Genomic DNA, 87,195 nt, shown 5'->3' with positions numbered 1-87,195 from the left:
CTAAAACTGACTCGTCATACTACTTCTTAATTATACAAAAATAGTGCAAGATAGAAATAATTTCTTTCTTACACTATTTATGGTACTAAAAACTGACCTCCTTAAGTTGGTTTTTTAGTCCAACTTTTGGGGGGGCAGTACACTCTTAATTTGGGATAAGTGGTGATTTTTTTATATATTTAATCAGATATTTAATAAAATTTTCTAGGTATTTAATAAAATAAAGAATAAAACTATTGACAGCAGGAAAACATTTTGATATATTATAATTGCCGTTAATCATTTAACATATATCGGCTGTAATGTGGAGTATATCACTCGGAATACATATTTAAGGAGGCAATATGGACGGTATTCACACTATTTCTACTAATATGATGCAAACGACTGCAATAGCTATCGTGATGCTTTATGTGGGGAAATTCTTAAGGAAGAATGTTAACTTCTTCGATAGATTTTGTATACCAGCACCAGTAATTGGAGGATTTTTATTTGCTATAATTCATCTTATCCTAAAATCATCTGGTATAGCAACTTTTGAAATGGATACGACATTAAAAGATCCATTTATGATGGTTTTCTTTGCATCAATAGGTATAGGAGCAAACCTGGAAACACTAAAAAAAGGTGGAAAAGGATTTGTAATATTCCTTATTTTATCTGTAGTGCTTGTAGCTTTCCAAAATATTATTGGAATGGGGCTTGCTAAACTTATCGGTCAAAACTCATTGCTAGGTCTTGTTTGTGGATCTATTACTATGGTTGGTGGACATGGTACAGCAGGGGCTTGGGGTCCAGAATTAGAAGCTATGGGATTACCAGCTGGAGAAGTCGTTGCATTAGCTGCAGCTACATTTGGTGTAATTATGGGTTCATTAATAGGTGGACCAATTGGTTCTGCTAGAATCAAAAGACATAACTTAAAACCAAATCCAGAATTACTTGTTGAACCAGATAGTGAAGAAGAAGCAATAATTGAAAAAGACCATCCACTAGTAGTAGATGACTTTTTAAAAGTTTTTGCTTTAATATTTATTTCAGTTGGATTAGGTGCTATATTAAAACAATTTTTATATGACAATGTATCAATAGTAGGAACACCTCTTAACTTACCAGAGTATGTAGCAGCTATGATTTTTGCGGCTATATATGTAAACACAATTGGTAAAAAAGATGGTTGGGAAATAAATCAAAGAGCTAATGATATATGTGGAGCTATGGGACTTAATATTTTCTTATCAATAGCCCTTATAACACTTGACTTAACACAACTAAAAGCAGTAGCTGGTCCAATGTTAATAATTCTATTTGCACAAACTATATTTATGGCTATATTTGCTTACTTTATAACATATAAAGTTATGGGTAGCGACTATGATGCAGCTGTTCTAGCTGGAGGTATGTGTGGATTTGGCATGGGGGCTACATACAATGCTTTGGCTAATATGGATGCCATTACAGAAAAATATGGTCCTGCTCCAAAAGCATACTTTATCTTGCCGATGGTAGGAGCATTTGCAATAGATATTATTAATGTATTAATGATAACTGTATTTGCACAGATTACATTTTAATAATTTTTGATGTTAGTAATATACCAAGATATCTTATAAAATTATAAATAGGTTACGGGTTTAAGATTATGCTATAACTTACCTTTCCCGCTTGGTTATTTGAGACTAATGTTTAAGTAAAAAAGGTGATACTATAGATTAGTAGTGGTATCACTTTTTTGCTTTTTTGTTAAGTTAATTAGTATCTATTTAAATTATTAAGTTAGAAATATTGTGTGATATTATACAAATTATTGTTCTATAAATTTTATATTTAAAAATCAAGAGTTTTAGTTAAAAATATGATTTTTGTTTATATATAAATACGATATCCTAGTTATCTCTTTAAAAGAATATTAAAATTTGGTATTATATAATCTAGGATATGATAATCTTATATTTTGAGAATTGTAGAATTATTGTATCAGAAACTATTAGAATTTAGAAAGGAGGAATAAGTGAATTCAAATCAAATTTTAGATGCATTAGCAAACGATATCAATACATTGACTACTGCGCAAAAAATGCAGGGAGCAGGCCAAACAACTCTACTTTCTATGGGAACAGTTTTTGCGGTATTAGTAATATTAATATTAGTAATAAAACTTATGGGTAAAGCTGTTGGAGATAAGAAGGAAACTAATAATGTAAAAGAAACTTCTAAAACAAGTCCAGCAAAAAAAACTGTAAAAAAAGTAGAAGTAGAGGATGAAGATGAAGTTGTAGCAGTAATTACTGCAGCAGTTTGTCAAGCCTTGGGAAGCGATTCAGTAAAGATACATATTAAAGAAAATTAATATATAGTATAAATCATAATATAATTATGGAGGAATTTATGAAAAAATTAAATGTTACAGTTAATGGAAAGACTTACGAGGTTGAAGTAGAAGAAGATGATTTTCTTGAATCTCAAAAAAGACCAACTGTAGTTTATCAACCTGCTAGCAATACTCAACCAGCAGCATCAACATCAAATGAAACAGAAAAGCAAGCAGCACCTGCGGCAGCATCAGCTTCATCTGTTACTTCACCGCTACCAGGAACAATAAATAAAATAAATGTTAGTGAAGGTGAATCAGTATCTAAAGGTGATGTACTATTAGTACTTGAAGCTATGAAAATGGAAAATGATATAAAAGCTCCTAATGACGGAGTAGTTAACAAAATACATGTAGCTAGTGGGGATAATGTAAATACAGGGGATCCACTTGTAGATATCGCTTAGGAGAAAATAATGTCACACGTATTAGGGAATTTCTTATCTTCTACTGGCTTTGCTGCACTTACTTGGCAAGCAGTATTGATGTTAGTTATATCAGTTGTTTTAATTTATTTAGCTATAGATAAGGGATTTGAACCGTTATTGTTATTGCCAATTGGATTTGGTATGCTTTTAACAAATTTACCACTGGCTGGTTTAATGGAAGCAGGCGTAGACAAGCTTACAATAATTGATTCGGATAAAGCTAGTGGAGTGATATCTGTAGTCAATGAGTTACAGCAACCTGGCGGATTACTGGGCTATTTCTTTAAGGGTGATGAATTAGGTATATTTCCACCTTTAATATTTATGGGTGTTGGAGCTATGACAGACTTTGGTCCATTAATAGCAGACCCTAAATCATTAATTTTAGGTGCAGCAGCTCAATTTGGTATATTCTTTACCTTTATGGGGGCTATATTACTAGGCTTTAATGGTCAAGAGGCCTCTTCTATTGCTATTATAGGTGGAGCAGATGGTCCAACATCGATTTATCTAACAGGACAACTTGCTCCTCATATGTTAGGACAAGTTGCTGTAGCAGCTTATTCATATATGGCGCTTGTTCCGATTATACAACCTCCTATAATGAAGGCTTTGACAACTAAAAATGAGCGTGTAATTAAGATGCCTCAAATGAGAAAGGTATCTAAGAAAGAAAAGATAATATTCCCAATACTAGTAACTTTATTAGTATCTCTTACTTTACCAGATGCAGCTCCTTTAATTGGTATGCTTATGTTTGGTAATTTAATGAAAGAATCCCTAGTAGTTGAACGTTTATCAAAGACAGCTCAAAATGAACTAATGAATATAATCACTATATTATTAGGTTTATCAGTAGGAGCTTCAGCTTCAGCTGACCAGTTCTTAAATGTTGCAACTCTTAAAATATTGCTATTAGGTTTATTTGCCTTTGCTGTAGGTACGGCAACAGGTGTACTTATGGCTAAGCTTATGAACTTATTTTTAAAAGATGAAAATAAGATTAATCCATTGATAGGTTCTGCTGGAGTATCAGCTGTACCTATGGCTGCCAGAGTCTCCAATGTGGTAGGGCAAGAAGCTGATCCAAACAATTTCCTATTAATGAATGCTATGGGTCCAAACGTATCAGGTGTTATAGGATCTGCAGTAGCAGCAGGTGTGTTACTCACATTATTTGGATAATAATAGACAACAATTTAGGCGTTTGTATTTTATAACAAAGGAGGATTATGGATAAATTTTTATCTTATTTTGGTGAATTAAGTAAAAATCCAGGGGAAATCACTTCATTTAAGTTTGAGTATCTTACTACACTTGGACTTGCTGCTATAGTTATATTTCTTGGTAGGTTTTTGGTAAGTAAATCAAAAGCTTTACAAAAATACGCTATACCTGCTCCTGTGGTCTCTGGCATTATATTTTCGCTTATAATATCATTAATCAAAACTGTGGGAATTATAGACCTTACTTTTGATGCAGAAGTAACTAAAGATTTGGCTCAGAACTTATTTTTCTTGGCTGTAGGTTATAGTTTTTCCACAGAACTTATGAAAAGTGCTGGAAGTAAGCTTGTATTAAGAGTGACCTGGGTTTCCTGTTTACTGATATTATTACAAGACTTATTAGGTTTGGGAGCTGCTAAAGTATTAGGTCTCAATCCTTATTTGGGTTTACAGGCTTCATCTGCAAGTATGAGTGGTGGCGTAGGAACAGCAGCAGCTTTTGGTCCTATTTTTAAATCTATGGGAGCACCAAATAATGTAACAGAATTTGGTGTAGCAGCAGGTACTATGGGAAATATCATGGGATCATTAGTGGGCGGCCCTGTAGCTGCATATTTAATCAGAAAACATAATTTAAAATCTGATCCTAATGATAAGCCAGAAACAGCTAAGAAAAATATTGTTGCTGTAATTGACAACACAAAGATGATTAGATCTTTTGCAATGATGTTATTAATTGCTGCCCTAGGAATACCAGTAAAATATTTACTTGATTTGATACCCCTTATACAAATGCCTAAATTTATTGGATGTTTATTTGCAGGCGTTATAGCTAGGTATATAAAAGATAAAAGTGGAAGTGAGCTTTATATTCCAGAAGTTAATGCAATTCAGGATATGTTTTTAGAATTATATTTAGCTTTGGTATTAATGACAATTGACATAACAGCTATAGCTTCTCAAGCTTCATCCTTAGTAGTTATACTATTATTGCAAGCGATTTTAATTGCAGTATTTACTTTAACTATTTCATTTAAAGCTTTCGGATCAGATTATGGAGCAGCTGTTATGGCAGCAGGTAACTGTGGCTGGGGCTGTGGATCAGGTCCAAATGCTGTAGCTAATGTAAAGGCTGTTATGCAAGAGTATGGATATCATAATTTAGCTTGGGTGTTTTATCCTTCGTTTGCTGTAATTATAGATGATATATTTAATCCTATATTGTTGTCAGTCTTAGGCTCTTTATTAAGATAAATAATATTTATCATAATAGAATACATTCACTAAGTATAAAATTATGTTAATAACCTTTTTCGATTAGATTAGTTTTCGTTATACTATAGAAATATAGTAGTGAAGTAAGCAAAAGAAAAAGGTTGTTTTAGTTTTTAATATATAGCAGTAATGTATAAGTTGATTTAGAATATAATATATATTAGTAAATACCTTATTGAATATAAATATTTTACAACTTGAAACTGTATTCCCTGTATTTTTAGTGACATATACTTATCTCACTGAGGATGAATTTTGATAAAATTCATCCTCAGTGATTTTTTATTTAGATATTGTTTTTATAGTTAAAAATTCTTATTATTTATTGTTAATTAATTGCGTTCACTGTATATATTTTGTAATATAAAAATAGTGAGGTTTATAATTTACATGAAATCGATTTTGTGCTACAATGATTAAGAATGACATTAGAATAGTAAAGGAGAGATATAATGGAATATTATGTTGATTTAAACAGTGACATAGGGGAATCATTTGGTTCATATAAAATAGGATTAGATGAAGAAATTATAAAGTATGTTACAAGTATTAATTTAGCTTGTGGTTATCATGCAGGTGATCCACTTATTATGGATAAAACTTGTGAGTTAGCTCAACAAAAAGGTGTAAGAATTGGTGCTCACCCAGGATATCCTGATTTAATGGGATTTGGTAGAAGAAAGATGGATGTTAGTCCAGAAGAAGCTCGTGGATATTTCTTATATCAAGTAGGTGCTTTAGAAGCATTTGCAAAAGCTCATGGAACAACATTACAACACGTAAAATTACATGGAGCATTTTATAATACTGCTTGCAATGATGAAAAATTAGCTAATGCTATTTTGGATGCGGTTGAAGAGTATAACAAAGATCTAATATTAATGGTATTATCAGGATCATACATAGCTAAAGAAGGTAAAAAACGTGGACTAAGAGTAGCCCAAGAAGTATTTGCTGATAGAGGATATAATGAAGATGGAACTTTGGTAAATAGAAAGCTTCCAGGGGCTTTTGTAAAAGATCCTAAAGAAGCTCTACCACGTGTAATAAAAATGATAAAGGAAGGAAAAGTTACTACAGCTGATGGTAAGGAGATAGACATAGCAGCTGATTCTATCTGTGTGCATGGAGATAATCCAGAAGCTTTAGAGTTTGTTAGAATTTTAAAGGAAGGTCTAATAGAAGAAGGGATTAAAGTTACTTCTTTGGACGAATTTTTAGGAAAATAAGATGACAAAAAACAATAAAAATACAAATACTACTAATGATAAAGCTGTATACGAGCCTAAAGACGAGTCTACAGTTAAATCTGTAAAAAGTAAGAGTAATCCTTCAGTCCTCATTGGTGCAGCTTTTTTAATGGCTGCATCATCATGTGGACCAGGATTTATAGCACAGACAGGTAAATTTACATTTGACTTAGATAAGTCTTTTGCTTTTGTAATATTATCTGCCGTACTTATATCCCTAATTGCTCAACTAAATGTCTGGAGAGTTATATCTGTATCAGGTATGAGAGGTCAAGATATAGCTAATAAAGTTTTACCTGGCTTAGGATATTTCATTGCTGCTTTAGTTGCTATAGGTGGACTTGCCTTTAATATTGGTAATGTAGGTGGTGCAGGTATTGGTTTAAATATTTTATTTGGACTAGATCCAAGGATAGGTGCTGCTATAGGTGGTATTATAGGAATTCTAATATTCTCTAATCCAAAAGCTAAAAGTATTTTGGATCAAACATCAAAATACTTTGGTATCGTAATGATAATACTTATAACATATGTTGCTATAAAGACAAAGCCTCCAGTTGGAGAAGCGTTTGGATCTATGATAGTCCCAGAAAAATCAATGACTGAATTATTCCCTGCAATTATTACTTTAATTGGTGGTACAGTAGGTGGATATATCATCTTTTCAGGTGGACATAGATTAGTTGATGCTGGTATAACAGGAGAAGAGAATCTTGATGAAGTTAATAAATCAGCTATTTTAGGTATAGTTGTAGCATTTATTATGAGGGTATTATTATTCTTAGCTATATTAGGTGCTATAAGAATAGCTCGTGATCAAATCGACCCTCAAGATATTGCAGCAACAGCTTTTAGAGTTGGAGCAGGAAATGTCGGATATAAGGTGTTTGGACTTTTATTCTTCCTAGCATCACTTACTCCTATAGTAGGTGCAGCATATACATCTGTATCATTCCTTAAAACTTTATCTACAACTGTTGCTAAAAAAGAATCCTTGATTACTAACCTATTTTTAGTAATTTCAACAATAGTATTTATTATTATAGGTAAGCCACAAAAATTACTTGTAGTAGTAGGTACATTAAATGGATTTATTTTACCTATTACACTTGCTGTAATGTTAGCAGCAACTAGAAAGAAAGATATTATAGGAGAATACAAACACTCAAAACTATTGTATGTTCTTGGCATTTTAGTTGTTATATTTACTGGTATTATGAGTATAAAAACTTTGATTGAAATGGTAAGCGTAGGAATATAAAGGAAAATATATAATGGAAAATATAAAATATTTACCATCAGGAGATAGTGCTCTTGTAATGGAATTTGGTAATGAAATTAGTAAAGAAATTAATGCAAGTATATCTCAGGTAGTAAATTATCTTAAGGATGAAAAACTAAATGGTATTGTTGATATTTTACCAACTTATAGATCAATATTAATCAACTATGATCCTAGAGTTTTTACTTTTGATGAACTTGTAGAAAAATTAGATTCTATAGAAATAGCAGATACCAATCTTTCAGATGGGAATGTTAGATTAATAGAGATCCCAACTCTTTATGGAGGAGAATACGGGCCTGATATATCTAATGTAGCAGAAAATGCAGGACTTTCTGAAGATGAAGTTATAAAAATACATGCAGGTGTAGATTATTTGGTATATATGATGGGGTTCTTGCCAGGATTTACCTATTTAGGTGGTCTAGATGAGAGAATAGCAACTCCAAGACTTTCATCTCCAAGACTTAAAATAGTACCAGGGTCAGTTGGTATAGCAGGCACACAAACAGGTATGTATCCACTAGAATCACCAGGAGGATGGCAACTAATAGGCAGAACACCAGTAAAACTTTATGATCCATCTAATCCAGAATCGCCAGTATTTATAAATGCAGGTGATTATATTAGATATGTTTCAGTTGATGAGCAAACATATAATAAGATTTTAGAAGAGGTTAATGCTGGAACTTATAAGGTAAATATAAAAGAAGTTAAGAGGGGGGAACTCCGTGGCTAATGTTGAAGTTATAAATGGTGGTATGTTGTCCACTATACAAGATAGTGGAAGATACGGTTATCAAGAAATAGGTATCAATGTTTCAGGATTTGCAGACGATTATAATGCTAGAATAGCTAATCTACTTGTAGGAAATGATAAAGATGATGCTGTAATCGAAATGGCATTTTTAGGTTCAAGTTTTAAATTTAATGAACCAATGCTAATTGCCCTTACAGGAGCAGATTTTTCTCCAAATATAAATGGAGAACCTATAGAAAATTATAGATCTTATTTAGTAAAAGAAGGTGATGAATTAAACTTAACTGCTGCTAAAAATGGCTTCAGAGGCTATATAGCTTTTGGTGGAGAGATTGATGTTCCAGTAGTTAATGGATCAAAATCTACAAATCTAAAGACTGCTATAGGTGGCTATAAAGGACGCAAGCTAATGACAGATGATAGCTTTGATGTAAAAGTATCAGAAGGTACAAAAGAAAGAAAGCTTGCAGCAAAATATATAAATCAATATTCTAAATTTAGTGAATTAAGAGTAGTAAGAGGTCCACAAGATGATGCTTTTACAGATAAAGGAATATTTGATTTCTTTAACTCAGGTGGATACACAGTAACAAAAGATTTTGACCGTATGGGTATAAGGCTTTCAGGAAATAAAATTGAGCATAAAGAATCAGCAGATATAATATCTGATGGTACAGCTCTAGGGTCAATACAAGTTCCTTCAAATGGACAACCAATCATTTTATTTGTAGATAGACAAACAACTGGTGGATATACAAAAGTTGGCACTGTGATCACAGCTGATATTCATAAATTAGGAAACCTTAATTATAAAGATAAGATAATATTCACAGAAGTAAGCCCAGAAGAGGCAAATAAAATTGCTCGTGACTATTATGAAACTTTTGAAAATATCGCTAAGGAGCTAAATGCATGAAATTAAGTGAACTTGCAAACATGAGTCCTAAGGAAGTTAGAGGATTAATTAGAATAGGCGAAGTAAATATGCCTACATCAGGAATGAGTGAAGGTTATTTACAAGCAAATTTGGCTATTTTGCCTAAAAAATATGCTTATGATTTTTTACTTTTTGCCCAAAGAAATCCAAAACCATGTCCAATACTTGAAGTATTAGATGAAGGCTCATCATTAACTAAGATTATGGCTGATGGAGCAGATATAAAAACAGATATACCAAAATACAGAATCTATGAAAATGGTGAATTCAAAGAAGAAGTAACTGATCTTAAAAATGTTTGGCAAGATGACTTTGTGACATTTGTAATAGGATGTTCATTCTCATTTGAAAAGGCTATGATTGAAGCAGGTATTCCTGTAAGGCATATAGAAGACGAACATAATGTTCCTATGTATATTACAAATATTGAATGTGAAAGTGCGGGATCTTTTCATGGTAATATGGTAGTTTCTATGAGACCTATACCATATGAGGATGTAGTAAGAGCTAGCACAGTAACTGCAAGATTCCCAGCTACTCATGGAGCACCAATCCATATAGGAAATCCTGAGGTGATTGGTATCAAAGATATTGATAATCCAGATTTTGGCGAAAGAAGTGATTTTAAAGAAGGTGAAGTTCCGGTATTTTGGGCTTGCGGAGTAACTCCACAAGCTGTAGCTATGGCCTCAAAACCAGAAATTATGATTACTCATGCACCTGGTCATATGCTTATATTAGATAAAAAAGATGCGTATGTATCAGTATTTTAATTAGAGAGATTGTTACAAAATTATAAACAATTATCGTTTTATTAGAGCTAACTTATAAGTCATAATACTATTAAGTTAGCTCTTAAAAACTTATTTTTTATTTTTACTTGCGAGTACTCTTATAGCAAGAATTAATAAATATGGTTTATTTATCGTGTGGTAATTTCTTTTTATTTGAAAGGCAATGATTAATGAAAATATCCTTAATAGAACCAGAACTGCTTAGATTAAATGCAACTTATAATTTTAATTTGACAGAAGATTTAATAAAAAAAGCAGGAAAAGAAAATCCTGATGTTATAGTATTACCAGAAATATTTAATACGGCTGAAATAGATAGTCAAGCAATAAAATATGCAGATAATAATGGGAAAAATACTAAGCAACTATTATCAAAGCTTTCTAAAGAATTAAACATCTATATAATTGGTGGATCCGTTTTAGATAAAAGAGATGGTAGCATTTACAATACTTCTTATGTATTTGATAAGTTTGGTAAGCTTATAGGTCATTATGATAAAACACATTTATATTCAAGTTCTGGAGAAAAGGAAATAGTAAAGGCCGGGAATGATAGACTTATCTTTGATGTAGATGGTATAAAGTGTGGAGTTGTAATCTGTTATGATATAGAATTTGCTTCATGGGTTACCTCTTATGCTTTAGATGGTGTAGAAGTATTGTTTAATCCAGCAGCTTGGCATGAAGATTGGATGATTAACTATGATAGCTTAGTTAGAGCAAGAGCTATTGAAAACCAAATATTTGTGGTTGGTGTAAATTCTATTGGAAGAGCCTCTGAAGGATATTTTGGAGGCCATTCTCAGATAGTTGATCCAATGGGAAGATATATAATAGAGACAAGTAGTGAAGGTCCTATCAAGACAGCAAGTATAGATATAAATGATACAAAAGATTACAAAGAAACATTTAGAATTTTAAATGATAGAAGAGAAGACCTATATAGGAATTTATATAATTAAAGTAAAACAAAAATCGAAAAAACTATAAAAAATAGATGTTGATAAAAAAATAGCCTGTGTTATAATAGTATATGAAAATGTTATCACATCACATAAAATAAAGGAGAAAATTTTAAATGAAAGCCTTAATAATTGATTATATGTCAGATAAAATTGACAATGGATTGAAAGATTTGGGAATCGAATATGACAAGGAAATGCTTCCTAGTAAAGAAAAACTAATGGAGCTTATTCCATCATATGATATGCTAATAATGAGAGTTGATCCATTTATAGATAAAGATATCATGGATGCAGGAGAGAACCTAAAAGCAATCTTTGTAGGTTCAACAGGAACAAATCATATTGATAAAGATTATGCTAAAGAAAAAGGTATAGAAATATATAACTCACCAGGACTTAATGCAAACGCTGTAGCAGAACTTGTAATAGCAAAAATACTTGATCTTTATAGAAATACAGTACAAGCTCAAAATGAGATTAAAAATGAAGGAATCTGGAATAAGTACAGATGGGAAGGTAGAGAACTTAGAAATAAAACTATTGGAATAATAGGTTACGGAGCTATAGGTAGAAGAGTTGGAGAAATAGCAAATGTATTCCATATGGATGTACTTGCAAGAGATCCATTCCTCACAGAAGCTGATATTAAAGAAGACTACACAAAACTAACAGACCTTGATGAAATATTAGAAAAATCTGATATTATTACTTTACACATCCCTCTAACACCTGATACAAAAGATATGATAGGTAAAGAAGAACTAGAAAAAATGAAAGATGATGCTATAATCATCAATGCTGCTAGAGGTGGAATAGTAAATGAAGATGCTCTGTATGATGCATTAGAAAATAAAGTTATAGGCGGTGCAAACTTTGATACTATTTCAAATGAACTTGGTGCAGGTGGACTTGATTCTACAGATACTCATGTAGAAAGCAAGTTGTTTGATTGTGATAGATTCTATATCACTCCACATATAGGTGGATCTACAAAAGATTCTCAAGATGATATAGGTGATGTTGTACTTGGAAATATCAAAAAACACTTTGATTTATAATTAAGATTAACATTGAAAGTTGCTATAAAAAGTTATAGCAACTTTTTATGTTGGAAAATTTACTAACTCACTATAAAATATATAACTTATGAAATCTTACTTTAAGACTTAATTAATGAGTACTTGAATTAGCAATTGATATAAGGATTAATTTTTATTAAAATAATAATTGAAATTTAACGAACAAAATATTTATAGATTAGAATATTGCTATCAAATATAAGATGTATTTATTCATAAGTACTAGCTGTATAAATAGTCCTAGTTAAAAGTAGAATAAGTAAAGTAATTAATTTGAATAAAAAAGATTAATAAATATTTTAGTAAATATTTGTTAGCTTAAATAATTAGTATATAAGATAATAAAAATAGTGCATAGAGTAATTATTACTCTATGCACATTTAATTTACTTAATTATTAATTAGTATATAGCACTAATTTAAAATTAGTACCAACCTCTTAATTTCATAGCTTTTTCGATTGATTGGATAGCATACATATAAACGCCGTCTCTTGGAATTACATCATATTCATCACAAACTGCGAATACACCTTCTATAGCTTTCATCATATCAGCTTCTTGTTTTTCTTCTACTTCAGCTTCATCCCAATAATATCCATATTGGTTTTGTACCCATTCATAGTAAGATACTAAAACTCCGCCAGAGTTTGTTAAGATATCTGGAGTTAGTGGAATATTTCTTTCTTCAAGAACTTTATCAGCTTCTGGAGTTGTAGGACCATTAGCAGCTTCACAAACTAATTTAACATTTAATTTTTCAGCTACATCTTTTGTAATTACATTTTCAAGAGCAGCTGGAACTAAGATATCCCATTCACCTTCCCAGAAATCTTTTTCAGAAATTTTTTCTGCATTTGGATATCCGATTAGTGTGTGGTTTTCTTCTTTATAAGCTAATAGATCTTTAAAGTCGAATCCTTCTTCGTTGTATAAAGCGTAGTTTCCTTCTTTTTTGTCCCATTCAGCTATAGCGTTAACTTTTCCGCCTTGTCTTTCGATATTTTTAACTGTATAGCTTCCTACGTTACCAAAACCTTGAACAGCTATTTTTGCCGTATTGATGTCAAGACCATATCTTTTAGCAGCTTCTCTTACTACTACTGCTACACCAAATCCTGTAGCTTCGTTACGTCCTTGAGATCCAGAGAAATCAACTGGTTTACCAGTAAATGTACCAATGTCGAATCTATCTCCGTTTAATTTAACATATTCATCAACCATCCAGCTCATGATTTGTCCGTTTGTATTAACATCTGGAGCAGGAATATCAATTCTATCACCTAGGTATTTATAAAGTCCTCTTACATAACCTCTAGCTACTTGTTCAAGTTCTCTTTCAGATAATTCGCTAGGATCTACAGCAACTCCACCTTTACCACCACCGTATGGTAAACCAAGAGCTCCGCCTTTAAAAGTCATCCAAAGTGACAAAGCTTTAACTTCATCTAGGTTTACATTTGGATGGAATCTACATCCACCTTTTGATGGACCTACTGCTGTTGAGTGAGCTGAACGCCATCCTTTAAATACTTTAACTGAACCATCATCCATTTTTACTGGAATAGAGATTTCAATTACTCTTTCAGGTTCTTTTAAAATTTCATATACTGCAGGATCAGCACCAAGCTTATCGCAAGCTTTTTTTACTTTTTGTTGGGCTGACTCTAATGGGTTTAATGTTTCTGTCATTATTTTCCTCCTAACGACTAATTATTGTAATAATGTTTACGGTAATATTATAACGTATACGTTTTCATTTTTCAATAGTAAATTGTTAATAAAATCATAAAAATTATATACTGTTATATGTATTAGAAATCATTAGCTTTATAAAAATTTAAACTCTTTAAATTTGTGGATTATATGAGTTTTTGTAATCAAAAATATAAATAAAAAAGTTAATAAATATTAAATATTAATATAATTTTGCATAATAAAGTTTAATATAAAATTATATTTACTTACCTTTAGAAAATGATTTCTTGAAAAAATAAGATAAAAAATTTCATTTTACTTTATTATGTAAAAATAAGGCTTATACCTTTTTTATAAAAAAAATTTGTTTGAGAAAATACTTTCATTAGTTTTAAACTTATGATATACTTTTAATAGTCATTGTATGAAATGAAGGAGGAATTAATGAGTAATCAGTTTGAATATGATGATTTTGTATTTGATGGTGATACTATCGTAGCTCTTACAAGAAAAGGTAAAGATAAAATTAAAGAAGAGAAGATAAAATCAATGCCCATCCCAACTACAAATCCTGAAGGACAAGCTATAAAAAAAATCGGGGAAAAAGCTTTCTTTAGAAGATTTTTTACTTCAGTAGAAATACCGGATACAGTAGAAGAAATTGGATTTGAGGCATTTGGTCAAAATGAAATAGAAGAGATAAATATTCCAGAGAGTGTAAAAGAAATTGGAGCTTTTGCATTTTATAGAAATAAACTTTCTTCTGTAAAGATTCCAAAAGATGTTACTGTTATTAATAAGTATGCTTTTTCTTTAAATAATATAGAAAGTATTACTTGGAATGAAAAAGTTGAAAAGATAGATGTTTCTGCTTTTTATGATAATAACCTTAAAGAGGTAGAAATTCCTGATACTGTTAAAGAAATAAACGAATTTGCTTTTCACAATAACAACATCAATCAAGTAGAGATTCCTACTGGATGTGAAATTGATCATAGAGCATTTGAAGAAAACACTGAAGTTATAAAAAATTAACTTAAGTTTTATATAAAAATAATTTTTAAGAAAGAGGTATATATTGAGTAAGACAATAAAGGAAGAATACTCAATCCATGTAAAAAATAGTAATAAAGACTATGATGTTATAGTTGAGTATGAAGATCCAATACCTGAAAAAGTCACAATTGATGATTTTGATATTCCAAAAACTCCAGAATTTGGAAATGATAACAAATAAAGTTTATATTTTTTAAATTACATAATTTAATAATGAAAGGATTATAAATGAAAAATACTAAGGTAACTAGCCTTCATGATGCTGTTAAACGTTATGTAGAGGATGGAGATACTCTATGTCTTGGCGGCTTTACAACAAATAGAAGACCATATGCTGCTATACATGAAATTTTAAGACAAGGACAAAAAGATTTTATAGGAGAAGGTGGACCTGCTGGCGGTGATTGGGACCTTCTTATAGGAGAAGATAGAGTAAAAGCTTATATAAACTGTTATACAGCAAACTCAGGATTTTCTAATGTATTAAGAAGATTTAGGGCTAAAGCTGAAAATGGAACTCTTTTAATGGAAGATTATTCTCAAGATGTGGAAATGCTTAGACTTCACGCTGCATCTTTAGGATTACCATATCTTCCTGTAAAACTTATGCAAGGAACAGACTTGGTTGATAAATGGGGTATTTCTAAAGAAGAAAGAGAAAAAATAGATAAATTACCAAATGATAAGTTCTTCTATGTAACTGACCCATTTTCTGGTGACGATAAAGTTGTAGCAGTTCCAGTTCCTCAAATCGATACTGCTATAATTCACGCTCAAGTTTGCTCACCTGATGGAACAACAAGAATTATTGGTGATGAATTCCATGATGTAGATATAGCTATAGCTGCTAAGAAAACAATAGTAACATGTGAAGAACTTATGAGCAATGAAGATATAAGACGTGATCCTACTAAAAATACAATCCCAGGTATGTGCGTAGATGCTGTAGTTCATGTACCAAAAGGAGCTCATCCTTCACAATGTTATGGTTATTACGATTATGATGCTAACTTCTTAAGAATGTATGAACAAGTTTCAAAAACAGAAGAAGGATTTAAAGCTTTTGTTCAAGAATATATATATAATTTCAAAGATCATAGTGAATATCTAGAAAAAATAGGCCTAGAAACATTGCTAAATATTATGGCAGTTCAAGGCTATGGATATGCTACAGATGTGTTAAAGAAACAAGCAGATAACGAAGAAAAGGGAGAGGATAGCGATAATGAGTAATTATGAAAATTACACTATAAGAGAGATGCAAGCTATAACTATAGCTCAACAAATTGAAGATGGACAAATAGTTATAGTAGGAACAGGTCTTCCATTAATAGGAGCGTCAGTTGCAAAAACTGTATTTGCACCAAATTGTAAAATAATTGTGGAATCAGGTCTTATGGATTGTAAACCAATTGAAGTACCAACTTCTGTAGGTGATATTAGATTAATGGCTCATTGTGCTGTTCAATGGCCAAACTATAGATTTATTGGTTTTGAAACAAACGAATGGTTACATGATGAAAATAGAATGATAGCATTCATAGGTGGAGCTCAAATAGATCCTTATGGAAACGTAAACTCAACAGTTATAGGTGATTACAATAATCCAAAAACTAGATTTACAGGTTCAGGTGGAGCAAATGGTATAGCTACATATGTAGATACTGTAATAATGATGCAACACGAAAAAAGAAGATTTATTGAACAAGTAGACTATGTAACATCACCAGGTTATATGGATGGTCCTGGTGGACGTGAAAGAGCTGGTCTTCCAGGAAATAGAGGACCTAAGATGGTCGTTACAGACAAGGGGATCTTAAAGTTTGATGAAGAAACTAAAAGAATGTATCTAGCTGGATACTATCCAACTTCTTCAATTGAAGAAATTGTAGAAAATACTGGATTTGAAATTGATACAGACAAAGCTGTTGCTTTAGAGGCTCCAAGTCCAGAAATTATTAAACTTATAAGAGAAGAGATCGACCCAACTCAAGCGTTCATCAAAGTTCCTAAGGACTGATAGAAGGGATAATTTATGGGAAATTATACATTACATCCTTATTTTCAAAATATGAAAACTATTGGATCAGAAATTGATTCAATAGATAGTGAAAATTGTGATTTACTAACTGCCGTTGAGAACGAAATAAGAGATGCTATAAAAGAAGTACAGGCTGCTGGTAAGCCAGATGAGAAAGTTAACGAAAGAGGAGAATGGACAGTTCTACAAAGAATTCACGAATTGGTAGATGACAAAACTTTTGTTCCATTAAACTCATTATTCAATCCAGAAGGAAATAAGAATGGATCAACTGGCATCGTAAAGGGTCTAGGAAAAGTAGCTGGTAAATGGTGTTTGATAGTTGGATCTGATAATAAAAAACTTGCTGGTGCATGGGTAGCTGGTCAAGCGGAAAACTTAGTAAGGGCAAGTGATACAGCTAAAAGACTTAATATTCCTTTGGTATATGTACTTAACTGTTCAGGTGTAAAACTTGATGAACAAGAAAAAGTTTATGCAAATAGACGTGGTGGTGGTACACCTTTCTACAGAAACTCTGAACTTAACCAATTAGGTATACCAGTAATAGTAGGGATTTGGGGAACAAACCCTGCTGGTGGTGGCTATCACTCAATTTCTCCAACAGTTATAGTAGCTCATAAAGATGCTAATATGGCAGTAGGTGGTGCTGGTATAGTTGGTGGTATGAATCCAAAAGGTTATATAGACGAAGAGGGTGCTCAAGATATAATCAAATCTACTGAATCTGCCGGTGTTACAGCTCCTCCAGGATCAGTTGGTATTCACTTTGCTGAAACAGGATTTATGAGAGAAGTTTACTCAAATGAACAAGGTGTATTACACGGCATAAGAAAATTTGTAGATATGCTACCTGCCTATGATTTAGACTTCTTTAGAGTAGATGATCCAAAAGATCCATTATTCTCAGCTGATGATATATACAGTATATTACCAATGAATACTAAAAAGCCATATGATATGTATCAAGTAATAGCTAGATTAATAGATGGATCAGAGTTCGAAGAATTTAAAAAAGGTTATGGTCCTGAAATGATTACAGGAATAGCAAAAGTTAATGGCTTACCTACAGCAATAATAGCTAATGCTCAAGGCTTACTTATGAACTATCCAGAATATAAAGCTAGTGGTAGTGTCGGAGTAGGTGGAAAATTATATAGACAAGGTCTTATAAAATTAAATGAATTTGTAACCTTATGTGCAAGAGATAAATTGCCTATAATTTGGATTCAAGATACTACAGGAATAGACGTAGGTGATGAGGCTGAGAAAGCTGAATTATTAGGACTTGGACAATCATTGATTTATTCTATACAAAATTCTAATATACCACAAATGGAGATTACTCTTAGAAAAGGTACTGCAGCAGCTCACTATGTACTAGGTGGACCTCAAGGTAATGATACAAATGCCTTCTCATTAGGTACTGCAGCTACTGAAATAAATGTAATGAATGGTGAAACTGCATCTATAGCAATGTATTCAAGAAGGCTTGTTAAAGATAATAAAGCAGGCAAAAGCTTAGATGATACTATTGAAAAAATGAATGCGTTGATACAAGATTATAAAGAAAAATCAAAACCAATGTATACAGCTATAACTGGTATGGTAGATGAAGTTGTAAACTTAAATGCTATGAGAAATTATATGGTTGCATTTACAGAATCCAGCTACCAAAATAAACAAGAAATTTGTCCAGTTCATCAAATGATACTTCCTAGAATAATTAAAGGATAATTTTTAATTATAATAATTTAACATTCATAAATTTTAAAAAGCTAATTCAATTGAATTAGCTTTTCAAATGAGTATGATGATACTGATAGAAATGTTAAAATACTCGAGTTTTCGAGACTAATATATATAAGGAAGAGTGATTTTATGGACGATTTATATACCCTAGGTGTAGATGTAGGATCTACTGCTACTAAAGCAGTTATTTTGAAAAATGGTAAAGATATTGTATCTACAGCTGTAATAGGAGTTGGTGCAGGAACTTCTGGACCAAAGAGAGTAATGGAAGAAGTTTTTAAAGATACAGATTTAACCAGTGACGATATGGGATTTATTATGGCTACAGGCTATGGTAGAAAAACTTTCGAATTAGCTGACTATCAAATGTCAGAATTAACATGTCATGCTAAGGGAGCATATTTTTTATTCCCAAGTGTAAAGACAATTATTGATATCGGTGGTCAAGATTCTAAGGCTCTTTCTATAGGAGATAATGGAATCCTAGATAACTTTGTAATGAATGATAAGTGTGCTGCTGGAACTGGTAAGTTCTTAGATGTTATAGCAGATAGGCTTGAGGTAGATCTTGAAGATTTGGAAAAATTAGATGCTCAGGCAGATCAGGCTGTAGAGATTTCTTCTACATGTACAGTATTTGCAGAATCAGAAGTAATAAGTCAACTTTCTAAAGGAACCAATAAACCCAATATAGTAAAAGGAATTCATAATGCAATAGCAAGCCGTGTAGGCGCTCTTGCGAAAAGAGTTGGCATTAAAGATGATGTAGTATTCACTGGTGGAGTAGCTTTAAATGATGGAATGAAAAGAGCTCTAGAAGAAAATATAGGCCATGAAATAAAAACATCTGAGTACTCCCAAGTAGTAGGAGCTTTAGGTGCTGCTCTCTTAGCTTATCAAAAATTAGAGAATACAAAAAAAAGAGAAATGGCTATGAATGCTAATAAGTAGGAGGTTATAATGGAAACTAAACAAACTACAAAAACTGAAAATACAAAACCGAAAGCAAGTGGAAAACCTCGTCCAATAGATGGTAATCCACCAGCGAAAAAAGTTTTATCTGACTTAGTAGATAATATTTATAATGATGCGTGGGAAGCAAAAGAAAGAGGAGAATTAATTGCATGGACTTCTTCTAAATTCCCAATTGAGATTGCAAAAGCTTTTGGAATCCACTGTGTATATCCTGAAAACCATGCTGCAACAACAGCTGCCAAAAAAGATGGTCTAAGACTTTGTAAAAAAGCCGAAGATATGGGATATGATAACGATATCTGCGGTTATGCTAGAATTTCTTTAGCTTATGCTGCAGGAGAACCTTCAGATTCTAGAAAAATGCCTATGCCAGACTTAGTACTATGCTGTAACAACATTTGTAATATGATGACTAAATGGTATGAAAATATAGCTAGAATCCACGATATTCCAATGGTAATGGTAGATTTTCCATTCCAAAATACAGGGGATGTTTCAGAAGAAAAAATTGACTACATGGTAGGACAATTTGAATATGCTATAGACCAATTAGAAGAAATCACAGGCAAGAAATTTGACCAAGAAAAGTTTGATAAAGCTTGTGATACAGCAAATAGAACTGCAGCTGCTTGGCTTAAAGCATGTAACTACATGGCTTATAAACCATCACCATTAAGTGGATTTGATCTATTTAATCACATGGCTGATATTGTAACAGCAAGAGTTGATGAAAGAGCTGCTAGAGGATTTGAACTATTAGCTGAAGAATATGAACAATCAATTAAAGAAGGTACATCTACATGGACTAAACCAGAAGAACATAGAATTCTATTTGAAGGAATTCCATGTTGGCCAGGATTGCGTAAATTATTTGAACCATTAGAAGAAGCGGGCGTAAACGTAGCTGCAGTAGTATATGCTCCAGCATTTGGATTCCAATATGATGGAATACGTGAAATGGCAGCAGCTTATTCTAAGGCTCCATGTTCTGTATGTATAGAAGATGGAGTTGAATGGAGAGCTAATATGGCTCGTGATAATGGTATAGATGGCGCTTTAGTTAACTACAATAGATCATGCAAACCATGGTCAGGAGCTATGCCAGAAATGGAGAGACAATGGAGAGATTCTCTAGATATTCCAGTAGTAAACTTCGATGGAGATCAAGCGGATTCAAGAAACTTCTCAGAAGAACAATATAAAACACGTGTTCAAGGTCTTATAGAAATCATGAATGAAAGACGTGATGAAAGACTTTCTAAAGGTGAAGACCAATATACTAACCATGACAATACAGAAATCTCTGAATTAGAAAAAAAATTAAACAAGACTTCAGATGATAAGAACAAACAAGCTCAATAATTTCAAAACAGGAGAATAAAATAAAATGGAAATAAATCAACTATTAGAAAAATTTGATCATATTGCTCATAACCAACGTGAGCAAATTGATAATTATCTAGCAGAAGGTAAACAAGTAGTAGGGGTTTTCCCTTACTACGCTCCTGAAGAAATCATTCATGCAGCAGGAGCAGTTCCAATAGGTATTTGGGGTGGAGAAGGATCAATAGATCTTGCTAAGCAATACTTCCCAACATTCTACTACTCTTTAGCCATGAGATGTATGGAAATGGCATTAGACGGTTCTTTAGATGGTTTATCTGCAACAATGGTAACAACTTTAGATGATACACTTAGACCATTATCTCAAAACTATAAAGTTGCTGTAGGAGATAAAATACCAATGGTATTTATTAATCACGGCCAACATAGAAAAGAAAAATTTGGTATTACATACAATGCAAAGATGTTTAGAAGAGCCGCTGATGAACTAAAAGCAGCACTTGGCATTGATGAAATTGATGAGAGCAAATTTAAAGAAACTTTCGAAATTTATAATAAAAATAGAGAACTAAAGAGAGAGTTTACTAAACTTGCAGGAGACCATAGACAAACTATTTCTACTAAAGATAGATCAAATGTTTTAAAGAGTTCATTCTTAATGCTAAAAGAAGAATATAATGAATTATTAGAAGATTTGGTTAATCAATTAAAAAATATGGAAAAAGAAGAATGGGATGGTCCAAGAGTAGTAACAAGTGGTGTGATAACTGATAATGATGGTTTACTAGAGGTTCTTGATGAGTATGAAGTAAACGTTGTAGATGATGACGTAGCAGCTGAGTCAAGAGGTTTTAAAGTAGATGTAGATACAAATATTGAAGACCCATATGTAGCTTTAGCTGATCAATTTGCAAGAATGGATGAAGATCCACTTCTTTATGACCCAGATATAACAAAAAGACCAAAATACGTTTTAAATCAAGCATTAGAAAGAGATGCAGATGCTTGTATACTTTTCATGATGACATTCAATGATACTGAGGAAATGGAATATCCATCACTTAAAAAGGCATATGATAAAGCTGGTATTCCATTAATTAAAATGGGATATGATCAAACAATGTCAGACTTTGCGCAAGTTAGAACTCAATTAGAAACTTTATCTGATTTAGTTGAATTAAACAGATTTTAATAATTAAAAATTCTTAAAAAGAAAATATATAAATTAATAAGTTAAGAGAAGAAACTGACTGCTATGAAATCATAGTAGTCAGTTTTTTAGTATGGTTTTATATATTGATATAATCTTAAAATATATTAAAATATTGATTTTAATGACAGTATTTTTAATAATAAATTATAAAAAATATTCAAAAAACTATGGGAACGTTATCACATATATGATATAATATTCTATGGTAAGGAGGTGAAATATGTATAAAGAAAATCAAGAAATATTGGAAATAATAGACAGATCTATTAAAAAAAGCGAAATCTACATTGGCAAGGGAAAAGTGGCTACTTATATACCAGAACTTGCTAATGTGAACCCAGAAAACTTTGCGCTTTCTATAGTCAGTGTAGATGGAGGGTTATATGAATTTGGTGATACAGATACTGTTTTTTCTATGCAATCAATTTCGAAAGTTATATCCTTGATTATGGCATTAAAAGATAATGATGCAGATACCGTATTTAAAAAAATTGGAACTGAAGCATCTAAGTATAAGTTTAACTCCGTTATACCTATAGATGATAAACCATCAAATCCATTTATTAACGCAGGGGCTATTACAACTTCTTCACTTATAAAAGGCGATGATATCCTTGATAAATTTGATAGAACTATAAATATGGTTAGGAAGTTGGCAAATAGTAATGATATTAGACTCATTGAAGAAGTATATCTTTCAGAAATGCAGACGACAGACATAAATAGAGCTATAGCTTATTATTTAAAGAGCAAAGAAATTTTCACTGATGATGCAGAAAAGATCTTGGATTTATACATAAGAAATTGTTCAATAGGCCTAAATTCTAGTCAGTTAGCACATATTGGTGCAATACTTGCTAATGGAGGAGTAAGTATTGATCAATCAGAGGAAATAATTTCAAAAGAAATTGTAAAAACAGTTATTTCTCAAATGGCTAGCTGTGGAATGTATGAAAAAAGCGGTCAATATTTATTAGAAGTTGGCATACCTTCAAAAAGTGGAGTAAGTGGAGCCATACTTGGAGTTGTTCCTGGAAAATATGGAATATGTGTTTATTCTCCAAGACTTGATGAGAGTGGAAACAGTGTTAGGGGTACGAATCTTTTGAAAATTCTTTCAAATGAATTAGATTTAAATATTTTTTTATAAGGAGCTTTTATGATAAATATATCTCAAACTATTAGCGAAATAGGTAATTTAAAAAGTCAAGGCTTACGTGAAGAAGCCTTTAATATGACTACTGGTTTGTTCAGTGATACCATATATACATATATATTAATTCCCTTGCTACTTGCAATTGGTATATATTATACAGTTAAGATTAGAGCAGGTCAGATTACTAATATTGGCCATGCTAATAAACTTATAACTGCACCTGCTAAGAATAAAGATTCTATATCGCCATTTAAGGCTTTTACAATTTCGGCAGCAAGTCATATTGGTACTGGAAATATTGTTGGTGTTGCAGCTGCTATATCCACTGGAGGTCCTGGAGCAGTTTTTTGGATGTGGATTACAGCTTTAATTGGAGGTGCTTCATCTTTTGTAGAAAATACTTTAGGTCAAGTTTTTAAAGAAAAAAATCCTGATGGAACTTTTAAGGGTGGTCCTGCGTATTATATAAGAAAAGCATTAAATAAGCCTAAACTTGCAATTGTGTTTTCAGTTGTAATATCTATAGTCTATGGTATAAATTTCAATGCTATGCAAGCAAATACTATTGCAGCTGGATTTAATTCTTCATTCGGTGTAAATAAGAAAATTATTGCATTAATTCTTATAATTCTTGCTGGAATAATTATTTTTGGTGGCTTACAAAGAATAGCGGATGTAACAAGCTTAATTGTACCAGTTATGGCTATTGCCTATATACTTGTTGTTTTATTTATTATTATTAAAAATATTAAGTTAGTTCCTCATATGTTTGGTGTAATATTTGAAAGTGCTTTTAATCTAAAGGCAGGTTTTGGAGGACTTTTCGGAACAGCTATACTAAATGGTATAAGACGTGGTTTATTTTCAAATGAAGCTGGTATGGGTGCCGTTCCAAATGCTTCTGCAGTAGCAGATGTATCTCACCCAGCAAAACAGGGTCTTATTCAAGCACTAGGTGTATATCTTGATACTATCTTAGTATGCTCTGCTACAGCTTTTGTAGTCATATTAGGTGGTGAAGGAATTTATAATTCTAGTCTTCAAGGACTAGAAATAACTCAAGCAGCACTAGCTAATGAAGTGGGTAACTGGGCAAATTATTTCTTATCATTTTGTATACTAATGTTTGCTTTTTCCTCTATAATAGGTAATTACTATTATGGTGAAAACAATGTACTAAACTTAAATTTGGGTAGAAATGCACTAAGGATTTATAGAATTTTAGTTTTAATAGCTATAATTTTAGGTTGTGTAGGAGATTTTTCTGTAGTATGGAATTTAGGAGATGTTTTCATGGGAATTATGGCGGTAATAAATCTTATAGTTCTTATATTCCTAGGTAAAATATCAGTATCTGTATATGATGATTATATGAAACAGTTGAATGAAGGTAAGGATCCAGTCTTTAATCCAAAAAATATAAGAGAACTTGATCCATATATAAATGAAGTTACTGCCTGGGATGAGTAAGGTAAATGTAATGAAATTTTTAAGATTAAGCTTAATGTAGATTATACCTTCATGTATAAATTTTATAACAAAGAAAATAAAAAGCTAAAAAACTATCAGAATTTATCTGATAGTTTTTTAGCTTAAAATCATAATTAATTTATTATAAACTTTGAATAACTAAAGAAAGATTCTTTAAGGTGTTGCTCGAGATTTAAAATAAATTATAATATATGTAAATAGGCCAAAAGGCCTATACATTCCAATTATTAAAATTGTAGTGTTAACGATAATTGTCATGCAATATAATTATACTTTTGATTTTATTTTTCACAAAGAAAAGTGAATTACTTGGATGCAATGGGTAAATAATTTAACAAGTTATTAAGGAGGTAGTATGGAAGTTATCTTTTATAGGCTTATACAAAAATATATACATATTTTAAATTCAATTAAGCTTATAGATCTTTAATAAAATAAATATAAGGATAGTTAAATAAGAAATAAATATAAGGATAGTTAAATAAGAAGAGTGTAAATTTAGTAAAGGACTACATTAATGGAGCAAAATAATAAAAGAAATAAAACTAACAAAAAAAGATGGATAGCAGTTGGACTTGCAGTATTGGTATTTCTCATATCATTATTTTCACAAAATAAAGTTGAGGAAGAAAAAGAAGACTTAAGAAACCAAGCTCTTACAAGATTGGGAATGTCAGAAGAAAATACCTTATATGGAACAAATCCATTGCAAAAAATACTTGTTGTAAATGTAGATGGTATGATAGCGTCTGACGATTCAAATGATTTTGTTGTAGATGAGCTAAATAAGGCTGCAACAGATGATACAATTTCCGGTGTGATTCTTCATGTAAACTCACCAGGAGGATCTGTATATGCTAGCGAACGTATAGCAAACAAAGTTAAAAAAATACAAGAAAATAATAAACCTGTTTACTCAGTAATGCAAGAACTTGCAGCTAGTGGTGGTTATTATATCTCTGCTCCATGCGATAAAATATATGCTTCTAATGAAACTTGGACTGGATCTATAGGAGTTATAATGCAATCTTACTCATTAGAGGGACTTTTTGATAAATATGGTATAAAAGAACAAAATATAACTACAGGAAAAATGAAAGACGCTGGTTCACCAGGAAGCGACATGGACAAGGAAGAAAAAGAGTATTTCCAAGGACTAGTAGACTCTGCTTTTTCTAGATTTGTAAAAATAGTAGCAGATGGAAGAGGAATGAGCGAAGCTGAAGTTAAAAAGCTTGCTGATGGTAGAGTTTATGATGGAAGCCAAGCTAAAGAAAATGGGTTAATAGATAATATAGGTGATCTAGAAGCAGCAGCTAATGATATGGCAGAGACAAATAATCTTGACGATCCAATGGTTGTAGAAAAAGATGATATAATGTCCAGTTTTTCTAAATATTTGCCAGGATTTAAGACAAGTGTAGATAATCCTAAATCAGATTTGGAAATGCTAGATAAATTTATGAAAGAAAATAACAACCTTCCAATGTATCTATATGGAGGAAGCAATGAGTGAAGCTATATCAATAAATAAATATAAAGATAGTCCGAAATTCATATATGCGGGATTTTTTACCAGATTAGTAGCTTTTGCTATAGATATGCTCATAATTAGTTCTGTAGAAAGTATTTTTCGAAATACTATGTCTTTTGATATGGAACTAGAGAGTGGAATAAATGGACCTAATATCTTACACTGGGTACTAATTTTGGCCTACTTCACCCTATTAACTTATTTTAATAATGGGCAGACTTTGGGGAAGATGATTATGAATATTAGAGTGGTTAGCCTCGATGGAGAAAGACCATCACTATCTCAGATTGTTTCACGTGAAACTTTTGGCAGATATGTACAAAATAAATTTGTAATTCTTTATATAATTATAGGATTTTCACCTATGAAACAATCTCTAATGGATATGTTATGTGATACGGCTGTCATTAAGAATGATGAGTACGAATATTTTAGTGATAATTTATAAATATATATAAATATAGCTAAAAGTAAAATTTTAAGAGTTAATTTTAATTCGGGCTTGAAAACAAGCCTTTGTTTAAAATTTAATTAAGATGATTATCAATTACTATATATGGTATAATATTATCATCAAATAAGAAATAAGCACTAGATATAGTGTTTATTTTTTATGCACAGAATCGGGGAAAATTATGGAAATTATAAAAAGAGATGGGACGAGAGTTACTTTTGAAAAAGAAAAAATTGAACTTGCGATAGCTAAATCTTTTGCATCAGTAGATAGTGTTGTAACAGATGAGAAATTATCAGAAATGTCAGATAAAATTGTAGCTACTATTAAGGAAAAGTACCCAAAAGATCACGTGGTCTCAGTTGAAGAAGTACAAGATTTAGTAGAGTTAACTTTAATAGACGAAAATTATTATAGAGAAGTAAAATCCTTTATCCTTTATCGCGCAAAGCATAATATGGATAGGAAAGTAATGAATGACTTTGAAAATTATATTACAGATAAAGATATACTAGAGATTATAGAGAGCGTTCAAGAAGAGTTTGATAATCAAAGATATCCGATAGAATCCTTATATTTAAAATTCGAATCATTTACAAAGGCAAATATGACAGAGGAAGATCTCTTAAAGGCACTTACTCGTGCAGCAAGTGAGCTTACAAGTAAGGAAACACCTGATTGGGAAATTATTGCAGCGAGATTTTTGATGTATGAAATAGATCATGAAATAAAAAGAAATGAGGAAAGATTTGATATAGTAGATTTCAAATCAAAAATTGACTATCTAACATCTGCTGGCTTATATGGTGAATATATCAAGAAAAACTACTCATCAGAAGATTTTGATGAGCTAGGAGCTTATCTTAATAAAGAACGCGATAATCTCTTTACCTATTCTGGTCTTGATTTAGTTAAAAAACGCTATCTAATAAAGACTTTTACAGGAGATATTATAGAAAGCGTGCAAGAGATGTTTATGGGTATAGCTATGCACTTGGCCATTCCAGAAGATGATAGTGTTGCCTTTGCCAAAAGACTTTATGATGTGCTTTCAAATCTAAAGGCTACCATGGCTACACCAACCATGACTAATGCTCGTAAGCCATTTAACCAATTGTCATCATGCTTTATAGATACAGTGCCAGATACACTTAAGGGGATCTATAGATCTATTACAAACTTTGCAGAAGTTTCAAAACACGGCGGTGGCATGGGATTATACTTTGGAAAGGTACGTGCTAATGGTTCTGATATTCGTGGATTCGAAGGAGTAGCAGGTGGAGTCATTCGTTGGATAAGACTTGCAAATGATACAGCTGTTGCAGTTGACCAACTTGGAGTTCGCCAAGGAGCGGTAGCATGCTATCTAGATATTTGGCATAAGGACATGCCAGAGTTTTTAGGCCTCAAGACCAATAATGGTGATGATAGGATGAAGGCTCACGATATCTTCCCAGGAGTTTGTGTGCCAGATTACTTCTGGAAGCTTACTCGTGATGATATAAATGCAACTTGGCATATGTTTGATCCACATGAAGTTGAGAAGAAATACGGTAAGGCCCTAGAAGATACCTATGGAGATGAATGGAAAGAGTTTTATCTAAAACTTGTAGAAGATAAAGATATCTCAAGACGAACAATGTCTGTAAAGGAAATGGTAAGACTATTAATAAAATCTTGGACAGAAACAGGAACACCGTTTGTCTTTAATAGAGATGCAGTAAATGAGATGAATCCAAACAAACACAAAGGCATGATTTACTCATCAAACTTGTGTACGGAGATAGCTCAAAATATGAGTGCATCAGAGACAGTATCTACAGAAATATTAGATAAGAATGGGGATACAATTATAGTTAATAAGACAAAGCCGGGTGACTTTGTAGAATGTAACCTAGCAAGTTTAACTCTTGGAACTATTGATGTGAATAATCAAGAGGAACTAGAAGAAACAGTAAGAACAGTGGTAAGAGCCTTAGATAATGTAATAGACTTAAATTACTATCCAACTCCATATGCAGAAGTAACCAACAAAAAATATAGGGCCATAGGACTTGGAACAAGTGGCTACCACCATATGTTAGTTAAAAATGATATTAAATGGTCCAACAGCCAAGCCCACGCAGAATTTGTAGATAGGGTATATGAAGATATAAACTACTATGCTATCAAAGAATCCATGGAAATAGCTAGAGAAAAGGGATCGTATAAGGAATTTGAAGGCAGTGATTGGGAAAATGGTCAATACTTTAAGCTAAGAAATTACAATAGCCCAAGATGGGAGCAACTAGCTGATGATGTTAGAGAAAGTGGTCTTAGAAATGGATATCTCATGGCTATAGCTCCAACAGGTTCAACATCTATTATCTCGGGAACATCTGCAGGGGTAGATCCAATCATGAGTCGCTATTTCTTAGAAGAAAAGAAAGGTGCCATAGTGCCAAGAGTAGCACCAGGACTTACAACAAAAACTTTTTGGTTATACGAAAATGCTCATGATATCAATCAAGAAATATCAATGGAAATGGCAGGAGTAAGGCAGCGACATATAGATCAGGCTCAGTCAGTAAATATTTATATCACTAACGAATATACTATGCGCCAAATATTAAATGTATATATAAAAGCATGGGAATCCGGAGTAAAGAGTATTTACTATGTAAGAGGTAAGAGTTTAGAAGTAGAAGATTGCGACTCTTGTGCAAGCTAAGTTTTAATAAACTTAAACTCACCGATAAGTAGTAAGAAAAATTTGTTGGTGAGTTTTTTATAATAGTGATCATAATAAGTATATAAAACTTATAGAATATTTAAATAAGATTAGCTAAATTTCAATGGGTTATAGCTCTTGAATATAGCTGATTTTTATTGCTTTTTTTTATATTCAATATAAGCTAAGATTAGCATAATTATAGCAAAGATTATCATAAAGTATCTATCTAGGTTCCATTTAATACTCCTTAAAATTAAGTCTTATAAAATATATTTATATTTTTTATTAAATAATATGTGCTAATTCTAATAACAGTAAAAAATCCATATTTTATCATACTTACAGTATTTCTTTTCAAATATTATAATAAAATAACTTTATAAATTGATTTAAAGTAGTAGATTTCATATTTTTACAAATAAAAAAATAAAAAAGATATTGAACATCGTTCATAATGGGTGTATGATATACACGTGACAACAAATGAACGATGTTCAGTTATAGAAAGGAGGAGCGATGGTTACTCAGTATGCAAGTGGGAAAAAAGCTGAAATAATGGAATCAGCACTTAGGGTATTTAAGCAAAAAGGCCTAGAAAAGACATCTGTTAGAGACATTATGAAAGATGCTGGATATGGTCTTGGAACTTTTTATCTATATTATGATGATAAGAAGGACCTTAAGGAACAAATAGTTCTGGATAAGTCTATGGATATAATTATAAATGCAGAAGAGCATTGCACTGGTACTGATCCAGTCGAAAGGTATATATCTTTTGTTAATTACATAATTGACTATCTTATAGCTAATCCATTTGAATTAGAACTTTTAAGAGATAATATTACTTGGGCATTATACACAGAAATTGAAAATGATAAAAGACTAATAGAAGCTGACTCAACTTTAAAGTTTATTTTAAATAAGTATGAGAATTTGTTTTCCAAGACATATTCAGAGTCTCAGCAGCTTTACATCCTTTCGTTGACTCTTGAGATTATGATGTCTACTTGTAAAAGTGCATTGATGGAAGAGTCAATTCTATCAATTGATGAAATGAAGCCAGTTTTATTTGCTGTTATCAGAAAAATGTTTAATAGAACAGGAGAGAACTAAATGAAAAGAATCGCAAAATTTATTTCATACCATCCTAAACTTGTATTATTAATAACTACTTTGCTATTAATACCATCCTGGATAGGATACCAACATACAGGTGTGAATTATGATATCTTATCATACCTACCGGCTGACTTGGAGTCTACACAAGGTCAAGATATTCTTGATAAAGATTTTAAGAATGCTGCAACGGGTATGCTTATTCTAGAGGGTAGCGACCATGATGCAGAGGTTCTTAAAAAGCAAATTTTAGAAGTAGATGGTGTGGAAGATGTTATATCTAAATCTTCTATTGTAGGAGATACTGTACCAAATGAATTTTTGCCAGATGAGTTAAGGGATGCTTTCTATGCAGATGGCAGTACTCTTTTAATGGTTAAGTTTGGAGAGTCATCATCTTCTTTTAAGACGATGGGAGCTATAGATCAGATAAAGGCTATAGAGTCTAAGCAAAAATACCTAAGTGGTATTTCTTCATTAGTTAAAGATACCAAGGACTTAATAGACCATGAAACACCAATTTATGTAGCTCTTGCAGTAGTACTTGCTCTTATAGTATTAAGTTTAGCTAATGAATCTACAATAATACCATTCTTATTTATGTTAAATATAGGATATGCTATTCTATATAACTTTGGTACAAATATCTTCTTAGGAGAGATTTCTTATATTACCAAGGCTATAGCGGCTGTACTACAATTAGCAGTAACAACTGACTATTCTATATTCCTATATCATAGGTATGTTGAAAAGAAGAAAAAGACAGAATCAAGCAATGAAGCTATGGCTAAAGCTATTCAAAGTACTGTGTCATCAATTTTTGCATCATCGCTTACTACATTTGCTGGATTTTTAGTTTTACTTTTGATGAAACTAGGGCTTGGTAAGGATATAGGACTTGTAATGAGTAAAGGTGTGCTTTTAGGACTTATATCTACAGTAGTAGTATTACCTCCAATGCTTTTGCTTACTGAAAAATGGGTTAATAGATTTAATCATAGGATTTTATTACCTTCTTTTGAAAAAACAGCAGACTTTACTATAAAGAATAGAAAACCATTATTTATTGTATTTTTACTATTATTTATTCCAGCAATCTATGGATCAAACAATTCAGATCTATACTACAACCTAGATAGATCATTACCACAGGATTTGGATTCTATAGTAGCTTTAAATAAGATGAAAAAAGATTACAATATGGCATCAACCCACTTTATAGTTGTAAGAGACGACTTAAGTAATCAAAGTGTTAACAACATGATTGATGAAATAAAAGATGTAGATGGAGTTAATAACGTTTTAAGCTTAAATTCAGTAACTGGCCTTACATTACCAAGTAATGTTTTACCAGATAAATTAAAGGATAACTTTAATAAGAACGGTTATCAAATGATAATGTTAAACTCTGAATATCAAACTGCATCGGATGAAGTTAACAAACAAATTGATGATATTGATAAGATAGTTAAAAAGCATGACCCAGATGGTAAGCTGACTGGTGAAGCAGTTCTTACTAAAGACCTTACGATTTTATCTGATAGGGACTTTAAGATGGTTAATATAGTGTCAATAATTGTAGTATTTTTAATAATTGCTATCGTCTTTAAGTCATTTGCTATACCGGTTGTATTAATTGCGGCTATTGAGCTTGCTATATTTATTAATATGGGTATTCCATTCTATACTGGAAAAACAATACCGTTTATAACATCAATTATTATCGGTGTAGTTCAATTAGGTTCTACTATAGATTACTCAATACTAATGATGGATAGATTCTTGTTTGAGTATAAGAAAACTAATGATGTAGATAAGGCGCTTGATTTGTCGGTTAGAGAAACTTCAAAATCAATAGTGACATCTGCCCTTTCATTTTTTGCAGCAACTATTGGTGTAGGTATTTATTCAAAGATGGAGATTGTATCAACTATATGCATATTCTTGGCAAGAGGAGCTATAATATCAATGCTTGTAATTATTCTCTTCCTACCAGCATTAATAAGTATAACATTCCCATTCATTAAGAAGACAACAAAAGGATTAAATTAGGAGGAAATTAATGAAAAAGAATTTTGTAAAAGTCCTTGCAGCAGTTACAGTAAGTTCTGTTTTAGGTACAAATCTTGCCTATGCTGATTCAGAACCTTTAGCTCGTAAAAGTGAAACAATATATGTTACGCAGGATTCTGGAAAAGTAAAGGATAAAACTGTTTCTGTTTGGATTAATGGCGATAAAAATGTAAAGATCAAAGATAAGTCTGACTTAGAAAATATCAAGAATCTTGAAACAGATGAAAAAATTGAAACAAAAGATGGATATATCAACTGGAATTCAGATGATAAGGATGTTTACTATCAAGGAAGCACAGATAAAGAACTTCCAGTAGATGTAAGTGTAAAATACTTTCTTGATGGTAAAGAAGTTAAATTTGAAGATCTTAAAGGTAAATCTGGACATCTTAAAGTAGTTACTGAAGCAGTAAATAACACTGAAGAAACTGCAAAAGTTGATGGTAAAGATAGAAAAGTATTTTCACCTTATGTAGTAGTTACAGAAATTACCTTTGATGATGATCAAGTATCAAATATTGACGCTGGTGATGGTAAAGTTGTAAAAGATGGTAAAAATCAAATAGTAAGTGGAGTTCTTACACCAGGTCTTAGAGAAAACTTTGATGGAATATTAGGTAATGATAAGCTAGATAAGTTTAAAGATAAAATGGAAATTGAAATGGATGTTAAAGACTATGAACCAACAGAAGTTTATACAGTTATAACAAATGAACTTTTTCAAGAAGATACTAGTCTTTCATCTCTAGATGATTTAAGCGATGGTGTTGATCAACTTACTTCTAATGCAGATAAGTTAGTGGATGCTTCAAGCCAATTAAAAGAAGGTAGTCAAAGCTTAAATCAAGGTATAGGTAAACTATCTAATGGTACTGAAAGATTAGCTGATGGATCAGCTCAGCTTCAAAATGGATTTAATCAACTATCAAGTGCCTTTAGCACACTTCCAGGAAAGATTAAACCAATACAATCAGCTGTAAGCCAATTAAATACTGGTAGTTCTAAGCTAAATAATGGAGTTAACCAATATACACAAGGTGTTAGCAAAATCAATTCAAATATGACTAAATTAAATAAAGGTGCACAAGAACTTCAAAATGGAGCTAGTGAACTAGATGATGGTATAGCTCAATTAAACAAGGCAACAGGTACGCTTAGATCAAAAACCTCATCAATTTCAGGCGATCAGGATATGAGTAAGCTTACAGATTCTTTAGCTAGTCTAAAATCTGGCATTGATAAATTTGGTCAAAGTATAGATCCTATGGCAACAAGCGTCGGAGAGCTTAATGCTGGTTTAAATAAACTTGAAGAATCATCAAAGACACTTAACCAAGGTATTGATAAATTAAACCAAACAGCACAAAATGCACCAAGCGTTGGAGCAAGTGTAGAAGACATAACAGCAAAAGCAACTGCCCTTGAAGGATTAGCAGCAAGCATTGAAAGCAAGGATAGTGAAGGAGTATACGCTGATGAAGTATACACTATAAGACAACTTGAACAAGGTTTATATGCTCAAGCAGAGAATCTAAAGGCAAATGCCCAAGTAACAGGAGCTTTAGCTAGTAGTCTTAGCGAATTATCTGCTGGATCAGGTCAATTATCAGCAGGTATTGCAAAAGCAAGCCAAGGTACAGGAGAGCTTAGCACAAAATTAAACGAATCAAAAGGACAATTAAGCAAAGCATCTCAAGGCTTATCAAAAGGTATAGCACAAATTGATGAAGGATTCTCAAAGAGTGATATAGGAAAACTTCAAAAATCAATAGTAATGCTAGATGAAGCAACTGGTAAAATTAAAGCGGGTTCAAGCAAGCTTAAAGCTGGTACAATTCAAAATCAAGAAGGTGTAGAAAAACTTACAGGAGCAATGAATCAATTAGATTCTAAATCAGCTGAGTTAAGAAGTGGTTCAGAAAAACTTTCTGGTGGTTTATCTCAATTTGAAGAAAGATCAAAAGCTTTATCTGCCTTAGCTAATATTAATGAAACAGCTATAAATCCAATGTCAAAAGGCATTAATGACTTAAATAATGGAGTGCTTGAACTTAGAAACGGAGCTCTTCAATTAAAAGAAGGATCTGATACTTATGTTTCAAAATATGGTGAATTTGATGAAGGTCTTAGAAGATATAAGGCAGAAGGTATAGATAAGCTTACAGAAAAAACTGGAGATCTAACAGAAGTAAAAGATATCCTAGATCAAATGTCAAAAATGGCAAAAGAAAATAATTCAATAAGTGGAAGCACAGATGATTTTGAAACAAGATCTAGAATAATCGAAAAAATTAAATAATAAACTTTTTAGATATAGGCAGTATTATAAACTTGCCTATATCTTTTTTTGTCCATTTATTGCAATTCCTATATTAAATTAATAAGGAATTTATAACTTGACAAAAAAATTTATATTTTATATAAATATATATGAAATATATTTATGCGAGGATAGTTATGAAAAAGAAAAAAAATATCTTAATTTCATTGTTACTAATCATTGGCCTAAGCTGCGGCTCTTTGCCTGCTTATGCAAGTGATAATGGTGTCAACATGCAAAAAAGTGAACTAGAAGATTCTGAAAATCATTTTAGCTTAGATGATGATCAGCTGATAGATGACTTGGAGATTGAAAGTCCCCAACAAAACCCTATGTTTAATAGGCATTTATCAAGTGAAGAGGGAGAAAAAAATGGAGTTAGGCCAGATCCTTTGCAAATCTATACAGACTATGACTCTATAGATAATCCTGCACCAGATAGACAAATGGCAAGTTATTTGCCAGCAAGTTATGATCTAAGAGATGAAGGAAGAGTAACACCTGTTAGAAATCAAGGACCTAATGGGTCTTGCTGGGCCTTTGCTACTTACGGATCAGCAGAATCAGTTTTATTGCCTCGTGAATCAACTGATTTTTCTGAAAAGAACTTAAGAAATACTCATGGATACGATTGGGGTCCAAAAGATGGGGGAAATTGTAGGATTTCAGCAGCTTATTTAGCTAGATGGTCTGGACCTATATCTGAAAGAGATGAGCCTTACGATCCTTATGATTTCTCATCTCCCGCATATGTAAAGCCTGTAAAAGAGCTAGAAAGTGCTATGTATATACCGGATGTTAGAAATGCTAATGATACTGCTACACTAAAAAGAGCAATCATGGAATATGGAGCTGCCTATACTACAGTAAATGGTAACGAATACTACACGAATTTTTACACAATGGGCCATAACAACTATGGAAATGGTTGGGGCAACCATGCCGTTACTATCGTAGGTTGGGATGATAATTATAGTGCAAATAATTTTAAATGGGGTGCACCAGGTAATGGCGCATGGCTTGTTAAAAATTCATGGGGCACTGGTTGGGGTAATATGGGAGGATATTATTATGTATCCTACTATGACTCTATAATCGGAACAAGTAACTGTATATTTAAACTTAGAAATAAAGAAAGAGATAAGTCTATATGGTATCACGATCCCCTTGGAATGACTGATAATATAGGGATGGGAACAGTAGGATGGTTTTCTAATGTATTTGGTCCAACCAATCAAAACTTACAAATTACAGAAGTTGGTGTCTTTGTTCCAACTAATAACATGGATTATGAAGTTTATGTAAATACTAATATAGGTGGCAATAGTGGCTTTAATAATAGGGTTAAAGTAGCTGAGGGCAATATAAAATATGCTGGTTACACTACTATAAGAATTAATCCTCAACAAATACCAAGAGGAGCCTATTTTGCACCAATTATCAAGTTTACTACAACAGGATATAACTATCCTATACCAGTGGAAGCACCTATATGGGGCTACTCTTCTAGAGCAAGAGCAGCTGGTGGCCAATCTTATATATCTTATGATGGCTATAATTGGATGGACTTAACAAACCAAATGGCTAATACTAATGTATGTGTGAAGGCCTTTACAAAACCATCAGGCTCTTATGTGGACCCAGATGATAATGATGATAATAATCCCAAACCAACCAGTAAAAAGGTTGAAAATATTATTGTAAATCATGAGACTTTAAATTTAAGTCCTGGAGATAGTCAGAAATTAGATGTAGAAGTTTTGCCAGCTGATGCAGCAAATAAAAACATTAACTTCAAATCTTCAAATCCTTATGTAGCAAGTGTAAATACTAAAGGAGAAGTAAGAGCAATTAGAGATGGATCCGCAAAAATAACTTTAACAGCAGCTGATGGATCAGGAGTTAGCAAAACTATAGATGTGTATATCAAAAAAGATACTCCTAAAATTAATAATTTTAAAGTTGATGTCAACTTAGGCAAAGAAAATTTACAATTAAATGAATACTTGCCAGTATCTATAAATGTTAAAGATCAATCAGGTAGAAATTTAAGGTATGCTCTAGTTAGAGTAAATCTAGCAGATGGCAAACAAGTAGAGGGGTATACAGATTCTAATGGTAATATAAAGATGAATCTATATACTTATCACATAAAGGAAAGTGGGACTTATAAGCTAAATGTAAAAGTTATGGGTCAAGGTTATGAGGATTATGAAAATAACTTTGATATTAGTATAGGAGAAATAAACCCAGAACCAGCTCCTCCTACAGATGAAAAAATAAGTATGAGTCTAAACCCTAGTAAAAATGAATATGAAGCTGGAGAAAGGGTAGAACTTAATATCCATACAAAAGCAGGGGATAAGAACCTAGCTTACGCTAATTTAGCTATAAAAATCACAGGACCTGATGGAGAAGTCCATAGTAATACTGGTAAGACCAATAGCCAAGGGCAAACAATCTATAATTACTATCCTGATAAGAATAGCAAAGCTGGAGAATATCAAGTTGAAGTTAAGGCAAGTTCTCCAAACAATGGAGAGTGTAAGGAAACCACAAAGTTTAGTGTAAAAGAAAAGACTAATACCATAAAAGTTGACTTTACTCCTAATAAGAAAGTATTTTACTATGGTGATAAGGCAGCTATTAGCCTAAAGATCAAAGATTTTGATAATAATCTAAAAAAAGCGTATCCATTAAATGTTAGAGTAACTGGTCCAAATAATTTTGATTATTCACTAGAAAAAGTAACAGATAACAATGGTAATGCTGTAGTATATATTCAACCAAATAGAAGCATGGGACCAGGAGTCTATAAAATAGAAATAAGTTCAAAAGAAGGTAGCAATGATAAATTAAAAGCAAGCTATGAAGTAAATTTTATAGATCCAAACAAAAAGCCAATTGATATAGAAGTTTTAGACCTAAAGGATTCATATAAGAAAAGGACTCAAATAAACTTACCAGTACTTATAAAAGATGAAAAAGGCTTAAATCTAAAAGATGCCAGTGTAAAATTCACAGTGATAAATGAAGATGATAAAGAGATTGCCCAAAAGACTTTTCAAACTACCTATAAAGGGCAAGCAAACTTTAAAGCTACATTCTTAAAAGCTGGAACATATACTGTAAAAATTGAGGCAAGTAAACAATCCTACGCACAAAAGACTAAGAGGCTTGACATAAAAGTTGAGTAAGTCCTTTGCTTCTTCCAAGATTTATAATTAACTTTATAAGCGTATAATATCTTTAAAGTAGTAAAAATAAAGCTTATAATTTTAAAGCTTTATTAAAGTATAAATAAGGAGAAATTAAATGGAAGATAGTAAAAAAAGAGAAGTTGAAAAACGTGGTATTTTCAACGAAGATGGGGATATTGATCTTTCTAAAAGAAAAATTATCCAAGGAAATACTACCAACCTTAATGACTTTAATAACTTAAAATATACATGGACGAGTGATTGGTATAGACAAGCTATGAATAACTTCTGGATACCAGAGGAGATTAATCTAAACCAAGATATAAAAGACTATAGAAATCTAGATGAGCATGAGAAATTTGCATTTGATAGGATAATTTCATTTTTAACATATCTAGATTCTATACAAACAGCTAATTTACCAAATCTACAAACCTATGTAACAGCAAATGAAATTAACCTTTGTTTATCAATACAGACCTATCAAGAGTCCATTCACTCTCAATCCTATTCATATATACTAGATACAATATGCTCACCAGAAGAGCGTACTAAAATTCTTTATATGTGGAAAGATGATGAACATTTGCTTCATAGAAATGAATACATTGGCGACCAATATAATGACTTTTTAGAAAAAGATGATGAGTTTAATTTTATGAAGGCCCTTATAGCTAACTATATTCTAGAAGGAATATACTTTTACTCAGGCTTTTCTTTCTTCTATAACCTAGGACGTAATGGTAAGATGCCAGGGACAGTTCAAGAGATTAGGTATATAAACCGAGATGAAAACACTCACTTATGGTTATTTAGGTCCCTAATAAATGATCTTAGAAAAGAAAGAGCTGATCTATTTACAGATGAGCATATCAAATATTATCAAGCTATGCTAAAAGAAGGTGTAGAAGAAGAAATATCCTGGGGGAAATACGCTATAGGTGATAATATAGCAGGTTTAAACGGGAAGATGGTAGAAGATTATATCAAGTATCTTGGAAACCTAAGAGCAAAAGGCTTAGGCTTTGATTCTTTATATGAAGGATATAATGAAGTGCCAGATTCAATGAAGTGGGTAGAAGAATATGCGGATCCAAATCAAGTAAAGACAGACTTCTTTGAGGCGAAGGTATCAGCATATTCTAAGTCTTCTATAATTGAAGATGATTTATAAAAACTAAATTAAATTTTACAAAACGGGACTTAGCTATAAAAATTGCTAGCTTCCGTTTTTATTTAAATGGATTAATAATTTATATAATAAAAAAAGAATAATAAAACATAATATATATTGTTCAATGATATAACTTACAATAATCACTATTATTTGATTGTTAAATTTTTCTTTAATTTATAGAGAAAAACTACTTAAAAACTCGGTTTTAGGGTATAATTTAAGTAATGTTACGTAGGGGGTGAAAAATGGCAGATGATATTTTAATCAAAATCAAAGAGGCTGAAGATGCTGCTAGTCGTGGTGTCAGTGATGCAAAAGAAAAGTCATCACAAATTCTAAGAGATGCTAAAGTATCGGCTGATGATGAATATAAAAAAATCATAGCAGATGCAAATAATAAAGCTAAAGGTCTCATTGATGAAGCTAATAAAAATGCTCAAGCTGAAAAGGAGCCTATCCTTCAAAATGCCAGAGAAGCTTCAAACAAAATAATAAATACGAAAAAATCAAATGTTAAGACTATTATTGATAATCTTACAGAAAGGATTGTAGAAGATGGCAATAGTTAAAATGGATAAGTTTAACTTGCTAAGCTTCGACTCTGATAGGGAAAATTTACTTAATACCTTACAAGATTTTAATTATGTACATTTTAATGATTTGGTTTTAGATGATAAAGATGATTACTTAACTGAAGTTAGAGAAACTAAAAGACTATCAGAAATTGATGAATCGCTTAATAAAGTTAATTATGCTATTGAAACAATAGAGAATTATACCAAGGATTTACCTGAAGAAGTTAATACCAAAGTAAGTGATTTAACAATTGATGAGGTTAACAAACGTGGATCTAATTTTGGTTTTGATTTAATTTATAAGAAATTAAAAGATCTAGTTACCAAACATGAGAAGTTAACTACAGATCGTGATAATTTAAATGTTAAATTTAATGACTTATCTTCATGGAAAGATATAGATATTAATGTAAATGATCTTTATAACTCCAATAGATTTTTCTTTGAGACAGGTACTATTTCAAGCAAATTTTACGATGAGCTTCAAAAAGCTCTTGTAGAACGATCTCTTGATGGAACCTTAGTTTATAAGATAAGTGAAAAAGAAGGCAATTATTATGTAGTTGCTGTATCTACGCTAGCTTTAAAAGAAGAATTTAGTGAGATATTAAGAGAATTTGGATTTAGCAGAGTAAAAATTGCTGCAGATGAGAATGTAAGTACCTACCTTAATAGCTTATCTACTGATAAAGATAAACTAAATGAGGAGATAGATGAAGTTGAGAAAGAAATTAGAGAATTTTCTAAGTACTTAGAAGACTTACATATATATCAATCTTATATTACCAATTGCAGGAAGAAAGAAGCCTCAAGTGAGAACTTTCTAAAAACCCGTCAAATGAATATCATTGAAGGTTATGTACCTAGTGATATGACAAATGAATTTAAAAGTGAACTCAATAATCTATTAGGAGATAAATACATCCTTGATGTAATAGAAGCTTCTAAGGATGATCCAAATGTTCCTATAATTCTAAAGAATAACAAATTAATAGAACCTTATGAGTCGGTTGTTTCAACCTATGCTCTACCAAAATATAATGAGTTAGATCCAACGGCAATCGTAGCACCTTTTTATACTATCTTTACAGGATTTATGATAGGGGACTTAGGCTATGGACTTCTTGGAGTTATTGCAATTTTACTTGCGTTAAAACTTAAAGAGTTCCCTAAACAAACAGAACAAACTATGAAGCTTTTCTTAAGGATTTCCATATCAGCTTGTGTATTTGGATTTATCTTTGGATCAGTTTTTGGTGGTATAATCGATGTTCCTTTTGGATGGATTGACACAACTAAAGATATAAACACACTTATAGTCATGAGTTTGATTATAGGTGGTATTAGCTTATTCTTTGCGCTTGGTGTAAAGGGATTTATGGCAATCCGTGATGGACATCCAGATGCCTTATTCTTTGATGTAATAAGCTGGTATATGGCTGTAGGTGGAGCTATTGCTCTAGCACTTACAAAAAGTCCAATTGCTAAGTGGGTCATGATTGCAGGAATGATACTTATAGTTTTATTTGCAGGACGTAAGGAAAAATCTTGGGGACCTAGAATTGCTAGTGGTACCTACGAACTTTATGGAATCACATCATGGATAGGAGATTTCGTATCATTCTTAAGACTTATGGCTTTAGTTTTATCAGGTGGGTTCGTAGCTTATTCTGTAAACTTGATTGTAGAAATGATGGCAGGAAGTGGTATAGGTGGACTTATTGGAGGAATTATAGTATTTATAGTATTCCAACTATTTAATATGTTCCTTTCATATTTATCAGCTTATGTACACTCACTAAGATTAATTTATGTAGAAATGTTTAACAAATTCTACGAAGGTGGTGGAATTAAATTCCGCGAGATGGTTGAAGATACAAACTTTATTAATATCATTAGAAAAGGAGAAAAATAATGAGTGAATTTTTTATTGAAAACGGTGGAACAGTATTTGCAGTGCTAGCAGCAGCTCTTGCTACCTTACTATCAGGTATGGGATCTGCAAAAGGTGTAGGTATGGCAGGTGAAGCAACAGCAGCACTAACAGTAGATGAACCAGAAAAATTTGGTAAATCATTAGTATTACAACTTTTACCAGGTACACAAGGTCTTTATGGATTCGTAATTGGATTCTTTATTTTCCAAAAAATTACAGGTGGGGATGCACTTTCATTTGAACAAGGTCTTTACCTACTAATGGCAGCTCTTCCAGTAGCAATTGTTGGTTATGCTTCAGCACAAAGACAAGCTAGAGTAGCTATTGCTGGTGTAAACATCCTTGCTAAAAACGAAGATGAATTCGTTAAAGGTGTAGTTTACTCAGTAATGGTTGAGTTATACGCAATTTTAGGCTTTGTAATCTCTCTACTTCTAGTACTAAATGCATAATATTAGGAAAAGATTATGAATAATCTTGAAGTAATATTAGAATCAATTATTAACGAAGGAAATACTGAAAGTCAAAAGATATTAGATGAAGCGAATGCTAAAGCTAATGAGATAATAAATGAAAAAAGAAATGAAGCTGATAAAAGGGCTCGTGAAATTATAGAAAGTGCAAAAAAAGAAGCAGAGACTATAAGAAAAAACGAAACTGTGTCAACTGAAAGACAATCACGTGATATTGAGATTAATGCTAAAAATCAGGTTATTGATAAAGTTGTTGATGAACTTTTAGAAAATTTAAAAAATCTAGATTCTGATTCATATAAGAGATATGTAGAAAATACTCTTAACAAATCCAATATTATAAACGGTGAGATTTTACTATCAAAAAAACATAAAGATGCTCTAAAAAATGAAAACTTTAAGGGCCTAAAAGTATCAGACGATACAGTAGAAGATGGCTTTGTAGTAAAATCTGGTAAAATCGAATACGATAACAGATTTTCTTCGATAATAAAATATAACATCGATAATATAAGAAAACAAATTTCTGATGAAATTTTTAAGTAAGGAGGCTTAAATGAATAGAGATAACTATATAGGTGGATCTATCTCAACAAGACTATATGAAAAAAACCTCCTTACAAAAAATGATTTAGAAAGATTAAACGACTATGATGACCTAGGAGAAGTCCTAGCGGCCTTAAACGATTCTTCTTATAGGGAAGCTATCCAAGCTCTTAACCGTCCAGAAGAATACGAAAAAATACTCGATACTGAATTAAAAAAATCCTATGAGCTTATAGAAAGCACATCTGGTGAAAAGGAACTTTTACAATACTTTAGAGAAAGATATAATTTTCATAACCTTAAGGTAATGGTAAAAGAAATAGTGCAAGAGGAAGTATACACTCACTTATATAGTGATATAGGCAATATTGATTTAGCCTATATCAAAAAGATGCTTTCTAATGAAGACAGCGTAGATTTAGGATTTTTAGAAAGTCTTGATATAAAAGGTTATGAGCCTTTTAATAAATCAGTTAATCCTAATGATGTGTACCTAGATTATGCAAAAGATGCTCTTAATAGGTTTAGAGAAACAAATAACCCAAAATATATTGATATGACTTTGGATAAGTATTATTATGAAAAACTTTTAGAGGATGCTGAGCAAATAGGTCTAGATGATTTGACAAAATATACTAAAGAACGTATTGACCTTATAAATATCAAAACTCTTATACGTATAAAAGCACAAGATGCTAGTCTAGATGACCTTAAAGATGCATTAATAGACGGTGGATATATTGAACTTTCTAAATTCGATGACTTTTATGCAGTTGATATTAATCAAGTAGTAGTTAAACTTTCAAATGAAAATATCAATAAATATATAGTTAATACTATAGATAGTGATAAGTCGATGGATGAAAATCTACTTGATTTAGAAAAGTCTATAGATGATCATCAAATGGATTATTCAAGGAAAGCAAAATCCATGACCTATGGTCCTGAGGTTTTGATGAATTATATAATTTCTAAGGAAACTGAAATTAAAAATCTAAGGATCATTTTAGTATCAAAATTAAATTCTCTTCCAAGGGAATTTACTTTAGAAAGGTTGCGTGAAACATATGCATAGAGTAGCAGTAATCGGGGATAAGGACTCAGTCCTTGCATTTAAGGCACTCGGTGTAGAAGTATATACAGTTATAGATGGCAAAGAGGCAGCAGATACTATCAAATCTCTTGCCAAAGAGGATGTTGGTGTAATATTTATTACAGAAAAATTTGCACAACAAATTCCATCTACAATTGATAAATATAGAGATCAAATGACTCCAGCTATAATACTTATTCCAGGCAACAAAGGCTCTATGGGAATAGGTCTTGCTGATATTAATAAGTCAGTAGAAAAAGCTGTTGGAGCCAATATTCTAAATTAAAGGAGCTTAATTTGAAACAAGGTAAAATTACTAAAGTATCAGGACCATTGATAGAAGCTAGCGGATTATCTGATGCTAATATCTATGATGTGGTTGAGGTATCAAAAGATAAGCTCATCGGCGAAATAATAGAGATGAGGGGAGATGTTGCAAGTATTCAGGTATATGAAGAAACAACAGGAATAGGTCCTGGGGATGAGGTAATATCTACAGGACACCCTCTATCTGTTGAACTTGGACCTGGTATGCTTGAACATATGTATGATGGTATCCAAAGACCACTTCAAAAACTAGAAGATTTAGCAGGCAATTTCCTAAAAAGAGGAGTTACAGCTCCAGCACTTAATCGTGAGACAAAATGGGAATTCAAACCTACTATGGAAGCTGGAAATGAAGTTGGATCAGGAGATATTTTAGGTACAGTTGAAGAAACTACAGTACTTACACACAAAATTATGGTACCTTTTGGTATTTCTGGAAAATTAAAGGATATCAAAGAAGGTTCATACACAGTTGAAGAAACTATAGCTATAATTGAAACAGAAGATGGTGATAAAGAAATCAATATGATTCAAAAATGGCCAGTAAGAAAGGCTCGTCCATCAAAAAGAAAACTTGACCCAGATGAACCTCTTATTACAGGACAAAGAGTTATAGATACCTTCTTCCCAGTAGCTAAAGGTGGTACATCTGCAATTCCAGGACCATTTGGATCTGGTAAGACAGTAGTTCAACACCAAATCGCAAAATTTGCTGATGCAGATATGGTAGTTTATGTAGGTTGTGGTGAACGTGGTAACGAGATGACAGATGTACTTAACGAATTCCCAGAACTAGTTGATCCAAAAACTGGTGAGTCAATAATGAAACGTACAGTTCTTATTGCCAATACATCAAACATGCCAGTAGCTGCCCGTGAGGCAAGTATCTATACAGGTATTACACTTGGAGAATACTTTAGAGATATGGGTTACAATGTAGCTATGATGGCTGACTCAACAAGCCGTTGGGCAGAGGCACTTCGTGAAATGTCTGGACGTTTGGAAGAGATGCCAGGAGATGAAGGTTTCCCAGCTTATCTTGCAAGTAGAATTGCAGATTTCTATGAAAGAAGTGGTAAGGTTGAAGTTTTAGGAAATAGGGATGAGGAAGGAAGTCTAACTGTTATAGGAGCTGTAAGTCCTCCAGGAGGAGATCTTTCAGAACCAGTTACTCAAGCTACTTTACGTATAGTAAAAGTATTCTGGGGCTTAGATTATGATCTATCCTACCAACGTCACTTCCCAGCTATTAACTGGTTGAATTCTTATTCTCTATATCAAGATAAGATGGATAGATATATAGATACTAACGTCAACGAAGAGTTCTCAACTATGAGAAAACGTGCTATGAGTTTACTCGCTCAAGAACAATCACTTCAAGAAGTCGTAAGATTAGTTGGTCGTGATGCGCTTTCTGATGATGATAAACTTAAGCTTGATGTAACAAAATCTCTTAGAGAAGACTATTTACAACAAAATGCCTTCCATGATGTAGATACTTATTGTTCACTTAAAAAACAAAATATCATGCTTGATTTGATTTTATATAATTACGATAGATCATTAGAAGCCTTATCAGCCGGAGTGGAATTAGACAATTTAGAAGATCTACCGGTTCATGAGAAAATAACCAGAGCTAAGTTTATACATGAAGATGATATAGATAAGCTTAAAGATATAAAAAATGAAATTGACCAAGAAATTGGCGGACTACAAAGGGAGGCATAATGTTAAAAGAATATAAAACAGTTACCGAAGTTGTTGGACCTCTTATGCTTGTCGAAGGTGTAGAGGGTGTCAATTTTGATGAACTTGTAGATATAGAAATGCATACAGGTGAACGTCGTCGTGGCCGTGTTATAGAAATTGAAGAAGGACGTGCTATGGTCCAACTTTTCGAAGGGTCTACAGGTATTAATCTAGAGGCTACTTCTGTAAGATTTTTAGGTAGACCGCTAGAACTTGGTGTATCAGAAGACATGGTAGGGCGTGCATTTAACGGTCTTGGAGAACCAATAGATGATGGTCCAGATATCATTCCAGATGAAAAAAGAGATGTAAATGGGACTGCTATAAACCCAGTAAGCCGTGATTATCCATCAGAATTTATCCAAACAGGTATATCAACTATAGATGGACTAAATACTCTTGTACGTGGACAAAAACTTCCTATATTCTCAGGAAATGGACTTCCACATAACCAAGTAGCAGCTCAAATCGCTCGTCAAGCAAAAGTACTTAATGATGACGAAGGATTTGCTGTAGTTTTTGCAGCTATAGGTATAACTTTTGAAGAAGCACAGTTTTTCATGGAAGATTTTAGAAAAACTGGAGCTTTAGACCGCTCAGTGTTATTTATGAACCTTGCAGATGACCCAGCTATAGAACGCCTTTCAACACCAAAGATGGCACTTACCTGTGCAGAATACCTAGCATATGAAAAAGACATGCAAGTACTAGTAATCATGACAGACATGACCAATTACGCAGAAGCTTTACGTGAAGTATCAGCTGCTCGTAAAGAGGTACCAGGACGTCGTGGATATCCAGGCTACCTATATACAGACCTTTCTACAATTTATGAAAGAGCTGGAAAACTTCGTGGCAAACCAGGAACTATCACACAGATTCCTATACTATCAATGCCAGAAGATGATATTACTCACCCAATCCCAGACCTTACTGGTTATATCACAGAAGGACAGATTATCCTAAATCGTGAGTTATACAACCAAGGTGTAGAGCCACCAGTATCAATCCTTCCAAGCTTGTCCCGTCTTAAGGATAAGGGTATAGGTAAGGGTAAAACTCGTGAAGACCATGCTGGTACAATGAATCAAATCTATGCAGCTTACGCATCAGGGGTTGATGCTCGTGAGCTACAAAAAATCTTAGGTGACTCAGCACTTTCAGATGCAGACCTTGCATTTGCTGAATTTGCAAAAGAGTTTGAAGAAAAATATATCAACCAAGGATATTATACAAATAGAACAATCGAAGAAACTTTAAATTTAGGTTGGGAATTGCTTAAATTAATTCCAAAATCTGAGCTTAAGAGAATTGATGATAACCTTATTGAAAAATATATGGACTAGGTGATAATCTATGGCTAGACTAAAAGTAACACCAACTAGAATGAATCTAAACACCTTAAAAGAAAGGCTTGGCACAAGTAAACGTGGTTATAAACTTCTTAAGGATAAGCAAGATGAGCTTATGCGTCAGTTTATGATTTTAATTCGCGAAAACAAGGAGTTAAGAGAAGAAGTAGAAAAAGAACTTTCTGATTCTTTCTCTGACTTTCTTGTTGCAAGTGCTTTTATGAGTCCAGAATCTATGGAAGCAGCAGTAAGCTTTCCGACACAAAAAGTTGGTGTTGATATAGGTGTTAAAAATGTCATGAGCGTAAGAATTCCAGAAATGGAATTTAAGGTAGAACAAAATGAAGATGCAAGTATGTATTCATACGGATATGCTGAAACATCTGCAGGACTTGATCAAGCTATAAGTGGTTTAAATGATGTAATGGAAAAGCTACTTAAGCTTGCAGAGATGGAAAAAACTACTCAACTTATGGCTGATGAAATAGAGAGTACACGTCGTCGTGTAAATGCCCTAGAATATAGAACTATTCCAGATTTGGAAGAAACTATCAAATATATTAGAGCAAAACTAGAAGAAAATGAAAGAGCAACTATTGCAAGGCTAATGAAAGTAAAAGATATTATTTCAGATCCAGATGTAACTGATACGCTAAATGAAGCTGATTTTGTAGAACAGAGAAATTTAGAAGCTAATTTATAAGAAGAACAAATGAAATCAGGGCATTATTTTAGTATACAAAATGTGCAATTTTAGTAGTATTAAATGCTACCATAATTGCAGTCTATACTCTTATATCCCTAAGTTATGAAAGACTAAGGGAGAGATAATAATAAATATTTACTTAATGTTATAAGCTAATAAGATAAGTTAAATCAGTCTTTTGCTATGATTGATTTACTCTTATCATTGCTTATAATAATTTATTTTTTAGAAAAATAAGAATTGTTATAAACCATCTATCAATCTTAGAAAGTAGGCTTTCTGTAAGTACATTTATATTCATTTCGCTTATGATCTTTTTAGATAAAATTCCAAGATGAATTAGGGTTAGAAATTCTATGAAACTTACCTTATCTATAAATTTTTAAATAGACTTATCCTTTCTATTACAAGACCTTTTGTCAAACTCATAAACGTTGTTACTAATTCTTTGTGAATGTATTTGTTGTAGAAGTTAAACTCGATTAATTTGTTGATTTTTGCTTTAATTTTAATGGTTATAAGCTTAAGAGTTATTTTTTATAACCATATATTTCTAGTAGTTACTCAAAAGACTTTTATATATGAAAAAATTAAGTATAATATAAGGCATACGACAAAGTATTTGAGTTTAATTATAAGTGATTAGATATTTAAAAAGATTTAGCAAATGGCGTTGTGGCTGATGCTAGATCTTTTGCTAATTATATAAGATCGTCCTTATAAATATTTAAAACTCATAGAGAGGTTTTTATGGATACCAAAAAGTTAAAACCAGCCCTTGCAATAGCATTGCTGTCTCTAGGGCTTGCTATATATATTGCGTTAACTGGAGAGGTTACTGAGGCGAGTATTTGGTCACTTTTTCCACCTTTAGTAGCTATTTTTGTGGCATTATTTACAAAAGAAGTCTTTTCGTCTCTATTTTTAGGGATTGTCACAGGGGCTATCTTAGCTTCAGGAGGCTCACTTGGAGTTTTTCTAAATAATCTAGTGCAGAAAGGATTTATTACTTCTATTTCACAAACTTCAGGAATTTTTATATTTTTAATAGTTCTTGGAATAATAGTTGTACTTATAAATTATTCAGGAGGATCTAAAGCATTTGGGAATTGGGCTAATTCAAAAATAAAGACTAGAAGAGGCTCACAGCTTGCTGCATTTTGCTTATGCATAATGCTATTTATTGATGATTATTTTAATTGTTTAACAAGTGGATCTGTCATGAAACCTATAACTGATTCTCACAGGGTATCAAGAGCAAAGCTTGCTTACATAATAGATGCAACAGCGGCTCCCGTTTGTATGATAGCACCCATATCTTCATGGGCGGCTGCGGTTACAGGATATGCCGAAAATAGCCATATGTCAGGTATAGAGTTATTTATAAGAGCAATTCCCTTTAACTTTTACTCTCTTTTGACATTGGTTTTTGTAATAAGTATTATAGTCTTTGATAATGATTTTGGTCCAATGAAAAAATACGAGAGAAGAGCTATAGAAGAAGGAAATCTAGGCATTAGGAAGGATATTACTATTGATGATTCAGATGAACACTTAAATGGATCTGTAATTGATTTAGTTTTTCCTGTATTAGCATTGATTATCTCTTGTGTTATTAGCTTAATTAATGTAGGCGGATTTTTTGATTTTAAAAGTCCTTTTTATCATGATTTTGTGAACGCTTTTGCTAATACAGATTCATCAATAGCTCTTGCAATGGGATCTATTATTGCTCTTATAATAACTATAGTATTTTTTGTAGTAAAAAAAGCATTAACATTTGAAAAGTCAATGGATGCTATTTCTGAAGGTTTTTCTTCAATGGTATCAGCTATTTTGATCTTGACAATGGCTACGAGCCTAAAGAATATATCCAACGATTTATTGGGATCTACTCAATATGTAGGTGGACTTATGGCAAACGCAGCAGGAAGTTTAAATTCGTTTTTGCCAGTTGTAATTTTTATAGTTGCAATATTTCTTGCCTTTGCTACGGGAACAAGCTGGGGTACTTTTGGAATTTTGATACCAATTGTAGTATCTATGTTTGAGCCAACAGATCCAATATTCTTTATAGGCATATCAGCTACTCTTTCGGGGGCAGTATGCGGAGATCATCTATCTCCAATATCTGATACAACTATAATGTCATCTACAGGGGCAGGTTGTATTCATATTGATCATGTTAAAACTCAATTGCCATATGGCATGAGTGTTGCAGCTATATCTGCAGTAGCATATATCATAGCAGGATTTACTCATTCAGCAATCATTTCCTTATCTTTTGGGGTGATAGTAATTTTTGTGTTGATGTATGTATTAAAGTTAAAAAATAAAAAAGAACTTGGGTCTGTTGCAGAATGAATAATAGTCCCCAAATCATTAGAAGAAGCTCTACGGAAATTTTGCCTTAACGAGTCGGCTGGCTATGTAAAAAATTTCCTAAGAGAAACCTCTAATGATGGGAGATAATTATTCATATTTTGCAACAACCCAATTTTTTATATAAAATTGTTTTGACAATATCAAAAATAATGTATATAGTCATTCTTAGATAAAAAAGAACGGAGAGAATATAAATGGACCAAGGCCCCTACCATAGCTTAATTACAATTCTTATTACAATTTTATTTTTAATAATCAACGGCACTTTTACAGCCATTCACTCAGGATTAATTACACTTAATCCAATGAAATTAGAGGAAGAGAAAGAAAATGATACAAAAACTAGGACTATTCTAAAGATTATATCTGATCAAGATAGACTAAATCAATCTTTCGACATAGTAAATATAATATTTTCCCTTTTAACAATTGCTTATTTTTCAAATAGGTTAAGTGATTTAAGTTCTGATGGCTTTTTCTTTGGTGGAATGATCTCTTTAAGGTGGATGACCTTTATTGAGATAGTTATATATGCAATTATAAAAGTTATATTTGTAGATAAGATTCCACAAAGAATTGGCGTAAGATTTCCTATGGAAATAACTAGATATACTGTAGGTCTTATTAGATTTGTAATGTTTTTGACCAAACCTTTAGTTTCTATAACCACATCTGTAACAAATTTTTTTATGAATATCTTTGGTATAGAGGCAGGAGCAGTCGAAAAAGAAGTTACAAGTGAGCAGATCAAATCTATATTCCAAGTTGGTGAAAACCAAGGAATTATTCGACCCATGGAGTCTAAGATGATTAACTCTATTATGGGATTTGATGATCTTATTGCAGAAGAAATCATGACAGCGCGTACGGATGTCTTTATGATTGATATTAACGATAAAGATAAAACTTGGCTTGATGAATTTAGTAAAATAAGACATTCTAGGATCCCAGTGTATGAGGATGAGTTAGATAATATATTAGGGATTTTATATACCAAAGACTATCTACTTGAAGCTACTAGAGTGGGGATTAAGAATGTCCATTTAAAAAGTCTTATAAAGCCAGCTTATTTTGCTCCAGATAAAATAGAAACAGATAAGCTTTTTTCTGATATGCAGATAAAGCATACCCATATGGCAGTCTTGATAGATGAATATGGTGGATTTGCAGGAGTAGTAACTATTGATGACCTACTAGAAGAAATTGTAGGAGACCTAGAGGAAGGAACAAGCAAAGGACCTGAATTTAGAGAAAATCGCAAGGGAGTTTATATAGTCAAGGCATCTATTTCTATTAAAGATCTTAATGAAAAAATTCCTATAGATATAGATGAAAATAATGAAAACTTTGATTCCTTAGGTGGTTTTATAATAGATAAACTAGGCTATATACCAGAAGAGGGAGCCAATGAAACAATAGAATACAATGGCTATGAGATAAGAATCCTTTATATAGAAGATAATAGGATAAAAGCTTGTAGGATCAGACGATTGCAATATTCTGGGGATAAAGATCATTCCAAAGATGGGAATATTTTATACGAAGAAAAATAAAATTTAAAGATACTTGCAAATATTATGATGGACTTTGAAATATAATTGTAAGTATATGAGATGGTATTAAAGGGTATAAGATTATACTCTTTATAAAGTTGTACCCAATACCAGGTCTGGTAGTTATACTAGTTCCGGTATTTTATGGATATGTAAATAATTTTGTGTATCAACCTAAATCCTGAGTAAGGGTAAGGGTTGATACATTTTTTATGTATCAATATATGTCCATTCCTATAGGAATAGAGCTTGTCTTAATTTTAAATAACTTTAATAAACTGTCAAATTTCATGAAAGTTTACAGCAAATTTCACACTTGATTTTTTACTTATTTAAAACCTCACTTCAAAAAATATTGATAATTGTGATAAGATTTGATCCCAGTCGCGTATTCTGCTCGTCCATTTACTTTGAGGCATCTACCATTGCTAGATACAAACTTTTTTGTAGAGAATAGTCACTTGGAAATATGGTCTTGTTTTTAGTAACTTTTCTTAGTTGTCTATTGAAGTTTTCCATGGCATTTGTAGTATATACTAGTTTTCTTATCCCTTCTGGATATTTGAAATATGTGGATAGTTCTGTACAGTTGTTTTTCCAAGAGCTTACACACATCGGATATTTTTTATCCCATTTTTCTTCAAAGATGCCTAGATTTGTTAGAGCTAATTCTTCTGTTGATGCTTTGTATACTGCTTTTAAGTCTTTCATTAATTCTTTTATATCTTTGTAGGATACATATTTTGTTGAATTCCTTATTTGATGGATTATGTATTTTTGAATTTCTGCTTTTGGATATACTGCTTTTTTGACTACTATGTTGTTTTCTCTTACCTGGTAATGTATAGCGGCTAGGAATACCATAGGGTAGACTTTTTCTAATACTCCCTTTAACACAAAGTCTACTTTATGTACATCTCTAAAGACATCTTTTTTTCCAGACTTACCTACTACGGAACGTCCATAGGCTACAATTACAGCATCTTTTAATTGATTTTCCATATTATATTATCCTTTCTATATTTCTATCACAATATTTGATAATAGTATAACGCTAATAGAATTTAATATATTAGTTAAAAAATGGCAAGTATTTTATTTTTTCTTAATTAGTTTATAGTATATTTTACAGCAGATATATAACGAGACTCTTCTAGAAAGAGTTAATTGAGAATCTAAAATATGGGGAAAGTTATGAGGATATTTTTAAAAGAAGATTTAGTGATAAATTTGCCTAATCAAAGCCTTCTAAGTTATACATTAGAATTTTATATTGAATACTGTAATGAATTAATTTATAGATTTGACTGACTAAGTAGGGTGATATTCTAGCTATTGAAACTATTTTAATCTAACAAAGAAAGCTTTAAGTTTATTAATATTTTTGAATAGAAAGTTATTTTTGACATGTACAAAAGAAAGAATTTGATATATCATGATAATGGTTATCAATGTTGAATGTAAGCTTATATTTAAATGAAAGAGAGGAATTAATTTGAAATTATACAAAAAATTATTTTCCTATATGCCAGAAAAAAAGATTAATGGAATATTGTCTCTAATTTTCACGGCATTTGGATGTTTTATACAGTTTTATGCTTATTATTTAATTTGGCAGATACTTTTTAATGTTTTTACACAAAGAAACTCTTTAAATATAAAATCTAGTGTATCGATTGTTTTACTTTTATTTATAGGTCAAGCGGTTTTATATATAATTGGAACTTGGATGAGTCATTTAGCAGCTTTTAGTTTAGAAACGAGGCTTAGAGAAAAAGGAATTAAGAATTTAGTGAATGCTTCAAATACTTTTTTTGATACTCATCAGTCAGGAGAAGTTAGAAAAATTATAGACAACAATGTCGAGCAAACTCATATGAGTGTGGCTCATTTAATACCTGACCATACAGCGGCAATTATTACACCAATACTATTACTAATCTTGGTTTTTAATATAGATCTTTATCTAGGCATATTTTTTGTGATAATTGTGTTAATATCTATGTTTTTACTTTACAAAATGTCTGGTGAAAAAGATTTTACTATAGCTTATATGAAAAAATCTGATGAACTTAATGGACAGGCTGTTGAGTATGTCAGAGGATTGCCAGTTGTAAAGATTTTTAATGCTCCACTCATAGGCTTTAAAAAGCTATATAGGACTATTAACGACTATAGAGATATGGTTTATGAATATTCTATGTCTTGTAGGTTGCCTTTTGTAAGCTTTCAGTGGGTATTAAACATATTTATCATCACGCCTATATTTATTGCCATTTACATGGTAAAAAATGGAGCAGATCCTTATCTTTGGTCTGCCAAAATTTTGTTTTTTACATTGTTTATGGGTTTATTTTTCTCGGATTTGATGAAGATAATGTATGTAGGTTTGTACAATGTAGAGGCCAATACAGCAGTTGACAATCTTGAGAGTTTATTTGACGAGATGAAAGATAATGCGATTACTTATGGTAATGATGAATTTATAGAAAATTATTCTATAGAATTTAAAAATGTAAGTTTTTCTTATGACAAAAAGACTAAGGTTATAGACAATTTATCTTTTAAATTAGACCAGGGTAAAGTTTATGCCCTAGTAGGACCATCTGGAGGTGGCAAATCAACTATTGCAAAACTTATTTCTTCTTTATATCCTATAGATTCTGGAGAAATTTTAATTGGCAATAAGAATATTTATTCTTATAGAAGAGAAACTTTAATGGATAATATTGGCATGGTTTACCAAAATCCAAAACTATTTCAAGGAATTTCAATTTTTGAAAATGTAAAACTTGCCAAAAAAGATGCATCTGAAAAGGAAGTTTATGATGCTTTAAAACTTGCAAAATGCGATCAATTCATAGATAGGTTTGAGGATGGTTATGATTCTATAATTGGATCAAGCGGGGTCAATTTATCAGGTGGAGAGATACAAAGAGTATCTATAGCAAGGATATTTCTAAAAGACCCTAAGGTCATTATTTTAGATGAAGCATCAGCTGCAGCAGATCCAGAAAATGAATATGAACTTCAACAAGCCTTCAAAAGTCTAATGGAAGGCAAAACAGTTATTATGATTGCTCATAGACTGTCATCTATTCGTGGAGTTGATGAGATATTAGTAGTTGAAGACGGAAATATAATTGAGCGTGGAAGCCACGATTATTTGATGGAAAAGGAGGCTAGGTACAAACAATTTGTAGATTTGTATGATGAAGCCAACCAATGGAGGATAAGCTAATGAAAGATTATTTAAAAAATAGATTTGCCCTAACAGATGAGGGTGCAAAGGGAACGTCGATAGCTATTTTTTATTCCACCCTTAAAAACCTATCTTTTATGTTGCCTATATTTTTGCTAATGTATACAATCCAGGGTTTGTTGGGTCTTGGGGACTTTTCGCTTAAAGCTACTATAATATCCTATATTATTATAGCTTTTATAATGGCCTTGGTACTTGATAAGGATTATAAGACAACCTATAACGAGACATATAAAGAAAGTGCAAATTTAAGGATTAGTCTTGCTGAAAAATTAAAAGATTTGCCCCTATCATTTTATGCTAGCCACGATCTTACAGATTTATCCCAAACTATAATGAAGGATGTAGAAACTATAGAACACTGTCTAAGTCATTCTATCCCAGGTTTTTATGGTTTTATAATTAGTTTTTGCATCGTTTCAATTTTGTTATTAATAGGAAATGTTAGACTAGCCTTGGCTATAATTATTCCAATTTTAGCAAGTGTATTATTGACATTTTTATCTAAAAACAAGCAAAAAAAAGCTACAGGTAAATATTATAAAGATCAAAGAGAATCTGCTAGGATTTTTCAAGAGCTTATAGACGCATCTACAGAAATCAAAGCTTATAATTTAAGCGAAAGCAAAGAAAAAGAAGCAATTAACTTTGTAAATAAGCTTGAGAAAAACCATATTGCTACTGAAATATCTCAAGTTATACCAGTAATACTTTCACAAATAGTGGCAAAATTTGCCTTAGGTTTTGTCATGTATTTTGGCTTAAAAGAACTTAATGAAGGAAATATAAATATTTTATACTTTTCCGGCTACTTATTTGCTGCGGCAAGGCTAATAGATGGAGTAGATCAATTTACAACATTCTATGGAGAATTTATGTATATAGATTCACCAGTTGAAAAAATCAAAGCTATTGAATCGGCAAATATGCAAAAGGGTCACAGAAGTGATTTAAAATCTTTTGATATTACTTGTGAAAATCTCGAGTTTTCTTACAAAGATAGCAAGAAAGTAATAGATAATGTTTCCTTTAAAAGTAAGCAGGATAAAGTAAGTGCCTTGGTAGGCCCATCTGGTTGTGGAAAGACGACCTTACTTCGACTTTTATCAAGACTTTATGATTATGATAAAGGCAAGATAACTATAGATGGCAAAGAAATTAATGCCATAGATACTAAGGATTTATTTAGCCATATATCCATGGTATTTCAGGATGTAATATTATTTAATGGAAGTGTCATGGATAATATAAGGCTTGGAGATTTATCCGCAAGTGACGATGAAGTTTTGAAAGCTGCAAGGCTTGCCAATTGCGACGAGTTTGTAAACAAACTTCCAATGGGATATAAAACTCTAATTGGAGAAAATGGGTCAAACTTATCTGGAGGAGAGAGACAGAGAATTTCAATAGCTAGGGCATTTTTAAAAAATGCAGAAATAATTTTATTAGACGAAATAGCAGCTTCTTTAGATGTAGAAAATGAAAAGTATATCCAAGAGTCTTTAAATGAACTAACAAAAAATAAGACAGTAGTGCTTATATCTCATAGAATGAAGTCAATTCAAAATGTAGATCAAATTATAGTTATGAATGAGGGGAAAATCGAAGCTTTAGGAACTCATGAATATCTTTTGGACAATAGTAAAACTTACGCAAAAATGATAGAAAGCTCAAGGCTTTCTGAGGAGTTTGTATACTGATGGAAGTTTTTTATAAGTGAATAAATTTAATGTACGAGATTTAGTAAATGCAGGAGTATTTTCTCTTTTAGTCGTTATGGCAGTATGGGTTGCTGGCATGATAGGTTTTATACCTGTGCTCATGCCTCTTGTCCCTTTTGCTTGTTGTTTGTTATCAGGACCTATTTTTATGCTCTATTCAACTAAAATAGATAAATTTGGTATGATTTTGATAATGGGCATTATTTTTGGCTTGGTATTTTCTTTAAGTGGTCATGGCTCTCTTGCTTTTCCACTCATTGTTCTTATTGCTTTAGTTTCAGAATTTATAATGAAAAAAGGTAATTACAAAAGCATAAAATATGCAAGGTTAACTTATATGTTTTTTTCATTATTTTCTGCTGCTAATCTATTACCTTTATATATAGCTAGAGATTCTTATAAAGAGAATTTGATAAGCCAAGGTTATAAAGCAGACTTTGTAGAAAAGTTAATGTCAGTAATGCCTACTTGGTCATTTGTTCCAATTGTTGCTCTTGGTGTATTAGGTGCTTATTTAGGTTGTACGCTAGGAATAAAAATACTTAAAAAACACTTTATAAAAGCAGGAATGGCATAGATGAAGCTTGATTTTAGAACAAAACTACTTTTAACTATAGTAGTAGGAGTTGTTGTAATTGAAGGGAGCCTAGTACATAACTATTATTATTTAGGAATGTTCTTGTGCTTCTTACCTTATATTTTTGCCTTGGTAGATAAAAGATGGTCAATGCTTATAAAGGGAGTAGTAGTAAATACTCTCGCCATTGTAGGAAATAAATACTTATTAATACTTCCTCAAAATATACGGACTATGATATTAAACTTGTATTGTGGAATTACTATGAGCGTTCTACCAGGCTTTATGATGGGTTATTATACAATCAGCACTACTACTATGAGTGATCTAGTCTATGCTCTAAAAAAAATAAAGTTTCCTGATTATATAATAATACCTATTTCAGTTATGTTTAGATTTTTTTATTCCATAAAAGAGGACTATCAAAAAATAAATGAGGCTATCTATATGCATGGATTGACGGCTAAAAATTTCTTTAAAGATCCAGCTAGGATTTTGGAATATAAATTTGTTCCCTTGCTAATGATAACCTCACAAACAGCTGATAATGTATCAATATCTGCAATGACAAGAGGGATGAAAGTAGGATGTGAACGTTCTAGCATTTCAAATACTAGACTTAAATTTTTTGATTATGTCTTTTTAGTATTTTCCTTGCTTTTAATAATTTTATTTATAAGGGGAAAGTATGCTAGAATTTAAAGATTTTGGATTAGACTATGAAGATGTTGACAAAAAAAGTTATAAGATATTAGAAAATGTCAATATAAATTTTGAAAAAGGCTCTGTGAATGTAATAACTGGGGAATCCGGCTCTGGTAAGTCATCGATTATTAAAGCTATCAATGGAATAATTCCTGAGATTGATAAGGCAAAATTGAGTGGGAAAATTGAATTAGATGGTAAGAATCTAGTAGATATGACCATAGCAGATAGAAGTAAGTTTATATCTACGGTATTTCAAAATCCTAAAAATCAATTTTATGCAGTAAATTCTCTTGATGAGATAGCTTTTGCTTTGGAAAATAGAAATATAGAAAGAGATGAAATATTTCAAACTATTGATAGATATAGCAATATATTAGGTACAGAAAAACTTCTTGATAAGGACTTATTAAAATTATCAGGTGGACAGAAACAATTAGTGGCAATTACTTCTGTAGCAGTTTTAGATAATGATATATATGTATTTGATGAACCCTCAGCCTCTCTTGATAAAAAAGCAATTGAAAAGCTAGCAAATGTTATTAAAATCTTAAAATATATGGGTAAGATTATAATTATCGCTGAGCATAGACTTTATTATTTAAAAAATATACTAGATAAGCTTTGTATAATTAAAGAAAATAATCTTATAGAATATGATAAAGAAGAAGTAAATAATGATTTGATAAAGACTTATAATCTAAGAAGATTAGATGAAATAGGGATTAATGAAATAAAAAATGAAAAATGGACTAGAAAGTCTTTAGATGATAAGTCATATGATCATAATCATGCATTAAAATGTATTAATTTTTATTGCAAATATAAAAATAGTAAGCGAGTTTTATTTGACTTTAATATTTCTTTTGATCCTGGGATATATTTTATAATTGGTAAAAATGGCATAGGAAAAACATCCTTTATTAGGAATTTGTGTAAGCTAAATAAGAGGCAAAAGTCTTTAGTTTACTATAAAGGTCAGAAAATTAAGTCAAGTGGAGATTATATATCCCTTGTAATGCAAGATGTAAACTATCAGCTTTTTACAGAGAGCGTATATAAAGAGATTTCAATAGTTACAGAGGATGAAAAAATAAAAGATGAAAGTCTTTCTAAACTTGGCTTAATAGATAAGAAAAATATACATCCTCAAAGCTTATCTGGTGGACAAAAACAAAGACTTGCCCTAGCTTTAGCATATGCAAGTCCAAAGAAAATTGTTATCTTAGATGAACCTACATCTGGTCTTTGTATGACAAATATGAAAAAAATAATTGAAATAATTAAAGAAATGAAAGAGATGGGAAAAGTAGTAATAATTGTAACCCATGATTATGAATTTATAAAGATAGCTAATGAAAATGTTGTGGAGTTTATAGATGAATGTTAAGGGTATAGAAAGCTGGGGATTTAGGGCTTATCCTACAGAAGATAAAGAAATTTTTGATTATAAATCTATAATTTGTTCGGAGAATAAAATGAGAGGATATTTAATATTTCCAGGAGTTTATATAATATATATAGATTTTAAAGAAAAATATATGGCTGAAAATTCATTTGAAAATGGAAATTATGGCTATAGGATAGCTTATTCATATGAGGGTAATTATTTTACTTATATAAATAATTCTAAAGTGTTGATTAATAGACAGTTATTTATAGGTAAGTATATTCCTAACTCTAAACAATCATACACTAATAGAGATAGAACGACTGCTTTTAATATAGTGATAACCCCTAATAACTTAGATGAAAGTATTTTCTATTATGATATCATTAATAATTTTTTAGATTCTTATAAAAATGTAAGAGATATAGGATGTATTTTATCTAGCCCAAAAGCGTTGAATACAGCTGATGAACTTATATTATCACTAAAAGAAGAAGATAAGCTATTAATTTCATTAAAAACTTTAGAGTTAATATATTTAATTTCCAAGGGGAAAGTGTATGATAATAGGCTTAAGTATTATCAACAAAGCGAGGATGATAAAATCATTTTGATAGAAAAATATTTTAGAGAGAATTTATCGGCAAATATTAATCTGGATTTAATATGTGATAAATTTAGTATCTCAAAGACAAATTTAAATACCAAATTTATTAGAAAGTATCAACATACCCCTATGAAATATCTAAATAATCTTAGGATGATTAAAGCTCAAGAGTTTTTAATAAATACAGACAATGATATAATTCAGATTTCAAACGTATTAGGCTATACGGATCCATCAAATTTTACAAGATCTTTTAAAAAATATACTGGACTTTGTCCTAGTAAATATAGAAATTTAAATAGGAAATAATTTAAAGTAATAGTAAAAAAATGATTTTTATAAAAAGGTGCTGTTGCAAAACTATGAATAATTATCATCCCATCATTAGAAGGTTCTCTTAATAAATTTCTTTAGTAAATTTTTTGCATAGCCTGCTGACTCGTGGAAACAACGTTTCCGTAGAAGTTATTCTAATGATTTTGGGACGATTTATTCATCTCCTGCAACAGCTCATTTTTTATGAATGGTGGCTTAATCTGTAATTAAATCTAGCTTCAAGTAATCATTATATTTTCTAAGGAAAAGCATGCCGCCATCTAGCATATATATATTATCAAAACCTAAGTTATCCATCATTTTTATAAGTTTGGATACTTGGGTTCCCGTTTCATCATAAAATAATATTTTTCTATCTTTTGGGAGTTGACTGACTTTTTCTTTTAGATTCTTACTATCAAGTAACTTAGCGTCTTTTATATGACACTCATTAAAGTAAACTTCGTTTCTGATATCGTATATATCATATTCGTCTTTAATATTTTTAAGCTCAGACAATCTAACATGTTTTAGCCTGTTTTCTTTTATATTAATTGCTTGGCTAGCTATTACGTTGTTAGCATCTTCTGTAGTGGAATAGTATGGCTGATAGCCTAACTCTAAATCGTATAGGTCATAGATTGTTCCTCCCATTTTTATAAGAGTAGCTATTACATCTATTCTCTTATCAACTATTCCTTTACCAAGAGCTTGAGCTCCATAAATCTTGCCTGTTTCTTTATCAAAGAGAAGCTTCATATATATCATTTTTGAATCGGGCATTATACTTACTATATCTGAGTGTGATATGAGAGTTGTATCGTAAGCATAGTTTTCTTTTTTCAGGATATTTTCGCCAAGTCCTGTTACTGAAATATTTAAATCAAATGATTTGATTGAGAAAGTGCCTATGTATTTTAAGGCTTTATCATCTAACCCTAATATATGCTTTGCAACAAACTTTGCTTGCCTATGAGCAGGCCATGCTAGTTTTAGATTTTGCTTTTCGCCAGTTATGAAATTTGTTATATCAATTGCATCGCCTATGGCATAGATATTTGGATCATCAGTCTGATAAAAGTCGTTAGTTACAATTGACCCCTTATCTGTAATGGATAGGTTAGCATCTTTGGCTAATTTATTATTTGCGTTCATACCTAAAGCTAGGATCACAAGATCTGCTGGGACTTTTTTGCCAGATGCAAAAATCACTTCTTTATCATTTATTTCGATAAGTTCTTTTTCATGAACTATATCTACATTATTGTCTATAATATTTTCTTCTATAAAAGCTTTTAGTTCATCATCTACTACCCCTAAAATTTTTCCCCTGATGAACATGGTTACGTGTGTATTAGAAAGTTTATTTAGGGCATGAGCAGCTTCTATTGCTATGAATCCTCCTCCTGCAACAAAAATTTCCTTTGGATGATTTTTCTCACAATAAGCTCTTATGTTTTCTACGTCTACGACATTTTTTATAGAAAATACATGGGACTTGTTAGTTCCCTTTATGGATTCTGGTAAGTTAGGACTAGCACCAGGAGCTAGCACTAAGTAATCATATGACTCGTTAAATTCTTTACCGCATCGTTTATCTAAAACTTTTACATATTTTTCTTTTCTATTTATATCTATAACTTCATGATAGTTATATGCATCAATATTATAATTTTTCTTAAATATATCACTATTTCTATGCACTAAAAGTGAGCTATCTTTGATTTCGTAGGATAGATAATAAGGCAACTCACAATTGCCAAAACTCATATCCCTATCTTTCTCAAACATTACGATCTCAATGTTCTCATCTAATCGTCTAAGGGCTGCTCCACAAGTAGCTCCACCAGCAACAGCTCCAACTATTACTACTTTCATAAATTTATCCTTATAATTTCACTTATTTAACTTAATTACTATAACATATTTACCCTATTTACCTAGTTTACTTATATATTAAAAGTCATGAAAAGATGAGGGGCCTTTATAAACATCCTAGCAAAAGTAAATATTCTATTCGTTAGAATTATGTAACTTGCAAAAACTAATTTTGAAGGTAAACTAAGATTAGAATATTAACTATGATAGGGACAGTAGTAATTGCAAATACCTACAGAGAAAGACAGTAGCTGAGAAGTCTTGGTCTAGTAATTAACGAAAACCACCCTTGAGTTTTTTTAAGAAATTAAAACGTTAGGTCGCGTTAAGACCTTAATGAGCACAAATTTAGGTGGAACCACGGGAATAATCCGTCCTTTTATCGACTAGTCGATAGAGGACGGTTTTTTGTTTGGGATTTGCCAGAAAAGGAGAAAAAATGATTAAAGTAACATTACCTGATAATTCTGTAAAAGAATATATAGAAGGAATATTAGTTCGAGATGTAACAAAAGATATTTCAAATGGCTTATATAGACAAGCAGTAGGTGCTGTAGTAAATGGCAAAGTAATGGGCTATATTGAACCATTAACAGAAGATTGTGATTTTAGAGTAGTAAAATTTGATGATCCAGAAGGAAAGGAAATCTTTTGGCATACAACAAGCCATGTAATGGCAGCAGCAATCAAGCAACTATGGCCAGATACAAAGTTTGCGATAGGGCCTGCTATTGGCGATGGCTTTTACTATGATATGGAAACAGACCATAGATTTGTCCCAGAAGATTTAGAAAAGATAGAAGAAAAAATGCTAGAAATAGCTAAAGATGATAAGAAAATGGTAAGGCTAGAAGTTAGCCGAGATGAAGCTTTAAAGATGTTTAAAGAAGAAAGCCAAGACTACAAGGTAGAACTTATAAATGATCTTGCTGAAGATGAACTAATTACCTTATACAAGATGGGAGATGTATTTACAGATTTATGCCGTGGTCCACACTTAGAATCTACTAAAAAAATTAAAGCGGTTAAACTTAAAACTATAGCTGGTGCTTACTGGAGAGGTGATTCCGATCGTCAAATGCTTCAAAGAATCTATGGTATTTCTTTTGAAAAGGCAAAACAACTTGAAGAATGGGAAGAATTACAAAAAGAAATCGAACGTCGTGATCACAGAAAAATAGGTCGTGAAATGGATTTATTCTCATTCCATGAAGAAGGACCAGGATTTCCATTCTTCCATCCAAATGGAATGATCTTGATGAATGAATTGTTAGACTGGTGGAGAGATGTATTAGAAGAACGTGGATATGGAGAAATCAAAACTCCACTTATTATGAATGAAGAACTATGGCATAGGTCAGGTCACTGGGACCACTATAAAGAAAATATGTATTTTACAAAAATTGATGAGGAGGACTATGCTATTAAGCCAATGAACTGTCCAGGTTCAGTATTGACATACGCATCAAACCAACATTCTTATAGAGACCTACCAATTAGACTTGCAGAATTTGGACAAGTTCATAGACACGAACTTTCAGGAACTCTTCATGGACTTTTCAGAGTAAGAACATTTACTCAAGATGATGCCCATGTATATTGCTTACCTAGCCAAATCAAAGACGAAGTTTATAGAATGATAGACCTAGCTGACCTTCTTTATTCAACATTTGGATTTAAATATTCATTAGAATTATCAACAAGGCCAGATGACTATATGGGAGAACTCGCAGATTGGGATTTTGCAGAAGAACAACTTAAAGCTGCCCTCGAAGAACGTGGTATAGATTATGAGTTAAACCCAGGTGATGGTGCATTTTACGGTCCAAAAATCGACTTCCACTTAGAAGATGCAGCTAAAAGAACATGGCAATGTGGTACTATCCAACTAGACTTCCAATTACCACAAAACTTTGATTTAACATACATCGATGAACATGGCGAAAAACAAAGACCAGTTATGCTACACAGAGCTCTACTAGGATCAGTAGAAAGATTTATAGGTGTACTTACAGAACACTTTGCAGGTAGATTCCCACTATGGATTAACCCAGAACAAGTAGTAATCATCCCAGTATCAGATAAATTCCTAGATACAGCAGAAGGTTTAGAAAAACAAATTAAAGAAGCTGGCTTTAGAGTATCTGTAGATAAAAGAAGCGAGGGAGTAGGCTATAAAATCAGACAAGCCCAACTAATGCGTGCAAATTACATGCTAGTAGTAGGGGAAAAAGAAGAAGAATCAAAACTACTTACAGTTAGAAACAGAGATGGTGAAGAAACACCAGAAATTTCATTAGAAAACTTAATCGAAAAATTAAGTGAAGAAAGAGATAGCAAATCAGTAAATCCTGCTTTCTAAGCAAAAAATTATGCAAAAAAGTCTGGGAAAACATTCCTAGGCTTTTTTACTTTACCTAGCCACTATTGACATAAATTTGCAAGTCGGGTTTACTGTATAAGCTTAAATATAATGTATAATTATTTTTTAGGGAGATTTTATGGAAGAAATACAGATAACAGAAAATAAACTAGGAACATTACCAATTGATAGACTATTGCTAGAAATGGCAATACCAATGGTTATTTCAATGCTCGTTCAATCAATCTATAATATAGTAGACTCAATGTTTGTATCAAGGATATCAGAAGATGCACTGACAGCAGTATCTCTTGCATTTCCTGTGCAAAATATCCTAATTGCCTTTGCAGTAGGTATAGGAGTAGGAGCTTCAGCATTATTATCTAGGTTTTTGGGAGAAAATAATAGAGATAGGGTAGGGTCAGTAGCTATCCACGGAGTAGTAATATCTGCCATCACATATGTAATATTTGCCTTGGTTGGTATATTATTTACAAACTCATTTGCCAACGCCCAAGGACAAAATGCAGCGGTTACAACCTATACTAAAGAATATATGTATATTGTAACTATCTTTAGTATGGGGATATTTTTCCAAGTGCTTGCAGAAAAGTTACTCCAAGCAACATCTCTTACTACTTACTCAATGATTACCCAAATATCAGGAGCAGTCATAAATCTAATACTTGACCCAATATTAATTTTTGGGCTCTTTGGATTTCCAAGGCTTGAAGTAAAAGGAGCTGCCATTGCAACAGTAATAGGACAATTAGGTGGAGCATTAATAGGTTTTTATTTTAATAAAACAAAAAATACCGACATCAAATTTACTACAAAAAAATTTAGATTCCACGGAGACATAGTAAAACAAATCTTTATGATAGGTCTACCAACTACAGTTATGAATACTATAGGATCTATAGTAGTTTTTGTTATAAACTTAATTCTAAGAGACTTTGGAGCAAGTGCTATAGCAGCTTTTGGTGTAATGTTTAAATTTCAGTCCTTTGCATTCTTGCCAGTATTTGGTATATCAAATGCACTAACAACTATAGTTTCCTATAATTATGGAGCAAGAAAAAAAGAAAGAATAAAAGGGTCTATTGGTTTAGCTATAAAAAGCTCTTTTGTTCTAATGACAATATCAGTACTAATAATGTGGATATTCCCAAAACAATTATTAGGATTTTTTAATGCAACAGAATCCATGATAGAAATAGGGGTGCCAATGATGAGAATAGTTTCCCTATCCTACATCACAGCAGTCCCATCTATAGTAGCAGTAGGAGGAGTTTTCCAATCTCTAGGAAACTGGCAAATAGCTATCTTCCAATCGTTCCTAAGACAATTAATAATCCTAATACCAATATTTTACGCCCTAAGCCGCACAGGCAACCTAAATATAGCATGGTGGGCTTTCGTAATAGCAGAATCATTAAACACAGTTTTATGTACATGGATGCTAAGAAAAGAAGTTAGAAATAAGATAGACACCCTAGAACCAGCAAAGACAGTAGCATAAACTACTGTCTTTTTTTCTTTCGGGAAAATTTTTGGTTTTTTTCTATATATAAGTAAGATTTTATAATTTTACTTATTTCTAATTATTGAAGAACTCATCTGATAAATTTGCCATCTTACTCCTCTAATAGCTACTCCCATAGTATAAATATTTTCTGGCAAGGATATGCCATTCATAGCATCTCCTATGTGTTGGAGGTGGGCGCCGTTTGCTTTTGCTGCTAAAGCTATTTTTCTTATTGTGTCTTTGTCTGATGTTTCTTGGCTGGTACCTATGGCAGTCATTATTAGTACTTTTTTATCTATATCTTTGTTTTTATTATAATTTCTAATATAGTCGGCTATTTCTCTTAGGTCATTTTCGTTAAAGTGGGGGGATGGTGTATGGGGCTGGCACTAGAAGTATATCGCAGCCTGCATTTATAAATTCTTTGGCTATTTCTAGGTTCATTACAACTTCATCAGTACCTGCTGCATGCATTTTGCCGGCTATAACTAGGCCGTTAAAGTTTTCTTTTGCTTCTTTAATTGCTTTTAATATTGCTTTGTTTGTCACTCCTGTGGCTGGGTTACCTGTTAGGCATATTAAATCTAGGCCGTAATCATTGGCTTTTTTGTAATTTTCTATGCTTGCATTACGTCCTTTTGATATTTCTTCTCTGCCTTGGGTCATTTTTGCACTTTCATCTACTGGTTCTAGGTTTATTCCCAAGGGTCTTGATGTAGCTTTTTTAAGCCAGCCTATGTGGTTTATTTCTTGATCTGGTACACCTTCTATCTTAGGATTTTCTAAATCGAGAGCATTTAATAGTAAAATATCTGCACCGAAGGCTTTTTCTATTTCTGCATTGCTTACACCATTTACATAAGGCTGGTAGGTCACAACTGATTCTGAAACGATAACCCTGCCCTCGTTGGCTAGGATCGCTTGTTTTAATTCTAGGGGACTTGCATTTAAAAAGTCTGCTCCTTGAAAGTTTAATAGTCTTTTCATTTCTACTCCTTTTAGTATTCCTACCCATCTTTAAAGGATTATTATTATTGAAAAACCACTAATAGTGGTATATAATAAGGTAAGAGAAGCCACCTCTACCAAAGCCCTTGGCAACAAGGAAAACTGATGGTAACAGAGTAGTATTACTCACTAAAAAAGACAGTAGGTGCGAACTACTGTCTTTTTCTTTGCTAGTTTTCTGATTTTATATACTTTGATATTATCAAAAGTATAATTCCAACTAGCAAGGGGAAAATAAAATTTTCCATTACTGATGGTAACATTTCATATCACCCCCTCTCACCACTTAGTAAAGTGGCTATTTAATTATAGCACAGTATTAGTTTTCCACATAGTATAGTATACATACGGTATGCTTACATTTAATAATACGTAAAATAAGCTATAATGAACTTAAGAGAAGCAAAGCCCTAAGCAATAAGAATGAGAATCGAAACAGAATATAAAATCATTAAAAAAGACAGTAGCTCCAACTACTGTCTTTATTGTTGATTTTATTTATCTAATAACTCCACAAATTCATCATGGACTGCTTGTACTTGTGGGCCAATTATTACTTGAACTGTCTTAGAACCTGGTTTTATAAGACCTGCTATCCCTGCAGATTTTATTTTTTCATCATCTACTTTGTTTGGATCATTGACTGTTAGTCTAAGCCTTGTTGTGCAATAACTTGTTGTATCCACATTTTCTGAACCGCCTAAGCCCTCTAGTATAATTTTAGCAGCCTCTTTATGTGAGCTTGATAAGCTTACTTTTTGTTCAGCTCTTTCTTCTTTTTCTGATTTATCAGCTGTTGATACTCTTCCCTTATCCTCTGTGTGGATAACTGTCGTATCACTATTAGCTTTAGCTGTTCTACCTGGTGTTGCTATATCCCATTTTTCAATAAGTAATTTAAAGATAAAATAGTATAGGATAAAGAATACTATACCCATTACTATGAGTATCCATATTTTGCTTCTCATTGGATTTTTAGATGATAAGAATAAATCTATTAATCCTGCTGAAAATCCAAATCCTGCATAAGTTTGTAATTTAGTTGCAAGGAATACAGAAATACCTGTTAATAAGGCATGAACAAAATACAATTGGGGAGCTACGAACATGAATGCAAACTCAAGAGGTTCTGTTACTCCTGTTAAGAATGATGCGAGAGCACCTGCAAGCATTAAAGCTTTTGTAGTTTTTTTCTTATCTTCATCTGCGCTATTTGCTATTGCCAAAGCTGCACCTGGCAAGCCAAACATCATTATTGGAAAAAATCCTGCTTGATACATACCTGGATGATAGGTAGCTGTTATTGAGTCTTTGACATTACCGATAAAGTTTGGTATATCATTTATTCCTGCAAGATCAAACCAGAATACTTGGTTTAGGGCATGGTGGAGTCCTGTTGGAATTAATAGTCTATTAAAGAAACCATATAGTCCAGCTCCAAGAGCTCCCATTTTTGTTAGTGTTGAGCCAAATTTTGCAAGTCCTGCAAAAATAAAAGGCCATATGAATACTAGAATGACTGATGAGATAAGTGCATATAAAGATGCCATGATTGGAACAAGTCTTCTACCTGAAAAAAATGCTAAGAAATCAGGAAGTGTCGTGCCGTGGAATCTATCATAAGCCTTTCCACCTAGGATACCTGATAGTATACCAATAAGTACGTTTTTGTTATTTATAGCATCAAAAGCTGCAACCTTATAAGGCTCTGCAAGTTTCCATGCTTCAAGATCAAGAGATCTTAGTTGTGCTATGGTATCAGTAGAAAGCATCTTTGATAAGGTTAAAAATGCTACAAGTCCTGCCAAAGCACTAGCACCATGATTTTCCTTTGCAATACCAAATGCAATACCTACAGCAAATAAAATACCTAAATTATCTAAAATTGCACCACCTGCAGAAATGAAAAATGCTGCTACAGGTGAACCTGCACCCCAAAATTCTGGATCGATTAAGTAACCGATTCCCATAAGTAGCGCTGCAAGAGGCATTACTGCAACTGGCTGCATTAGAGACTGACCCAATCTTTGAAGTTTTTCCTTCATAACTACCCCCAATAATAAAAAATATTAAACAAAACATTTATACATTATTATATTATCACAATTTGTTAGATTTTGGTAGATTTTAATGGATCCCAACTAAGATATAATCTAAAAATTTAACTCTAAGCTTATATAGAAGTTCTCCTAATAAAAATACGCTTAGAACTGTAAGGAGTGTAATAACAATAGGACTTGCTTTTATTAGTGATTTTAACAATATATAAATTATCTTATAGGGATAAATATAGGCAAAGACTAAGTATCTGTCACGATTCATTATATCAACATTCGCACTATCTTTTAAAATAAGATAAGTAATTACGAAAAGTGAGAAGTTAATGTTAGGGTAGTATTTAAAGTAGTAATTAAGGTAAATTTCTCCCGCCAATAATAATATTGCTAATATAAATAGTCCTTTCTTCATAGAATTTGCAGGTCTAATCCTAGCTCCCATTACATAAAATGCAAAATAAGCCAGAGTATCCTTATAATAAAAATCAAGGGGTAAATAGTTAGTATTTTGCATAACAAGGTAGAGTATGAGTCCTATAATTGCTATAGCACCTGCAAGCTTATTACCTAAAAGTCTATTTAAAATAAGGTCTATGAGAAAAAATATAAATACAACAAAAACCAAATCAAATAAATTGGTCACTATATATTTTAAGTCGTTTATCATTTCTTTTTCTAAAGAAAAATTGAAGTTTCTCATAAAAAATATTAAAAATATTGAGTAAATTAAAAGGGGTAGTGCCATAAGAATTACCTTTTTTGTATCCATAAATGATATAATGTATGCTAAATAAGCTATTAAATAACAGTTTATGAGCAAGAGGATTGAGTCATTACTTATGGCGAGTTTTCCAGTAAAGTTTCCTAGGTAAGGAAGAAAAAATGACCCTACTAAAAGTATTAATGCTAATAAATCCATAAAATAAATTTCAAATCTTTTCATAAGTTTATCATATCATTATTTCATGAATTTAGCTAATAGATGGTATAATTAAGTATAAAGAGGAAATTATGGCAAAAAAAGCAAGAAACCCACAAAAAAATACACATATAAGACCAAAACATAGGAAAGTATATATATTTCCTTATATAATCATAGCACTTTTGATAATAGGAATCCCATTTGCTATCTATCAACTTTACATATCAAATGTAAATAGGAATGTAGATAAGCTCACCGAAGCTATTCAAAATCAAGATATGGAATATCTAGAAAAAAAGACCGATAGGTTGCCTATAATTCTAGACGTTCTTGAAAAGTCTTATTCGGAAGATCCTAATAAACAAAAAGAATTTTATGATAATAATTTCAAGAATCTTAAAGTAAAAGTTATAGGTGAGTCTAAAAAGTCAAATGGTAAGGAAGTTACTATTGAAGTGAGCAATGTAAATTATATAGATGTCTTTGAAAAGCTGCCAGAAGATGCAGATGATGTAAAGCTTCATAAAGACTATATGGTAGCCCTATCTGATCCTAATCAAGAGCTAAATACTAGAAAAGCTACAGTTTATTTTGAAAGAAAGTTTAATGGATATAAGTTTAATGAATCAAGAGAATTTGTAAATGCTATTTTAGGAGGAGCCTTGGAATACGCCGAAGATGGAGAAGACTTATCTCAAAATAATAAGGATGCTAGCGAAAGTTCTAATAACTTACACTAGTAAGTTCGTGTTTTTATCTTTTGGATATATGTTAATGTAAGATTAGAACTTTTTTATTTAAATAAACTTTAAAGGATTATGTATGCTCAAAGATAATTATTCTATAAAAGAGACAAAGGGGAGTCAAAAAGATAGGAATGCAGTAGTTCTTGTTGTGCTTTTGATAATTCTTACATTAGTACCTAAGTTTTTACTTTCTTTTATTTTGCATGTGCAAATAGAAGATGGGAGATTTATTAGTCAAGAGTCTTTGTCACATCATTTATCAGGAGATATTTTATTACTTACTAATCTATATAGTACCATTTTGACTAGCATTTTAGTCTATTTATTAGCAAAGTATTATTTAAAAAGAAACAACTCCTCACTAGGTTTAAAGAATCCTAATAAGATTAAAAATTATCTAAAGGGAGCATTCATAGGTCTATTAATGATTACAGTAGCTTTTTTACTACTAAAGGCTTTGGGATTAACTAAGAGTAGCTATAATTTTAAAAATATCAAAGTATTGATGTTTATAGCTTTCTTTATAGGATGGGTTTTTCAAGGGTTCCAAGAGGAGCTTTTGTGTAGGTCGGTACTTATGAACTACTTTGCATCGTTTAATGGAGTAGCCTCTGCTATAATAACTAATAGCTTGATATTTTCTATTTTGCATATAAATAATCCAGGTTTTGGAGTATTGGCTTTTATAAATATATTTTTATTAGGAAGTATATTTTCACTTTTATTTTACATATCAGATGATGTATTTTTACCAGCAGCAGCACATAGCTTTCGGAATTTCGCTCAAGGAAATATATATGGGATAAATGTTTCTGGAATTAGTAAATCTGAGACAACCTTAATAAGGACTAAAATATCTGGAAATCCGATTTTAACTGGTGGTTTGTTTGGTATAGAAGGTGGACTAATAACGTTTATTATAGAGCTTACAGTAGTATTTATATTAATTAGTAAAATTAAAAGAAATAAAAATTATATATATTAGAAGAAAATATTTTAAAATAGCCTTGTATTAAAGGCTATTTTAAAATGCAAAATTTAACAGCATATGCTAATCGATAAGATTTGACCAGCCAGCTTTTTTAATTAGGTAAATCAACAATGATAGTATTATTGCAACTACTGAGGATAATACCATCCCTGTTAATTGTATAGATCCAAACTTGATAGATAAACCACTCAGGCCTGCTATAAATATTACAGAAGTTAAGATTAGATTATCAGACTTAGAGTAATCTACCTTTTGATCTACTAAAAGTCTAATACCACTTGTACCAATCATTCCATAAAGCAAGAAGGTTACACCTCCTATAACATTACCAGGTATTGTAGAAATCAAAGCTGATAGTGGTCCTATAAATGCCATTAGGATTGATATGACTGCTGCAGCACCTATTACTTTTACAGAGTAAACTCCAGTAATAGCCATTACGCCAATATTTTCTCCATAGGTTGTAGTCGGTACTCCACCTATTAAACCTGAGATAGCTGTAGAAAAGTTATCTGCAAATATGGAACGATGAAGTCCAGGATCATTTAGAAGATCCTTACCAATAATATTACTAGTTACTACTTGGTGGCTTATATGCTCAGCTGCAATTACCAAGAGAACTGGTAGCATAGCAAATATTGCCTCTTTAGAAAATTTGGCAAACTGAAAGTGAGGTAGGGTGAAAAATGAAGCTTCTCTTACAGGTGTTAAATCTACTTGCCCAAAACTATATGCAACTATATAGCCAATTATAATAGCTATTAAGATAGGAATTGTTGATAGAAAACCTTTAAACATTATAGATCCAAGTATTGCTGTAAGAAGTGTTACTAAAAATACTATCCAGTCGTATTTAGTTACAGTATCTGTCATAATGTTGGCACCTATACTACCACCAGAAATTGTATTGCTAGCAAGTTCAAATCCTATTAGGGCTACAACAGCTCCCATAGCAGCTGGTGGCAATACTATATCAATCCAGCTAGTTCCAAACTTATAGATAATAAAAGAAAGCAGGCAACCTAAGATTCCAACGACAACAAAAGCGCCCTGAGCGTATTCGAATCCTTGAGATTGAATTATAGCTATACCTGGAGCTAGAAAGGCAAAGCTAGACCCTAAGTATGCTGGAGCTTTGCCTTTTGTAATTAAAATAAAAAGTAAAGTACCTATGCCATTCATCAAAAGTACAATACCAGGATTGATACCAAACAAAATAGGAACAAGAACAGAGGCACCAAACATAGCAAAAGTATGCTGTAAAGCCAGTGGAATCAATAATTTCCCAGGAACATCATCATTCACATTATAAATTTTCTTTTTTTGCATAAGACCTCCATATTTTTTCTCAAATCTTCAATATTTTAAAAGATTTAAATCATTTTGTCAAATGTTTTTTACAATAAATACTTTACAAGATATCATATTTGGATTAAAATACATATAATTTATTAACTATTGAAAGGAGAAATTATGGAAACACAAACTAAGGAAAAGTCGAACTTAGCTAAAAGCATATTCATTGCACTAATTTTAGCTATTATATTAGGATTACTATTACAAAATTATTCTCAAGCACTTAATAGCTATGTTAGACCTCTCGGAGATATCTTTCTTAATTTACTTAAATTTATAGTAACACCTATAGTATTATTTTCAATAATGGGTGGAATCATATCAATGAAAGACATTAAAAAAGTTGGTGAAGTAGGTGGATTTACAGTTGTTTATTATTTCTGTACAACTGCCTTTGCAATTATTATAGGATTAGGATTTGCTAATATTTTTAAAAAGTACTTTCCTGTAATTGCAACTGCTAGTCTAGAGTATTCGGTAGATAGCAATGTGTCATTTATGGATACAATAGTAAATATATTTCCAAGTAACTTTTTGGCTCCAATAGTCGAAACAAACATGCTTCAAGTAATTGTTTCATCTGTATTAATAGGCTTTGCAATCTTACTAATCGATGAAAAAAAGCAAGCAAAAGCTATAGAGACTATAGATATTTTAAATGATATTTTCATGAAAGTTATGGAACTTATATTAAAATTATCACCTTTTGGTGTATTTTGTTTATTAATGCCAGTTATAGCTGAAAATGGTCCAAAAATTATTGGATCTCTAGCATCAGTACTACTAGTAGCATATCTTGCTTATATAGTACATGCATTAGTCGTTTATTCATTTACAATAAAAACATTAGGAGGACTTAGTCCTAAAGAATTTTTTAAAGGAATGATGCCAGCAATGATGTTTGCATTTTCATCAGCATCATCAATGGGCACTATACCATTAAACTTACAATGCTGTGAAGAATTAGGAGCTGACCGTGATGTTACAAGCTTTGTCCTACCACTAGGGGCTACTATAAACATGGATGGAACGGCAATCTACCAAGGTGTATGTGCGGTATTTATAGCCTCTTGCTATGGAATTAATCTAAGCCTTGGCCAAATGCTTACCATAGTTTTAACAGCAACACTAGCATCTATAGGTACAGCAGGTGTGCCTGGATCAGGAATGATAATGCTAGCAATGGTACTTCAAGCAGTAGGTTTACCAGTAGAAGGCATAGCATTAGTAGCAGGTATAGATAGAATCTTTGATATGGGTAGAACAACCCTAAACATAACAGGAGATGCAACTGCAGCCATAATAAACTCTAATAGGCTTAGAAAAAAAGGCAAAATTGCATAGAAAAAAAGACCCATTTGGGTCCTTGATTTAAGACAAGTCTTATTAGATTTGTCTTATTTTTTTGGTGAGATTTCTTTAATTGTTTTTACTGAATGATCCCACTTTTCCTTCTCTTCTTCGTTAAGTTTTAGGTGAAAATCTCTTATTACTCCATCTTTTCCTACAACTGCTGGATGGCCTATATAGCATCCATCAACACTTGAGTAAGAGGATACTGCAAGAATTGTTTTGGCATCTTTAAAGATTGTTTCTACAACTATAGCTGTAGAATTTGCTATACCGTAAGAAGTGTAGCCTTTAACTTTGATTGTTTCAAAAGCTTTCATTCTTGTGGAGGCCTCTATACTGTCTATAGTCATCTTATCTAATATTTCTGTTATAGGTTGAGTTGCAATTGATACATTTGACCAAGCTACGAATTGGCTATTACCATGTTCGCCTATGACATAACCGTTGACAGAATTTGGATCTATGTCTACAAATTTTGCTACAGCATTTTTCATTCTAGCTGTATCTAGAATAGTTCCTGTACCAATTACTTTTTCACGTGGATGTTCTGTTAGTTTTTGCATATATTCTGCAATTACATCACATGGATTTGTAATAGAAACTATAATTCCATCGAATTTTGATTTCTTTATTATTGGTGCCCATTCTTCTACGCAAGTTTTTGTGTATTTGAATTCTTCTAGTCTATCTGAATATTTTTGTAGGATACTTATATCTCCAGGGGCAAAGATTATGATGTCACTATCATCAAGATCTGATATTTCTCCGGCAATTATATTTACATTGCCATCACGCCTTACCATTCCATCATTTAGGTCATTAAGCTCAGCTTCAGCTAATCCTTCTTTTTTATCAAAAAGAGCTAGGCTATCACAAAGTTGTCTTTCAACAAGAGTGTAAGCTACAGTAGCCCCTACATTACCCAAACCTATTAGGGAAATTTTTTTCATATATTACCTCTTTTTATTTTTTATCGACTCTATTATATTAACATATTTATTAATATTTTGCATTTATAAAAAAGAATCCCATAAGGGGATTCTTTTATGAATTTACTTATTTTCGTATCCCGGTTTACCAAGAAGTTTAAACATTTGAGATTTGTACTCTTCTACACCCGGTTGGTTAAATGGATTTACTTCTAACATATAACCACCAACTCCCACAGCTATTTCAAAGAAATAGAATAATTCAGCAAGATTTCTAGCATCTATTTTATCAACTATTATTCTAAGATTTGGAATGTCACCTTTGACATGGGCAATAGTTGTTCCTTCCATGGCTTGCTTATTTACATAATTTACACTCTTGCCAGCTAGGTAGTTTAGTCCATCTAGATTTTCACTATCTTCTTTGATTTCTATATCCTTAAGTGGATTTTCAATTTCTATTACGGTTTCAAATAGATTTCTCTTACCTGCTTGAATCATCTGTCCTAGAGAGTGAAGGTCTGTTGTATTGTTTACGGAAACTGGGAATATTCCTTTACCATCTTTTCCTTCGGATTCTGCAAATAATTGTTTCCACCACTCGGCTATATACTTAAGCTTTGGTTCGTAATTTACTAAGACCTCTATATCTTTACCGTTTTCATAAAGCATATTTCTAATAGCTGCATATTTTATAGCTTCATTATTTTTAAAGTCGCGTTTAGTGTATTTATTACGTCCGTCAGCAAATCCTGCCATAAATTCATCTATATCGATACCGCAAGCTGCAAGTGGTAGGAGACCTACTGCGGATATAACTGAAAATCTACCGCCTATATCATCTGGTACAATAAAGCTTTCATAACCTTCTTTGTTGGCTAGATCTTTTAATGCTCCCTTTTTCTTATCGGTTGTGGCATAGATTCTACTTTTGGCTTCTTCTTTGCCATATTTTTCTTCTAAAGATTCCCTTAAGAATCTAAAGGCAATGGCAGGTTCTGTAGTTGTTCCTGACTTGGAAATTACGTTTAAAGAATAATCTTTATCTTTGAGATATTCTAAAAGTTCAGTCATATATTGGCCTGATAATTGATTGCCGGCATAGATTAATTTAACTTTTCTATCGGAATCAAAATATTTATCTAAAGCAACATCAACAGCTTTTATTCCAAGATATGATCCTCCTATTCCTATAGAAACTAGAACATCACTATCTGATTGAATTTTTGCAGCTGCCTTTTTTATTCTCTCAAACTCTTTTCTATCATAATCATTAGGTCTATCGATCCAGCCTATGAAGTCAGATCCTTCACCTGAGCCATCCATAAGTGCATCAAAAGCATTTAAGGCTTTTTGCTCATAATCATTGAGTCTATCTAATTTTAGATTACTATAATCAATTTTCATTATTAACCTCCGTATAAGTTTTCGGTTAATAAATTTATACCCCAAAATGAATTTTAGGCTATAAATACAAAATTAATAATACTAAATAAGGTTACAATTTATTGACAGATATTTTTATAATATCTATAATAATTGTAAGTTATAAGGAATTGAGGTGGGAATCATGAAAAAATTATTGCTTACAGGTGGTGCTGGATATATAGGAAGCCATACTGCTGTCGAGCTTTTAGATAGTGGTTATGAAGTAGTAATTTATGATAACTTATTAAACTCTTCAAAAGTTGCTATTGACAGAGTCGAAGAGATAACTGGAAAAAATGTAACTTTTTATGAGGCAGATATTTTGGATACTGAGTTTTTAAGAGAAGTTCTTGAAAAAGAAAATATATATGCTGTAATACATTTTGCAGCATTAAAATCAGTTAGTGAATCTGTTAATAAACCATTAAAATATTATCATAATAATCTTACAGGGACCTTGAGCTTACTTACTGCTATGCAAGAAGCTAAAGTAAAAAAAATAATATTCTCATCATCAGCAACAGTTTATGGGACTCCAGAAATAATACCTATTACAGAAAAGTGTCCAAAGGGAGTTTGCACCAATCCTTACGGATGGAGTAAGTCTTTTATGGAGCAAATAATGACAGACCTAAATATAGCTGATCCAGAATTTAAAGTAGTGCTCTTGCGTTATTTTAACCCTATAGGAGCACATAAATCAGGGCTTATAGGAGAAGATCCTAAGGGAATTCCTAATAATCTCTTACCTTATGTTTCAAAAGTTGCAGCAGGAGAACTCGGTTATGTTCATGTATTTGGAGATGACTACAATACATGTGATGGGACGGGAGTTAGAGACTATATCCATGTGGTTGATTTAGCTCGTGGCCATCTAAAGGCTCTTGAAAAAATTGATGATTTAAATGGAGTAGAGATAATAAATCTAGCCACTGGCAATGGTTATTCAGTATTAGAAGTTATTCGTGCTTTTGAAAAGGCGTCAGGCAAAGAAATTCCTTATAAAATAGAAAAAAGACGACCAGGAGATATAGATAAGTCCTATGCGGATGCAAGTAAAGCTAAAGAAATAATAGATTGGCAAGCAGAATATGGTATAGATCAAATGTGTGAAGATGCATGGAGATGGCAAAAGAATAATCCAAAAGGATATGAAGGAAGGTAATAATATGAATACTACTCTAGTAGTTTTAGCAGCAGGGATTGGCTCAAGATATGGAGCAGGAATAAAGCAACTAGCAAAAATGGATGAGAATGGTTATACAATTATAGATTATTCTATTTTTGATGCTATGAAAGCGGGATTTAATAAGGTTGTTTTTATAATAAGACCTGATATAGAAAAGGACTTCAAGGATATAATTGGAGATAGGATCAAAGATGTCATTGATATAGACTATGCTTATCAAACTCTAGAACTACCAAAAAGATTTGAAAATCCTGTTCAAAGGACTAAGCCATGGGGGACAGTCCATGCAGTTCTTGCTTGTAAGGGGATAGTAAATGAACCATTTTTAGTTATAAATGCAGATGATTACTATGGGAAGACTGTTTTTGATGATTTACATGAATTCTTAGTAGATCCATCTAATCAAAATAATAAAAAATTACAAATCGCTATGGCAGGATATAAGCTAAAGAATACTCTTTCAGATAATGGAACTGTTACTAGAGGAGTCTCAGTAGGTAATGAGGATAACAAACTAATTAAAATTTTAGAAACTCATGAAATCAAACTTGAAGAAGATGGGAAACTTTCTAGTAAGGAAGGATTAGATCAAGACCTACTTCACCTAGATGCCCTAGTATCTATGAATATGTGGGCAACATATCCAGAATTTATTGATTTATGCCAAGAATATTTTGAAAAATACCTAGAAAAGAATAAGGATAATTTAGAAAAAGCAGAGTATGTATTGCCAGAAATGATTGGAGAGTTGTTAGAAGAAGATAAAGCAGATATAACTATTCTTCCAACTAGTGATAAGTGGATAGGTATTACATATAAGCAAGACCTAGAACCAGCTCAAGAAGAGTTTAAAAAAATGTTTGAAAATAAAATATATCCTGCTAATATTTGGAGTAAGTAAGCTTACTCTAAGATAAGTAAAAGTATTATGATTATTTTCCAAGCCTAATATTACTCAGCCTACTATAACTAAAAAGTAAATTTTATTTAATATTATAAATATAATATTATAAGAGTATATTGACTAGTTTTAAAACAAAGAATATAATATATAGTGTAACTTGTATTATATTTATCAAACTTTTCTAGTCAAATTATAATTGATTTTATATAAGAATCTTACACATAATAATAGCTTTTTTTATTTAAATATAATGCAAAGGATTTTAATACTATTTATTTAAAAAAGTAATTATTCTTATTCGGTATTTAAACTTCTTATATTACTTATGTATTTCATAAGTAATATTTATAGAGTTTATAAATGACTATTTGTTTTTATGAAAGGATATTTATGGATGAAATTTTAGTTATATTTTTAATAATGGTGCTTGGATACATTCTAGGTAAAATTAATTTTTTTGGTATAAGATTTGGTGCTTCTGCTATTTTAATAGTGGCTTTATTTTTCGGTCATTTTGGCTATAGTGTACCTAAATTTCTTGCAACGCTTGGATTAGTACTATTTCTTGCGCCTATAGGTTTAATGGCAGGTCCTAGTTTTATGGCCAATATAAAGAAAAATGGCTGGTCATTTCTTGCTATATCATTATTTACAGCATTGATTGGTGGAGTCCTAGTTGTAATACTTTCCAGAGTATTGAATATAGAAATGTCTTTATCATTAGGACTTTCTTCAGGAGCAATGACTTCAACTTCTATGTTAGGGACAGTAAAAAGTTTAACTGAGTCTAATTTACCAGGAGTTGGATATGGTATTGCTTATGCATTTGGTGTAGTTGGGGTTGTTTTGATAGTACAATTGATCCCTAAATTTTTACATGCAGATACTGATAAAGAAAATGCCAAGTTAATATTGCCAGAAGATAAGCAAGAAAAAAATAGTAGAGATTTCAAAGAATTTATTAATTTAGATCCGAATGGACTTTTTGCTATATCACTAGCTTGTGTATTAGGTATATTAATTGGGTCAATAAAGATTCCTATAGGAGATAGTGTAAATCTTTCCTTAGGATATGGTGGGGGATCCTTGATAGCAGGTCTAATTCTTGGAAATTATGGACATGTAGGTAAAGTTAATTTAACAATTAGCAAAGAAAGATTATCTTTGGTAAGAGATCTTGGTCTAGCATTTTTCTTATTAGAATCAGGTGTTAGCGCTGGTAGCGGCTTTGTAGAAGTGGTAAGCAAATATGGTCCTAAGCTATTTTTTGCAGGTGTAATAATGACCTTAGTACCAGCACTTTTATCATTTTTATTATCTTATAAAGTATTTAAGTTACCATTATTTGCTTCTCTTGGGGCAACTACAGGTTCAATGACATCTGCTCCCTCATTAGGTGCACTTTTACAAGTTACTCAAGATGATAAAGTTTCATCATTTTATGCTGCAACTCAGCCAACTGCAACAATATTTATGGTATTTTTACCACAATTAATATCGTTGTTTTTTCCGATTAATTAGTTAACAATTACAAGATGTATGATTTGTAAATTGATTGGAATGTTTAGATTATAATTAACTTGCTCTGTAGAGTAAAATTTCTATTTTACTTTATAGAGCAGTTTTATTAGAATAATTTCTGTAATATAATTTTAAATTTTATTTATAGGATAAGCTTAATTGCTATAAATAAGTTAGAAGAGCTATATAATAAGCACTTTATGTTGATACTGATAATCGTTATTACCGTAGCATAATACTTGGAATATCATTTGACAAAGTTTTCCTTATTACTTATAATGATACTAAAGATACATATATTATAGAAGATAAAAGGAGAATATACATATGGAATTAAAGGGAAGCAAAACAGCTCAAAATTTAATCACTTCATTTGCAGGTGAAAGCCAAGCAAACATGAGATATACTCTTGCATCAAAAGTTGCAAAAGAAGAAGGATATGTTCAAATTTCTAGAATTTTTGAAGAGACAGCTATGAATGAAAGAGAACATGCAGCTAGATTCTTTAAATTTTTAAGAGAAGAATATAAACTTGAAGAAATAGAACTTAATGAGAATTATACAAAATGGCCAGTAGTATGGCATGATACTGTAACAAATCTTCAAGGAGCAATTGATGGTGAAAATGATGAAGCAGAAGATATGTATCCATCATTTGCTGACGTTGCTGAAGAAGAAGGTTTTGATGAAATTGCAAGAGCATTTAGAAATATAGCAAAAGTTGAAGAAGCTCATAGAGAAAGATACAAAAAACTTAAATACAACATCGAAAATGATCAAGTTTTCAAAAGAGATGAAAAAGTTGTTTGGATGTGTGGTAACTGCGGTTTCTTAATCGAAGCTTATGAAGCTCCAAAGAAATGTCCAGCATGTGCTCACCCACAAGCATACTTTGAGATCGCACCATTTAATTATTAATAATTAATGCAGGGTTTAGACCCTGTTTTTTTTATTTCTAGATTTGTGAAGTATTAGTTTTTGAAATTTTTATTATTTTAACTAAATTGACACTACTCATTTAACATAAAAAGTGGTAAAATATAATTAAAATTTTATCTAATAAAGGAGTTAAAATGAAAGTTATAGTAGCAAAAGATTATGATGAAATGAGTCGTAAAGCTGCAGATTTTATAATAAATTTTATGATTGAAAAGCCACAAGCTAAGTTTGGTTTTGCAACAGGATCTACACCTATAGGTCTATATGAAAAATTAGCAGAAGCAGAAAAAGAAGGCGAAATTAGTTTTAAGTATTCAAAGAGTGTTAATCTTGATGAATATATAGGTATTTCTAAAGAAAATGATCAATCTTACCAATATTTTATGAATGAAAATTTATTTAATAAAGTAAGTTTTAAAGAAGGAGCAACAAATCTTCCATATGCTCCAGAAGCAGATGAGAAGTATGCCAAAGAATATGATGAGCTTTTGGATAAGTTTGGTAAAAGAGATATTCAAATTCTAGGATTAGGTCCAAATGGTCATTTAGCTTTCAATGAGCCTTATGAAAAACTAAATCGTAGAACTTCTATTATAAAACTTACAGATGAAACTATAGAAGCAAACTCAAGATTTTTTGCAAACAAGGATGAAGTTCCAAAATATGCAATTTCTATGGGCATGGAAGATGTATTTAATGCCAATACTTTAGTAGTTCTTGCAAATGGCAAGAATAAACATGAAGTTGTTAAAAGAATCATAGAAGAAGATACTATTTATCCAGAATTCCCAGCAAGCTTTTTACACTTACATCCAAATGCATATTTATTTGTAGATGAAGAAGCTTATAATGGCTAAAAATAAAATTAAGTAAGGGCTGTTACAAAATTATGAATAATTATCGTTCCATCATTAGAAAGTTCTCTTAGGAAAATTTTTTACATAGCTTGCCGACTTGTGGAGGTAAAATTTCCGTAGAAATTCTTTTAATGATTTTGGGACGGTTTATTCATTCTGCAACAGCCCCTTTTTGGGGTAAAAAGTTAATATTAATTAAAACACAATGAGAAAGGAAAAGCCATGCGTAAAGAAGCTAAAAGCTTAACCTATATAACAATCGCATTTATCCTAATAAGTATCCTCTCATCACTTGCTATTGCAAAAACAACTATAACAAAGCCTATTATATTTTCTTTGGCAATTCTCATCCCTTCAGTATATTTACTAATCAAATTCAAAAATGAACCAAATTCAAAAGATCTTATAATTTCATTAATTCTCGCAAATGCAGGAGAATTATATGGAATGGTAAGAGCGGATTACTTTAGCGGGCCATTAGTCATTGGTATGGTGATGAGTGGTTATATGGGAGCAGTTTCGGTATTTAGAAAATACGTTCCGGGAAATAAGATTATAAGGACAAATTATATAAAATCAATAGGACTTGGAGTAATTTTAGGCTTGGTTTTAGGATATATAAATATTAAATTAGCTGGCATATCTAACAATCCAGTATTGACTCCAGATGCTATAGCAATGGCATTATATGCTGGTATATGGGAAGAGGTTGGAATCAGATTCATATTATATGCCCTTGCCATATACATACTAAAAGGTGAAGCAAAAACTAAGTATGAAAAATTTTTAATTTATACGATCATGGTAGCTCCCCATGTATTAGCTCACGGAATAATGAGACTAGATTCATTTGTATGCTTAATCTTACTTTTTGGTTTACCTATGTCAATATTGCAAAGAAAAGTAGATCTTACTAGTGCAATAATTGTGCATACTCTAGTTGATTTAATAAGGTTCGTTTACTTGGGTATTTAGATATTAAAATTTTATATATTGCTAATTTTCAGAGCATAATATCTGGTATTTTTTATAAATATTTGATGCGTATATAGTATTGACAAATAAAATTGCTAAAAGAAGAATAATATTGAAATCATCTAGCAGACTTGCTGAGCTTAGAAAAAGAAATGTATATAAGCAAAGTGAGCTTTGAAAGCATGTAGTATATCATGGTAGATTATTTTCTAATAGAAAGGGTAGTCTATAAATTTTTGGTGTTAGTATTCAAAGTATTGAGCCGAATATACTTGATATAAAATATAATAATAAATTTATAGAAGAATCTGATGAGAGTGTTAGGATTGACTATTATAAGAAAGTATATAATGGATATATAGCAATACTTACTGCTAATATTACCTATTAATCATGCTTATAATCTTAGCCTCTAAAAATGATGTTGGAATTATTTCGTAGGTATTTCATCAATAGTGAGAATAATAGCAAGTAGATAGATAATTAAAGGAGTGTCTTATTAAAAAATATTAGGAAATTCCTTCATATTTTAATTTAGAATTCATGTACTATTTTGCTAGCTGATCTAGAACTTTCTAGGACTTTGGAAAGTAAAAATGTAGAATGCTAGTAAAAAAATATACATAGAGATCACGCTTAGTTTTCTAAGAGTTGAGAGAAGATTAAATTACAGCTCCAAAAAGCAAACCAAATAGTATTATTCTAACTTATAAAAATTAATTTTCCGATAATTTTTTCATTATGTCTTCCAAAAATTTATTACAATATTTATTGATTAAAAAATGAGCTGTTGCAAATCAATAGATGCCCATCGTTCGGGGCCTATCAGAAAGTTTGAGATTTTAGCCCATAGGCTAGCAGAGACACTTTCTGAGAGGATATTCGAATGATTTTGAAACGATTTATCTATTTTACAACAGCCCCCGAAAAGTTCCGCGTTACTACCCTTATTTTTATATAAATAAGCAACTCAAGCATCTAACGATGCCGGGTTTTGATAACGCCAACCATGGCGACACATCTTACTTATTTCAGATATGCAAAAGAAAAATGATTTTCGAACTTACTTTTAAGATTGGATCTCACAAAAGTCCAATTTTTATTTGTTTTTCTTTTTATAAATAAAAATACAGGCAGATTAATTACTCTGCCTATATATAAAGTTAAACTAAAATGCCCAGTTTCCGTTTTCAAAGATTGGAAATTCTTCATCGTTTTTGTAGCCTGTAATTTCAAGGTCACTACTTCCCACCATGAAATCCTCGTGGATTAGTGAGTCGTTGATTCCTCTACTATTTAGTTCACTTTCTTTAAGTTCTGCACCACCTACAAGGCAAGTTGGGTATGCCTTACCTAGAGCAAAATGGCAAGATGCGTTCTCATCAAATAGTGTGTTATAAAATAATATGTTTGAATTGGAAATAGGGCTATCATATGGAACTAGTGCTATTTCTCCTAAGTTTTTGCTTCCTTGATCAGAGTCTAGCATCTTTGCTAGAGTATCCTTTCCCTCTTTAGCATCAAAGTCAATTACTTTTCCGTCTTTAAAGGTAAATTCAAAGTTATTTATTATTACGCCATTGTATACTAAAGGTTTTGTTGCAACTAGTCTGCCATCTACTCCATCATATTGCGGTGCTGTAAATACTTCCTCTGTAGGTATATTTGGAATAAATAAATCTCCTTTGGCATTCTTAGATCCTGCGCTCATCCATATATGATCTTTAGGAAGCTTTACCCATAGGTCTGTCCCATTTGATGACTTGTAATGAACTTTATCAAATTGATGATCATTTAAATAAACTGCTTTTTCTTCTAGAGTATTTATATGATCTTTCCAATTTTTCTTAGTGGCTTCCCATGATTCTTCAACTCTTGATACATCTAGAATTGTTTTCCATAATTTATCATATGCTTCATCTTCGCTTAAATCTGGAAAAACTTTCTTAGCCCATTTTTTGGTTGGAACTGATATTACAAGCCAGCTTACTATATCATTCATAGTATATTTTACAAATTCTTTAGTGGCTTTTGAATTCTCACGAATTGCTTCTGATATTTTAGCTTCATCTAGGCCCTTTAAAAGGTCTGGATCTTCTGCAGATATTGATATTCTATTCGATTTTTTATCAGCAATTTGATATTTTAATTTTTCTATTTTCCAATCAGCAACTTCATTTAATGTTTCTTGGCTTTGATTATCATAAGTTAGCCTTGTTATGGTATCATCACGCCAGTCTATTGATACACTACGTGCACCCTTTTCATAGGCTGCCTTTGTTATAAGTCTTGCAAGCTCTGGACTTTCAACAGGTGTGTTGATTAATACATCTTCTCCTTCTCTTACATTTATACCAAATTCTACTGCAAGTTTGGCAAAATTTTCTATTCTTTTATCCATAGTTCCCTCTTTTCTTTGCTAATATATTTTGCATTATAGATTGTTTTTAATACTATACTATATAAATAAGAAAAATTATAAAGGCAATAACGTTGAGTTCTTAAAATATGTAGATAGATGGGGAAGTAAGAGTATTATTTAAAATGATTGATTTTTTAACCTTTTGATTAGATATAATACTCAAAATACACTATATTTAATTAAAGGAGGACTAGTATGAAAAAAGTTTGGAGATTAATAGTTGCTATAGCTTCTGTTTTATACATTATATTATTAATAAAAAAGGTTGATATGACAAGATCTACTTATGTTATCTTAATGGGAATTGTATTTATGAATCAAGCAGTAGAAGAGTGGGATAGATATGTAGAAACAAATAAAAAAATTCATTTGTTTATACCTATAGTGACAGTAGGGATTATAATCTTTTTGATAGTCCAATTGCTATAAAAATACATATAAGTTAATTTTTATATAAGAGTAAAGGCAGAGTCTCTAGTAGGCTAGAAGCTATTTTTACTATTAGATTAAATTTCAGAAATTTTTTTATATTATTTATCATCTTTTTTGCATATTAATCTAGTTTCATAAATCAATTACATATATATGTAATTTTTAGTAAGCTTTGTTCTATTTATAATTGTCATTTTACCTAACATACAGTACTATCGTTTTACTAGGCTTTTATGGTAAAATAAAATACAAATGAATGTATAAATAATATTACAAAGGGAGGTAATCATGAAAAAACGCAATGAAGTTGATATAAATGAAACATGGGCCATAGAAGAACTTTTTGAAAGTGATGAGGTTTTTTTAGATGGCATTGAAGATTTGAAAAAAATGTCAGATATTTTTGTAAAAAAATACAAAGAGTGTAATTCATCTGATCAAATTTAT

The 87,195-nt window shown here is 31.6% G+C and carries 70 protein-coding genes, 1 pseudogene and 1 other annotated feature (1 of these 72 cut by a window edge); of the genes and pseudogenes, 60 read left to right on the top strand and 11 right to left on the bottom strand.

Going from position 1 to position 87,195, the window contains the following annotated elements; all coding sequences use genetic code 11:
- Positions 1-344: 344 nt before the first annotated feature.
- The 12 genes from gltS to J2Z39_RS02020 all read left to right on the top strand — a co-directional run bounded on the left by gltS (position 345) and on the right by J2Z39_RS02020 (position 12,346).
- Positions 345-1,574, top strand: a complete 1,230-nt coding sequence (gltS, locus tag J2Z39_RS02075; protein ID WP_245325653.1) for a sodium/glutamate symporter — start codon at positions 345-347, stop codon at positions 1,572-1,574.
- A gap of 437 nt (positions 1,575-2,011) precedes the next feature.
- Positions 2,012-2,350 (top strand): OadG family protein, encoded by a 339-nt coding sequence (locus J2Z39_RS02070; RefSeq protein ID WP_117520533.1) that lies wholly within the window; start codon positions 2,012-2,014, stop codon positions 2,348-2,350.
- A gap of 38 nt (positions 2,351-2,388) precedes the next feature.
- Complete coding sequence (locus J2Z39_RS02065) at positions 2,389-2,778, top strand: biotin/lipoyl-containing protein (RefSeq protein ID WP_117520531.1); 390 nt, start codon at positions 2,389-2,391, stop codon at positions 2,776-2,778.
- Between the two features lie 6 nt (positions 2,779-2,784).
- Entirely contained in the window at positions 2,785-3,984 is a 1,200-nt protein-coding gene (locus tag J2Z39_RS02060; protein WP_425353061.1) for a sodium ion-translocating decarboxylase subunit beta, read from the top strand.
- 47 nt (positions 3,985-4,031) lie between these two features.
- A complete protein-coding gene (locus J2Z39_RS02055) occupies positions 4,032-5,279 on the top strand; it encodes a sodium/glutamate symporter (protein WP_209813527.1) in 1,248 nt (415 codons plus the stop codon).
- 473 nt (positions 5,280-5,752) lie between these two features.
- Positions 5,753-6,529 (top strand): LamB/YcsF family protein, encoded by a 777-nt coding sequence (locus tag J2Z39_RS02050; protein WP_117520525.1) that lies wholly within the window; start codon positions 5,753-5,755, stop codon positions 6,527-6,529.
- Position 6,530: 1 nt separating this feature from the next.
- Complete coding sequence (locus J2Z39_RS02045) at positions 6,531-7,811, top strand: NRAMP family divalent metal transporter (RefSeq protein ID WP_209813526.1); 1,281 nt, start codon at positions 6,531-6,533, stop codon at positions 7,809-7,811.
- Positions 7,812-7,824: 13 nt separating this feature from the next.
- Complete coding sequence (gene pxpB / locus J2Z39_RS02040; RefSeq protein WP_181965105.1) at positions 7,825-8,571, top strand: 5-oxoprolinase subunit PxpB; 747 nt, start codon at positions 7,825-7,827, stop codon at positions 8,569-8,571.
- Positions 8,564-9,508, top strand: coding sequence for a 5-oxoprolinase subunit C family protein (locus J2Z39_RS02035; protein WP_209813525.1), 945 nt, complete (start codon positions 8,564-8,566; stop codon positions 9,506-9,508). Before pxpB ends, J2Z39_RS02035 begins: the two co-directional genes overlap by 8 nt.
- Positions 9,505-10,302 carry a putative hydro-lyase gene (locus J2Z39_RS02030; protein ID WP_117520517.1) on the top strand — a complete coding sequence of 266 codons (798 nt, stop codon included), beginning with the start codon at positions 9,505-9,507 and terminating at the stop codon, positions 10,300-10,302. The genes J2Z39_RS02035 and J2Z39_RS02030 overlap by 4 nt, the downstream gene beginning before the upstream one ends.
- 191 nt (positions 10,303-10,493) lie before the next feature.
- Positions 10,494-11,285, top strand: a complete 792-nt coding sequence (locus J2Z39_RS02025) for a nitrilase-related carbon-nitrogen hydrolase (RefSeq protein ID WP_209813524.1) — start codon at positions 10,494-10,496, stop codon at positions 11,283-11,285.
- 116 nt (positions 11,286-11,401) lie between these two features.
- Positions 11,402-12,346, top strand: a complete 945-nt coding sequence (locus tag J2Z39_RS02020) for an NAD(P)-dependent oxidoreductase (RefSeq protein ID WP_117520513.1) — start codon at positions 11,402-11,404, stop codon at positions 12,344-12,346.
- A 446-nt stretch (positions 12,347-12,792) separates the two neighbouring features.
- Here J2Z39_RS02020 and J2Z39_RS02015 read toward each other — a convergent pair whose 3' ends face one another.
- Positions 12,793-14,058 carry a Glu/Leu/Phe/Val family dehydrogenase gene (locus J2Z39_RS02015; protein ID WP_117520512.1) on the bottom strand — a complete coding sequence of 422 codons (1,266 nt, stop codon included), beginning with the start codon at positions 14,056-14,058 and terminating at the stop codon, positions 12,793-12,795.
- A 450-nt stretch (positions 14,059-14,508) separates the two neighbouring features.
- Here J2Z39_RS02015 and J2Z39_RS02010 point away from each other — a divergent pair, with 450 nt between their 5' ends.
- The 29 genes from J2Z39_RS02010 to J2Z39_RS01870 all read left to right on the top strand — a co-directional run bounded on the left by J2Z39_RS02010 (position 14,509) and on the right by J2Z39_RS01870 (position 52,374).
- Complete coding sequence (locus J2Z39_RS02010) at positions 14,509-15,099, top strand: leucine-rich repeat domain-containing protein (RefSeq protein ID WP_117520510.1); 591 nt, start codon at positions 14,509-14,511, stop codon at positions 15,097-15,099.
- A gap of 43 nt (positions 15,100-15,142) precedes the next feature.
- Entirely contained in the window at positions 15,143-15,301 is a 159-nt protein-coding gene (locus J2Z39_RS02005) for a hypothetical protein (RefSeq protein WP_181965104.1), read from the top strand.
- 47 nt (positions 15,302-15,348) lie between these two features.
- Complete coding sequence (gene gctA, locus J2Z39_RS02000) at positions 15,349-16,353, top strand: glutaconate CoA-transferase subunit A (RefSeq protein WP_117520508.1); 1,005 nt, start codon at positions 15,349-15,351, stop codon at positions 16,351-16,353.
- A complete protein-coding gene (gene gctB, locus J2Z39_RS01995; RefSeq protein WP_117520505.1) occupies positions 16,346-17,140 on the top strand; it encodes a glutaconate CoA-transferase subunit B in 795 nt (264 codons plus the stop codon). The genes gctA and gctB overlap by 8 nt, the downstream gene beginning before the upstream one ends.
- Before the next feature lie 15 nt (positions 17,141-17,155).
- Positions 17,156-18,898 carry an acyl-CoA carboxylase subunit beta gene (locus tag J2Z39_RS01990; protein ID WP_117520504.1) on the top strand — a complete coding sequence of 581 codons (1,743 nt, stop codon included), beginning with the start codon at positions 17,156-17,158 and terminating at the stop codon, positions 18,896-18,898.
- A gap of 144 nt (positions 18,899-19,042) precedes the next feature.
- Positions 19,043-19,864: an acyl-CoA dehydratase activase gene (locus J2Z39_RS01985; RefSeq protein WP_209813522.1), complete on the top strand. Its 822-nt coding sequence runs from the start codon at positions 19,043-19,045 to the stop codon at positions 19,862-19,864.
- 9 nt (positions 19,865-19,873) lie between these two features.
- The gene (locus tag J2Z39_RS01980; RefSeq protein WP_117520500.1) at positions 19,874-21,250 is read left to right on the top strand and encodes a 2-hydroxyacyl-CoA dehydratase subunit D; all 1,377 of its coding nucleotides are present in this window, start codon (positions 19,874-19,876) and stop codon (positions 21,248-21,250) included.
- A gap of 25 nt (positions 21,251-21,275) precedes the next feature.
- The gene (locus J2Z39_RS01975) at positions 21,276-22,424 is read left to right on the top strand and encodes a 2-hydroxyacyl-CoA dehydratase subunit D (RefSeq protein ID WP_209813520.1); all 1,149 of its coding nucleotides are present in this window, start codon (positions 21,276-21,278) and stop codon (positions 22,422-22,424) included.
- A gap of 241 nt (positions 22,425-22,665) precedes the next feature.
- Positions 22,666-23,595, top strand: coding sequence for a glutaminase A (glsA, locus tag J2Z39_RS01970; RefSeq protein ID WP_209813518.1), 930 nt, complete (start codon positions 22,666-22,668; stop codon positions 23,593-23,595).
- A gap of 9 nt (positions 23,596-23,604) precedes the next feature.
- On the top strand, positions 23,605-25,071 hold the full coding sequence (locus J2Z39_RS01965) for an alanine/glycine:cation symporter family protein (RefSeq protein ID WP_209813516.1): 1,467 nt from the start codon (positions 23,605-23,607) through the stop codon (positions 25,069-25,071).
- A 538-nt stretch (positions 25,072-25,609) separates the two neighbouring features.
- The gene (sppA, locus tag J2Z39_RS01960; RefSeq protein WP_117520492.1) at positions 25,610-26,608 is read left to right on the top strand and encodes a signal peptide peptidase SppA; all 999 of its coding nucleotides are present in this window, start codon (positions 25,610-25,612) and stop codon (positions 26,606-26,608) included.
- Positions 26,601-27,074 carry an RDD family protein gene (locus J2Z39_RS01955; RefSeq protein ID WP_209813514.1) on the top strand — a complete coding sequence of 158 codons (474 nt, stop codon included), beginning with the start codon at positions 26,601-26,603 and terminating at the stop codon, positions 27,072-27,074. Before sppA ends, J2Z39_RS01955 begins: the two co-directional genes overlap by 8 nt.
- Positions 27,075-27,261: 187 nt before the next feature.
- The gene (locus tag J2Z39_RS01950) at positions 27,262-29,790 is read left to right on the top strand and encodes a ribonucleoside-diphosphate reductase subunit alpha (protein WP_209813512.1); all 2,529 of its coding nucleotides are present in this window, start codon (positions 27,262-27,264) and stop codon (positions 29,788-29,790) included.
- Between the two features lie 519 nt (positions 29,791-30,309).
- On the top strand, positions 30,310-30,906 hold the full coding sequence (locus J2Z39_RS01945; protein WP_117520486.1) for a TetR/AcrR family transcriptional regulator: 597 nt from the start codon (positions 30,310-30,312) through the stop codon (positions 30,904-30,906).
- Positions 30,907-32,961 carry an efflux RND transporter permease subunit gene (locus J2Z39_RS01940; protein ID WP_117520484.1) on the top strand — a complete coding sequence of 685 codons (2,055 nt, stop codon included), beginning with the start codon at positions 30,907-30,909 and terminating at the stop codon, positions 32,959-32,961. It abuts the gene before it with no gap.
- Between the two features lie 10 nt (positions 32,962-32,971).
- Positions 32,972-35,281, top strand: coding sequence for a methyl-accepting chemotaxis protein (locus J2Z39_RS01935; protein WP_117520482.1), 2,310 nt, complete (start codon positions 32,972-32,974; stop codon positions 35,279-35,281).
- Between the two features lie 158 nt (positions 35,282-35,439).
- On the top strand, positions 35,440-38,499 hold the full coding sequence (locus J2Z39_RS01930; protein ID WP_209813511.1) for a lectin like domain-containing protein: 3,060 nt from the start codon (positions 35,440-35,442) through the stop codon (positions 38,497-38,499).
- A gap of 118 nt (positions 38,500-38,617) precedes the next feature.
- Entirely contained in the window at positions 38,618-39,676 is a 1,059-nt protein-coding gene (locus tag J2Z39_RS01925; RefSeq protein ID WP_117520478.1) for a ribonucleotide-diphosphate reductase subunit beta, read from the top strand.
- A gap of 248 nt (positions 39,677-39,924) precedes the next feature.
- Positions 39,925-40,248 carry an ATPase V gene (locus J2Z39_RS01920; RefSeq protein ID WP_209813510.1) on the top strand — a complete coding sequence of 108 codons (324 nt, stop codon included), beginning with the start codon at positions 39,925-39,927 and terminating at the stop codon, positions 40,246-40,248.
- Complete coding sequence (locus J2Z39_RS01915) at positions 40,235-42,169, top strand: V-type ATP synthase subunit I (RefSeq protein WP_209813509.1); 1,935 nt, start codon at positions 40,235-40,237, stop codon at positions 42,167-42,169. The genes J2Z39_RS01920 and J2Z39_RS01915 overlap by 14 nt, the downstream gene beginning before the upstream one ends.
- On the top strand, positions 42,169-42,642 hold the full coding sequence (locus J2Z39_RS01910) for a V-type ATP synthase subunit K (RefSeq protein WP_117520472.1): 474 nt from the start codon (positions 42,169-42,171) through the stop codon (positions 42,640-42,642). The genes J2Z39_RS01915 and J2Z39_RS01910 overlap by 1 nt, the downstream gene beginning before the upstream one ends.
- 15 nt (positions 42,643-42,657) lie before the next feature.
- Positions 42,658-43,209 carry a V-type ATP synthase subunit E gene (locus J2Z39_RS01905; RefSeq protein WP_209813508.1) on the top strand — a complete coding sequence of 184 codons (552 nt, stop codon included), beginning with the start codon at positions 42,658-42,660 and terminating at the stop codon, positions 43,207-43,209.
- Positions 43,210-43,219: 10 nt separating this feature from the next.
- Complete coding sequence (locus J2Z39_RS01900; RefSeq protein ID WP_117520468.1) at positions 43,220-44,284, top strand: V-type ATP synthase subunit C; 1,065 nt, start codon at positions 43,220-43,222, stop codon at positions 44,282-44,284.
- On the top strand, positions 44,277-44,588 hold the full coding sequence (locus J2Z39_RS01895) for a V-type ATP synthase subunit F (protein ID WP_117520466.1): 312 nt from the start codon (positions 44,277-44,279) through the stop codon (positions 44,586-44,588). Before J2Z39_RS01900 ends, J2Z39_RS01895 begins: the two co-directional genes overlap by 8 nt.
- Positions 44,589-44,599: 11 nt before the next feature.
- Entirely contained in the window at positions 44,600-46,357 is a 1,758-nt protein-coding gene (locus tag J2Z39_RS01890; protein ID WP_209813507.1) for a V-type ATP synthase subunit A, read from the top strand.
- On the top strand, positions 46,357-47,724 hold the full coding sequence (locus J2Z39_RS01885; protein ID WP_209813506.1) for a V-type ATP synthase subunit B: 1,368 nt from the start codon (positions 46,357-46,359) through the stop codon (positions 47,722-47,724). Before J2Z39_RS01890 ends, J2Z39_RS01885 begins: the two co-directional genes overlap by 1 nt.
- A gap of 10 nt (positions 47,725-47,734) precedes the next feature.
- Complete coding sequence (locus tag J2Z39_RS01880) at positions 47,735-48,433, top strand: V-type ATP synthase subunit D (RefSeq protein WP_117520460.1); 699 nt, start codon at positions 47,735-47,737, stop codon at positions 48,431-48,433.
- Positions 48,434-49,186: 753 nt separating this feature from the next.
- Positions 49,187-50,800, top strand: coding sequence for a Na+/H+ antiporter NhaC family protein (locus J2Z39_RS01875; protein ID WP_209813504.1), 1,614 nt, complete (start codon positions 49,187-49,189; stop codon positions 50,798-50,800).
- A 215-nt stretch (positions 50,801-51,015) separates the two neighbouring features.
- Complete coding sequence (locus J2Z39_RS01870; protein WP_117520456.1) at positions 51,016-52,374, top strand: hemolysin family protein; 1,359 nt, start codon at positions 51,016-51,018, stop codon at positions 52,372-52,374.
- Between the two features lie 332 nt (positions 52,375-52,706).
- Here J2Z39_RS01870 and J2Z39_RS01865 read toward each other — a convergent pair.
- A pseudogene (locus J2Z39_RS01865) lies at positions 52,707-53,256 on the bottom strand (transposase); the annotation flags it as partial.
- A 613-nt stretch (positions 53,257-53,869) separates the two neighbouring features.
- Here J2Z39_RS01865 and J2Z39_RS01860 point away from each other — a divergent pair.
- Genes J2Z39_RS01860 through J2Z39_RS01835 form a run of 6 tightly spaced genes read left to right on the top strand, consistent with a single transcriptional unit; the run spans position 53,870 to position 60,945 of the window.
- Complete coding sequence (locus J2Z39_RS01860) at positions 53,870-55,615, top strand: ABC transporter ATP-binding protein (protein WP_209813502.1); 1,746 nt, start codon at positions 53,870-53,872, stop codon at positions 55,613-55,615.
- On the top strand, positions 55,615-57,336 hold the full coding sequence (locus tag J2Z39_RS01855) for an ABC transporter ATP-binding protein (RefSeq protein WP_209813499.1): 1,722 nt from the start codon (positions 55,615-55,617) through the stop codon (positions 57,334-57,336). The genes J2Z39_RS01860 and J2Z39_RS01855 overlap by 1 nt, the downstream gene beginning before the upstream one ends.
- 16 nt (positions 57,337-57,352) lie before the next feature.
- The gene (locus J2Z39_RS01850) at positions 57,353-57,934 is read left to right on the top strand and encodes an MptD family putative ECF transporter S component (protein WP_115595736.1); all 582 of its coding nucleotides are present in this window, start codon (positions 57,353-57,355) and stop codon (positions 57,932-57,934) included.
- Positions 57,935-58,636: an energy-coupling factor transporter transmembrane component T gene (locus tag J2Z39_RS01845; RefSeq protein WP_115595735.1), complete on the top strand. Its 702-nt coding sequence runs from the start codon at positions 57,935-57,937 to the stop codon at positions 58,634-58,636.
- A complete protein-coding gene (locus J2Z39_RS01840) occupies positions 58,623-60,029 on the top strand; it encodes an ATP-binding cassette domain-containing protein (protein WP_209813497.1) in 1,407 nt (468 codons plus the stop codon). Before J2Z39_RS01845 ends, J2Z39_RS01840 begins: the two co-directional genes overlap by 14 nt.
- Positions 60,019-60,945 carry an AraC family transcriptional regulator gene (locus J2Z39_RS01835; RefSeq protein ID WP_209813495.1) on the top strand — a complete coding sequence of 309 codons (927 nt, stop codon included), beginning with the start codon at positions 60,019-60,021 and terminating at the stop codon, positions 60,943-60,945. Before J2Z39_RS01840 ends, J2Z39_RS01835 begins: the two co-directional genes overlap by 11 nt.
- A 222-nt stretch (positions 60,946-61,167) precedes the next feature.
- On the opposite strand, the gene J2Z39_RS01830 is transcribed toward J2Z39_RS01835, so the two are convergent.
- Positions 61,168-62,829, bottom strand: coding sequence for an FAD-dependent oxidoreductase (locus J2Z39_RS01830; protein WP_117520446.1), 1,662 nt, complete (start codon positions 62,827-62,829; stop codon positions 61,168-61,170).
- 194 nt (positions 62,830-63,023) lie between these two features.
- Positions 63,024-63,211: a binding site (T-box leader), on the top strand.
- 57 nt (positions 63,212-63,268) lie between these two features.
- Between J2Z39_RS01830 and thrS the strand changes: the two genes are divergently transcribed.
- Together thrS and J2Z39_RS01820 are read left to right on the top strand one after the other, a co-directional pair.
- The gene (gene thrS / locus J2Z39_RS01825) at positions 63,269-65,191 is read left to right on the top strand and encodes a threonine--tRNA ligase (protein ID WP_209813493.1); all 1,923 of its coding nucleotides are present in this window, start codon (positions 63,269-63,271) and stop codon (positions 65,189-65,191) included.
- Positions 65,192-65,330: 139 nt separating this feature from the next.
- Positions 65,331-66,713 carry an MATE family efflux transporter gene (locus J2Z39_RS01820; protein WP_209813491.1) on the top strand — a complete coding sequence of 461 codons (1,383 nt, stop codon included), beginning with the start codon at positions 65,331-65,333 and terminating at the stop codon, positions 66,711-66,713.
- A 68-nt stretch (positions 66,714-66,781) separates the two neighbouring features.
- Here J2Z39_RS01820 and J2Z39_RS01815 read toward each other — a convergent pair whose 3' ends face one another.
- The 4 genes from J2Z39_RS01815 to J2Z39_RS01800 form a co-directional block, all read right to left on the bottom strand.
- Entirely contained in the window at positions 66,782-67,045 is a 264-nt protein-coding gene (locus tag J2Z39_RS01815; protein ID WP_483414903.1) for a DUF7916 family protein, read from the bottom strand.
- A gap of 31 nt (positions 67,046-67,076) precedes the next feature.
- A complete protein-coding gene (locus J2Z39_RS01810; protein ID WP_209813488.1) occupies positions 67,077-67,706 on the bottom strand; it encodes a DUF7916 family protein in 630 nt (209 codons plus the stop codon).
- A 515-nt stretch (positions 67,707-68,221) separates the two neighbouring features.
- Positions 68,222-69,772: an N-acetylglucosamine-specific PTS transporter subunit IIBC gene (gene nagE, locus J2Z39_RS01805; RefSeq protein WP_209813485.1), complete on the bottom strand. Its 1,551-nt coding sequence runs from the start codon at positions 69,770-69,772 to the stop codon at positions 68,222-68,224.
- Between the two features lie 82 nt (positions 69,773-69,854).
- Positions 69,855-70,727, bottom strand: a complete 873-nt coding sequence (locus J2Z39_RS01800; RefSeq protein ID WP_117520441.1) for a hypothetical protein — start codon at positions 70,725-70,727, stop codon at positions 69,855-69,857.
- 68 nt (positions 70,728-70,795) lie between these two features.
- Here J2Z39_RS01800 and J2Z39_RS01795 point away from each other — a divergent pair, with 68 nt between their 5' ends.
- The gene (locus tag J2Z39_RS01795; RefSeq protein WP_117520439.1) at positions 70,796-71,446 is read left to right on the top strand and encodes a hypothetical protein; all 651 of its coding nucleotides are present in this window, start codon (positions 70,796-70,798) and stop codon (positions 71,444-71,446) included.
- An 82-nt stretch (positions 71,447-71,528) separates the two neighbouring features.
- The gene (locus J2Z39_RS01790; protein ID WP_117520438.1) at positions 71,529-72,437 is read left to right on the top strand and encodes a CPBP family intramembrane glutamic endopeptidase; all 909 of its coding nucleotides are present in this window, start codon (positions 71,529-71,531) and stop codon (positions 72,435-72,437) included.
- Positions 72,438-72,503: 66 nt separating this feature from the next.
- Here the strand turns inward: J2Z39_RS01790 and uraA are convergent, their stop codons facing one another.
- Complete coding sequence (gene uraA, locus J2Z39_RS01785) at positions 72,504-73,772, bottom strand: uracil permease (protein WP_209813483.1); 1,269 nt, start codon at positions 73,770-73,772, stop codon at positions 72,504-72,506.
- Between the two features lie 144 nt (positions 73,773-73,916).
- Here uraA and J2Z39_RS01780 point away from each other — a divergent pair, with 144 nt between their 5' ends.
- Positions 73,917-75,143, top strand: coding sequence for a dicarboxylate/amino acid:cation symporter (locus J2Z39_RS01780; protein ID WP_117520434.1), 1,227 nt, complete (start codon positions 73,917-73,919; stop codon positions 75,141-75,143).
- Positions 75,144-75,196: 53 nt separating this feature from the next.
- Here the strand turns inward: J2Z39_RS01780 and J2Z39_RS01775 are convergent, their stop codons facing one another.
- Positions 75,197-76,102, bottom strand: a complete 906-nt coding sequence (locus tag J2Z39_RS01775) for a lactate/malate family dehydrogenase (RefSeq protein ID WP_117520432.1) — start codon at positions 76,100-76,102, stop codon at positions 75,197-75,199.
- 102 nt (positions 76,103-76,204) lie between these two features.
- Positions 76,205-77,488, bottom strand: a complete 1,284-nt coding sequence (locus J2Z39_RS01770; RefSeq protein ID WP_117520430.1) for a glucose-6-phosphate isomerase — start codon at positions 77,486-77,488, stop codon at positions 76,205-76,207.
- A 163-nt stretch (positions 77,489-77,651) separates the two neighbouring features.
- Here J2Z39_RS01770 and galE point away from each other — a divergent pair, with 163 nt between their 5' ends.
- From galE to J2Z39_RS01740, 6 genes are all read left to right on the top strand, one after another.
- Positions 77,652-78,674, top strand: a complete 1,023-nt coding sequence (gene galE, locus J2Z39_RS01765; RefSeq protein ID WP_117520428.1) for a UDP-glucose 4-epimerase GalE — start codon at positions 77,652-77,654, stop codon at positions 78,672-78,674.
- Positions 78,675-78,678: 4 nt separating this feature from the next.
- Positions 78,679-79,599: a sugar phosphate nucleotidyltransferase gene (locus J2Z39_RS01760; protein WP_117520608.1), complete on the top strand. Its 921-nt coding sequence runs from the start codon at positions 78,679-78,681 to the stop codon at positions 79,597-79,599.
- A gap of 393 nt (positions 79,600-79,992) precedes the next feature.
- Positions 79,993-81,123 carry an aspartate-alanine antiporter-like transporter gene (locus tag J2Z39_RS01755; RefSeq protein WP_117520426.1) on the top strand — a complete coding sequence of 377 codons (1,131 nt, stop codon included), beginning with the start codon at positions 79,993-79,995 and terminating at the stop codon, positions 81,121-81,123.
- Positions 81,124-81,450: 327 nt separating this feature from the next.
- Positions 81,451-82,041, top strand: a complete 591-nt coding sequence (gene rbr, locus J2Z39_RS01750; RefSeq protein ID WP_117520424.1) for a rubrerythrin — start codon at positions 81,451-81,453, stop codon at positions 82,039-82,041.
- 155 nt (positions 82,042-82,196) lie between these two features.
- Positions 82,197-82,919, top strand: coding sequence for a glucosamine-6-phosphate deaminase (locus J2Z39_RS01745; RefSeq protein WP_209813481.1), 723 nt, complete (start codon positions 82,197-82,199; stop codon positions 82,917-82,919).
- A gap of 222 nt (positions 82,920-83,141) precedes the next feature.
- Positions 83,142-83,894 carry a CPBP family glutamic-type intramembrane protease gene (locus J2Z39_RS01740; protein WP_209813479.1) on the top strand — a complete coding sequence of 251 codons (753 nt, stop codon included), beginning with the start codon at positions 83,142-83,144 and terminating at the stop codon, positions 83,892-83,894.
- 1,168 nt (positions 83,895-85,062) lie between these two features.
- On the opposite strand, the gene J2Z39_RS01735 is transcribed toward J2Z39_RS01740, so the two are convergent.
- Positions 85,063-86,295 (bottom strand): aminopeptidase, encoded by a 1,233-nt coding sequence (locus J2Z39_RS01735; RefSeq protein ID WP_209813478.1) that lies wholly within the window; start codon positions 86,293-86,295, stop codon positions 85,063-85,065.
- A 216-nt stretch (positions 86,296-86,511) separates the two neighbouring features.
- Between J2Z39_RS01735 and J2Z39_RS01730 the strand changes: the two genes are divergently transcribed.
- Positions 86,512-86,745: a hypothetical protein gene (locus tag J2Z39_RS01730; RefSeq protein ID WP_209813476.1), complete on the top strand. Its 234-nt coding sequence runs from the start codon at positions 86,512-86,514 to the stop codon at positions 86,743-86,745.
- Positions 86,746-87,036: 291 nt separating this feature from the next.
- On the top strand, positions 87,037-87,195 hold the 5' portion of the coding sequence (pepF, locus tag J2Z39_RS01725; protein WP_117520412.1) for an oligoendopeptidase F. 1,641 nt of this gene lie beyond the right edge of the window; the window shows 159 of its 1,800 coding nt (coding positions 1-159); it begins with the start codon at positions 87,037-87,039; the stop codon falls past the right edge of the window.

Source organism: Anaerococcus nagyae (assembly GCF_017874535.1).
GTDB classification, from domain to species: domain Bacteria; phylum Bacillota; class Clostridia; order Tissierellales; family Peptoniphilaceae; genus Anaerococcus; species Anaerococcus nagyae.
Note: the sequence above shows the minus strand (reverse complement) of the source record. Positions and strands in the feature narration are given on the sequence as shown.

Bases quoted from the DNA above. Each gene is read 5' to 3' on its own strand.
- gltS (WP_245325653.1), top strand. From the start codon at position 345: ATGGACGGTATTCACACTATTTCTACTAATATGATGCAAACGACTGCA.
- J2Z39_RS02065 (WP_117520531.1), top strand. From the start codon at position 2,389: ATGAAAAAATTAAATGTTACAGTTAATGGAAAGACTTACGAGGTTGAA.
- J2Z39_RS02055 (WP_209813527.1), top strand. From the start codon at position 4,032: ATGGATAAATTTTTATCTTATTTTGGTGAATTAAGTAAAAATCCAGGG.
- J2Z39_RS02050 (WP_117520525.1), top strand. From the start codon at position 5,753: ATGGAATATTATGTTGATTTAAACAGTGACATAGGGGAATCATTTGGT.
- J2Z39_RS02045 (WP_209813526.1), top strand. From the start codon at position 6,531: ATGACAAAAAACAATAAAAATACAAATACTACTAATGATAAAGCTGTA.
- pxpB (WP_181965105.1), top strand. From the start codon at position 7,825: ATGGAAAATATAAAATATTTACCATCAGGAGATAGTGCTCTTGTAATG.
- J2Z39_RS02030 (WP_117520517.1), top strand. From the start codon at position 9,505: ATGAAATTAAGTGAACTTGCAAACATGAGTCCTAAGGAAGTTAGAGGA.
- J2Z39_RS02025 (WP_209813524.1), top strand. From the start codon at position 10,494: ATGAAAATATCCTTAATAGAACCAGAACTGCTTAGATTAAATGCAACT.
- J2Z39_RS02020 (WP_117520513.1), top strand. From the start codon at position 11,402: ATGAAAGCCTTAATAATTGATTATATGTCAGATAAAATTGACAATGGA.
- J2Z39_RS02015 (WP_117520512.1), bottom strand. From the start codon at position 14,058: ATGACAGAAACATTAAACCCATTAGAGTCAGCCCAACAAAAAGTAAAA.
- J2Z39_RS02010 (WP_117520510.1), top strand. From the start codon at position 14,509: ATGAGTAATCAGTTTGAATATGATGATTTTGTATTTGATGGTGATACT.
- gctA (WP_117520508.1), top strand. From the start codon at position 15,349: ATGAAAAATACTAAGGTAACTAGCCTTCATGATGCTGTTAAACGTTAT.
- gctB (WP_117520505.1), top strand. From the start codon at position 16,346: ATGAGTAATTATGAAAATTACACTATAAGAGAGATGCAAGCTATAACT.
- J2Z39_RS01990 (WP_117520504.1), top strand. From the start codon at position 17,156: ATGGGAAATTATACATTACATCCTTATTTTCAAAATATGAAAACTATT.
- J2Z39_RS01985 (WP_209813522.1), top strand. From the start codon at position 19,043: ATGGACGATTTATATACCCTAGGTGTAGATGTAGGATCTACTGCTACT.
- J2Z39_RS01980 (WP_117520500.1), top strand. From the start codon at position 19,874: ATGGAAACTAAACAAACTACAAAAACTGAAAATACAAAACCGAAAGCA.
- J2Z39_RS01975 (WP_209813520.1), top strand. From the start codon at position 21,276: ATGGAAATAAATCAACTATTAGAAAAATTTGATCATATTGCTCATAAC.
- glsA (WP_209813518.1), top strand. From the start codon at position 22,666: ATGTATAAAGAAAATCAAGAAATATTGGAAATAATAGACAGATCTATT.
- J2Z39_RS01965 (WP_209813516.1), top strand. From the start codon at position 23,605: ATGATAAATATATCTCAAACTATTAGCGAAATAGGTAATTTAAAAAGT.
- sppA (WP_117520492.1), top strand. From the start codon at position 25,610: ATGGAGCAAAATAATAAAAGAAATAAAACTAACAAAAAAAGATGGATA.
- J2Z39_RS01955 (WP_209813514.1), top strand. From the start codon at position 26,601: ATGAGTGAAGCTATATCAATAAATAAATATAAAGATAGTCCGAAATTC.
- J2Z39_RS01950 (WP_209813512.1), top strand. From the start codon at position 27,262: ATGGAAATTATAAAAAGAGATGGGACGAGAGTTACTTTTGAAAAAGAA.
- J2Z39_RS01945 (WP_117520486.1), top strand. From the start codon at position 30,310: ATGGTTACTCAGTATGCAAGTGGGAAAAAAGCTGAAATAATGGAATCA.
- J2Z39_RS01940 (WP_117520484.1), top strand. From the start codon at position 30,907: ATGAAAAGAATCGCAAAATTTATTTCATACCATCCTAAACTTGTATTA.
- J2Z39_RS01935 (WP_117520482.1), top strand. From the start codon at position 32,972: ATGAAAAAGAATTTTGTAAAAGTCCTTGCAGCAGTTACAGTAAGTTCT.
- J2Z39_RS01930 (WP_209813511.1), top strand. From the start codon at position 35,440: ATGAAAAAGAAAAAAAATATCTTAATTTCATTGTTACTAATCATTGGC.
- J2Z39_RS01925 (WP_117520478.1), top strand. From the start codon at position 38,618: ATGGAAGATAGTAAAAAAAGAGAAGTTGAAAAACGTGGTATTTTCAAC.
- J2Z39_RS01920 (WP_209813510.1), top strand. From the start codon at position 39,925: ATGGCAGATGATATTTTAATCAAAATCAAAGAGGCTGAAGATGCTGCT.
- J2Z39_RS01915 (WP_209813509.1), top strand. From the start codon at position 40,235: ATGGCAATAGTTAAAATGGATAAGTTTAACTTGCTAAGCTTCGACTCT.
- J2Z39_RS01910 (WP_117520472.1), top strand. From the start codon at position 42,169: ATGAGTGAATTTTTTATTGAAAACGGTGGAACAGTATTTGCAGTGCTA.
- J2Z39_RS01905 (WP_209813508.1), top strand. From the start codon at position 42,658: ATGAATAATCTTGAAGTAATATTAGAATCAATTATTAACGAAGGAAAT.
- J2Z39_RS01900 (WP_117520468.1), top strand. From the start codon at position 43,220: ATGAATAGAGATAACTATATAGGTGGATCTATCTCAACAAGACTATAT.
- J2Z39_RS01895 (WP_117520466.1), top strand. From the start codon at position 44,277: ATGCATAGAGTAGCAGTAATCGGGGATAAGGACTCAGTCCTTGCATTT.
- J2Z39_RS01885 (WP_209813506.1), top strand. From the start codon at position 46,357: ATGTTAAAAGAATATAAAACAGTTACCGAAGTTGTTGGACCTCTTATG.
- J2Z39_RS01880 (WP_117520460.1), top strand. From the start codon at position 47,735: ATGGCTAGACTAAAAGTAACACCAACTAGAATGAATCTAAACACCTTA.
- J2Z39_RS01875 (WP_209813504.1), top strand. From the start codon at position 49,187: ATGGATACCAAAAAGTTAAAACCAGCCCTTGCAATAGCATTGCTGTCT.
- J2Z39_RS01870 (WP_117520456.1), top strand. From the start codon at position 51,016: ATGGACCAAGGCCCCTACCATAGCTTAATTACAATTCTTATTACAATT.
- J2Z39_RS01855 (WP_209813499.1), top strand. From the start codon at position 55,615: ATGAAAGATTATTTAAAAAATAGATTTGCCCTAACAGATGAGGGTGCA.
- J2Z39_RS01845 (WP_115595735.1), top strand. From the start codon at position 57,935: ATGAAGCTTGATTTTAGAACAAAACTACTTTTAACTATAGTAGTAGGA.
- J2Z39_RS01840 (WP_209813497.1), top strand. From the start codon at position 58,623: ATGCTAGAATTTAAAGATTTTGGATTAGACTATGAAGATGTTGACAAA.
- J2Z39_RS01835 (WP_209813495.1), top strand. From the start codon at position 60,019: ATGAATGTTAAGGGTATAGAAAGCTGGGGATTTAGGGCTTATCCTACA.
- J2Z39_RS01830 (WP_117520446.1), bottom strand. From the start codon at position 62,829: ATGAAAGTAGTAATAGTTGGAGCTGTTGCTGGTGGAGCTACTTGTGGA.
- thrS (WP_209813493.1), top strand. From the start codon at position 63,269: ATGATTAAAGTAACATTACCTGATAATTCTGTAAAAGAATATATAGAA.
- J2Z39_RS01820 (WP_209813491.1), top strand. From the start codon at position 65,331: ATGGAAGAAATACAGATAACAGAAAATAAACTAGGAACATTACCAATT.
- J2Z39_RS01810 (WP_209813488.1), bottom strand. From the start codon at position 67,706: ATGAAAAGACTATTAAACTTTCAAGGAGCAGACTTTTTAAATGCAAGT.
- nagE (WP_209813485.1), bottom strand. From the start codon at position 69,772: ATGAAGGAAAAACTTCAAAGATTGGGTCAGTCTCTAATGCAGCCAGTT.
- J2Z39_RS01800 (WP_117520441.1), bottom strand. From the start codon at position 70,727: ATGAAAAGATTTGAAATTTATTTTATGGATTTATTAGCATTAATACTT.
- J2Z39_RS01795 (WP_117520439.1), top strand. From the start codon at position 70,796: ATGGCAAAAAAAGCAAGAAACCCACAAAAAAATACACATATAAGACCA.
- J2Z39_RS01790 (WP_117520438.1), top strand. From the start codon at position 71,529: ATGCTCAAAGATAATTATTCTATAAAAGAGACAAAGGGGAGTCAAAAA.
- uraA (WP_209813483.1), bottom strand. From the start codon at position 73,772: ATGCAAAAAAAGAAAATTTATAATGTGAATGATGATGTTCCTGGGAAA.
- J2Z39_RS01780 (WP_117520434.1), top strand. From the start codon at position 73,917: ATGGAAACACAAACTAAGGAAAAGTCGAACTTAGCTAAAAGCATATTC.
- J2Z39_RS01775 (WP_117520432.1), bottom strand. From the start codon at position 76,102: ATGAAAAAAATTTCCCTAATAGGTTTGGGTAATGTAGGGGCTACTGTA.
- J2Z39_RS01770 (WP_117520430.1), bottom strand. From the start codon at position 77,488: ATGAAAATTGATTATAGTAATCTAAAATTAGATAGACTCAATGATTAT.
- galE (WP_117520428.1), top strand. From the start codon at position 77,652: ATGAAAAAATTATTGCTTACAGGTGGTGCTGGATATATAGGAAGCCAT.
- J2Z39_RS01760 (WP_117520608.1), top strand. From the start codon at position 78,679: ATGAATACTACTCTAGTAGTTTTAGCAGCAGGGATTGGCTCAAGATAT.
- J2Z39_RS01755 (WP_117520426.1), top strand. From the start codon at position 79,993: ATGGATGAAATTTTAGTTATATTTTTAATAATGGTGCTTGGATACATT.
- rbr (WP_117520424.1), top strand. From the start codon at position 81,451: ATGGAATTAAAGGGAAGCAAAACAGCTCAAAATTTAATCACTTCATTT.
- J2Z39_RS01745 (WP_209813481.1), top strand. From the start codon at position 82,197: ATGAAAGTTATAGTAGCAAAAGATTATGATGAAATGAGTCGTAAAGCT.
- J2Z39_RS01740 (WP_209813479.1), top strand. From the start codon at position 83,142: ATGCGTAAAGAAGCTAAAAGCTTAACCTATATAACAATCGCATTTATC.
- J2Z39_RS01735 (WP_209813478.1), bottom strand. From the start codon at position 86,295: ATGGATAAAAGAATAGAAAATTTTGCCAAACTTGCAGTAGAATTTGGT.
- J2Z39_RS01730 (WP_209813476.1), top strand. From the start codon at position 86,512: ATGAAAAAAGTTTGGAGATTAATAGTTGCTATAGCTTCTGTTTTATAC.